Source organism: Streptomyces sp. NPDC048291 (assembly GCF_043201715.1).
Classification (GTDB): domain Bacteria; phylum Actinomycetota; class Actinomycetes; order Streptomycetales; family Streptomycetaceae; genus Streptomyces.
Genome location: NZ_JBICZC010000002.1, coordinates 431,807 through 547,149 on the forward strand (window position 1 = coordinate 431,807; position 115,343 = coordinate 547,149).

The window sequence follows — 115,343 nt, forward strand, 5'->3', positions numbered from 1 at the left end:
ATGAGCCGCTTCAGCTTCAGCAGGCCGGGCAGGAAGATCTTGTCCTGGACGACGCCGGACTTGACGCCCTTGGCGTGGGCGAGGCGGGCCAGCTCCAGGGCGCCCTCCAGGCCGGTGGCCGTGGGCTTCTCGGTGTAGATGTGCTTTCCGGCGGCGATGGCCTGCTGGAGGGCCTCCTCGCGGGCGGAGGTGACCTGCGCGTCGAAGTAGATGTCGATGGTGGGGTCGGCGAGGACGGCCGACAGGTCCGTGGAGATGTGCTCGTCCGACAGGCCGTGGCGGTCGGCGATCTCGCGGAGCGCGTGCTCGCGGCGGCCGACGAGGACCGGTTCCGGCCACAGCACCGTGCCGTCGCCGAGGTCGAGTCCGCCCTGTTCGCGCAGGGCGAGGATCGAGCGGACGAGGTGCTGGCGGTAGCCCATGCGCCCGGTGACGCCGTTCATGGCGATACGCACCGTCTTGCGGTTCACGTGTGTCCCTTCGTCCGCGTGCGTCCCAGTGACGCAGCAAGCGCTTTCTATATGGTCTGAAGCTAGCCTTTGACCCCTGGTCTGTACAAGACCGTGATGGGGTCGAGTTGTTCGAGGGGGCGAACAACAGGAGTGAATGGCCTTATGGTCTGCACGGCAAGGGGGCTTCCTATGAGCAAGCTGTCGATCGGGCCGCTGATCAGGTTGATCAGCCTGTCTACGACGACGTACGACGAAATGCGCGACCGGAGGACGACGAGATGACGGTGACCCTGGCGGACGTGGCGGCCCGCGCCCAGGTCTCGCCCGCGACGGTGTCGCGCGTACTGAACGGCAACTACCCCGTGGCGGCGTCCACGCGGGAGCGGGTGCTGCGGGCGGTGGACGAGCTGGACTACGTCCTGAACGGGCCGGCGAGCGCGCTCGCGGCGGCCACCTCCGACCTGGTCGGCATCCTGGTCAACGACATCGCGGACCCGTTCTTCGGGATCATGGCGAGCGCGATCCAGGCCGAGATCGGCGGTCCCGGCGGGCGTGCGGGCGGCGAGCGGCTGGCGGTGACCTGCAACACCGGGGGGTCGCCTGAGCGGGAGCTGACCTACCTGACCCTGCTGCAGCGGCAGCGGGCGGCGGCGGTGATCCTGACCGGCGGTGCCATGGAGAACGCGCCGCACGCGGCGGCGGTGGCGGCGAAGCTGCGCAAGCTGGCGGACGCCGGGACCCGGGTGGTGCTGTGCGGCCGGCCGCCGGCGCCGGACACCGACGCGGTGGCGCTGACCTTCGACAACCGCGGCGGCGGCAAGCAGCTGACCGAGCACCTCATCGGGCTCGGCCACCGGCGCCTCGGCTACATCGCGGGCCCCGAGGAGCGGACGACCACCCGGCACCGCCTGGAGGGCCACCGGGCCGCGCTGGCCGAGGCCGGCATCGAGGAGGATCCGCGCTGGACCGTGCACGGGCGGTACGACCGGCGGGCGGGGTACGAGGCGACGCTGGAGCTGCTGCGCCGGGACCCCTCGCTCACGGCGGTGGTGGCGGCGAACGACTCGGTCGCGCTGGGCGCGTGCGCGGCGCTGCGGGAGTCGGGGCTGCGGATCCCGGCGGACGTGTCGGTGGCCGGCTTCGACGACCTGCCGTTCAGCATCGACGCGGTGCCGTCGCTGACGACGGTGCGGTTGCCGCTGGCGGAGGCGGGGGCGCGGGCCGGGCGGATCGCCATGGGGCGCGAGGAGCCGCCGCCGGGCGGGATCGCGACAGTACGGGGGGAGCTGATGGTGCGGGGGTCGTCGGGGGTGCCGCGCACCTGACCACCCACCGGCGACGAGAACCCCGACAGCGGGGGCGCGGCTCAGGTGCCCCCGACCTCCCCTCGTCCCGACGGTCGCGGTCCGGCTGCGGGCCTTCGGGGGTTGCTCGCGCAGTTCCCCGCGCCCCTGAGGGGCGCGGGGAACTGTTTCGACGCACGGATCCGGGTGCCCGAGGGTCGGGCACCCGGATCCGTCCTTCGCTGTCAGGGAGTGTCACTCACCGGCCGCCACCGCCGCCGCCGTGGCCACCGCCACCGCCGCCACCATGGCCACCGCCACCGCCGCCACCGTGACCGCCACCGCCGTAGCCGCCACCACCGTGACCGCCACCGCCATAGCCGCCGCCACCGTAGCCGCCGTAGCCGCCGTGACCGCCGTAGCCGTTGTCGTCCCAGCCGCCCCAGCCGCCCCAGCCGCCGTAGCCGCCGCCACCGCGACCGCCGTAGCCGCCGCCGCCGTAGCCGCCGCCGCCGTGACCGCCGCCGCCGTAGCCTCCGCCGCCATGGCCGCCACCGCCGCCGCCGTGGCCACCGCCACCGCCGCCGCCATGGCCGCCGCCGCCACCGCCACCGCCGTTGTCCTGGTAGGAGACGACGTGGTCTGGCGCCGCGTGGGTGGCCGCACTGGCGATTCCGGCTCCGGCGCCGAGCGCCAGGATGGGTGCCGAAATCGCAGCGATGGCGACCCTCTTCATACGTGTGGTGTGCGCGCGCATGGTTTCGCCCCTCTCCGAGGGTGTGGTTGTGTGACGACGGCCGCCGTGTGTCGCAAGGGCAGGCCGCCCTGCGTGCACTCCAGAGCCTGCGCGCAGCCCTGAGCGCGTCCGCCGCCCGCGATGCCGGTTCTCCGCACCCTGTCCGGGCTCTCCGGCGGACCACGTCACGTCCTCGTTGAAACGGACATAAGTGACGTTCGTGTATAAACCTACGGCGCGGGCGCGACGAAGTCAAAAGCAGGACCTCGACCAAGCAAAAAAGAACAAGTAAAGCCTGCGGAGCCGCCGTTCGGGCCGACGCCTTCCGGCCGGGCGGGGTGGCGGGATAGCCTCGGAGGCGCGATATCTCTGACTCAGTCAACCATCGGGATCCCGCCATGACCGTCCAGGACATCCGTGCCTTCAACCGCTTCTACACCAACCTCATCGGCGCCCTCGACTACGGCCGCCACCTCTACGCCCCGTACACCCTCACCGAGGCCCGGGTGCTCTACGAGCTCGCGCACGCCGCCGACACCGACGCGGCCGACCTGCGGTCCGATCTCGCGCTGGACGCCGGGTACTTGAGCCGGATCCTCAACAAGTTCGAGGAGGCCGGGCTGGTCGAGCGGGCGCCCTCGGAGAAGGACCCGCGGCGGCGGCGCGTCTCCCTCACCGCGGGCGGCCGGTCCGCCGCCGAGCTGCTGGACGAGCGGGCCCGCGAATCGGTCGGCTCGCTGCTGGGCGCCGTCGACCAGGGCGAGCGGGCCCGCCTCGCCGAGGCGATGCGCACCATCCGCACGATCCTCGGCGACGGGCACGCCCCCGAGGGCTCCGGCGAGGTCGTGCTGCGCGAGCCGCACCCCGGCGACCTGGGCTGGATCGTGCAGCGCAACGCCGCCCTGTACGCGGCCGAGTACGGCTTCAACGCCGACTACGAGGGGCTCGTCGCCCGGATCGTCGCCGACTACGCCGAGGACCACGACCCGCACCTGGAGCGGACCTGGATCGCCGAGTGGGCCGGGCGGCCGGTGGGCTGCGTGATGTGCGTACGGGACGACGCCCCGGGCGCCGCACGGCTGCGGCTGCTGCTCGTCGAGCCGGAGGCCCGCGGGCTCGGCGTCGGCGACCGGCTGGTCACCGCCGTGACCGACTTCGCGCGCGGGGTCGGCTACCGGGAGCTGGTCCTGTGGACCAACGACGTGCTGTCCGCCGCCCGCCGCGTCTACCAGCGGCACGGCTTCGTCCTCACCGCCGAGAAACCGCACCGCTCCTTCGGCAAGGACCTGGTCGGCCAGGACTGGCGACTGGACCTGCACGCGACCGGCGAGTGAGAAGTAGGTTGGTGGACATGAAGTTCGCCTTCTCCACCCTCGGGGTCCCCGGTCTGCCCGTGCCGGAGGTACTGGCCCTCGCCACGGCCCACGGCTACCACGGCGTCGAGCTGCGCGCCCACCCCGAGGAGCCGGTGCATCCCGGCCTCGGCCCGGCCGCGCGCTCCGACGTGGCCGCCGAGTTCAAGGCGACCGGGGTGGAGGTCCTGGGCGTCGCCGGGTACGCACGCCTCGCGGCGCCCGGCGAGGACGCCCCGGTCCTCGACGAGACGCGCCAACTCCTCCAGCTCGCCCACGACCTGGGCGCCTCCTACGTCCGCGTCTTCCCGGGCGCCGACCCGGCGCTGCCGGCCGCCGAGTCCGACGCGATCGCCGCCCGGCGGCTCGGCACGGTCGCCGAGGACGCCGCCGCGCTCGGCGTACGGGTCCTGCTCGAGACCCACGACTCGCACCGCACCGGTGCCGCCGCGATCCGGATCCTCGGCCCGGTCGGCCACCGCATGGTCGGCTCGCTCTGGGACGTCATGCACACCTGGCTGGGCGGCGAGCAGCCCGCCGAGAGCTTCGCGGCGCTCGCCCCGCACCTCGGCTACGTCCAGGTCAAGGACATCGCCTCGGCCGACGACACCACGCCGCTGCCGCTCGGTGCCGGGGTGCTGCCCCTGTCCGAGTGCGTCGAGGTGCTCTCCCGGCACGGCTGGGACGGCTGGCTGTGCTGGGAGTACGAGAAGCGCTGGTACGAGGCCGCGCCCCCGCTGCCCGGCCTACTGGCCGCCGGCCGCGAGCACCTGGCCCGACTGCTCAACGACTCGGCCTGACCCCCGCACTCACGCGCCGACCGCCGCGGTCACGCGCCGACCCGCGCGGTCACGCGCTGACCCGCGCGGTCACGCGCTGACCCGCGCGGTCATGGGCTGACCCCAGCGGTCGTGGGCTGTCCCGCGCGCTCACGCGCCGACCGCCCCGGTCATGGCTGACCCGCGCGGTCGTGGGCTGACCCGCGCGGTCGTGGGCTGACCCCAGCGGTCGTGGGCTGTCCCGCGCGCCCACGCGCCGGCTCCCGCGGTCACGCGCTGTCCCGCGCGCTCACGCGCCGACCGCCCCGGTCATGGCTGACCCGCGCGGTCGTGGGCTGACCCGCGCGGTCATGGGCTGACCCCAGCGGTCGTGGGCTGACCCGCGGTCACGCGCTGTCCCGCGCGGTCATGGGATGGCCCGCGCTCACGCGCCGGTGGCCGGGAGCCCCCACCCGGCGGCCAGTTCCCCGAACGCCTCGTGGAAGGCCGGGAAGGTCTTCTTCACGCACTCCGGGTCGTCGAAGGAGATCCCGGGCGTGCGCAGGCCGGTCACCGCGAAGGACATCACGACGCGGTGGTCGCCGTAGGTCTTGATCTCGGCCGGGGCGGGCGTGCCGGGCCGGATCTCGATCCAGTCCTCGCCCGTGGCGACCTCGATGCCCAGCCGGCGCAGGTTCTCCGCGCAGGCGTCGAGCCGGTCGCACTCCTTCACCCGGGTGTTGGCCACGTCCTCGATGCGGACCGGGCCGTCCGCGAAGGGGGCGATCGCCGCGAGCGTGGGCATGGTGTCGGAGATGTCCCGCATGGCGACGGTGAGACCGCGGAGTGTGCCGGTGCCCCGCACGGTCGTGCCGCCTTCGGCGACCTCGACGTCCGCGCCCATCCGCCGCAGGACGTCCACGAACCCCAGGTCGCCCTGGAGCGCGCCCCGCCCGAGCCCCGGGACGGTGACCTCACGGCCCGTCACGGCCGCCGCGGCGAAGAAGTAGCTGGCGGTGGAGGCGTCGGGCTCCACCGCGTAGGTGGTGGCCCGGTAGCCGCCGGCCGGGACGACGTAGACCTCGCCCTCCCGCGCCACCTCCACGCCGAACGACCGCATCATCGCGATCGTGATCTCCACGTACGGCGCGGACACCAGGTCCGTCACCCGGATCCGCAGGCCCCTGCGGGTGAGCGGGCCGAGCAGCAGCAGGGCGCTGAGGTACTGCGAGGACTGCCCGGCGTCCAGCGTCACCTCGCCGCCCTCGACCCCGGCCGCCTCGATGCGCAGCGGGTGGTGGCCCTCGGCCGCCTCGTGGCGCAGGTCGACACCGAGGTCGCGCAGGGCGCGGGTGAGCGGGGCGAGGGGGCGGCGGCGCATCTGCGCGGAGGCGTCGAAGCGGTAGCTGCCGTGGCCGGCCGCGGCGAGGGTGGGCAGGAAGCGGGCGGTGGTGGCGCCGTCCCGGCAGTAGACCTCGGCCTCGGGCAGCGCGGGGCCCTGCGGGCGGCCGTCCACCTGCCAGGTGTCGCGGGTACGGCCGACGCGGTAGCCGAGCCGGGCCAGGCCCTCGGCGAAGCCCTCGGTGTCGTCGGAGCGGAGGGGGCGGACGAGGGTGGTGACTCCGTCGGCGGCGGCCGCGAGGAAGAGGGCGCGGGCGGTGACGGACTTGGAGCCGGGGACGGCGACAGCGGGCATGGGCCGATGATCTCTGGTTTCCCGGAGGCGGGAGGCGTTTGTCCATGGGGTGGAACAGGTTGTTCGATGTGTGCGGGCCGGTGGGGGTTGTTCGCGCAGTTCCCCGCGCCCCTTTCAGGGGCGCTTCACCAACGCCACTTTGATCCCTCGGCCCCCGAGTTACGGAAATCCGGCGTCGCCCGGGAACCCACCCCCCGCCCCGTCCGTCCAAAGCGCAGGCTGTCGGAAGAGTCTTCGTGGTGCGGTGTCGGCACTCGCTGCTGGCTGCGATCGCTGACCTACCCTCTCCGCCGCACCACGGCCGTCGGCCCGCCGCCATCGACGTGCCCCCCTCCAATGCGCCGATGGCGGCCCCTTTCTGGTTACTGTGCATTTCCCCACCGTAAGGAGTGCACGTGCCCTCCAGACGTACCGTTCTCGCCGCCACCGCGGGCGTCACCGCGGGACTGGCCGTCGGCACCAGTGCGAACGCCCTCGACTCCGACGACAAGAGGCTCCGCGCGCTGATCTCCCGGATGACGGTCGAGGAGAAGGTCGGCCAGCTGTTCGTGATGCGGGTCTACGGGCATTCGGCCACCGACCCCGACCAGGCCGACATCGACGCCAACCTCGAGGAGATCGGCGTCCGCACCGCCGCCGAGCTGATCGGGAAGTACCGGGTCGGCGGGATCATCTACTTCACCTGGACGCACAACACCCGGGACCCGCGGCAGATCGCCGAGCTGTCGAACGGGATCCAGCGCGCCTCGCTGGAGCAGCCGCGCGGCCTGCCCGTGCTGATCGCCACCGACCAGGAGCACGGCGCCGTCTGCCGGATCGGGAAGCCCGCCACCCTCTTCCCGGGCGCCATGGCCCTGGGGGCGGGCGGCTCCCGGGCCGACGCCCGTACCGTCGGCCGTCTCTCGGGCGCGGAACTGCGGGCGATGGGCGTCCGGCAGGACTACTCCCCCGACGCCGACGTGAACGTGAACCCGGCCAACCCGATCATCGGCGTACGGTCCTTCGGGGCCGGCCCGGACGCGGTCGGGGCGCTGGTGGCCGCGGAGGCGCAGGGGTACCAGGACGCGGGCGTGGCGGCCACCGCCAAGCACTTCCCGGGGCACGGCGACACCGCCGTCGACAGCCACACCGGCTTCCCGGTGATCACGCACAGCCGGGAGCTGTGGGAGAAGCTGGACGCGGTCCCGTTCCGGGCGGCGATCGAGGCCGGCATCGACTCGGTCATGACCGCGCACATCCAGTTCCCGGCCCTGGACGGCTCCGGCGACCCGGCCACCCTCTCGCACCCCGTCCTCACCGGCATCCTGCGCGGTGAACTCGGCTACGACGGGGTCGTGGTGACCGACTCCCTGGGCATGGAGGGGGTCCGCACCAAGTACGGCGACGACCGGGTGCCCGTGCTCGCCCTCAAGGCCGGCGTCGACCAGCTCCTCAACCCGCCCACCCTGGACGTCGCCTGGAACGCCGTCCTGAAGGCCGTCCGGGACGGGGAGCTGACCGAGGCCCGGCTGGACGAGTCGGTCCTGCGGATCCTGCGGCTGAAGTCCCGGCTGGGGCTGCTGGACCGGCCGTACGTCAACGCGAAGGACGTCGGCCGGGTGGTCGGGGCGGCGAAGCACCTCGCCGCCGCCGACCGGATCGCCGAGCGCACCACCACGCTGCTGGTGAACGAGGGCGGACTGCTCCCGCTCTCCCCCCGCACGCACGGCACGGTGCTGGTGGTCGGCGCCGACCCGGACGCGCCGTCCGGTACGACGGGCCCGCCGACCGGCGTGCTCGCCGCCGCCCTCACCGAACTGGGCTTCACGGCAAGCGCGTTGTCCACGGGTACGGCTCCTTCCCCCGCGACCGTCGACCGGGCCGTCGCGGCGGCGCGGGCGGCGGACGCGGTGGTGGTCGGGACGTACAACGTGACGGCGGGCGGCGGACAGCGGCAGCTGGTGGAACGGCTGGTCGCGACCGGCGTCCCGGTGGTGGCGGTGGCGGTGCGCAATCCGTACGATGTCGCCCAACTCCCCTCCGTACGGGCCTGCTTGGCGGCCTACTCCTGGACCGACGTCGAACTGCGGGCCGCGGCACGGGTGATCGCGGGCCGGGTGGCACCGCGCGGCAGGCTGCCGGTGCCGGTGCAGCGGGCGGACGATCCGACGCAGGTGCTGTACCCGATCGGTCATGGGCTGACGTATTAGACGTACGCCACAGAACCGGGCGTAACACCCCCAACGGGCGGAAAGCCTCCCGTACAGCTGACGCGGAACGTGATCGCGGGCCACGCTGGCAGGGGGGGTCGGTATGCGGAGCAGACGTTTGGCGGGGCTTCTGGTGGCGCTGGCCGTCGTGCTGCTGCCGGCCGGCTGCCGGACGTCGTCGTCCGGGGCGCCGGCGGGCAGCGCGCGGTCGACCGCGAGCCCGGCGCTGCCCGGGTACGGCGCGCGGTTCCTCGCGGTGGGCGAGTGCAGCTCGTTCGGGACCGCCGGCTTCACCGAGGTGCCCTGCTCCGGTGAACGCGCGGCGGCCCGGGTGATCGCCCGCTACGACGGCACCGTCGCCGGCGGTCCGCCGTGCCCGGCCACCACCGACTTCGTGCTGCACATCGGCGCCCAGCGCACGGGCGGCGGCGAGAACGGCGACGGAACGATCCCGCAGGGCTACGCCTGCATGCGCAACCTGGAGCCGCCGCACCCCGGTGACCCGGGCGGGGGCGGCGGGCCGCGCACGATCGTCGGCGACTGCGTCTACGGCTCGGGCAGCGGCGAGGTCCGGGAGACCGCCTGCGACGGCTCGGGAACCCACAAGCCGCAGTACCGGGTGGCGCGAGCGGTCACCTCACGGGCCGACTGCCCGCCGTCCACCGCCCTCTACGTCCAACTGGGCGGGCAGCATCCGGTGGGCTGCGCCCGGCGCGTGTGAACACTCCTGTCGGTCACGGAAGCCCACCTCGGATTCAGCGCGAGAACGCCAAGTCCGCGGCAACCGACCGATCTTGATGCTTGGTCAGTTGCATGCCCATCAGACCGGAAAGGCCGCCTGGAAGGCCAGGCGCGGGGCGGCGGCCGCACCGATGCGGGCGAGGAGGTCGTCGAGCGCGAGGTACTCCTCCCAGGGCTCGAGGTGGGCACCGGTCCCCTCACCATGACTCGGCCTGCCGGAACAGCGTGATCGCCTCGGCCAGGAACCAGACGCAGAAGAGCAGACACGCGACCCACAGGGCCCACAGGATCCACCGGACCTCCCGTCGGATGCGCACGCGCGGTTCGCCCTCCCTCAGCAGAGGATCCAGCCCGAGCTCACCGAGCTTCGTCCCACCGTGCCCCGCACCCACACGCAGCGGTGTCCCGCGTGGACCGTGACCGGGCCCGCGCGGTGGCTGTACTCGCCCTGGTCGACGACCGGGCGGTTGCCGCGGGCCTGGACGCTGACGGACATGGTCCGCCTGCCGCCGGACTTCTTGGGGAGGGTGATCGCGCAGACGTAGCCGCCCTGCCGGTAGACGTGCACGGTGCCGGTGGCGAAGGACAGGGTCCGCACCTCGCGTCCGGCGCAGTTCGCGGCCGTCACCGCCTGGGCCTCGGCCGGTGCCACGAGCGCGAACACCCCGGAGGCGGCCAGCACGGCCACGCCGAGCGCCAGCCGCCGGCGTATCGCACCACTGTCCACAGTCGTCCCCTCCCGTACCGCAGCTGTGCACCAGCCATGACCGTACTGATGTACGGACGCCCGACATATGTCGGATGGTTGCACGGCGGTCGGGAAGCCGGGGTCAGCGGGTCGCGCCCACCGGCTCCTCCGGTTCCTCGGGCTGGCCGACGAAGGTGCGCCACAGCTCGGCGTACCGGCCGTCGCGGGCCAGGAGTTCGTCGTGGGTGCCGTCCTCGGCGACCCGGCCGTGGTCCATGACCACCACCCGGTCGGCGCGGGCCGCGGTGGTCAGCCGGTGGGCGACCACCAGGGTGGTACGACGGCCCGTCAGGCGGTCGGTGGCCATGTTGACCTGCGCCTCGGTCGCCAGGTCCAGGGCCGCCGTCGCCTCGTCGAGGAGCAGCACGTCGGGGTCGACCAGCTCGGCGCGGGCGAGGGCGATGAGCTGGCGCTGGCCCGCGGAGAGGTTCCGGCCGCGCTCGGCCACCTCGTGGAGGTAGCCGCCGTCGAGGGTGGCGATCATCTCGTGGGCGCCGACCGCGCGGGCCGCCGCCTCCACCTGGGCGTCGGTCGCGTCCGGGCGGCCGTAGGCGATGGCGTCCCGGACGGTCCCCGGGAAGAGGTACGCCTCCTGCGGGACCACCCCGAGGCGATGGCGGTAGGCGGTGAGGTCGAGGTCGCGCAGGTCGGTGCCGTCGACCGTCACCCGGCCGCCGGTCGGGTCGTAGAACCGCGCGACGAGCTTGACCAGGGTCGACTTGCCGGCGCCGGTCTCGCCGACGAAGGCGACGGTCTGCCCGGCGGGGACGGTCAGGTCGATGCCGGTCAGGGCTTCTTCATCGTCGCCGTACGCGAAGTGCACGTTCTCGAAGGCGATGTCGCCGTGCAGGGAACCGACCTCGCGCGGCCTGTCCGCCGCCACCGTGGACGTCGGCTCGCGCAGGAGTTCCTGGATGCGGCCGAGGGAGACGGTCGCCTGCTGGTAGCCGTCGAAGACCTGCGAGAGCTGCTGGACGGGGGCGAAGAACAGGTCGATGTAGAGCAGGTAGGCGACCAGGGCGCCGGTGGTGAGGGTCGCCGCCTCCACCCGGTGGGCGCCCGCCATCAGGACGCTCGCCGCGGCCACCGACGACAGCAGCTGGACGAACGGGAAGTAGACCGATATCAGCAACTGGCCCCGGATACGGGCCTTGCGGTAGCTCTCGCTGCGTTCGGTGAAGCGACGGCCGCTGTCCCCCTCGCGCCGGAAGGCCTGCACGATCCGCAGCCCCGACACCGTCTCCTGGAGGTCGGCGTTGACCACCGACACCCGCTCGCGGGCGAGTTCGTACGCCTTGACGCTCGCCCGGCGGAAGAAGAAGGTCGCGACGACCAGCGGGGGCAGGGTGATGAAGACGACCAGCGCGAGCTGTACGTCGATCACCAGCAGGGCGACCATGATGCCGAAGAAGGTGACGACGGAGACGAACGCGGTGACCAGGCCCGTCTGCAGGAAGGTGGAGAGGGCGTCGACGTCGGTCGTCATCCTCGTCATGATCCGGCCGGTCAGCTCCCGCTCGTAGTAGTCGAGTCCGAGCCGCTGGAGCTGGGCGAAGATCTTCAGCCGCAGGGAGTAGAGGACCCGTTCGCCGGTGCGGCCGGTCATCCGGGTCTCGCCGATCTGGGCCGCCCACTGGGCGAGCACCGCGAACAGGCCGAGCAGCGCGGCCGCCCAGACCGCGCCGAGCGCCATCCTGCTGACGCCCTGGTCGATGCCGTGCCGGATCAGCACCGGGAGCAGCAGGCCCATGCCGGCGTCCACGGCGACGAGCCCGAGGCTGACCAGCAGCGGCGCGCCGAAGCCGCGCAGCAGGCGGCGCAGGCCGTAGGAGTCCTCGGGGCGTACGGCGCCGGCCTCGTCGATGTCGGGGACGTCGGTGGCCGGGGGCAGCGCCTCGACCTGGGCGAGGAGTTCGGGGGTGGCCGGGGTGCCGGCGAGGGCGAGGTCGCGGGGCGTGCGGTCACCGGTCCACAGGCGCGGGGTCACGCCGCGCTCGGCGTCGAACTCGGCGTCCAGCTCGTCCCGTACGGACGTGTCCTCGCGCGGTTCGAGGGGCAGCGCGTGTCCCGGGGAGACCCCGCCCAGCTCGTCAGGGTCGGTGAGGAGCCTGCGGTACAGGGCGGAGCGCTGCTGGAGCTCCTCGTCGGTGCCGATGTCGGCGAGCCGGCCGCCGTCGAGGACGGCGATGCGGTCGGCGAGGTTCAGGGTGGAGCGGCGGTGCGCGATGAGGAGGGTGGTGCGGCCCTCCATCACGTGGGCGAGGGCCTCGTGGATCTCGTGCTCCACGCGCGCGTCGACGGCCGACGTCGCGTCGTCGAGGACGAGGAGCCGGGGGTCGGTGAGCAGGGCGCGGGCGAGGGCGACGCGCTGGCGCTGGCCGCCGGAGAGGGTGAGGCCCTGCTCGCCGACCTTGGTGTCGTAGCCGTCGGGCAGCCCGGCGATGAAACGGTCGGCCTGGGCGGCGCGGGCCGCGGCGAGGATCTCGTCCTCGGTGGCGTCGGGACGGCCGTACGCGATGTTGTTGCGGACCGTGTCGGAGAAGAGGAACGAGTCCTCGGGGACCAGGCCGATCGCGGCCCTGAGCGAGTCGTGGGTCAGCTCGCGGACGTCGTGGCCGCCGATGAGGACGGCGCCGTGGGTGACGTCGTAGAAGCGGGGCAGGAGGAGGGAGACCGTGGACTTGCCGGAGCCGGAGGAGCCGACGACGGCGAGGGTCTCGCCCGGCCGGATCTCGAAGCTCAGCCCCTTCAGGACCGGGCGCTCATGCTCGTACCCGAACGACACGTCGTCGAACTCGACGGTCGCGGGCGCGTCGGCGGGGAGGGTCTTGGTGCCCTCCTTCATGGTGGGCCGGGTGTCGATCAGTTCGAGCACCCGCTCGGTGCCGGCCCGGGCCTGCTGGCCGACGGTGAGGACCACGGCGAGCATCCGGACCGGGCCGACCAGCTGGGCGAGGTAGGAGGAGAAGGCGACGAAGGTGCCGAGGGTGATGTGCCCCCGGACGGCGAGCCAGCCGCCGAGCGCCAGCATCGCGACCTGGCCGAGGGCCGGGACGGCCTGCAGGGCCGGGGTGAACGTGCTGTTCAGCCGGATCGTGCGCAGCCGCCCCGCGAAGAGCTTCCGCCCGACCTCCTTGAGCTTGCCGGTCTCCTGCTCCTCCTGCCCGAACCCCTTCACCACGCGCACGCCGCTCACCGCGCCGTCGACCACGCCGGCCACGGCGGCGGCCTGGGCCTGGGCGTACCAGGTGGCCGGGTGCAGCTTGCTGCGGCTGCGCTTGGCGATCCAGTACAGGGCCGGGGCCACGGCGAGGGCGACCAGGGTGAGCGGCGGCGACAGCCAGGCCATGATCGCGAGGGAGATCACGAAGAGCAGGACGTTGCCGATGGTCATCGGCAGCATGAAGAGGAGGCCCTGGATCAGCTGGAGGTCGCTGGTGGCCCTGCCCACCACCTGGCCCGTGGACAGCTCGTCCTGCCGCCGTCCGTCGAGCCGGGTGAGGGTGTCGTACATCTCGGTCCGCAGGTCGTGCTGGACGTCGAGGGCGAGCCGGCCGCCGTAGTAGCGGCGGACGAAGGTGGCCGCGTAGACGAGGACGGCGGCACCGATCAGGGCACCGGCCCAGGGCCCCATGGACCGGCTGTGCCCGCCGATCACGTCGTCGATGATCACCTTGGTGATCAGGGGTACGACGGCCAGCACCGCCATTCCGGCCAGCGAGGACCCGAGCGCGAGCACGACGTCCCGGGGATGCCGCCAGGCATACCCCGCCAGCCTGCGCGCCCAGCCGTCCTGCCGCCGCTCCCCCTGTTGCGCTGCCACGCGGGTGCCCTCCGTTCGCCCTGTTCTTCCGCATCGCCACAACACGAAACGAAGCGGATTTCATCCCTCCGCAACAAAACGGGGGGGCCGAGTGGGCGGGGCGGACGAGGCCGAGGGGGGCGGGGCCTGCGGCGGGTGCCTACTCGTGGGCGCTGATCACGCCGCCGGCGCTGAGCACGATGTACACGCCGTTGGCGTCGAGGCCGACGTCGTGCTGGTTCGCCTCCAGCGTGGCGTCGACCGAGCCGTCGTTGCCGAGGATCTGCGCGCGGTACCGGAGCTCGCCGACCTTGGTGACCTCGGCCGTCCAGCCGCCCGCGAGCTTGAAGGTGCCCGGTCCGGTGTGGCCGCCGCCCATCCAGGAGTGGACGTCGCCGCCGAGCGTGAGCACGACGAACATGTCGTTGGCGTCGAGTCCGGCGTCCGACCGGCCGGTCTCGATCGTGGCCAGGACCGCGCCCCGGCTGACGATCTCCGCCCGGTAGTGCTCGGCACCGAGCCGGTAGACCTCGGCCTTGCTGCCGTCCGCCAGGGTCCGGGTACGGACCGGGGCCGCCGTCCTGGCCGCCGGAGCCGCCGTCTTCGCGGCCGGGGCGGCCGGGGTGACGGTGCGGGACGGGGCGAGCGTCTCGGTCCGCACGTCGGCGGGGGTCCTGCCGGTGCCGGTCGCGGCGGAACCGGACACCTTCTGCTCCGGGCGGGCGGCGCCGTCCTTGCTGCCTCCGCTCCCTCCGCTCTGGCAGGCGGTCAGCGAGAGCGCCGCGGCGGCGGCGACGGCCACCAGGGCGGCGGAGCGGACGGTACGGCGGGCACGGCGCGTGGTCGTCATCGAAATCCCCCATGAGTCATCAGGACGCTCTGTCCTGTGCACGGTGAGATGGCGATCGAGCGGGGGGTTGTTCATCGCGTTCTGTCAGCGTTCGGTAACAGGGGGTCGGTGACGGGGGAAGGCGCCCTCCGTTCGCGGAATCCCGGCGGAGGCAGCAGGATGCGTGCTCAGGGGATCGTGGGGATCGTGGTGGGGCCGGCCACCGCAGGAGGTCCGCATGGCGAGGTTGCTGTCCGTCAACGTCGGACTGCCCGAGGACGTCTCCTGGCAGGGCAGGACCGTCCGCACCGGGGCGTGGAAGTCCCCCGTGCCCGGCAGCCGCATGGTGCGGCGGCTGAACGTCGACGGGGACGGCCAGGGCGACCTGGCCGGACACGGCGGCGAGATCCGGGCCGTCCTCGTCTACCAGCTGGACTCCTACCGGTACTGGCGGAAGGAGCTGGGCCGCGACGACCTGGACTTCGGGATGTTCGGGGAGAACTTCACCGTCGACGGGCTGCCCGACGACGAGGTGTGCATCGGCGACCGGTACCGCATCGGGGAGGCCGAGTTCGAGGTGACCCAGCCCCGGGTCACCTGCTACCGGGTCGGCATGCGCCTGGGCGAACCCGCGATGGCCTCGCTCCTGGTCGCCCACCACCGGCCGGGCTTCTACCTGCGGGTGATCACCGAGGGCCGGGTCCGGGCCGGTGACGGGATCACCCGCACCCGCAGGGGCCCGGGGGAGCTCAGCGTCGCCGACACCGACGCGCTGCTCTACCTGCCCGGCCGCGACCCCGCGAAGCTGAGCACGGCCCTGAGCATCCCCGCCCTCAGCCCCGGCTGGCAGCAGTCCTTCCGGGAACTCGCCGCCGCCGGGCAGACCGGTCCCGAGCCGGGGCCGCCGGGTTTCCGGCCGCTGCGGGTGGCCCGCATCGTCCCCGAGACCGCCGACGTCTCCTCCGTCCACCTCGGCACCACCGACGGCACCCCGCTGCCCGAGGCCCGCCCAGGCCAGTACCTCTCGCTCCGCCTGGCCGTCGACGGCACCGACCGCGCCGTACGCAGCTACTCCCTGTCCGCGACGCCCACGGACGGCACCTACCGCATCAGCGTCAAGCACGAGCCGCACGGGAAGGTCAGCGGCTACATCCACGCCCGGCTCCGCGCCGGAGACCTCGTGGAGGTGGCCGGTCCGCGCGGAGCGTTCGTGCTCGAAGAGGGCGCCGGTCCGGTCGTCCTGCTCTCCGCGGGCATCGGCGTCACTCCCGTGCTCGCCATGCTGCACCGGCTGGCGGCCGTACGGGACCCGCGCCCCGTCTGGTGGATCCACACCGCACACGACCGCGCCCACCACGCCTTCGCGGACGAGGCCCACGCCCTGCTGGCGCAACTCCCCCACGCCCACGAGCACATCCACTACACCGCGCAGCAACCGCCGCCCGGCGACGCCCGCGTCACCCGGGGCCGTCCGACCGCCGCCTCGCTCACCGCCCTGGGCGTCCCCGCCGACGCCGACGCCTACCTCTGCGGACCGGCCGCCTTCATGGACGACCTCTCCGCTCACCTGCGCGAGCTCGGTCTGCGCCCCGAGCGGATCCGCACGGAGCGGTTCGGCGCGCTCGCCGCCGTCAACCCGGGCGTCACCGCCACCGACCCGGTACGCCCGCACCAGCCCTCCGGCCCGCCGGGCACCGGCCCCCTCGTCACCTTCAGCCGCACCGGCATCACCACCCCGTGGTCACCCGCCCGCGGCTCGCTCCTCGAACTCGCCGAAGCCTGCTCCATCCCCACCCGCTGGTCCTGCCGCACCGGCGTCTGCCACACCTGCGTGACGCCCGTGGTGACCGGCGACGTCACCTACACCGCCCCGCCCCTCGAACTCCCCGAGCCCGGCACGGCTTTGATCTGCTGCTCGACACCGGCGACCGAGGTCGTCCTCGATCTCTGAGTCCCGCACTAGGAGTTCGGCCGGCCGTACACGTCCTGGTGCCCGACGGTGATCGCCCACCGCACGCCCGCCGACGCCGTCACCCGCACCGTGCCCGGGGTGTGGGGGCGCACCCCGCCGCCGTTCATGTTCGTCTCGTTGTCGATGGTGCTGACCCGGCCGTCGACGCAGTCGAACGGGAAGTTGAAGCCGAGCGGTTCGACGGTGACGGTCAGTCTGCCCTTGCCCTCGCAGTTCACCAGAACGGCCAGGATGCCGCTGCCGACGCCGCCCTTGATGTCCATCTCCCGGCCTCCGGTGGCGTTCGCCGCCTGGGCGACGACCTCACCGTCGGGGAAGGCCGGTGCCTTGGTGACGGTGTCGTCCCACGGCATGGTGACGGGGGTGGGCCTTCCCGTCGCGGCGGCGGGCGCGGAGGCCGCGGCGGCGGGCGACGAGGTCGCGGGGGCGGGCGCGGCGTGGCCGGGGCCGCCGCCGCAGCCGGCGGCGGCGAACAGCACGACCGTGACCGCGGAGAGCGCCGCGGCCTGCCCACTCGGGTTTCTCATGGGCCCCATCCTGTGGCACGGCTGAGGCCGGGCACAGGACGGCCCAGGTGACGGTTGTTTAAAGCCCTGACCGCTCGTACAACCATTCGCGCGAATCCGTGTGTCAACGGGGGTATGACTCACAGACGAAGGAGAGGGCTGGTCGCCACCGCGCTCGGCACCGGGTTTCTCATAGCCGGCGTGGCAGTCGCCGCGCCCGCGTCGGCCGCCGCGCCCGCCGTCAGCTGCACGTCGGCCAAGGCGGCGCTCGCCACGAAGCTGAAGAACGACATCACCACGGCCATCGCGAACCGCAAGGGGACGATCGCCGTCGGCCTGTACGACCGTTCGACGAAGACGACCTGCACCCTGCGCTCCACCACGCACTACGACTCGGCCAGCACGGTCAAGGTGACCGTCCTCGCCACGCTGCTGTGGGACGCGAAGAAGCACAACCGGTATCTGACCACCACCGAGCAGACGCTCGCCAAGGCCATGATCACCAAGTCGGACAACGACGCGACGACCAAGCTGTGGAAGCAGCTCGGCCTGACGAAGATCAAGGGCTTCCTGAGCGCCGCCGGGATGACGCAGACCACCCCGGGTGCCAACGGGTACTGGGGCCTGACCCAGATCGACGTGCACGACGAGCAGCGGCTGCTCGCGCTCGTCACCGCCAAGAACACCGTACTCAGCGACAATTCGCGGGCCTACATCCTGAAGCTGATGGGGCAGGTCATCTCGTCCCAGCGGTGGGGCACGCCGTACGGCGCCCCGTCCGGTGTCGCCGTGCACGTCAAGAACGGCTGGCTGCAGCGCGCCACGCACGGCTGGCGGGTGCACAGCCTCGGCACGTTCACCGGCGGCGGCCACGACTACCAGATGACCGTGCTGACCCAGGACAACAGCACCATGAGCTACGGCATCAACACCATCCAGGCCGTCGCGAAGGTCGTCCACAAGGACCTCGCGGCCTCCTGAGGCGGGGCGGCGGTTCGCGTACCGAAGTGCGGTCCCGGCGGCCGGAAACCGACCCTTTCCTTCACGGGGCGGTCTCCACCCCGTCACCGGTTCCCCCTACGGTGACCGCCATGCGCCTGCGAACCGTACTCGCCACCGTCACCGCCGGCCTGGCGGCGGCCACCTGTCTGTCCGCCGCCGGGCCCGCCAACGCCGTCGCGACCGGCACCGACGCGACCGACACCGCCTCAGCTCACGCGTGTTCGTCCTCGGTCTCCCTCGACAGCTTCTCCGACGCCCTCGACAAGACCACCTTCGGCGGCTATTTCGTCGGCAACCTCTCCGCGCTCGCCGTGGACAAGGACGGCTCGCTGGCCGCCCTCGCCGACCGGTCGTACCTGTTCGACCTGGACGCGAAGACGCTCGCGCCGAAGAAGGTCGTCGGGCTCGCCGACGAGAACGGCGCCGCGCTCGACTCCGAGGGCCTGGTCGTGGACCGGGACGGCACCCGCCTGATCACCTCCGAGACCGAGCCGTCGATCCGCCGCTACTCAGCGGACGGCAGGATCCTGGACCGCCTGCCCGTACCGTCCTCGCTGCTCGTCTCCCCGGCCGGGCGGGCCACCACCAACCAGACCTTCGAGGGCCTGACCCTCCTCGCTGGCGGCCGCACCCTGCTGGCCTCCATGGAGTACTCCATCTCCGGCGACACCGCCGGGATCGTCCGCTTCCAGACCTGGCAGCGCACCAAGGGCGACCACTTCAGGCTGTCGGCCCAGTACGCCTACCGCACCGACGACCCGATCCTCGGCGTCCCCGAGGTGCGGGCGCTGCCCGACGGCCGGCTCCTCGTCCTGGAGCGCGGCTTCACCGCCGGCGTCGGCAACACCGTCCGCCTCTTCCTGGCCGACCCGCGGCACGCCACGGACACCAGCGGCATCGAGAACCTCACCGGCCAGGCCGGCGTCCGCCTGGTCGAGAAGACGCTGCTGACGGACATCGCGAGCTGCCCGACGCTGGGCGCCACGGCCAAGCAGCCGCAGCCCAACCCGCTCCTCGACAACATCGAGGGCATGGTCGTCACCGGCCACGCCAAGGGCGCGTACAAGGTCCTCCTGGTCAGCGACGACAACCAGAACGCGGCCCAGACGACCCGGTTCTACCGGCTGTCGGTCCGGGTGCGCTGACCCGGCGGTCACGGAGGGCGGCCGCACGGTCGCCCTCTTACCGACATCTCATCCACCCACAGCCTGCGCCCAGGATCGGCACAGCCCCCGCCCATCGGGCGCACGCATGGTGGCGTGGTGACATCTGCCACCGATCCCGTCCCCCACACGCCCGTGTCGCCCGACTGGGGCCCGCCCACGGCGACCTCCACGGCACCCCCCACGCCGACTCCCGCGGACTCCCTGCCGGAGCGGGCACCACGCTGGTCGCTCCCCGCGTTGCTCGCGATCCTGGTCCTGGCGGCGGTGCTCTACTCCTGGAACCTCTCCGGTTCCGACATGAACACCTTCTACAGCGGCGCGATCTGGGCCGGTACGAAGAGCTGGAAGGCCTGGTTCTTCGGTTCGCTGGACCCCGGCAACTTCCTGACCGTCGACAAGCCGCCGCTCGCCACCATGGTCATGAGCCTGTCGAGCCGGATCTTCGGCTTCGGCACGTGGCAGATGATGGCGCCGATGATCGTGCTGGCGCTCGCCACGATCTACATCCTGCACTCCACCGTGAAGCGGGTGTGGGGCCACGGCGCGGCGACGGTCGCCGCGCTGGTGCTGGCGCTCACCCCGATCACCGTCGCGATCAACCGCGACAACAACCCCGACACGCTCCTCGTCTTCCTCATGGTGTCGGGCGCGGCGCTCGCGTTCCGCGCCACCCGTGACGAGAAGCTGCTCCCGCTGCTCGGCTCGGCGGCCTGCTTCGGTCTCGCCTTCAACACCAAGCTGCTCGCGGGCTGGATCGCGCTCCCGGCCGTCTTCGCGCTCTACCTCTACGCGTCGAAGGCCTCCTGGGCGAAGCGGGCCGTCAACCTCGCTCTCGCCGCGGTCGTCCTGGCCATCTCCAGCTTCTGGTGGGCGATCGCCGTCTCCCTGGTCCCGGCCGCCGACCGCCCGTACATCGGCGGCTCCACGGACGGCTCCGCCTGGGACCTGATCATGGGGTACGACGGTCTCGGCCGCGTCTTCGGCGGCGAGGGCAACGGCGGGGGCGGAGGCGGAGGCGGCGGCTTCTCCGGCTCCTCGGGCCTCGGCCGGATGTTCAACGACATCCTCGGCGGCCAGATCTCCTGGCTACTCCCCTTCGCGGGCATTGCGCTCGTCGGCGGCCTGGTGCTGTGCGGCCGTGCCCCGCGCACCGACCTGAAGCGGATGGCGCTGGTCCTCTGGGGCGGCTGGACCCTGCTGCACTACGTGATCTTCGCGACCGCGCAGGGCACCATGCACCCGTACTACACGACCGCGCTCGCCCCCGGCATCGCGGTGCTGTGCGGCGGCGGTGGCGCGATGCTGCTCCAGGCGTTCCGCACCGACAAGCGGTGGGTCTGGGTCCTCCCGGCCGCCTTCGGCGTCACCGGCATCTGGGCGATCGTCCTGCTGCGCCGGGCCTCCGGCTGGAACACCTGGCTGTGGCCGACGATCGCCGTGCTGACCGTGGCCGGCATCGTGGGCATGGTCCTCTTCCGGTCCGGCAACAGGGCCCGGCTGCTGACGGCCTCCCTGGCGGCGGCCGTGATCGCGGCGCTCGCGGGCCCGACGGCGTACGCGGCCGCGGTTCCGTTCGGCAGTGGCAGCGGCGGAATGGGCGGCGGTACGAACCCGACCGCGGGCCCGTCCACGGGCAGCGGCTTCGGCGGCGGTGGCGGCATGGGCGGCAACCGGGGTGGCGGCGGCTTCCCCGGCGGCGGCGAGATGCCGGGCGGCACCCAGCAGGGCGGCGGCCAGAACAGCCAGGCCGGCGGCGAGATGGGCGGCGGCTTCCCCGGCGGCACGAACGGCGAGGCCCCGACCGGTGGCATGAACGGCCAGGCACCGGGCGGCACCGGCACCAGCAACGGCGGCGGTCAGATGACGCCCGGCGGCGGCAACGGCGAACTGCCGAGCGGCGGCAACGGCAACGACGAACTGCCCGGCGGCACCGGCGAGATGCCCGGCGGAGGCACCGGTAGCGGTACCGGCACCGGCGGCACGCGGGGCGGCTTCGGCGGCGGCATGGGCGGCGGCGGTGGCATGGGCGGCAGCGTCAGCAGCGACCTGATCGCCTACCTGAAGAAGCACAAGGACGGCGCCACCTGGCTGCTGGCCGTGTCCAACTCCCAGTCCGCGGCGCAGATCGAGCTGAGCACGCGGGAGCCCGTGATCTCCATGTGGGGCTTCACCGGGTCCGACAAGGCGATGACCGTCGCCAAGCTCGAGGAACTGGTGAAGGCGGGCAAGCTGCACTACATCCAGATCGGCGGCAGCGGGATGGGCGGCGGCATGGGTGGCGGCAACTCCGTCAGCTCCGCCGTGAACACCTGGGTGCAGAAGCACGGCACCGCGGTCAAGGAGAGCGCGTACAGCAAGAGCGCCACGTCGAGTTCGGGTTCGGGCTCGAAGTCGTCGACGTCCTCGTCGTCCTCGTCGTCCTCCTCCTCGTCCTCGCAGAGCAGCACCTCGACGCTCTACCGGCTGGACCCGTCGGACGTCAGCTGACACACCGGCACATCCGGGACCCCCGACCACACGGTCGGGGGTCTCTTTTTACATCCCGTTCACCTGCGCGTCCTCATGTTCATGTCACCCTCCTCTTGCCGCCTCGTCAACCCGCGTAGATGGGAAACTCTTTATGCTGGCGACACACATCCGGCGCTGGAAGTCGGTGGCCCTGGCGACCGCCACCATCCTGGTGGGCCTCACCGCCCCGGCGCTGACGGCGACCCCGGCCGCCGCCACGACCACCGCGTACGACTCGACGTACTACAAGAACGCGATCGGCAAGACGGGTACGAGCCTCAAGTCGTCCCTGCACACGATCATCAGCGCGAACGTCACGAAGCTGTCGTACTCGGCCCTGTGGGACGCCCTGAAGAAGACCGACCAGGACCCGAACAACAGCAGCAACGTGATCCTGCTGTACTCGGGCATCTCCCGCAGCAAGTCCCTCAACGGCGGGGACAGCGGCGACTGGAACCGCGAGCACGTGTGGGCGATCTCGCACGGCGACCTCACCACCTCCACCGGCCCCGGCACGGACCTGCACCACATCCGGCCCGAGGACGTGGCGGTCAACGGCAAGCGCGGCAACCTCGACTTCGACGAGGGCGGCTCCACCTTCACCAACAGCGGCGGCAGCAAGGTCGACTCGGACTCCTTCGAGCCGCGCGACGCCGTCAAGGGCAACGTGGCCCGCATGATCCTCTACATGGCCGTGCGCTACGAGGGCGACGACGGCTTCGCCAACCTGGAGCCCGACGACAAGGTCGGCAACGGCTCCACCCCGTACATCGGCAAGCTCTCGATCCTCAAGCAGTGGAACGACGAGGACCCGCCGGACTCCTTCGAGGAGAACCGCAACGACGTCATCTACAGCACCTACCAGCACAACCGGAACCCGTTCATCGACCACCCGGAGTGGGTCGACGCGATCTGGTAGGCGCCCTCGGGACCGGTCCTACTACTTCCCCCACAGAGGTGAAGTCGATCTTGGACTCGGGCGTGTCCCGCTGATCGCGCCCGAGCATGGGGAGGCCCCCGGCAGTCACGCCGGGGGCCTCCCCACTCCCTTTTCCGGAGAGTCCCGTGAAGCTTCGCACCTGGTCCCTCGCCGCCGCCCTCGCCCTGACCGCGCTGGTCGTCCCCGCCCAGAGCGCCGCCGCCCACACGGTCGCCGCCCCGTCCTGTCCCGACGGCTCGGTCTGCTTCTGGAGCGGCGAGGGCTTCGGCGGCGACTACTGGGAGTGGACGGCCCGCAGCGGCTACCGCGACATGCCGCCGAACCTCCACGACAACGTCGGCTCCTTCGTCGCCTCCACCCGCGCCTGCTTCGTCAACTGGTCCCCGACCGAGAAGCGCGACGTCTTCAACGGCGACTGGCGCTCCCAGTACCGCGGCGACTTCGGGGGGCGGATCGACGGGGTGGGGGCGGGGGCCTGCTAGTCCTCTAGTCCGGCAGGTGCGTCGGCGCGAACATCCGCAGCAGGGCGGGGAGTACGACGACCGAGGGGCCGGGTTCGGCGAGGGCCTTCGCGAGGTCCGTCTCCAGGGTGTCCGGGGACGTGCGGATCCCCGGGACGCCGAAGGACTCGGCGAGGGCCACGTAGTCGGGGCGGGACAGTTCGGTCGCCGTGGGCTCGCCGAAGGCGTCGGTCATGTACTCGCGGAGGATGCCGTAGCCGCCGTCGTCGACGATCAGCCAGGTGACCGGGAGGTCGTGCTGCCGGGCGGTCGCCAGTTCCGCGACGGAGTAGAGGGCGCCGCCGTCGCCGGAGACCGCGAGCACCGGGCGGGTCGGGTCGGCGGCGGCCGCGCCGAGGGCCGCCGGGAAGCCGTAGCCGAGGCCGCCGGCGCCCTGGGCGGAGTGCATGAGGTTCGGGGCCTGGGCGTCCAACGCCGACCAGGCCCAGTACGCCAGGATCGTCATGTCCCAGAAGGACGGGGAACCGGCGGGCAGGGCGCGGCGGACGGACGCCAGCACCTCCTGTTCCAGGGTGAGTTCCTGGGCGGCGATGCGGTCGGCGACCTTCGCGAGCACGGTTCGCACGCGCTCCGGGGCCGTCGGGTCCGCGCGTTCGGAGACCGTCTCCAGCAGGGCCTGGAGCGCGAGCCGGGCGTCCGCGTGGATGCCGAGCGCCGGGTGGTTGGACTCCAGTTTGCCGAGGTCGGCCTCGATCTGGATCACCCGGCCGCGCGGCTTGAACGTGTAGTAGTTGGAGGAGAGTTCGCCGAGGCCCGAGCCGACGACGAGCAGGACGTCGGCGTCCTCCAGGAAGTCCGTGGTGTGGCGGTCCTCCAGCCAGGACTGGAGGGACAGGGGGTGGTGCCAGGGGAAGGCGCCCTTGCCGCCGAAGGTGGTGACGACCGGGGCGTTCACCTTCTCGGCCAGCTGCCGCAGCTTGCCGGCGGCGTCCGCCCGTACCACCCCGCCGCCCGCGATGACCGCCGGGCGGGCCGCGCGCGACAGCAGGTCGGCGGCCACCGCGGTCAGTTCGGGGCGCGGGGGGAGTTCGTCCGGGGTCGCGTCCGGCGCCGTCACCACGGGCAGCGCGGTCTCCGCGAGGAGCACGTCCTGCGGGATCTCCACCCACACCGGGCCGTGCGGGACGGAGAGGGCCGACTTCCAGGCCGCCGCGAGCGCGGACGGGATCTGCGACTGGGTGCGGACGGTGTGGACCGACTTGACCACGCCCCGGAAGGAGGCCGCCTGGTCCGGGAGTTCGTGCAGGTAGCCGTGGCGTCCGCCGCCCAGGCCCGCGGTGGGGATCTGGCTGCTGATCGCGAGGACGGGCGCGGAGGCGGAGGCCGCCTCGTGCAGCGCGGCGAGCGAGGTCAGCGCGCCGGGGCCGGTGGAGAGGAGCAGCGGGGCCGCCTCGCCGGTGATCCTGCCGTACGCGTCCGCCGCGAAGCCCGCGTTGTTCTCCACCCGCAGGCCGACGTAGCGCAGCGCGGAGCGGCGCAGGGCGTCGAACATGCCGAGGGCGTGCTGGCCGGGCAGGCCGAAGACGGTGGTCGCGCCGAGCCCGGCCAGGGTCTCCACGACCAGGTCTCCGCCGTTGCGGCCGGGGGGAGGGTTGAGCGCGGCCTCCGTCTGGGCGGGCGTCGGACGCAGTACGAGGTCGTGGTCGTGGGTCACTTCGCGCGCGCCTCGGCAATCTGTCGGGTCATGATCGTGGTCAGTTCGTACGCCGTGTGCGAGGCCGCCACCGAGGTGATCTCGGCGTGGTCGTACGCGGGGGCCACCTCGACGACGTCCGCCGAGACGAGGTTGCAGGAGGAGAGTCCGCGCAGGATCTCCAGCAGCTCCCTGGACGTCATACCACCGTCCCTATGGGGGTTGGCCTGCATTGGTCAACTCGCCACAAACCGGGCCAGTTGGAGCCCGGTGACCTCGCGAACGGTCTTCGAGGTCGGGGAACAGCACGAGCTGGTCACCTCGGCAAAGTCGGGTCTTGCCACCCTGTTGGGGCGTGCCCGCTGTCCTGGGTGGGCTCGTGGTTCCGCGCGGTCTGGGGAGGGATGCGGTCTGGCCGGTAGCTCTCCGCGGCCCGATCCTCTGGTCGGGAGCGGTCACACCTGGCCGACGCCGGATCCTGTGTCCCAGGCCGCGCCTGCCGATCGCCACCGCGGCACTGTGGTGCCGGGTGACGATGGTATCGGTCTGCTGCTGGAGCGGGGTCTTCCAGTACTTCTCGCCCCAGATGCTGGTGTATGCGGGGTCGACGGCGATAACGGTCAGGCCCCGGTGATAGGCCATGCCGCGCAGCCGTTCGCGGAAGCGGGCGCTGGGGATGCCTGCGACCGTACGGCGGAAGCGTTTGCCGCGCTGTCCGCGGCCCATGGTCTCTCGGCCGGCGGCACGGGCGTCGGTGAAGCCGAGGTTCTCGATCACGACCGCGGCGCAGCCGTGCTCGTGGGCGATGACGATCAGGCGGCTGATCGCTGCACGGAGGCGGCCGTCCCGTGTGGTCGCGGGGCCGGTCAGGTCGAGCGGAACGGCGTGCGGTTCGCCGACCGGGTTGCCGTGCTCGTCGAGGACGGCGGCGGCGAGGTGGTCGGCGTTGAGGTCGACGCCGAGCAGGCGTGCGCCCGCCGCGCGGATCTCTTGCGGTGTGGGCAGCGGGGTGGTGCCCACGGACCAGGATGCGTCGAGGTACCAGCGGCCGCGGGCGGGGTCATGGACGATGTCGTAGCGCACGGCCCGGTTCGCGGTGACGCGGTCGAGCCACTCCTCACGGCCGTGATGGAAGGTGACGGAGCAGGAGAGCGTGTAGCGGCCGCGGGGGGCGTTGGCCAGATGCCGCAGCGGCTCGGGCAGTACGAGGTTGACGGTGCCGTCGTGCGGATCGACGGTGATGGTGTAGTTCCCGAACGGGGCCGTGGACTCGCCGTCGGCGGTCAGGAACAGACGCGAGGCCTCCCACCGCTGATGCCAATGTTCTTCGGCGAGTCGGACGTCGGCGAGGTTGTGACGGGCCTTCAGCAGCCGTCGGCCGCCGACCGTGATCGCCGGGCGGCCGGAGGCGATGCGCTGCTCCACGGCTTTGAGACGGGTCTTGAGGGTCTGCAGGCGGCACTGCTTGTGAAAGCGCTCGTTCTGGTCGGCGTAGCCGCGTACCTTGCCCACGCGCTTCCCGCACGGCACCGCCAGGCGGCGTTCGATGGCGCGGATGGCTCGGCGCAGCCCGGCGGCCTCGTCGTACAGACAGCGCAGGGAAAGCTGGTACTGGTCCTCCGAGGCGCGGGTCATCGCCCCGGCCCACCGCGAGGACGACACGGCGGTGAGCGCCTTCTTGCGCTCCGCCCGCCGGTTCTGTTTCACCGGCACCTTGCCAAGGCTGACACGCCCAGCGAGGTCGGCCCGCCAGTGACGCCCGAGGTGCTCGCCGACCAGCCGGAGAACCTTCTCGTCGGCCGGGGACAGGCACAGCCGGTCACGGATCCTCGCTCCCGAGGGAGCGGCCACAGTGAAGGGGGCCGTGATCTCGCGCAGTGCCCGCTTCCTGCGCCGGTTCGCCATGATCGCAGCCTCCTTCCGCGTCGGGTTCCTCAGTCGGCAACCCAACCCTACGCGCGTCCGACAATGACCTACAAATCATTCACTCCTGCGGTGGACTTCACCACCTGAGCGAGGGCGCGGGCCTTCGCGGAACGCGGCCCGTACAAGCGCCCCGAGAACGAGGTGACGATCGCGATCAGGTCCCATACCAGATCCCCGTCCTCGGCTCCCTCCAGTTCCTCATCCCCACCCACGATCTCCAGTCGCACACCCCACGACGGCAGCACCACCTCCGCCAGCAGCGCCGTACCGAACCGCGCAAGCCGCTCCTCATGCGTCACCAGCAGCGCCGTCACCACCTCGTCCTGGCACGCCCGCAAAGCCCGGCGGAACCCCTTGCGCTTGTCCGACAGTCCCGAGGCGACGTCGGTGAACACCCCCGCGACCGGACGCTCTCCAGCCTCCCGACGCAGCCGTGTCACCTGCCGGTCCAGATCCCCTTCCGCCCGCTGTCGGTGCGACGACACACGCCCATACAGCACCACCGCACCCGACCGCTGCGGCGCCTGCCCGCGGCGCCGCGACAGCGCATCCAGATCCCCCACGCGGAAGATCCGCCGCCCGCCCGGCGACCGCCGGTCCTCCAGCACCCCCTCCAACGTGTAGCGCCGCAGCGTCCGCGTCGACACGCCCAGCCACTTCGCTGCCTTACCCGCAGAAACCCAGTCATCAGCCTTCTCATTCACAGGAGTGACTGTATGGCCAACTGTGGCCGACAACCGATTCAACGGCTGTCAACTCGCCTCGGACGTCCCGCTGCCGGGGGTGTGCGCGGGATCCAGGCAGTCGATGTCGATCGAGATGCAGAGGGGCGGTCGCCGATGCGCTGTCGCAGCTGCTCGGCCACCTTGTCGGCGCCCCGGCGGTAGACGTCCGCCGAGGTCACGATGCCGAAGCCCATCGTCTCGTCGTCGGTCAGGTCTTGGTTGCCGTACATGGGGACCGCGGGCGCCCGGCCGGTACGAGACACCGGAGTCGAACGGCACGCCCACGACCGCGACATCAGCGATGCCGACCTCGTCGAGGCGGGGCAGCCGTGCGAAGGTCGGGGGGGGCGGCATACCGCGGGATGCGGGAGGAGTCAACGGGGCCGCGGGGCGTCTCGTTGCCGCTCAAGGTACCGCCGCACGAAGCCCAGGCCCACGCCCTCGCCCCCCCTCGCCGAACACCCCGCCCTCACCGAGACCCTGCGCACCTGGCTCTCCCTGCACGGCAGTTGGGACCGTACGGCGGTCGCCCTCGCCGTCCACCGCAACACCGTGCGGCAGCGCATCGCCCGCTCCGCGGAGCTCCTCCGCGCCGAACTCGACGACCCGGACGTGCGGATGGAGCTCTGGTTCGCCCTCCGCCAGGAGTGAGTGACCCACGTCCCAGCGGGCGATACGCAGGGCGAACGCGCAGCGCCCTGCCTCACAATGGAGCCATGCCGATACCCGGGACGCCCAGCCGCGCCGAGCTCGTAGAGCACCTTGTGAAGACCCGTATCGCGGGCGATGTCGCCACCCCCCGCGAGAACAACCTGCTCCACTACCGCAAGCTGGCCAACGGCGAGCGCAACTGGTGGCTGGGACTGGAACTCGGCGACCGCTGGACCGACGAGCAGGACGTGCTGGCCGTGATGGCCGAGCGGGTCGGGGTGAACGACGACCCCGAGTACCGGTACGGCCAGGACACCATCGACCCCGAGCTGACCGTGGACGGCCTGGACCGGCTGGCGGCGCGGCTGCGCAAGGCGGCCGAGGGGCGGCAGCGGGTGCTGTTCGCGACCGGCCACCCCGGCGGCCTGCTGGACGTGCACCGGGCGACCGCGGCGGCGCTGCGCACCGCGGGCTGCGAGATCGTGGTCATCCCGGACGGGCTGCAGACGGACGAGGGGTACGTCATGCAGTTCGCCGACGTCGCCGTCCTCGAACACGGGGCGACGCTGTGGCACACCCACTCCGGGGAACCGATGAAGGCGATCCTGGGCGGCCTGGAGCGCGAGGGGCGGCCACAGCCCGACCTGGTCGTCGCCGACCACGGCTGGGCCGGCTACGCGGCGCAGGTGGGCCTGGACTCCGTCGGGTACGCGGACTGCAACGACCCGGCGCTGTTCCTGGCCGAGTCGGAGGGCACCCTCCAGGTGGCCGTACCGCTGGACGACCACGTGCTCAGCCCGCGCTACTACGACCCGATGACCGCGTACCTGCTGGCCGAGGCGGGGCTGGCCTGACAGACCGATGTGCGGCCCCCCGGAAGCGGGAGCCGCACATCGTGGCCTGGTCCTAGACCCTCAATCCCTGGTCTGGTGTCGCTGGTCGCTCAGAACCCGGGTCCGCTCAGAACCCGAGTCCGCCGAAGCCGAGGCCGCCGAAGCCGCCGATTCCTCCGAACCCGGCGACACCGACGGTGGTGACGGTGGGGACGACCACGACGGGGACGACGGCGACGGTGGCGGGGTAGTACCCGTACCCATAGCCGCCGTAACCGTAGCGGCAGTTGTTGAATCCGCCCCGGTAGCCGCCGCAGCCGCCGAAGCCGCCGCCACCGGTGAGGATGGACTGGTGAGTGGAGGCGGGGACCGCCGAGGCGGTACCCGCGGCGCCGATCGCGGCGCCACCGGCCAGCAGGAGACCGGCGGCGGACATCGCGGCGAGACGCCTCGCGCGCTGTACTCGCATGGGAAATACCTTTCTGCCGGACTTACGTCCGCTACGCGGCACGTCCGCTATGCGGCACATGCATTGTGCGGCATTTCACTCATAGAGCTTAATTCCGGATAAGACGGACGGCACGTCGGGCGGTCACCGCCCGTTATCCCGCGAGCTCACCGGCCCCGAAGCCGGTCTCGCGGCCGGTCCCGGAGTGGGGTCCAGATACACCCGGCCGATCGCGGGGAACGCGGCCCGCAGCCGCTGCTCGGCCCGCTCGCAGGCCCACTCGATCTCGGCCGCCGTCGACACGTCCCGGAAGTCCACCTTGGCCGCGACCAGCGCCTCCTGCGGCCCCTGCACCAGCGTGGTCAGCTCCAGTACGGCCACGATGTGCTCGGACTCCAGCAGCTCCGCCCGGATCCGCTCCCGCACGGGCCTCGGCAACGGCCGCCCGATGAGGAGCTCGGCGTTGGACCGGCCCAGCACCCAGGCGACGTAGAGCAGGAGCAGGCCGATGAGGAGGGAGGCGAGGCCGTCCCAGACGCCGGAGCCGGTGAGCTGGCCGCCGAGCAGGCCGCCGGCCGCGAACACCAGCCCGACGAGCGCGGCCGAGTCCTCCATCACGACGGCCTTCACGGCGGTGTCGGGGGTGTGCCGCAGGTAGAGCTTGAACGGCGCCTTGACACGGGCCGCCTCCCCGCGCGCCTGCCGCAGCCCGGTCCGCAGCGAGAGGCCCTCCAGCACGAAGGCGATGGCCAGCACGATGTACGACACCAGCGGGTCGCCCGGCTTCTCGCCCACGGCCAGGGTGTGGATGCCGTCGTAGAGGGAGAAGACCGCGCCGCCGACGAAGGTGGCGACGGCGGCGAGCATGGCCCAGATGTACCGCTCGGGGCCGTAGCCGAGGGGGTGTTCCTCGTCGGCCGGCTTCTCGCTGCGTTTGAGGGCGGTGAGCAGCAGCAGCTCGGTGACGGTGTCGGCGACCGAGTGCGCCGCCTCGGAGAGCATCGCGCTGGAACCGCTGATGACTCCGGCGACCGCCTTGGCGAGCGCGATCCCGAGATTGGCGACGGCGGCGACGGTCACCGTGAAGGTGCTCTCGCCGCCGCCGTTCCTGGCCTCCGCTTGCGTCACGCCCGTCAGTCTGCCCGAGGGACGCGGACCACACCCTCCTGGATCACGGAAATGGCGAGTGAACCGTCCCGGGTGTAGATCCGGGCCTGGCCCAGTCCTCGGCCGCCGTGCGCGGACGGCGACTCCTGGTCGTAGAGGAGCCACTCGTCGGCGCGGAACGGCCGGTGGAACCACATGGCGTGGTCGAGCGAGGCGCCCACCACGTCCCCGACCGCCCAGCCGCCGCGGCCGTGCGCGAGCAGGACGGAGTCGAGGAGGGTCATGTCGGAGACGTAGGTGGCGAGGACGACGTGCAGCAGGGGGTCGTCGTCGAGCTTGCCGTTGGTGCGGAACCACACCTGGCTGTGCGGCTCGCGCGGCTCGCCGTACTTGCCGAACGGCGGTTCCTCGACGTACCGCAGGTCGATCGCCTCGCGGGCCTCCAGGAACTTCTCGACCACGGCCGAGTCGAGGTGGTCGTAGCCGCGGAAGCGGTCCGCCGAGGTGGGCAGGGTCGCCGGGTCGGGGGCGGCGGGCATCGGGGCCTGGTGGTCGAGGCCCTCCTCGTCCAGCTGGAAGGAGGCCGACAGGGCGAAGATCGGCCGGCCGTGCTGGACGGCGACCGCGCGCCGGGTGGTGAAGGAGCGGCCGTCGCGGATGCGCTCGACGGTGTAGACGATGGGCGCGCCCGGGTCGCCGGGGCGCAGGAAGTACGCGTGCAGCGAGTGGGCGTGCCGGTCCGCCGGGACGGTGCGGCCGGCGGCGACCAGCGCCTGGGCCGCGACCTGCCCGCCGAAGACGCGCGGGACGACGGCGGACCGGGACTGGCCGCGGAAGATGTTCTCCTCGATCTGCTCCAGGTCGAGCAGGTCGAGGAGATCACTTAGTGCCTGGTTCATGGCACCTTTTCTACTGGCGGGTTGTTGCGGTGGCCCTACAGGCCCATGTCCTTCGCGATGATCGTCTTCATGATCTCGCTGGTGCCGCCGTAGATGCGGTTGACGCGGTTGTCCGCGTAGAGGCGGGCGATCGGGTACTCGTTCATGAAGCCGTAGCCGCCGTGCAGCTGGAGGCAGCGGTCGATCACGCGGTGCGCGACCTCGGTGGTGAACAGCTTGGCGCTGGCGGCCTCGGCCGGGGTCAGCTCACCGGCGTCGAGGGCCTCCGTGGCCCGGTCGACGACGGCCTCGGCCGCGTCCACCTCGGCCTGGCAGGCGGCCAGCTCGAACTTGGTGTTCTGGAAGGCGGCGACGGGCTGGCCGAAGACGACGCGCTCCTGCACGTACTGCTTGGCGAACCGGACGGCGGCCTTGGCCTGGGCGTAGGCGCCGAAGGCGATGCCCCAGCGCTCGGAGGCGAGGTTGTGGCCGAGGTAGTAGAAGCCCTTGTTCTCCTCGCCGAGGAGGTCCTCGACGGGGACCTTGACGTCGACGAACGCGAGCTCGGCGGTGTCCGAGGTCTTCAGCCCCAGCTTGTCGAGCTTCCGCCCGACCGAGTAGCCCTCGGCCTTCGTGTCCACCACGAAGAGGGAGATGCCGTGCCGGCGGTCTTCCTTCGTCGGCGCGGAGGTCCGGGCACACACGATCATCCGGTCGGCGTGCACGCCGCCCGTGATGAAGGTCTTGGCGCCGTTGAGGACGTAGTGCGTGCCGTCCTCGCTGAGCTTGGCGGTGGTCTTCATGCCCGCGAGGTCGGAGCCGGTGCCCGGCTCGGTCATCGCGATGGCCCACATCTCCTCGCCGGAGACGAACTTCGGCAGGTACCGCTTCTTCTGCTCGTCGGTGGCGAGCAGCTTTATGTACGGCAGGCCGAGCAGCACGTGCACGCCGGAGCCGCCGAAGGCGACGCCCGCGCGGGCGGTCTCCTCGTACAGGACGGCCTCGAACTTGTAGGAGTCGATGCCGGCGCCGCCGTACTCCTCGTCGACGCGGATGCCGAAGACGCCGAGCTCGGCGAGCTTGTAGTAGAAGTCACGGGGGGCCTGGCCAGCGGCGAACCACTCGTCGTACACCGGTACGACCTCGGCCTCGATGAAGGCGCGGATGGTCTCCCGGAACGCCTCGTGATCCTCGTCGAACAACGTACGGCGCACGGCCGCCACCTCCACGGACTTCGGCATGTCTAAGCGCTTGCTCAGACTCCAAGGTACCGGTGGGTAGGCCGACGGGTCCAGGGTGAAAGCGGGAGCGACGGGCGTAACGCTCGTCACGCCGAAGAGCCGCCGTCGTCCCCCGCCGCCGCGCCGAAGGCGCCCCGGGCCATGCGGTGGAGCAGGACTGCCGTGGCGCCGCGGCCCGGGAGGGAACCCGGTCGGCCCAAGTGGGGGGTGGAGTTCAGGAGGCCGAAGACGGAGTGGACGGCGGAGCGGGCCGCGGGCTCGGGGAGCGCGGGGTAGACGCCGCGGACCACCTCCACCCACAGCTCGACGTACTGCCGCTGGAGCTGCCGCACCAGCTTGCGGTCGCTGTCGCGCAAGCGGTCCAGCTCACGGTCGTGCAGGGTGATCAGTGGACGGTCGTCGAGGGCGAAGTCGATGTGGCCCTCGATGAGGGAGTCCAGGACCGCCGCGGGCCCGGTGCCCCCGTCGGCCTCCGCCAGGCGGCGCTTGGCCCCCGTCAGCAACTGCCCGCTGATCCCCACCAGCAGCTCCGCGAGCATCGCGTCCTTGCCCGCGAAGTGCCGGTAGAGACCGGGCCCGCTGATGCCGACCGCGGCCCCTATCTCGTCCACGCCGACACCGTGGAAGCCGCGCTCGGCGAACAGCCGGGCAGCCTCCTTGAGGATCTGCTCGCGGCGGGTCGGGGCGTCGGTTCTCGTGACCATGAGGCAATTCTAGACAGGGAGGTTAGCGGTCGTTAACCTGAAGGCAATGCGTTAACGCTCATTAACAGGGTGAGGGGATCGCGGCATGGACCAGGCACCGGAGCTGACGAGCGCGGCGGACCCCGCGTCGGAGGCCTTTCGGGCCAACGAGGAGGCGCACCGCGTCCTCGTGGAGGAGCTGCGCGGCAAGCTCGCCGCGGCGGCGCTGGGCGGCGGCGAGAAGGCCCGCGCCCGGCACACCGCGCGCGGGAAGCTGCTGCCCAGGGACCGGGTGGACACCCTGCTCGACCCCGGGTCGCCGTTCCTGGAGCTGGCCCCCCTGGCCGCCGACGGGATGTACGACGGGGCGGCCCCGGCGGCCGGCGTGATCGCCGGGATCGGGCGGGTCAGCGGGCGCGAGTGCGTGATCGTCGCCAACGACGCCACCGTCAAGGGCGGCACGTACTACCCGATGACCGTGAAGAAGCACCTGCGGGCGCAGGAGGTGGCCCTCGACAACCGGCTGCCGTGCGTGTACCTGGTCGACTCCGGCGGCGCCTTCCTGCCCATGCAGGACGAGGTCTTCCCGGACCGCGACCACTTCGGGCGGATCTTCTACAACCAGGCCCGGATGTCGGGGGCGGGCATCCCGCAGGTCGCGGCCGTGCTCGGGTCGTGCACGGCGGGCGGCGCGTACGTCCCGGCGATGAGCGACGAGGCGGTCATCGTCCGGAACCAGGGGACGATCTTCCTCGGCGGGCCCCCGCTCGTGAAGGCGGCCACCGGAGAGGTCGTCACCGCCGAGGAGCTGGGCGGCGGCGAGGTGCACTCCCGGGTCTCCGGGGTCACCGACCACCTGGCCGAGGACGACGCGCACGCGCTGCGCATCGTCCGGAACATCGTCGCCACGCTGCCGGCCCGGCGCTCCCTGCCCTGGGAGGTCACCCCGGTCGTCGAGCCGAAGGCCGACCCCTACGGCCTGTACGGCGCCGTCCCCGTCGACTCCCGCACCCCCTACGACGTCCGCGAGGTCATCGCCCGCGTCGTCGACGGCTCCCGGTTCGCCGAGTTCAAGGCCGAGTTCGGGCAGACCCTGGTCACCGGCTTCGCGCGCATCCACGGCCACCCGGTCGGCATCGTCGCCAACAACGGCATCCTGTTCTCCGAGTCCGCCCAGAAGGGCGCCCACTTCATCGAGCTGTGCGACCAGCGCGGCATCCCGCTGGTGTTCCTGCAGAACATCTCCGGCTTCATGGTCGGCAAGGACTACGAGGCCGGCGGCATCGCCAAGCACGGCGCGAAGATGGTCACGGCGGTGGCCTGCACGCGCGTGCCGAAGCTGACGGTGGTGGTCGGCGGGTCCTACGGCGCCGGGAACTACTCGATGTGCGGCCGGGCCTACTCCCCCCGCTTCCTGTGGATGTGGCCCAACGCCAAGATCTCGGTGATGGGCGGCGAGCAGGCCGCGTCCGTGCTGGCGACCGTCAAGCGGGACCAGATCGAAGCCCGCGGCGAGGACTGGCCGGCCGAGGACGAAGAAGCCTTCAAGGCCCCCGTCCGCGCCCAGTACGAACGCCAGGGCAACGCCTACTACGCGACGGCCCGCCTCTGGGACGACGGGGTCATCGACCCCCTCGACACCCGGCAGGTGCTCGGACTGGCCCTGACGGCCTGTGGCAACGCGCCGCTGGGTGAGCCCCGGTTCGGCGTCTTCCGGATGTGAGGAGGGGACTCGTGTTCGACACCGTACTCGTGGCCAACCGGGGCGAGATCGCCGTCCGGATCATCCGTACGCTGCGGTCGCTGGGCGTCCGCTCGGTGGCCGTGTACTCCGACGCCGACGCGGACGCCCGGCACGTCCGGGAGGCCGACACGGCGGTCCGGATCGGTCCGGCGCCGGCGGGCGAGAGCTATCTGTCCGTGGCGCGGCTGCTGGAGGCGGCCGCGGTCAGCGGTGCCCGGGCGGTCCACCCGGGGTACGGCTTCCTCGCCGAGAACGCGGCCTTCGCGCGGGCCTGCGAGGAGGCCGGGCTGGTCTTCATCGGCCCGCCCGCGGACGCGATCGCGCTGATGGGCGACAAGATCCGGGCCAAGGAGACGGTGGCGGCGGCCGGGGTGCCGGTGGTGCCCGGCGGCCGTGACCCCGAACTGGCCGAAGCGGCCCGCGACCTGGGCGCCCCGGTGCTCCTCAAGCCCTCCGCCGGTGGCGGCGGCAAGGGCATGCGGCTGGTGCGGGACCTGGCCGTCCTGGACGAGGAGATCGCCGCCGCCCGCCGCGAGGCCCGCGCCTCCTTCGGCGACGACACCCTCCTCGTCGAGCGCTGGGTCGACCGTCCCCGGCACATCGAGATCCAGGTCCTGGCCGACGGCCACGGCAACGTCGTCCACCTCGGCGAGCGCGAGTGCTCGCTGCAACGCCGGCACCAGAAGGTGGTCGAGGAGGCGCCCAGCGTGCTCCTCGACGAGGCGACCCGGGTGGCGATGGGCGAGGCCGCCGTGCAGGCGGCGCGCTCGTGCGGGTACGTCGGCGCGGGCACGGTGGAGTTCATCGTGCCGGGCGGCGACCCTTCGTCGTACTACTTCATGGAGATGAACACCCGGCTCCAGGTGGAGCACCCGGTCACCGAACTCGTCACCGGCCTCGACCTGGTGGAGTGGCAGCTGCGGGTCGCGGCGGGCCAGAAGCTGGACTTCGAGCAGGAGGACGTACGGTTCACCGGGCACGCGGTCGAGGCCCGGATCTGCGCCGAGGACCCGGCGCGCGGCTTCCTGCCGACCGGCGGCACGGTGCTGCTGCTGCACGAGCCGTCCGGGGACGGCGTCCGCACCGACTCCGGGCTCAGCGAGGGCACCGAGGTCGGCAGCCTGTACGACCCGATGCTGTCCAAGGTGATCGCGTACGGCCCGGACCGGGAGACCGCGCTCCGGAAGCTGCGCGCGGCCCTCGCGGAGACGGTCACCCTGGGCGTGCAGACCAACGCCGGGTTCCTGCGCCGGCTGCTCGCCCATCCGGCCGTGGTGGCGGGCGAGTTGGACACGGGGCTGGTCGAGCGGGTGGTGGACGGCCTGGTCGCCACGGACGTACCGGACGAGGTGTACGAGGCGGCGGCGGCCGTCCGGCTGGAGGCGCTGAAGCCGGTCGCGGCGGACGGGCGCTGGACGGACCCCTTCTCCGTGCCCAGCGGCTGGCGCCTCGGCGGTACTCCCCGGCCGGCCGGCTTCCACCTGCGGGTGCAGGACCCGGTGGAGTACGTCCCGCGCGGCACGCACTCCGTCGCCGCCGACCGCGTGTCGGTCACCCTGGACGGCGTACGCCACACCTTCCACCGCGCCGCCGACTGGGTCGGCCGGGACGGCGACGCCTGGCAGGTCCGCGACCACGACCCGGTCGCCGCCTCGCTGAGCCGCACCGCGCACGCGGGCGCCGACTCGCTCACCGCGCCCATGCCCGGCACGGTGACCGTCGTGAAGGTCGCCGTCGGGGACGAGGTCGCCGCGGGGCAGAGCCTGCTGGTGGTGGAGGCGATGAAGATGGAGCACGTCATCTCCGCCCCGCACGCCGGCACGGTCGCCGAACTCGACGTGAAGCCCGGTGCCACGGTCGCCATGGACCAGGTGCTGGCCGTGATCGCCCCGCACGAGGAGGAGACGGCATGACCACCCCGGAGAGCGCCCTCCCCATGGTCGTACCGGCCACCGATCTGCCCGCCCGGGTCCGGATCCACGAGGTCGGCGCCCGCGACGGCCTGCAGAACGAGAAGACGGCCGTACCGACGTCGGTGAAGGCCGAGTTCGTCCACCGGCTGGCCGACGCGGGTCTGCGGACGATCGAGGCGACCAGCTTCGTGCACCCGAAGTGGGTGCCCCAACTGGCGGACGCGGAGGAGCTGTTCCCGCAGCTCGCCGATCTCCCGGGGGTCGCCCTCCCCGTCCTCGTCCCCAACCAGCGCGGCCTGGACCGGGCCCTGGCCCTCGGCGCCCGCCGGGTCGCCGTCTTCGCGAGCGCCACCGAGTCCTTCGCGAAGGCCAACCTCAACCGCTCGCTCGACGAGTCCCTGGCCGTCTTCGACCCGGTCGTCCGGCAGGCCAAGGACGCGGACGTGCACGTGCGCGGCTACGTCTCGATGTGCTTCGGCGACCCCTGGGAGGGCGCCGTCCCGTTCCACCAGGTGGTCCGGGTCTGCAAGGCGCTGCGCGACATGGGCTGCGACGAGCTGAGCCTGGGCGACACGATCGGCGTCGCGACCCCCGGCCACGTCCTCGAACTGCTCTCCCTGCTCAACGAGGAGGGCGTGCCGACGAACGTCGTCGGCGTGCACTTCCACGACACCTACGGCCAGGCGCTCGCCAACACCTACGCGGCCCTGGAACACGGCGTGACGACGATCGACGCGTCCGCCGGCGGGCTCGGCGGCTGCCCGTACGCCAAGTCCGCCACCGGCAACCTCGCCACCGAGGACCTGGTCTGGATGCTCCAGGGCCTCGGCATCGAGACCGGAGTAGACCTCGGCAGACTCACCGCCACCAGCGTGTGGATGGCCGAACAACTGGGCCGACCCAGCCCGTCCCGCACCGTCCGCGCCCTCTCCCACCAGGAGTGACGACCATGGACCACCGCCTCTCCCCCGAACTGGAAGAACTCCGCCGTACGGTGGAGGAGTTCGCGCACGACGTCGTGGCGCCGAAGATCGGCGACTTCTACGAGCGGCACGAGTTCCCCTACGAGATCGTCCGCGAGATGGGCCGCATGGGCCTGTTCGGGCTGCCGTTCCCCGAGGAGTACGGCGGCATGGGCGGCGACTATCTCGCCCTCGGCATCGCCCTGGAGGAGCTGGCCCGCGTCGACTCGTCGGTGGCGATCACCCTGGAGGCAGGGGTGTCGCTGGGCGCCATGCCGATCCACCTCTTCGGCACCGAGGAGCAGAAGCGGGAGTGGCTGCCGAGGCTCTGCGCCGGGGAGCTCCTGGGCGCCTTCGGCCTCACCGAGCCGGACGGCGGCAGCGACGCGGGCGCCACCCGCACCACGGCCCGCCTCGACCCCGCCACCGGCGAGTGGGTGATCAACGGCAGCAAGTGCTTCATCACCAACTCGGGCACGGACATCACGGGGTTGGTGACGGTCACCGCGGTCACCGGCCGCAAGCCGGACGGCAAGCCGCTGATCTCCTCGATCATCGTCCCCTCCGGCACCCCCGGCTTCACGGTCGCCGCCCCCTACTCCAAGGTCGGCTGGAACGCCTCCGACACCCGCGAGCTGTCCTTCGCGGACGTCCGCGTCCCGGCGGCGAACCTGCTCGGCGAGGAGGGCCGCGGCTACGCCCAGTTCCTCCGCATCCTGGACGAGGGCCGCATCGCCATCGCGGCCCTCGCCACCGGCCTGGCCCAGGGCTGCGTGGACGAGTCGGTGAAGTACGCGAAGGAGCGGCACGCCTTCGGCAGGCCCATCGGCGCCAACCAGGCCATCCAGTTCAAGATCGCCGACATGGAGATGAAGGCCCACACGGCCCGCCTGGCCTGGCGCGACGCGGCGAGCCGCCTGGTCGCGGGCGAACCCTTCAAGAAGGAGGCGGCCCTCGCCAAGCTCTACTCCTCCACCGTCGCCGTCGACAACGCCCGCGACGCCACCCAGGTGCACGGCGGCTACGGCTTCATGAACGAGTACCCGGTGGCCCGGATGTGGCGGGACTCCAAGATCCTGGAGATCGGCGAGGGCACCAGCGAGGTCCAGCGGATGCTGATCGCGCGGGAGTTGGGGCTGGCGGGCTGAGCCGGGAGGCCGGGCGAGTTGACCCAGTGGTTGCACGAGCGAAGGACCCGTTTGGGGCTTCCATGACGGTGCGTTGAATCTGCTGTGCTGTCCTGTTTCGGTGACTTTCCGGGGGAGGACAGCACGTGATAGTGACGATGCGCAGTGAGGATCTGCCTGCTGCCGACCGGTTCCCGTGGTGGTGCGAGCAGATGGCCCAGGACATCGTGCCGTCGGCGGTCAGCAGCCCGCACGCCGACGACTTCCGGTCCGTGGTGACGGTGGCGGAGCTGGGCCCGGTCCTGCTGACGGCGCTGGACTACCCCGAGATGCGCTCCGTGCGCTCCTCGGCCCTGGTGCGCCGCTCGGACCCCGAGCGGTACGGGCTCAGCGTCGTCATGGCCAACGAGCTGTGCTTCGCCCAGGGCGACAACGCGGCCCGGCTGGCCCCGGGCCAGCTGCTGCTCCACGACACCTCCCAGCCCTTCGACACCCACGCCCTGCCCGGCGCGGCCCGCGGGGAGATGGTGATGCTGCAACTGCCCAAGACCGCGCTGCCGTTACGCCCGGAGCGGCTGAACCCGCTGCTCGCGCGGGGCATGTCCGGCGCCACCGGGATGAGCGCCGTCTTCGCCCGCTACCTCGTCGGCGTCGCCGGGGCCGTCGGGCGCCGCGAGGTCGGCGAGCGCGAGGTCCGGCGGCTCGGCGAGGTGGCCCTCGACCTGGCCGCCGCGACCCTGGCCTCGTACCTCGACGCCGAGGACCGGCTGCCCCCGGAGACCCGGCGCCAGGCGCTGCTCGCCCGGATCGAGGCGTTCGTCGAACTCAACCTCCCGGACCCGGAGCTGACGCCCGCCGTGATCGCCGCCCACCACCACATATCGCTCGGCTATCTGCACCGGCTCTTCCGGCATCGCGAACTCACCGTCGCCGCCTGGATACGCCACCTGCGCCTGGAGCGCGCCCGGGCCGACCTCGCCGACCCGCGGCTGTGCCACCACCCGGTCCACGTCGTCGGCGCCCGCTGGGGTTTCCGGCACGGCGCCGACTTCAGCCGCGCCTTCCGTACCGCGCACGGCGTGCCGCCGGGCGACTACCGCCGCCGGGCCCTGACGGCGGTCGGTACGGCGGTGGACGCAGTGTCAATGAACGGGTGACGCTGCGCCAACGACGTCACCCCCTGCGCACTGACACCGTGAGCGACAGGTTCACGAACAGGAGTGCAGGATGAGTACTACCGCGCAGGCAACGACGGCACAGGTCCGGCAGGCGATGGTGAGCAACTGTCTCTGGGGGGTTCAGCACAACGCGGACATCCACTACTCGCAGGCCCGGCCGATGCCCATCGGCATAGCCGTGCACGCGCTGCCCTTCTCCACCGACTGCTCGGGCTTCGCCACGCTCATGGCGAAGTGGAGCGGAGCCGGTGACCCGAACGGCTCCGGGTTCAACGGGCAGGGCTACACCGGCACGATGCTCGACCACTGCGAGCACATCACCGCCGCCGAGACCCAGCCCGGCGACTTCGTGGTCTTCGGCGCGGGCACCGGTACGCACGTCGTCGTCCTCGTCGAGAGCGCGGCCAACGGCCTCGGCGCGCTGTGCGTGTCCCACGGCCAGGAGGCCGACCCGATCCGCACCACCCTGGCGGACGAGGCGAACTCGCACAGCGGCGAGCCCCTCACCTATCTCCGGTTGCCCGGCGGCGGCAGCGGCTCGCCGACCCCGCCGTCCTCGAACCACAACCCGTACTGCCCGCTCACCGTGGACGGCGGGTTCGGGCCGCTGACCACCAAGGCGCTCCAGTGGGTGCTGGGCGTGACCCAGGACGGCCAGTTCGGGCCGAACACCAAGAAGGCTCTCCAGAGCCACCTGCATGTGCCCGTGGACGGCCAGATCGGCCCCCAGACGATCAAGGCCCTCCAGGCGCACGTCGGGGTCGCCCAGGACGGGCAGTGGGGGAAGCTGACCACCGAAGGACTGCAACGGGCGCTCAACGCGGGCCGCTTCTGAGGGTACGGACCGCTCGCTCGCCGGCGTTTCGGCGCCTCTGAGCTCGTAGACTCACGGCGTGGCATTCACGAGCACCCCGCACCACTGCTTCCTGTAGACGGAAGACACCGAGGGTGACGCCGGTCGGCGTCGCCCTCCTCGGTGTGCCTGCGTGAACCACGTCTCCGTCACTGCCCGTTCCGCTCCACGGCAGCGGCTCTCCGAATGCGCACGCAGGCACGGTCCCTTCCCGCCACCGTTGCCAGGAGTGCCTCGTGCCCGTGCCGCTTCCCCCTGCCCTCGAACTCGCCCTCGACCTGCTCCGCTGCCCGGCGGGGCCCCGACCTGGACAAGATCTGAGGTTAGGCTAACCTAATCTCCATCCCGTCCGGCGGTGTTCCCGCACGTCCGAAAGCAGCCACACCTATGTCCAACGTCAGAGCAGCCCACCCCACCCGCCGTGGCATCCTCGCCGCGGGCGGCGCCCTCGGCCTCGGCGCCGCGCTCGCGGCCTGCGGTGACGACGACGCGAAAAGCGGCTCCTCGGACAAGGCGACGACGGCCGCCGAGTCCGGTCCCTGGACGTTCAAGGACGACCGCGGCACGACCGTGAAGCTGGACAAGGCCCCGGCGAACATCGTCGCGTTCGTGGGTGTCGCCGCCGCGCTGTACGACTACGGCATCAGCGTCAAGGGCGTCTTCGGCCCGACGAGGACCAAGGCCGGCAAGGCCGACGTCCAGGCCGGCGACATGGACATCAGCAAGCTGACGATCCTCGGCAACGAGTGGGGCCAGTTCAACGTCGAGAAGTACGCGGCGCTCGCCCCCGACGTCCTCATCACCACGATGTTCGACGGCGCCGGCACCCTCTGGTACGTCCCGGAGGAGTCCAAGGACAAGATCGCCAAGCTCGCCCCGAGCGTCGGCATCTCGGCCTACGACCGCCAGCTGACCACCCCGCTCCAGCACGTCTGGGCCCTCGCGGAGTCGCTCGGCGCGGACATGACGGCCAGTAAGGTCACCGACGCCAAGAAGCGGTTCGAGGACGCGTCCTCCCGGCTGCGCGCCGCCGCCAAGGCACACCCCGACATCAAGGTGCTGGCCGGCTCGGCCGCTCAGGACCTGTTCTACGTCTCCGGCTCCAACCTCTCCGTGGACCTGGAGTACTTCAAGGCCCTCGGCGTGAACTTCGTCGAGCCGTCGGCATCCGTGCTGAAGAAGAGCGGCGGCTGGTACGAGTCGCTGAGCTGGGAGAACGTCGACAAGTACCAGGCCGACATCATCATGATGGACGACCGTACGGCGACCATCCAGCCCGCCGACATCACCCAGGCCACCTGGAAGAAGCTCCCCGCGGTCAAGGCCGGCCAGGTCATCGCCCGCTCTCCCGAGCCGATCTTCTCCTACGACAAGTGCGTCGCGACGGTGGAGAACCTCGCGAAGGCCCTGGAGACGGCCAAGAAGGTCAGCTGACCCGCAAGCAGCAGCACGCCCATACAAATTCCTGAGTCTCAGGAGCACATATGACGACGGCCGTAGCCGCCCCGTTCCGTTTCTTCTCCCTCCAGGTCGTACGGACGAGGCGGCTCGGTCCGTCTCTGGTCCGGGTCACCTTCGCCGGCGCCGACCTGGCGCACTTCCACTCCCACGGACGCGACCAGTCGCTCTCCCTGTTCCTCCCGGCCGAGGGGCACACCGAGCCCGCCGTGCCGATCGAACTGGGATGGGGGTCCCCCCGCTCGAGCGAAGCCGAGAGTGGGGGAGGCTGGTGGCAGGGCTGGCGCGAACTCCCGGACGACGTACGGGCCGTGATGCGCTCGTACACGCTGCGGGAACTGCGCCGCGACCCCGACGAGATCGACATCGACTTCGTGCTGCACGGGGTCGAGCCGGGCGCCGCCACCCCGGCCGGGCCCGCCTCCCGCTGGGCTTCGCGGGCGGGCGCCGGGGACCGGGTGGTCCTGCTCGGCCCGGCGGTCGCCGACAACCGGGCGATCCGCTTCCGGCCGCCCGCGGACACCGACCTCGTACTGATCTGGGGTGACGAGACCGCCGTACCGGCCGCGACCGCCGTCCTCGAATCGCTGCCCGCCGGGACCCGGGTGCGCGCCTGGCTGGAGGTGCCGTGCGCCGGGGACGTCCAGGACGTGGCGACGGAGGCGGACGCGGAGATCACCTGGCTGGTGGGCGGACGCGACGCCGCGACGGAGATCCGGACCGCGCAACTCCCCTCCCACGCCTACCCGTATGCCTGGATCGCCGGGGAGTCGGGGCGGGTGAAGGAGCTGCGCCGGCACCTCGTCGGGGAGCGCGGGCTCGACCGGCGCCGGGTCACCTTCGTCGGGTACTGGCGGCAGGGGCTGACGGAGGAACAGCTCCGGGCGGCCGGCGAGTAGTTACGCCCGCCGACCCGTCGACGTGACGGCTGTCACGGGAGGGGCAGCGTTTCATCCGCGTTACTTAGGTTAGGCTAACCTAAGTGGAGCCGATCGCTCCCCTCCCCCGCACGGATCGTCCCGGAGGACCCCCTCATGCGCTCGCACCTGCTCAATGACCTCACCGCGGAGCAGTACCGCCGCTCCGTGACCGAAGGAGTAGAGCGGGTGGCGGCCAAACTCGCCACCACCGACCGTCCGTTCACCGGCGTCACCGTCGACGCCCTCTCCCCCCGGATCGACGGCATCGACCTCGACCGGCCGCTGCACGACACCACCGCGGTCCTGGACGAGCTGGAGGACGTCTACCTCCGGGACGCCGTCTACTTCCACCACCCCCGCTACCTCGCCCACCTCAACTGCCCCGTGGTCATCCCCGCGGTGCTCGGCGAGGCGGTGCTCTCCGCCGTCAACTCCTCCCTGGACACCTGGGACCAGTCGGCCGGCGGCACCCTCATCGAGCGGAAACTGATCGACTGGACCACCGCCCGCATCGGCTTCGGCGAGGCCGCCGACGGCGTGTTCACCTCCGGCGGCACCCAGTCCAACCTCCAGGCGCTGCTGCTCGCCAGGGAGGAGGCCAAGGCCAACTCACTCGCCGACCTGCGGATCTTCGCCTCCGAGGTGAGCCACTTCAGCGTGAAGAAGGCGGCGAAACTGCTCGGCCTCGGCCAGGACGCGGTGGTCTCCGTGCCCGTCGGCACCGACAAGCGCATGCAGACCGTCGCCCTCGCCCGCGAACTGGAGCGCTGCAAGGACGACGGCCTGGTGCCCATGGCCGTCGTCGCCACCGCCGGCACCACCGACTTCGGCTCCATCGACCCGCTCCCCGAGATCGCCGAACTGTGCGAGCAGTACGGCGTGTGGATGCACGTCGACGCGGCCTACGGCTGCGGGCTGCTCGCCTCCCTGAAGCACCGGGACCGGCTCACCGGCATCGAGCGCGCCGACTCGGTCACCGTGGACTACCACAAGTCCTTCTTCCAGCCGGTGAGCTCGTCCGCGGTGCTGGTCCGGGACGCCTCGACCCTGTGCCATGTCACATATCACGCGGACTACCTCAACCCCCGCCGCATGGTCACCGAACGCATCCCCAACCAGGTCGACAAGTCCCTCCAGACCACCCGCCGCTTCGACGCCCTCAAGCTGTGGATGACCCTGCGCACCATGGGCGCCGACGGCATCGGCGAACTCTTCGACGAGGTCTGCGCGCTGGCGGAGGAGGGCTGGAAGCTGCTCGCGGCCGACCCGCGCTACGACGTCGTCGTCGAGCCGTCCCTCTCCACCCTCGTCTTCCGCTACATCCCGGCGGCCGTCACCGACCCGGGCGAGATCGACCGCGCCAACCTGTACGCCCGCAAGGCCCTGTTCGCCTCCGGCGACGCGGTGGTCGCGGGCACCAAGGTCGGCGGCCGTCACTACCTGAAGTTCACCCTGCTCAACCCCGAGACCACGCCGGCCGACATCGCCGCCGTCCTCGACCTGATCGCCGGCCACGCCGAGCAGTACCTGGGAGAGTCCCTTGACCGCGCTTCCTGAAAACCCCGCCAGGACCTATGACTTCGTGGGGATCGGGCTCGGGCCCTTCAACCTCGGCCTCGCCTGCCTGACCGAGCCGATCGCCGCACTGGACGGCGTCTTCCTCGACGCGAAGCCCGACTTCGAGTGGCACGCCGGCATGTTCCTGGAAGGCGCCCACCTCCAGACCCCGTTCATGTCGGACCTGGTCACCCTCGCCGACCCGACGTCTCCCTACTCCTTCCTCAACTACCTGAAGGAGAAGGGGCGGCTCTACCCGTTCTACATCCGCGAGAACTTCTATCCGCTGCGGGTCGAGTACGACGACTACTGCCGCTGGGCCGCGCACCGGCTCACCAACGTCCGCTTCAACACGACGGTGACCGAGGTCCGGTACGACGACACGGACGAGGTCTACGTCGTCGCGACGGCCGCCGGTGAGACGTACCGCGCCCGGCACCTGGTCCTCGGCACCGGCACCCCGCCCCACATCCCCGAGGCCTGCCGGGGCCTGGGCGGCGACTTCATCCACAACTCGCGCTACCTGCGGCACAAGCAGGAGCTCCAGTCCAAGGAGTCGATCACGCTGGTCGGCAGCGGCCAGTCCGCCGCCGAGATCTACCAGGACCTGCTCAGCGAGATCGACGTCCACGGCTACCGCCTGAACTGGGTGACCCGCTCCCCCCGCTTCTTCCCCCTCGAATACACCAAGCTCACGCTGGAGATGACCAGCCCGGAGTACATCGACTACTACCACGCCCTGCCCGAGGCGACCCGCTACCGGCTCACCGCCGAACAGAAGGGCCTCTTCAAGGGCATCGACGGCGACCTGATCAACGAGATCTTCGACCTGCTCTACCAGAAGAACCTCGGCGGCCCGGTCCCGACCAGACTCCTCACCAACTCCTCGCTCGAAGCCGCCGACTACGACAACGGCAGCTACACGCTGAAGCTCCGCCAGGAGGAGCAGGGCAAGGAGTACGAGATCGAGACCCAGGGCCTGGTCCTGGCCACCGGCTACCGGTACGCCGAGCCCGGGTTCCTGAAGCCCGTCCGGGACCGGCTGCGCTACGACACGCACGGCAACTTCGACGTGGCCCGCAACTACGCGATCGACGTCACCGGCCGGGGCGTCTTCCTGCAGAACGCCGGCGTCCACACCCACAGCATCACCAGCCCCGACCTGGGCATGGGCCCCTACCGGAACGCGTACATCATCCGCGAGCTGCTCGGCTCGGAGTACTACCCGGTGGAGAAGACCATCGCCTTCCAGGAGTTCGCCGTATGACCACGACGACGACGGCCTTCGCCTTCCGCGCCCTCGATCCCCTCCGGGACGCCGAGTCGGTGCACCGCTGGGTCACCCACCCCAAGGCCGCCTACTGGATGATGCAGGACGCGAAGCTGGAGGACGTCGAGCGGGCGTACATGGAGATCGCGGCCGACGAGCACCACCACGCGCTGCTCGGCCTCGGCGAGGAAGGCCGGCCGGCCTTCCTCATGGAGTACTACGACCCGGTCCACCGGGAGCTGGCCGGGCTGTACGAGCCCGAACCCGGCGACGTCGGGATGCACTTCCTCACCCCTGCCACGGACACGCCCGTGCACGGCTTCACCAAGGCCGTCATCACGGCCGTGGTGGCCCGCCTCTTCGAGGACCCGGCAACCCGCCGGATCGTCGTCGAGCCGGACGTGCGCAACACGGCCGTGCACGCGCTGAACGAGGCCGTCGGGTTCGTGCCCGTACGGGAGATCCAGAAGCCGGAGAAGAGAGCGTTGCTGAGTTTCTGCACCCGGGAGCGGTTCGAGCGGGCGGTGGCCGCCGTATGACCCTCGCCGACGCCGTGGCCCACCTCTCCCCCGAGCGCTGGGAGAAGGCCAACCGGCTGCTCATACGCAAGGCGCTCGCCGAGTTCGCGCACGAGCGCCTCGTCACCCCGGAGGCGGACGGGTCGTCGTACGTGGTCCGCAGCGACGACGGCCTCACCCGCTACCGCTTCACCGCCGTCCGGCGCGCCCTGGACCACTGGCAGGTGGACCCGGACTCCATCAGCCGTACCCGCGACGGCGCCGAACTCCCGCTCGCCGCCCTGGACTTCTTCATCGAGCTGCAGAAGTCCCTGGGCCTGAGCGACGAGATCCTGCCGGTCTACCTGGAGGAGATCTCCTCCACCCTCTCCGGCACCTGCTACAAGCTCACCAAGCCGCAGATCCCGGTCGCCGAGCTCGTCCGGGCCGGGTTCCAGGACATCGAGACGGGGATGACCGAGGGCCACCCCTGCTTCGTCGCCAACAACGGGCGGCTCGGCTTCGGCGTCCACGAGTACCTGTCGTACGCTCCCGAGACCGCGAACCCGGTCCGGCTGGTGTGGCTGGCGGCCCACCGGTCGCGGGCCGCGTTCACGGCGGGGGTCGGGATCGACTACGAGTCCTTCGTGCGGGACGAGTTGGGCGAGGCGGCCGTCGAACGCTTCGACGGCGTGCTGCGCGACCGGGGCCTGGACCCCGCCGACTACCTCCTCATCCCGGTCCACCCCTGGCAGTGGTGGAACAAGCTCACCGTCACCTTCGCCGCCGAGGTCGCCCGCGGCCACCTGGTCTGCCTGGGCGAGGGCGACGACGAGTACCTGGCCCAGCAGTCCATCCGGACCTTCTTCAACAACTCCCACCCCGGCAAGCACTACGTGAAGACCGCCCTGTCGGTCCTCAACATGGGCTTCATGCGCGGTCTTTCGGCCGCCTACATGGAGGCCACCCCGGCGATCAACGACTGGCTGGCCCAGCTCGTCGACAACGATCCGGTGCTCAAGTCCACCGGCCTGTCGATCATCCGGGAGCGGGCCGCCGTCGGCTACCGGCACCTGGAGTACGAGAAGGCCACCGACCGGTACTCGCCGTACCGGAAGATGCTGGCCGCGCTCTGGCGGGAGAGCCCGGTGCCGTCCCTGCGGGAGGGCGAGTCGCTCGCGACCATGGCCTCCCTGCTCCACGTGGACCACGAGGGCGCCTCCTTCGCCGCCGCGCTGATCGAGCGGAGCGGTCTGCCGGCGAAGGAGTGGCTGCGGGCCTATCTCCAGGCCTACTTCACGCCGCTCCTGCACAGCTTCTACGCCTACGACCTGGTCTTCATGCCGCACGGCGAGAACGTCATCCTGGTGCTGGCGGACGGTGTGGTGCGGCGGGCGGTCTACAAGGACATCGCCGAGGAGATCGCGGTCATGGACCCGGACGCGGTGCTGCCGCCGACGGTGGAGCGGCTGCGCGTCGACGTCCCGGAGGAGAAGAAGCTCCTCTCGATCTTCACGGACGTCTTCGACTGCTTCTTCCGCTTCCTCGCCGCGAACCTCGCGGCCGAGGGGGTCCTGGCGGAGGACGACTTCTGGCGGACGGTCGCCGAGGTCACCCGCGCGTACCAGGAGTCGGTGCCCGGACTCGCCGACAGGTTCGCCCGGTACGACATGTTCGCGCCCGAGTTCGCGCTGTCCTGCCTCAACCGGCTCCAGCTGCGCGACAACCGGCAGATGGTGGACCTGGCGGACCCGTCGGGCGCACTCCAGCTGGTCGGAACCCTGGAAAATCCCGTCGCGGGGTTCTGATCCGGGCAGGCGGGCTCCCCCGAGTACGGTCCTCGGGGGAGCCCGTCGGCCGTTTCACCCTAGGGTGCGGGCCAGGGCACCTGCGGTGAGTGGTAGTAGGGGATGCCGAGGGCGTCCCAGCGCGGGGCCTGGGCGGCCAGCCGCACCCGGTAGGCGTCCCAGGAGTGGGTGGCGGCCGGCGACCAGCCCAGCTCGGCCACTCCCGGCAGCCTCGGGAAGGCCATGTAGTCGATGTCGGCGTCCGTCACGACGGTCTCGGTCCACAGCGGCGCCTCGACGCCCCTGACGGCCGAGGCGGGGGCACCGGCCAGGTAGGTGCCCGGGTCCCAGTCGTAGGACCGCCGCACCTCGACCAGTCCGGCCCAGTCCTGGCCCAGCGGGGTGTCCTCGGTGTACTTCATGTCGAGGTACACCCGGTCGGCGGGCGACAGGATCAGCCCGGTGCCGTGCCGGGCGGCGTCGACGACCTGCGCCTTCTCGTCGGCGCCGGTGTCGTCCAGGCCCCAGTACTGGGCCAGGGCCCCGGGCGCCGGGTGGGCGCCGGTCAGCTGGTGCCAGCCGATCACCGTCTTGCCGTACTTCGCGACGATCGGCTGCACCCGGTCCATGAACGCGACGTAGTCCGCGTGGGCGGTGGAGTGCGCCTCGTCGCCGCCGATGTGGAGGTAGCGGCCGGGGGTGAGGGCGGCCAGTTCGCGGATCACGTCGGCCACGAAGTCGTACGTCACCCGCTTGCCGACGCACAGCGAGCTGAAGCCGACCTCCGTGCCCGTGTACAGCGGCGGTGCGGTGCCGTCGCAGTTGAGCTCCGCGTAGGAGGCGAGGGCCGCGTTGGTGTGGCCCGGCATGTCGATCTCGGGGACGACCTCCAGGTAGCGGGAGGCCGCGTACCGGACGATCTCCTCGTACTGCGCCTTGGTGTAGTGGCCGCCCCGGCCGCCGCCCACCTGGGTCGAGCCGCCGTAGGCCGCCAGCCGCGGCCAGGAGTCGATCGCGAGGCGCCAGCCCTGGTCGTCGCTGAGGTGCAGGTGCAGCTCGTTGATCTTGTAGAGGGCCAGCTGGTCGATGTACCGCTCGACCTGGGGCACGGTGAAGAAGTGCCGGGAGACGTCGAGCATCGCGCCCCGGTAGGCGTAGCGGGGGCGGTCGGTGACGGTGCCGCCGGCGACCGCCCAGGGGCCGGGCTGCACGGTGCGCTTCTCGACGGCCGCCGGGAGCAGCTGGCGCAGGGTCTGGACGCCGTGGAAGAGGCCGGCGGGCTCGGCAGCGGTGATGGTGACGCCGTGCCGGCCGCTGTCGAGCCGGTAGCCCTCGGCGCCGAACGGGCCCTTCGAGAGCACGAGCCGGATGCCCAGCGGGCCGCCGAGGCCGGTGAGCGGCAGCCGGTAGCCGGTGGCCGGGCGCAGGAGGCCCGCGAGGTACTCGGCGACCCGGCGGGCCTCCCGGGAGCCGCCGACGCGGATGACGGTGGAGCGGGTGATGCGGTACGGCGTTCCGCCGGGCGTGACCGAGGCGGGCGCCGGGACGATCCGGCCGAGCGGGGTCGGCGCGGTCGCGGGGGACACCGGGGCGGCACCGGCCGTGACGGCACCGGCCGCCGCGACGAGCAGCAGGGCGCCAAGGGCGCGGGCCACGCGGGGAGTTCGCGGAGGCCGGGGAGCTCCGGGAGTTCGGGGGGTTCGCGGAGTTCGGGGAGTCGTTCTGCGGTGCGTTCGCACGTGCGCTCCCTTCAGTGGGGGGTCGAGACCGACCAGGATTGGTCGAGACCACTCTCCCGCACTTGCGGTGGAACAATCCCCGCATGGCGGAAATCATCCAGAAGGACGGCGTCTGGGCCTTCGACGGAGACGCCCTGCGGCTGACTCCCGGGCGGGACAGGAACGTCGGGGTGCTCCGCCGGGCGCTGGGTGAACTCGTCGTCCCGCTGGCCGCGTTGGCGGGGATCTCGTTCGAGCAGGGGCGCCGGCAGGGGCGGCTGCGGCTCCGGCTGCGGGACGGCGCCGATCCGCTGCTGCACGCCACCGGGGGCCGCCTCGGCGAACCCCACGACCCCTATCGGCTGACCGTCGAGCCGGACCGGTACGGGGTCGCCGAGTACTTCACGGACGAGGTGCGCGACGCGCTGCTCCTGGAGCGGGTGCCGGGCACGCCGGTGGGCGAGTTCCTGCTGCCGGGGCCGCCGCTGCCGCTGTCGGTCTCCGCCGGGGACGGCACGGCCTCCTTCGACGGGGAGCGGGTGCGCCTGGAGTGGAACTGGAAGACGGAGGACGTCAAGGCCGCCGCGGGTCCGCGCACCCTCGCCCTGGCGGACATCCTCGGTGTGGAGTGGCAGCCGTCCGCCGGCCTGGAGAACGGCCATCTGCGGTTCCGGGTGGCCGGCGCCCCGGTCCGGGAGCGGGCCAAGTACGACCCGAACGCGGTCGAGCTGTGGGGGTTCAAGCGGGATCCGCTGATGGCCCTGGTCGCGGCGTCGGTGCAGGCGCGGCTGCCGCATCCGGCGGCGGCCGGCGCGTCGGAGGCGTCGCGGGAGCCCGGGGCGAGGGCGGCGGCCGGGGCCGATCACGACGCGTTGCTGCGCCGGCTGCGCGAGCTGGGTGAGCTGCACCGCGCGGGGGTGCTCACGGACGAGGAGTTCACGATGGCCAAACAGGCGGTCCTCAAACGCTTGTGAGGACCGCCTGCGGGTGCCCTGCGCCCTGCCTCCGGCGCACGGCCTTACTGCTCGCTACTGCTGCTACCGCTCGCTCTCGCCGGGCCCTACTTGGCCTTGCGGGCCACCGTGAAGTGGTCGATGCGGTCGCCGGTCTCGGCGATGCCCGACACCTTCAGCTTGGCGTACTGGCCGCGCGGGGCGGGCTCGACGTCGACGCGCAGGAAGGAGTAGTTGAGGTAGCGCACCCGGGACCAGGTGACGGTCTCGTTGACCTTGCCGTCCTTGGTGTTGATGAAGGAGGCGACGGAGTCGACCTCGTTCAGGTGACCCTCGTAGGAGTCCGGGGCGGTGAACGCGTAGAGGCTGCGGCCGGCCGCGCCCGCGGTGACGTAGACGACACCCTCGGTCTCGGAGTAGGCCGTCTCGCCGATCGGGAGCTTCTTGACGACGGTGTTGCCCTTGATGACGTCGGTGCGCTCGTACTGGTGGTTGTGGCCGTTGATGACCAGGTCCACCGTGTACTTCTCGAACAGCGGCACCCACTCCTGTCGCACGCCCCCCTCCGAGGCGTGCGCCGTGGAGGTGCAGTAGGCGCAGTGGTGGAAGAACACGACGATGAAGTCGATGTCCTTCGAGGCGCGGAACTTCTTCAGCTGCGCCTCGAACCATTTGGTCTGCGTGCCGCCCGAGATGCCCAGGTTCGCCGGGATCTCGAAGGAGACGTCGTTCGGGTCGAGCGAGATGATCGCCGTGTTGCCGTGGACGAAGGAGTAGACGCCCGGCAGGTTCGCCTTGTCCGGCCCGTTGTCGGGCAGGGTGAAGCGGGCCTCCTCGCCGCCGTAGCCGTTCGGCGAGTACCAGGCCTCCATGTCGTGGTTGCCGTACGACACCATCCACGGCACGGACTTGGCGACCGACTCGGTCTGGGCCAGGAACTGGTCCCAGGTGCGGGAGTCGAAGACCGTGTCCGAGGTCTTGCCCTGGCCGGCCGGGTCCGCGTAGGCGATGTCACCGGCGTGCAGGTGGAAGCTGGGGTTCTGGCCGAGGATCAGGCTGTCGTTGGCCAGGGCGTGGTAGCTGACGCCCTGGTCGCCGAAGGCCGTGAAGGTGAACGGCTGCTTGCTGCGGGGCGCGGTGGTGAAGGTACCGATGGTGCCGGCGAACTGCGGCGAGGCCGGGTCGAAACCGTCGTGGCCGACGCCGTAGAAGTAGGTGCGGCCCGGCTTGAGGTTGGCGAGCTTGGCGTGCACGTAGTACTGGGTGTGGTCGCCGCTGGCGCCGATGCCGGCCGGGGTGTAGAGGGCGCGGATCTCGGCGTCGATCTTGACCGAGAGGTGCGAGGCGTGGGTGCCGATGCGGACGAAGGGCTTCTTGACCGCGACCGGGACCTGCCAGGAGATCGTCATCTCCGTGCTGGCGTCGTTGCCGAAGGCCAGGTGGCGGCCGAACGGGGCGACGTAGGCGCCGTCGACGTACTGGGTGGCGGGGGCGGAGGACTGGGTCGGGACGGCGGCCTGGGCGGTGCCGCCCATGACCAGCGAGCCGCCCGTGACGGTGCCGAGCGTGACGGCGCCGCCTCTGATCATGGAGCGCCGGGAGAACTTGGCGCGGAGGTACTCGTGCTGCTCGGCCATGCTCATGCGGTCGGCGAGCTCATCGGGTACGCCCATACGAGGAATGTCCATGGCGTCTGAAAATCGTCTCCACAAGCGACGTGGCGCAAGACACAGGATGGACAGGCTGCGAACAGCACCCCATAAGAGATTCAACAGTCCGTTGCCCGGAATCGGGCAGGATTCTTGCGAAACCGACGCCGGTACCCGAGGATCTACCGGGTGCACGACGAACTCGTTGATCATCTGATGCGGTCCTCGCCCCTGAGCCGGGGCGAGGCGCTGCGGGTGATCCAGGACGTGCTCGCCTACTTCGACGAGACGACCGCGGACTACGTCCGCCGCCGCCACCGCGAGCTCCAGGCGGAAGGCCTGGTCAACGCGGAGATCTTCGACCGGATCGCGGCGGATCTGCAGTACAGGGCGGTCGCCCCGCCGGAGCTCACCCTCCGGCAGCTGCGCCGCATGGTCTACGGATGACTACGACCTAGGAATACGGAACACCTATATATGTGTGGAATTGTCGGATACATCGGTAGGCGCGACGTCGCCCCCCTCCTCCTCGAAGGCCTCCAGCGGCTGGAATACCGCGGGTACGACTCGGCGGGCATCGTCGTCTCCGCCCCGAAGACGGCCGGGCTGAAGATGGTGAAGGCCAAGGGCCGGGTCCGGGACCTGGAGGCCAAGGTACCCGCGCGCTTCAAGGGCACCACCGGCATCGCCCACACCCGCTGGGCCACCCACGGCGCCCCCTCCGACGTGAACGCCCACCCGCACATGTCGGCGGACCAGAAGGTCGCCGTCGTCCACAACGGCATCGTCGACAACGCCTCGGAGCTGCGCCGCAAGCTGGAGGCGGACGGTGTGGTGTTCCTCTCGGAGACCGACACCGAGGTCCTCACCCACCTGATCGCCCGCTCCCAGGCGGAGACCCTGGAGGAGAAGGTCCGCCAGGCGCTGCGCCTGATCGAGGGCACCTACGGCATCGCGGTCATGCACGCCGACTTCCCCGAGCGGATCGTCGTCGCCCGCAACGGCTCCCCGGTGGTCCTCGGCATCGGCGACAAGGAGATGTTCGTCGCCTCCGACATCGCGGCCCTGGTCACCCACACCCGCCAGATAGTGACCCTCGACGACGGCGAGATGGCCACCCTCAAGGCCGACGACTTCCGCACCTACACCACCGAGGGCACCCGGACGACGGCCGAGCCGACCACCGTGGAGTGGGAGGCCGAGTCGTACGACATGGGCGGCCACGACACCTACATGCACAAGGAGATCTTCGAGCAGCCCGACGCGGTCGACCGCGTGCTGCGCGGCCGGATCGACGACCGCTTCTCCACCGTGCACCTCGGCGGCCTCAACCTGGACGCCCGGGACGCGCGTGCGGTGCGCCGGGTGAAGATCCTCGGCTGCGGCACCTCGTACCACGCGGGCATGATCGGCGCCCAGCTGATCGAGGAGCTGGCCCGCATCCCCGCGGACGCCGAACCTGCGTCGGAGTTTCGCTACCGCAACCCGGTCGTCGACCCCGACACCCTGTACATCGCGGTCTCCCAGTCCGGTGAGACGTACGACGTCCTCGCCGCCGTCCAGGAGCTGAAGCGCAAGGGCGCGCGGGTGCTGGGCGTGGTGAACGTGGTGGGCTCGGCGATCGCCCGTGAGGCGGACGGCGGCACGTACGTGCACGCGGGCCCGGAGGTCTGCGTGGTCTCCACCAAGTGCTTCACGAACACAACGGTCGCCTTCGCGCTCCTCGCCCTCCACCTCGGCCGCATCCGGGACCTCTCGGTCCGCGACGGCAAGCGGATCATCGACGGCCTGCGCAAGCTGCCGGCCCAGATCTCGGAGATCCTCGCGCAGGAGGCGGAGATCGAGCAGATGGCCAAGGAGTACGCCGAGGCCCGCTCGATGCTCTTCATCGGCCGCGTCCGGGGCTACCCGGTGGCCCGGGAGGCCTCCCTGAAGCTCAAGGAGGTCTCCTACATCCACGCGGAGGCGTACCCGGCGTCCGAGCTCAAGCACGGCCCGCTGGCGCTGATCGAGCCGGCCCTGCCCACGGTGGCGATCGTCCCCGACGACGACCTCCTGGAGAAGAACCGCGCGGCCCTGGAGGAGATCAAGGCCCGCAGCGGCAAGATCCTCGCGGTGGCCCACCAGCACCAGGAGAAGGCCGACCGCACGATCGTCGTCCCGAAGAACGAGGACGAGCTGGATCCCATCCTGATGGGCATCCCGCTGCAGCTCCTCGCGTACCACACGGCGAAGGCCCTGGGCCGCGACATCGACAAGCCCAGGAACCTCGCCAAGTCGGTGACGGTGGAGTAGGAGTGCCGGCCGGTGGGGGCTGGTCGCGCAGTTCCCCGCGCCCCTAAAGGGGCGCGCCCCTGTTCCTTTAGGGGCGCGGGGAACTGCGCGAGCAACCCCCACTCACCCGCACGGGCCGGCAAAACCGAGCGGACCCCCACGTGTGCCACCGGCCACGCGAGGGTCCGCTCATTGGATCGCCGGGGACGCCCAACTCCCCGGCGTCGGCTGCCATATCAGCCGTGGGCCGTCACCCCACGGCCGGCAGCCCGCCCCGGCAGCACCGTCGGCCAGTGCGCGAGCGCGGCCGTCGCGGCGTACCAGGCCACCGCCCCCGCCGCCACCGCAACCCAGCCGCCGACCTTGGTCAGTGACGAGCTGTCGGCGAACTGCGCGACGGCGAGCACCAGCATCGCCAGGAACAGCAGCCCGTGCATGGCCTGTCCGAGCTGGTCGCCGCCCGCGAGGGTCAACGACAGGGCCACGAGAGCGAAGAGGAGCAGGAAGAGCCCGGCGCCGTTGGCCGAGGTGTGGCCGCCGGACGAGACGGCCCAGGTGAACCAGAGGGCGCCGAGGGCCACATAGCCCGTGCCGTTCGCGGCGTCACGGTCCCGGAAGGCCAGCAGGCCGACGAGGAAGAGGGCGACTCCGCCCACGTAGTGGGCGATTGACACGGCGTCAGAGGTGGTGACGTTGTCGATGACACCGGTGGTGCCGAGTCCGAACGCCAACAGGGTGATACCCAGGGCGAGTCGACCGGCCACGGTGGTGGTTCCGCTTCCCGCAGAGACGTCGTTGTCCACGGCGGGCTCCCTTCATGCTTTGTGCAGTTGTGCGCGGTGACCGATATATGCCCTTCACAAGGGCACAAACACCTCTGCACGCCAGGAATTTCAGGCACTGCACGAAGAGAGCCGGACCGTTCCCACGGCACATCTCACCTGGGCGAACGTGGAGTTACGGAATGACAACGACAGGTCGCTTCGCCCGCTTGGCGAGCCGACCGGCCACGGAGCCGAAGATCCGCCCGACGATCCCGTGGGTCGACCCCACGACGATCGCGTCGGCCTCGTACTCCCGCCCCACCTCTTCGAGTTCGTGGCAGATGTCACCGCCGCGCTCGACGAGGATCCAGGGCACCTCGGCCAGGTACTCGGCGCAGGCGAGCTCCAGCCCGAGGACCTCCGTCCGGTGGTCCGGGACGTCGACGAAGACGGGTGGCTCGCAGCCGGCCCACACGGTGGTCGGCAGTCGGTTGGCGACGTGGACGATGATCAGGCCTGCGCGGGAGCGGTGTGCCATCCCGATCGCATAGGCGAGAGCGCGCTCACTGGAGGTGGAGCCGTCGAAGCCGACGACCACTCCGTGCTTGAAGGCTGGATCGCAGGAAGGGCGTGGCTCTTCCGCCGCCAGCGCGTCGGCCGCCGTGGGGTCGGCGACCGGCCGCTTGCGGTCCGCTGGATCGAAGAATTCGTGACCGGCCATGGCTGTCTCGGCGTAGTGATCCTTGTGTGGGAGGGACGACAGTGTGCGGCGAGCTTGTGTCCGGGAAACATCTTCCCAACCCCATACCCCCAAGGGTACGGCTGCACGCCTCCTCAGCCCAGATCCCGCGCACTCTCCGTAGGGGACCTTCCCCGGAGTCGGTTAGGGGTTCCAGGGAGCATGCACGAGCCGCGCCCGTAACGCAATGGTTGCTGCCCCGTACAGGCGGTTTGCACAGGATTCGGACAGCAGCGGAACCCCACGCACGGTGACCGACCGCTCGAACGCGCGTTGATCCCGGTACGAGTGCGTCACGAGGGAGTACCACCATGTCCGGACCGCGCCGCACCACCCCCGCCCCGCGCCCCGCCGCACGCCCCGCCCCGCGCCGTGCCCCGCGCCGCGCTCCGGACACCGCCGGCGACGTGGTCCGCTGGGCCGCGTTCTCCTGTGCGCTCGTCCCCGTCGTACTCCTCTTGTACGGCACCCCGCCCGCCGGCGCCGCCGGAACCGCCCTCGGCCTCGCCGCCGTCACCGCCGCGTGCCACTTCCTGCTGCGCCGTTCGGAGCTCGGCGCGAGACTCGGCGACGAGCGCGGGACGGCGGCCCGGGGAGGCGGACGTCACACCCGGGGCAGTACACCGGTCGACTGACCGGTTTCCGCGCACACCAACGCTTCTTTTCAGCCAACTTGGCGGACCTGCACAGGAGGTGCGTCAACCACCCCCCAACCCCCGTTCCACCTGCACGGAAAGGGTCTGCGGGACCCTCCGCACCCTACGCGGTTTGGCCACTGCCACGAGGCGCACTTCCCTGCACGGCCCGTGAGTGCAACCCTTCGTGATCGAATGCTTCACGCCAAGTTGTCATGTCGACAATCGACGGCGTGTCGAACTGGTCAACGCGACGCCGCGGAAACCAGTAGATTCGATCTTGACGTCTTACGGCGGGGGACTCGTGCAGGACCGAGGGGAAACGTGCAGGAGCGACACAACCGAGGAGCCGCGACCACCGAGGGGGGCTTAGCAGGATGAGCCACGACTCCACTGCCGCGCCGGAAGCCGCGGCCCGGAAACTGTCCGGGCGACGCCGCAAGGAGATCGTCGCGGTGCTGCTGTTCAGCGGCGGCCCCATCTTCGAGAGTTCCATACCGCTGTCGGTGTTCGGAATAGACCGCCAGGACGCCGGCGTACCGCGCTACCGACTGCTGGTGTGCGGTGGCGAGGAAGGCCCGCTGCGGACCACAGGGGGCCTGGAACTCACCGCGCCGCATGGCCTGGAAGCGATCTCACGCGCCGGCACGGTCGTCGTACCGGCCTGGCGCTCGATCACCGCGCCGCCGCCCGAAGAGGCGCTGGACGCGTTGCGCCGCGCCCATGAGGAAGGGGCCCGCATAGTCGGGCTGTGCACGGGCGCGTTCGTGCTGGCCGCCGCAGGCCTGCTGGACGGCCGCCCGGCCACCACCCACTGGATGTACGCACCGACGCTGGCCAAGCGCTATCCGTCGGTACACGTCGACCCGCGAGAACTCTTCGTGGACGACGGCGACGTCCTCACGTCCGCCGGTACGGCGGCCGGAATCGACCTCTGTCTCCACATCGTGCGGACGGACCACGGCAACGAGGCGGCCGGCGCGCTCGCCCGCCGCCTGGTGGTCCCGCCGCGCCGGTCGGGCGGTCAGGAGCGCTACCTCGATCGATCTTTACCAGAGGAGATCGGCGCCGACCCGCTCGCCGAGGTCGTCGCCTGGGCGCTGGAGCACCTCCACGAGCAGTTCGACGTGGAGACGCTGGCGGCACGCGCGTACATGTCACGCCGCACCTTCGACCGGCGCTTCCGCTCGCTGACCGGGTCGGCCCCGCTCCAGTGGCTGATCACGCAACGGGTCCTCCAGGCGCAACGCCTCCTGGAGACGTCGGACTACTCGGTGGACGAGGTGGCGGGCCGCTGCGGCTTCCGCTCCCCCGTAGCGCTGCGCGGCCACTTCCGTCGCCAGCTGGGTTCGTCCCCGGCGGCGTACCGGGCGGCGTACCGGGCCCGCCGCCCGCAGTCCGAGCGCCCCGACACACCGGAACCGGCCCCGCTGCCGCCCACGGGTCCGCTCGCGGTCCCGTACCCCGAGGGCGTACTGCCGATGCAGACCCGCAGGACAGCCACGGTAGGCCTCTCGGCCAGCCTCCCTGGCCCCCGCACCGGCAGCTGATCTCCCGGGCCGCCCACCCGAACCCTCGGGTGGGCGCCCCAGCCCTCCCTTCGCCCACGCGTCCCCCGACTCGGCAGGACAAGGGGCGAGGCGGAAGAGGTAGAAGAGGCGGAAGAGGTCGCGGGACCAGAAGCCGACGGCACACCGCCGCGCCCGCCGCCTGCGCCTGCGCCTGCGCCGTGTCCTGCCGAGAACCTGACCCGGCAGGACACGGCGCACCCCCGCCCACCCCGCGGGACACGGCGACGAGCCCGAAGACAACGGGGGCCAGCCGCAGGCCACGCCCTCCCGACCACCGGCCCCCAAGGGCGACGGCGCTCCACCGCCGACCCGCCCAGCCACCCCCACCCGGCCCGTCCGGCGTTCGAGGACGAGGCCGTAGGCCAGGGGTGCGGGAGTGCGGGGGCGGCAGCCTCCGCAGGCGTCGGGGTTGCACCGGGGGCACCCAAACGCCGACGTCAGCTTTAGGGTGGTCGCATGAACGATCGCATGGTGTGGATCGACTGCGAGATGACCGGCCTCTCGCTGTCCGACGACGCGCTCATCGAGGTGGCCGCACTGGTCACCGACTCCGAGCTGAACGTGCTCGGCGAGGGCGTGGACATCGTCATCCGTCCGCCGGCCAAGGCACTGGAGACGATGCCGGAGGTGGTGCGGCAGATGCACACCACGTCCGGGCTCCTCGACGAACTGGCGGGCGGCACGACGCTCGCCGAGGCCGAGGAGCAGGTCCTGGCCTATGTACGGGAACACGTGAAGGAACCCGGCAAGGCCCCGCTGTGCGGAAACTCCGTCGGCACCGACCGCGGCTTCCTCGCCCGGGACATGGCGGCCCTGGAGGGATACCTCCACTACCGGATCGTCGACGTGTCCAGCGTCAAGGAGCTGGCCCGGCGCTGGTACCCGCGGGCCTACTTCAACAGCCCGGAGAAGAACGGCAACCACCGCGCCCTCGCCGACATCCGCGAGTCGATCGCCGAACTGCGCTACTACCGCGAGGCCATCTTCGTACCGCAGCCCGGCCCGGACTCGGACACCGCGCGGACGATCGCGGCCAAGCACGTCCTGCCTGCGGAGTAGGCGTTCAGGAGGTCTCCGGAGGGGCTCGGGAAAGCCGTGCGCGAGCACCCCTTCGGACCCTGTACACTTTTTCTCGGCCGGTCGGAGAAACCACAAAGTCACCGCCGGTCGTGGTGGGTGTAGCTCAGCTGGTAGAGCACCTGGTTGTGGTCCAGGATGTCGCGGGTTCGAGTCCCGTCACTCACCCTTAGGGACAGGCCCGTGATCTGCGGAAAAGCAGATCACGGGCCTGTCCGCCGTTTGGTCACGGCCGAACCGCTGCCCATCCACCCGCGACTCGAACCGTCCGGGAAGGAGCGGCAGCCGCAAGTCCGCCACAGAACCTCACTCAGTGCATGCATCCGGTCACACACTCATGGGCCCTTCCGCCAGGAGGGAAAGGGCGCTGCGGATACTTCGACGCGTCTGAACGAACGTCAGCGTCGGCTTCCGTACCGGGCGGAAGCCCGGCAACTCTGCCCCGGTACGAGCGGTCGGGCCGGGATCCGCGCCCCCAGACCCCGACCCACGCGTCCACAGGGCGTCCTTGCCTCCAGGCACCCGTCGGCGCAGGCGATCCGGGCATTCAGGCCGGGCAGCGGGCGCCGGACGACCAAGGCGTCAATTTGATCCGGCCCTTACGGCGCCCCGGTTAACCTTTCGAAGCTCGTATCATTGGATTCCACCTGACGCAAGGGTGCCCATGGAACTCCGAGTTGTCATGAGCACGCAAGAAGGAGAGATGTCGTCATGCACATTCTGCTGGTCGACACCGGAAAGCAGGCCATCGCATGAGTGCTCTCTCTCCCACCCCGCAGCCCACGGCCGCAGCAGACGGCCTCGGCACGGCAGCGGAGACCGCTGCGACGCTTCACCATGAAATCGCGCGCACGCTCGACGAATTACCCGAGCCGAGTCTGCGTCTGCTGGCGGCGATGGCCGTGGTGGATCAGGAGACCCCGCTGCCGATCCTCTCCGTCATCGCGGACGTGGCCGATCCCAGCGCCGCGCTCCACGACCTGATCGAGGCCGGGTTCGTCACCTGGTTCCCGCGCGGCCTCGCCCAACCGGTCGGCATCAGCTCCCCGTCCTTGCACGGCGTCGTGTACTGGAACCTGCCCGCACCCCTGCGTCGGGCGATGCACCTCGCCTCGGCCAAGCAGGTCAGCGGCGTCCACGGGCTCCAGCACGCGCTGCTCGGCACCGGCCGGAGCGATCCCGAACTCGCCACGCGGCTGGAGAACGAGGCAACGCGCTATCACCAGGCCGGAGACACGGAACGGGCCGGAACCCTCCTGCTGTGGTCCGCCGACGTCTCGGTGGACAGGGGCGAGCAGGAACGAAGGCTGCTCATCGCGGCCCTGTGGGGTCAGCTCATGCCCACCGCCGGATGGGCGGCGGCGCTCGGACAACGGCTCGCCCTTCTGAAGCCCAGTGTGGAGCGCAACCTGTTCCTCGGTCAGCTGGCCGCGCGTGAGGCGCGGTTCGAAGCCGCACAGTCGCTCTTCGATCAGGCGAGGAGACTCGTCGACGGCCGGCCCCTTGCGGAGCGCGCGGCCCTGGAGCTCGCGGCCGCGACCCTGCACGCGGACAGCGGGGACCACAAGGCCGAGCAGCGGGTCGCGTTGGCCCTGCTGGCGCAGGAAGGGCTCCCGGAGGAGTTCAGGGAATGGTCGGTGTGGTTCGCGGCGGACGCGCACGGCAGGATCCACCGTTCGGCGGACGCTTCGCTTCGCCGACTGGAGCTGCTCGCGCCTGAGCTCGGTGCGTCGGATGCCCACGGGCCCGGGCACGGGATCTTACGGTGGGCTCGCGGCATGTGGTTGCTCCAGAGCGGCAGGCCCAGCGAGGCCATGAACGATCTCCAATGGGTTGTGCGCTCGTACGACGGCCCGGTCGGACCGGTCCTTCCGCTGTCGTACGCCCTGCTCGGCTTCGCCCAGTTCCAACTCGGCGACTGGGAAGCGGCGTTGCGCGACGCCCACGAGGGCATCCGGGTGGCCGAGGCTCGCAACGACCGGCGCCACGCCATCCCGGCGGCCGCGCTTACGGCGAGTATCTCCGCTCTGCGCGGCGATTGGCAGGTGGCCGCGGAGCGGGTGGACTCCCTGGCCAGGGACCAGCACACACTGGGTCCGGCGCGCTACGCGGTGTTTCCGGCACTGGCCGCGGCGACACTGGCCCATGCACGCGGGGAGCCCGGCCGCGTACTGGCTGCGCTCGCCCCCCTGGCCGCCCAGCTGGGGTTGTTCTCGACCGAGCAGTTGTTGTGGCGCCCCTTGTACATCGCGGCTCTGATCGACACCGGCCGGCTCGCCGCGGCGCACGCCGCGCTCGCCCCGTTGCGCGCCGCCGTCGAGCCCGGTGCTCTCGCGACGACGGCCATGGCCCGGCTCGAAGCCCGGCTCGAAGCCGCCGAGGGGCACGTGGCCGCCGCGGCCGAGCGGCTCGCCGCGACGGTCGAGCAGCCGGCCGACGAGGACTCGCCGTTCGCCCTCGCTCAGCTCGAACACGACTACGGCAGGCTGCTGCTGGGCACGCGGCGACGAAGGTCGGCCATCAGGTGGTTGCTGTCCGCACACGGCCGCTACGTCGAGCTCGGTGCGCGTCCGTTCGCGGAGCAGTGTCTCCGACAACTGCAGGATGTCGGCGCGCACATCCCCTGGGCCGGAACCGGTGGTGTGGAGGGGGGCGTCGAGACGGCCGGCCGCTCGCCCGTCTCCCTGACCCCACAGGAGTACCGCATCGCACAGCTGGCCGCACAGGGCTTGACGAACCCGCAGATCGCACGGGCCCTGTTCGTGAGTGCCAAGACGATCGAGTACCACCTGGGCAACGTCTTCGCCAAGCTGGGCATCACCTCGCGCCGCCGACTCCGCACCGAGATGGACGCGTTGACCGACGGTGGCGGCGAGAAGGGGACCGAGACCGAGCCGACCGCCCGGCCGCGGCAGTGAGGCAGCGAGGTGCATCCGGCGGTGCGCACGCTCCCGAGCGGCGCTCCGGCGTCGAATCCCGGCGTAGCCCTGAATCCTTCGGCCGCAGTCCTCAGATCAGACCTTCGCGGATGGCGAATGCGACCGCGTGGGTGCGGTTGCGCAGCCGGTAACGGACCGTTACGTCATGCAGCACACTGGCCACGGTGCGTTTGGAGTAGGCGAGCTCGCCCGCGATCTCGTCGGTGCCGAAGCCGTCTGCCACCAGGCGCAGCACCCGGCGTTCGCGGTCGGAGAGTCCGGTCAGGCTCAGGCCTTGGGGACGCAGCACGTGCTGCTGGAGCCGTCCCACCTGCTTCAGCAGACGGGTCAGCAGATCGGAGGGCAGGGCCGCGTTGCCCGAAGCGGCCCTGATCACCGCCTCGGTGAGCGAGGTGGCGGTGGCTTCCCACCGCCACAGCACCGCGTAGGCTCCCGACTCGACGACCGCCAGCAGTTCGTCGTCCGACAGGGCGGAGAGGACGAGCACGACCTGCGCCCCGTCGCGCGAGCGTACCGCCCTGATCAGTTCCAGGGCCGACGCCGACAGCGCGTCGAGTGCGAACACCACCACTCTGGCCGGTCCGCCCAGGGGCGATAAGTCGACGAGCTCGACCTCGGCGCGCTGGCGCAACTCGGTCGTCAGCCCCGCCCGCGTGATGGGGTCGTCCGCGTGGATCGACACCGGTATCCGACGTTCCAAAACGACCTCCCAGGGTCAGATGGCCGGCCGAGGCGGATACGCCGGCCGCTGCGGCCGGATCCGGTGCCACTCCAGGAGGCTGGTTCGCCGTGAAGTGCGCGCTACGTGTGCGGCCTCTTCACAAAATGACCACATCCCGGCTGGGGGTGTCGACTAGGGAAGCTCCTAGGCGGTGCCTAATCGCGCACCGGGTGTCGCGGAGAGCGGCAGTACCGCGCTCTCCGCGAGCAGCCGGCGCTCGCGTCCAGGCTGCGCTTTTTGCTGCACGTTCACGCAGGCGCCGGTCCGCGCCCGATGCCACTCTGTTCCGGCACGCCGGGACGCTTCGCGCCGCGTGCCGTACTGACGCGCGCTCTCCTCCGAACGGCCCGGGGTGCGCAGAACGGCCGGCAGCGCGATTCCCGAGGAACGTGGACGAGGAACGAGGAAGGGGGGACCGGGCCGATGGGAGTTTCCGTCGTCTTCGCGGACGACAACGACGCGGTCGAGGTCGTGCCGGGCGAGGAAGCCGTGTGCGTCCTACGCGTGGAGAACACGGGGATGGTGGTCGACCGGATCCTGCTCGACGTGCTCGGCGAGGCCGCCGAGTGGACCGACGTCGAACCCGCGCAGGCCAATCTCCTGCCGGGCGCGGTCGAGCAGGTCCGGGTCCGCTTCCGGCCGCCGCGCACGGCCTCCCAGGCCCCGGGCGAGGTCCGGTTCGGGCTGCGCGCGATGTCGACCGAGGACTCCGCGGGCTCGTGCATCGAAGAAGGCACCGTCAGGGTCGGGGAATTCGGCGACCTCAGCGCACAGTTGGTGCCCAAGAGCTCGACGGGACGGCGTTCGGCGCGCTTCAAGCTTGTCGTGGAGAACCGCGGCAACAGGCCGGAGCAGGTGCGGGTCGAGGCGCTCGACCCGGAGGTCAAGCTGGGCTTCAGGACGAAGCCCGCCCTGTTCGTGGCCAGACCGGGCACGGCGACCTTCGTGCGCCTGAAGGCCGTGCCCCGCAAGACGTTCCTGAAGGGGCCCAACCGCACGCTGCCGTTCGAGGTCTCCGCGTTGCCGGAGCGGGGCGAGGCCGCGAGGGCCGAGGGCGTGATGCTGGAGAAGCAGACGCTGCCCGAATGGCTGCTGCCGGTGCTCGGGATCACGGTGGTGGCCTGTGGCCTGCTGTTCGCGCTGTGGATGACCGTGCTCCAGCCCGTCGCGCACTCCGCCGCGTCGGCGGCCGCCGACGCGCAGGACGCGGCCGGCGCCGCGAAGTCGGCCGCGGCCAAGGCCATGGCGAGCGGCAAACCCACCAAGGCCGCCAAAGCCGCCAAGCCCGCGCCGCCCACCGTGCTGACCGTCAAGCTGGCCTCGCCGACCGTCGTCACGGGGGCGACCGTCCCGGCGACCGGCGACTTCTCCGGCGGCACCGGCGCACACCCCAAGCTCGTGTGGACCTCGTCCGCCCCGCATGTCGCCACGGTCTCGTCGAGCGGCGTGGTGACCGCGCACAACCCGGGCACGGCGATCATCACCGCGACCGGCGCCACCGACACGGCGTCCCCCGCCGCAAGTACGCACTCCCCCGACGCCGCCACGTCCGGGTCCCCGTCCGCCGCCGGCGCGACGCCCGGTCCGACGGCGGGCACCGCGAGTCCGAGCCCCACGAGCCCGGCGATCCTGACCGGTTCCGTGACCGTCAACGTGGTGAGCCCGGTGTCGGTCACCAGCACCTCGCTGTCCCAGGCGGCGCGCGGCAAGCCCTACTCCGAGTCCTTCGGCGCCACCGGCGGCACCGGCTCGTACACCTGGCAGGTCAAGTCCGGGGCGCTCCCGATGGGCCTCTCGCTCTCGCCCCAGACGGGAGCCGTCACCGGAACCCCGGCCATGGCCGGGACGAGCACGTTCACCGTGCGGGTGACGGATGCCGGGCCGCCCGCCCAGTTCGCCACCAGGACGTTCAAGGTGACCGTCCGCAACTCGCTGGCCGTGAACAGTTCCACGCTGCCCGGAGGGACCACGCGCAGCCCGTACTCGCAGACACTTGAGGCGATCGGCGGCACCGCCCCCTACCGATGGGCGCTCGCCGCGGGCAAGGGGGTGCTCCCGAACGGGCTGCGCCTGGACCCGGGCTCCGGGGCGATCACCGGTACCCCGACCACAGCCGGCGTCTTCGACTTCACCGTCCAGGTCACGGATTCGGCCAGGCCGAACCAGTCGGCCACCCAGGCACTGTCCCTGACGGTCTCCAACCCGCTGGGGATCGGCACCCTGTCCCTGCCGGACGGGGTCACCAAGGCGCTGTACTCGCAGCCGCTGAGCGCCTCCGGCGGCGTCGAGCCGTACACGTGGTCGATCTCCCGTGCGCCCCGTTCGGCGCCCGCGGGGCTGACGCTCAACCCGAAGACCGGTGTGATCGGCGGAACGCCGCAGGCGGCCGGCTCCTCGACGTTCACCGTGTACGTCACCGACTCCGCCATGCCCGCCCACACCAAGTCCCAGACGTTCACCTTGGAGGTGGTGTCCGGGTTCGCCGCCACGACGTCGAGCCTGCCCCAGGCGACGTTCGGCAAGGACTACGGGGCGCAGCTGACCGCGGCGGGCGGCACCGCGCCGTACGTGTGGACGCTGATGGGTACGCTGCCGGACGATCTCACGCTCGGGTCGAACGGCTCGATCACCGGCCGGCCGCAGGCGACGGGCAGCTTCCCGTTCAGTGTGCAGGCGACGGATTCGAGCAAGCCCCCGCTGACCACCACCAAGACCCTGACGTTGACGGTGGTGGCCTCGCTGGGGATCATCACGACCTCACCGCTGCCCCACGCGCTGACCGGGAAACCGTACGCGCAGACCCTCAAGGCGGTCGGCGGCACGGCCCCGTACACCTGGGCCCTGTCCAAGGACACCCCGCTGCCGGACGGCCTGAGCCTGGACCCCGTCACCGGTGTCATCAGCGGTACACCGGAGTCGACCGGCGATGTCACGCTCGATGTCACCGTGACCGACTCGGGTCCCACGCCCCAGACGGACACCAAGTCGGGTCTGTCGCTGACGGTCGTGCTGCCGCTGGGCTTCCAGGAGCCCTCGACGATTCCGGAGGCGGCCCTGGGATTCCCGTACAAGGGATTCGCGCCGACCAACGTGACCGGCGGCTCCGGCAAGCGGAGTTGGTCGGTGACCGAGGGAGCGCTGCCGGACGGCCTCGGGCTCGACTCCACCACCGGGGCGGTCACCGGCACCGTGCGGTCGCCCGCCAGCGCCGGGACGTACCAGTTCACGGTCACGGTGAGCGATACCACGGACTACACGGTGACCGCGAAGACCAGCATCTCCATCACCGTCGTCAACCCCCTGACCGTGCAGACCCCGGACCCGTGGAACGGTACGGTCGGGACGCGCTTCCAGGGCAGAACCGTCCAGCCGGCCGACGGTCTGGCGCCTTACAGGTTCACCCTGGTCCCCGGCCCGGGATCGGCATGGATGTCGATCGACGCGTCGACGGGTGAGGTCACCGGAACCCCGGACGGGACGTGCGCGAACCCCGCCGCCGCGGACGGACCGCCCACCGGGACCGTGACGGTCAGCTGTGCCGCGACCGACTACACGGGGCAGGTGACGGTCAAGGACGACCTGGGCGAGTCCGTGACCACGACGGTGCACGTGAAGGCCGCCGTGCCGGCGCTGACCGTGCAGTTCAACAGGAGCACGCACACCCAGACCGGCGGTACCCCGCTGACGGACTTCGACGTGACCGTCGGCAGCCCGAGCGGCGGCTACGGCGCCGGCACGTACTCGTACGACGTCAGCCCCGCGGTGTGCGACGAATCCGGCCTCGACTGCGACAGTTTCGACACCTCCACCGGGACGATGAGCGGAGAGATCGACGATCTCACCGACGGGACGGCGACCTTCACCGTGACGGTCACCTCCACCGACCCCCACGACAGCGACAACAAGGTCACGGCCACCTACTCGGAGTCGATCAGGACCCTGCCCGCCCCCACGCCGCCGGCTTCCGGCGGCGGTGCGACCGGTGGAGGCTCCCAGTGACCGGATCACCGAGCGGGTCGCCCGACAGCCCGCCCACCGGGTCGTCTGCCGCGATGGCCCCGCCGGTGCCCCCGCTGGACGTGCTGGTGCTGCAGACCGCCGCGTCCTTGGAGAACCTCGCCGTCCAGTCCTACTCGACCGCGGCCGAACTGCCCTTCGTGGTCCGGGGAAGCGCTCGGCTGCGGGCTCTGGTGGCCCGCAACCGGGCTCACCACCTGGCGCACGCGCAGGCGTTCAACCAGGCGGTGGTCAGGGCCGGCGGGGCCCCGCAGCATGCCGCGGACCCCCTGTACGCCACGACGGTGCGCCGGCGGCTGGCCGCCATGACCGATCCGGACACCCTGGTGAGCCTGCTCACCGAACTCGAAGGCAACAACGCGGGGACCTGCACCCGCTACGCGAGCCTGGCCGAGCGCGGTGGCCTGCGCTCGCTGTTCGTGAACGTCGCCTCGGTCGAGGCGCAGCACGGTGCGGAGCTGCTGATCCTCCGGATGCTGCCGGAGAACGGCACCACCGCGGCGCACGCGCGGGGGGCCACGGCGCGAGCAGTCCCGGCGGCGGCGGGCACGGTCGGCGTTCCGCACGCCGTCTATCCCACCACGGCCGCGTCCGCGATCAACGAAGGAGCGGTGCGGTGACCGGCACCGAGCATGTGCCCGACGTGGACGGCGGGCAGCCCCCCGACCCGGGGCAGGAGGCACTCGACGCAGGGCAGGAGGCACTCGACGCGGAGGAGGCACCACCCGGCGCGGAGAACACGAAGAGGGCGCCGTCCCGCCGGTCCCTGATCCTGGGGGCCGGGGGTGTCGTCCTGGGCGCCGCGGGGATCGGGGTGGGCCTCGCGATGGACGGGGGCGGCAGCGGCCGGCACGCGTCGTCGCCGTACTCCGGAGACCTGCGGACCGTGGCCCTGGCCGCCGCGCTGGAGAACCAGGCGGTGATCGCCTACCGGGCGGTCGACGCGGTGCTGCGCGCCGGGCGGCTCGGCCCGGAGGTACCCGCGCTCACGGCGTTCGTACGGACCGCGGCGGCCCATCACACCCAGCACGCCGCGACCTGGAACGCGATCCTGCGCGAGGCGCGCAAGCCGGTCGTCACCGGGGTCCCGCTCTCGGGCCACACACGGTTGCTGGACCGGATCAAAGCGGCGTCGCACGTGGACGAGGTCGTGTCCGCGGTGCAGGACCTGGAGTACCAGGCGGCGCAGACCCACACGGCCGCGGCCGGCAGCCTGGCGGGCGTCGGGCCGGCCGTGACCGCCGCCGCCACGATCGCGCCCGTCGAGGCGATGCACGCCGCGACGCTCGGCTATGTGCTCGGCGGACAGCCCTGGACCGCGAACTTCCTCGGTACGAACGAGGTTCTGCGGACCACGGAACTGACGGCATGAAGGCTCGCCGCGAACGCGCACGAGCGATCTCCCCAGGAGGACTCTTTGCAGCAGACAATCCCTTTGATGCCGATGTTCAAGGCGCTCCTGGCTCCCGCGCAGGCCGTCCCGGAGGAGGAGGCGGAGAGCCCGGTCCAGCTGGCGAACGACGCGAAACGCGGTGACGTCGACTGGCTCAACGAGGTCCTGGTGCCGCTGGTCTTCCACCAGGACCGTGCGTGGTTCGAGCAGGAGGACAGCTGGGTCGCCGAGTGTCTCGCCGAATGGGCGGACCCGGACACCGAGGGCCTGTTCCACTCCTCGCTGCGGGAGGACGCCGGGCAGAGCGAACTGGAGATGTTCGTCGACACCTTCGGGGGCGTCGTCGAGCAGTGGCGGGTCCAGAACGAGCAGGCCCAGCCGCAGCCGAATCCGGACTTCGATCCCGCGGAGCCCGTCGAGGGCACTCAGTACTACAAGTACGCCAAGCTCCCGGGAACGCATGAGTTCCAGTGGCTCTACGCCTCGGAGCCGGACTCGGCCGACTGGCAGATCCTTCAGGTCCGGTACGACCAGTACGAGCAGGACGCGACCGACGCCGCCCATGGGCACGCGGAGATCATCGAACCCTACGGCGACCACTTCATGAAGGCCGTCGACGGGCGGTGGGTGTTCGGCGCCTCCCGGGACGCGGCCGTCTGGCACGACGAGTACGAGCAGTTGCTGGCGCAGGAGGGCCTGCTTGCGGCCCAGCCCGAACCGGCCCAGCCCGAGCCGGCCCAGCCAGAACCGGCCGAGGCGGTGGTCGAGGAGCCCGCACCGCATGCCCAGAAGGTGGCCATCCTGGAGGCCGTAGCGGACGGGCTGGACGCGCGGGTCTTCGACCCGGAGGCCGAACTCACGGCCGAAGAGGCCGAGGAGATCCTGAGCAGCCAGGCCGGAGAGATGTTCTTCGGGACTGTCACGCAGTTGATGGCCGACGCACAGAAAGCGCAGCTCGAAGAACTGCTCGCGGCGCCCGAGGACTTGAGCGCGGAAGAGCTGAGCGAGCTGCTGGAGCTGGTCCTTTCCCATCAGGCGTGACGCACGGCGCCGGATCCGGCGATGAATTCCCCAGCTGTTCCAAGGAGTGTGCACTATGCCGTTCGACGGCGCGATCGAAGGCCGGAAGAAACCCCTGACCGACCGGGAGAATATGGTCGAGAGCTTCGAGCGCACGATCGGTGCGCTCGACAGACTGATCGACCAGGAGGTCCTCAAGGACGACATCGCGACACTCGGCGAGCGGGTCGTCCAACTGCGGGACAAGAGCCAGGGACTGGTCATCCACCCCAAGATCTGGGACGTACTCAGCAAGAAGTGCGCGGCGATCATGCTCGACACGCACGCCAGCCGGATCTCCGAGCAGCTCACCGGTCAGATCGCGGTCGAGGTGAGCAAGAAGGCGGCGGAGCAGGCGCAGTTGGAGGTCGCCGAGCTGTTCGACAAGCGAATCCGCAGAGCCAAGGACGACTACACCGGCGAGAACCTGCGGAAGAAGGCTCGCGAGCTCTGCGATTCGATCGGTGTCCTCATCGACGGCATCCCCCAGCAGGTCAATGCCATCGACAGCATCCTGGCCGAGGTCGACAAGTTCAAGGAACTCGAATTCGTCAAGGGTGCCCTGAACACCGGGGGCCTGTCCGTGACAGGGGAAGGCGAACTGCGACGGCTGAAGCCGACGTTCGAGAAGTACGACCTCGCGCTCGACAAGGCCCGCACCGCCGTCGAGGATGCTCTTGACGCCGACGAAAAGAAGATCCTCAAGGCCATGCGTGAGGCCCACCAGGTCATCGCCGGGTATTTCCCCGACATGGCGCGCAAGTCCATGGCGACGGCCGCCGCCTACAAGGGCATGACGCTCACGATCGACACGAAAATGCTCGACGCCTATATATATGCGAACAGTTTCACCGCCCGGAACCTTGAGGGTCTCCAGACGCTGGCGGGAACCGGTACGAGCGTCGTCGGGACGGTCCTCGAAGAGACCAACCTCTCGGGATTCTTCCTGCGGGTCGCCGACCTTTTCAACATCGTGAGCAACAAGCTGGCTACCGAGGCAGCGGTGAAGGCGGGGGCCGCCAAGTTCAAGCGGGTGGACGTGAAGGGCAGTCTCTTCACGGCGTACAACGAAAATCCTGACATGTTGTTCAAGAGGCTGCAGGACAACCAGAAGGTGGCGCTCGACATCTTCCTCGGCACACTGCAGGTGGCGGTCGCCGGGGGACTGCTCGCCGCTCCCCCCGGGGCGGGCGAGCTGGTCATGGCGGTGTTCGACCCGGTCGCCGACTTCGTCAAGGACGTTGTCGGAAAGGTCCTCGACCAGCGCGCGGAGCTGGCCGGGAAGAAGATCGAGGAGGCAAGGAGTCAGGGGAAGCTTCCGCTGCCGCAGGAGGGCGGCGAGAAGGCGTTCTGGACGAAGGTCGAAGGTTGCTATGAAAACGGCGCCGACTGGGTCCGGGAAAAGCTCGAACCCCCGCTGAACAAGGCGATCGGCGAGAAGGCCACGGAATTCGCGAAGGGGGTGGCCGACGAGTTGGCCTCCCTGAGCACCCCCACGGAAATTCTCGGGTTCCTCTACTCTCCGGGGTCGGCCGAGGAGGAGGGCGAGGACGGGCCGATCGACCCGGGCGATCTCGCCCATGTCCTGCAGCGCATGATCGTCCAGCCGATCGTGGGCGTGGTGGTCAAGCACTGCGAGATCACACCTGCGGAGTTCTTCTCCGGAGACGAGCTCGCCGGCAAGCTGACCGCCATCAACCTCGCCCAACTGCCCCTCGGCTTCGTGTTGAAGCAGTCCTGGAAGAAGAGCCCGCCACCGCTTCCGGTCGACGAGAAGACGCACCCGGGCGTCGTTCCCGGCGAGATCAACGGCCACCGGGTGACGACGACGGACCGCACCCGGAGCAGGCTGGACGGCCCTGCGGAGTCCCATCTCGTGTACGTCGCACTGGACTTCGGAGGAATCCAGGTCTGGGGAGACTGGAACCCCGGGAAACGGACATGGCAGGCGCGCGACATCCACCGGGACTCGTTCACCAGATGGAGCGGGATCTCCATGGAGAGCACCGTGGACAACGCCCTGGAGAACGCCATGCGCATCAAGGAGAACGACACCGTTCTGCGCGGCACATGGCACGCCATCGTGAGCCCGGAACGGGCCACCACGTACATCGGGTTCCAGGCGGAGGACGGCAAGTGGCGGATCGGCCACTTCATGGATCTGCCGAAGGGGGCCCGCACCCCGGAGTACGGACTCGGCCGGCAGACGGAGAACGTCACCCGGACCCGGACGCGGGACATCGGAGACGTCTTCCGGGCCTGAGTCCGCGTGACCGACAGCCGGAGCGGCACACGAGGAGACCGATGAGCACGCTGCGGGACGCGGACCTCTCACTCGCCAACTGGCTGGAGAGCGTTCTGCCGCCGGGTACCGGCGTCAGGTTCGACGCGCCGCGCGCCGACTGGGAGCGGCCGGTGTCCGGCGCTCCTTTCGTCAGCCTGTTCCTCAGCGACGTCCGCAGGGGCGGGCAGGACCTGCCGCCCTCCGGATGGTCGGAGGTTCGCGACGCCGACGGGCGGCTGGTGGGCAGGCAGCCCGCGGTTCGCCACTACCGGATCTCCTACACGGTCACCGTGTGGTCCGGTGCGGCGGGCGCCGGCCAGGAGGCGTCCGAGGAGGCGTCCCGGCGGGCGATCGAGGAGCACGACCTGCTCGGCCTGCTGATCGACGCCTGCACGAACACCGACACCCTCGCGGACGACCATCTGACGGGAGCCCTGGCCGAGGCCGGGCTCCCGTCCTTCGTGCGCTGCGGGGGCGACGAGCCGGGGCGCTCGACGCAGGGCCTGTGGCCGGGCCTCGGGATCGCGCCGCGCGCGCATCTCGTACTGGAACTGGTGGCGCCCGTGGTGCCGCCGATGGTGACCGACCTCGCGCCGCCGGCCCGCGGGATCGTGCTCGGCGCGGCCCGGTTGCCCGCCCCCGGCCCGACCGGCGAGGCCGCGGCGACGGCCGGTTCAGCCCCGTCCGGCCCGGCACCGGCCGGGGCCGCGGGAACCGTGCGGCGCTGGGAGCGGCGCACGATCACCGAGTCCCGCCGGGCCGCGCCCCGGCCGGGAGACGAGCCGTAGCGCCGCGGTCGCGGCGCGTACGCCTGTCCTGCCTCGCCGGACCGGCCGTGCTGCCCGCGCCCTCAGCCCGCGGTCACCGAGATGTTGGTGGTGATGAACCGCGCGGTGCCCGGCTTCGCCAGCAGCGGGTCGGGCAGGGCGGTCGGAGGCGGCTGAGTGGCGGGCGTCTCCACCGTGAACACGGCCGTGAACGTGCCGCCCCTGATCAGGATCGGCTTGCCGCCGTTGGTGGTTTTCCGCGTCAGGTTCTCCGGCAGCAGGGTGAGTACCAGCTTGCCCGTGCCGGGCTGGGTGAAGGGCGGTGCCGTGTACGCCAGCGGCGCGCGCAGCGCCATCGGCAGTTCGTCTCCCTGGAGGCAGACGGGCGTTCCGCCGACGGTCACGTTCGAGCTCGAACCGGTCAGTGGCAGCGGCGCCGCCAGTGCCGGTACCACCGCGGGCACCGGGATGGTCACTTCGAGCAGGTCCCCGGTTCTGATGACGAAATCCGCCACGCGTCCTCCTGTGCCGTGTCGTGCCCTGTCAGGTCGTGAAGCCGAACAGCTCGATCTCGGAGACGGCGACGGTGGACCCGCTGCTGCCCGGATACACCGCGCCGACCTGTATCCGCACGCTGCTGACGAGTTCCGCGTGGCGGATGGAGAACTCCTGCTCCTGCGAGGTGTCCTTCGGGACGATCGTGAAGGACTCGCCGTTGGAGTACGTCAGCCGCAGTTGGCTGGGCCTGCCGTCCCGGACGTAGGCGGTGCTCGCGCCCGAGTGCAGGATGATCTTCATCAGCGTCACGCGGTGTGCGAACTTGAAGGTGAGGGCCGGTTCGGCCGAGGTCGACCAGGGTGCCAGCCAGTACGTGTCGAGCAGTTCGTCCGCGGCGTTCAGCGCGGGATGTCCGTGCTGCGACGCGTTCGCCGTCACGCTGACGGCGTGGATCGGCGAGAGGTCGTGGGCGACCGCCCCGGTGACCCTGGCCTTCAGGCTCCGCGCCCTGCTGTCGACCGTGTCGCGGAACGGCGGGTACGTGCCGTAGAGCATGCCGCCGAAGAGCAGCGCCACCGCGACGACGATGCGGCCCTTGCGGTAGATCTGCCGGAGCGCCGACTTCGGATCGAAGCCGGGTCGCGCGAGGTGCGCGGCCGACGTGCCGTCCGCCCGGCCGCCGCCCTCGGCCTGCGCGAGCTGGACGACGCGCGGTCCGCGCCTGGGCACGAACCTTCGCCACCACGGTTGCCTGACCTTCACCGCCTCGACCAGCGAGGCGCCGCACCGGCTGCAGAAGCTGCGAGTGCTCGGATTGCCCTCGCCGCACGCCCCGCACACCAGGTCGCCCGGGTGCAGCCGACGGGTCGGCGCGGTCCTGGTCACTGCGACCGCCCGAGCCCGCGCGATCTGCGGCGCCTGTTCGCGGATCTCCCCGGGCGACCGTACCGGGGCGGTGTCGACTCCGGTGGACGCGAGACCGGTGGGCCGCGCATCCGGCGCGTCGGCCCCGGGGGCGGACGCGGACTCGGGGTGCTCGACGGGCGCGACCAGGGCCGCGGCGTCATTCCGCCGGGCCGCGGGTGCCGGCGGCCGGGGTGTCTGCGCAGGTGATGGAGCAGCGGCCGCGCTCCTCCGGGGCGGGGACGGAGGAGGCGGAGGGGGCGTAGCCGTGCCCGCCCGAGCCGCCGACGGCGGGGGCGGAGGAGGCGGCGGGGCAGAGGCTCTCCGGGCCGACGGCGGGGGCGGAGGGGGCGGAGGCGGGGGCGCGGCAGAAGCCCTCCGGGCTGACGGTGGGGGCGGGGGCGGAGGCGGAGGCGGCGCGGCAGAAGCCCTCCGGGCCGGCGGCGGGGGTGGGGGTGGGGGAGCGACGGCCGCACTCTTCCTTGCCGGAGCCGGCGGGGCGGGCGGCGGAGGCGTGGTCGCGCCCGCCCTCGGCCTCGGCGGCGGGGGAGGCGGGGGCGCGCCGGCTCCGGGACGCGGCGCCGCGGGCGCGCCGGGACGCGGGGAAGGCGCCCCCGCAGGGGGTCGTGGCCCGGCCGGCGGTGCCTGCTGCTCCCCTACGGTGGCCTCGGAGGCTTCCGGCCTGGGCCCGGCGATGAAGGTGTTCGCCCCCTGGAGCACGCGCTGGAGCACGCCGACCCGCGGTTCGGAGGCCGTCTGCTCCTGCTCGATCTCCTGGACCACCTCCTGCGCGACCTGCGACGTCTGTTTCTCCCCCGTCCATTCGAGGAAACCGCCGCAGGAGCCGCAGAAGGCGTCGTCCTCCCCGTTGCGGAACCCGCACTTACGACAAACGATCATCTCTCCACGACCTCCAGCCCGTGCGGGACATGCGCGGGTTTCTCGGCGGCGATCAGTTCCTCCAGCGCGGTGACGTCCACCGACGCGCTCCTCGGCAGCGTCACCCGGACGGACAGCCGGGGCACCGCCTCGCCGGGTAGCGGGGTGTTCGGAACCGTCGACCAGCCGACCCCGCCGCTCTCGGCGAGTTCCACCTCCCCGCCGGTGACCAGCTCGACCAGCGTGCGCAGACCTTCGGCGGTGCCTCGCAGCCGGTGGAGCAGCACGGAGTGCGCCACGGCCGCCCGCTGCCGGTCGAGAGGCCAGTTCTCGTCCAGGACCGTGCCCAGCCAGCCGGCGAGCCACCGCACGAAGTCGCCGGGCGCGAGCATCGGGTCGGTATAGGCCGCCAGACAGTCCAGGGTCGAGACGGCCGGGGCGAGCACCTCGTCCAGGGCTCCGGTCCACCGCATCGCCACCGGGTCCTCCTGGAAGACCGCGGGCAGCAGCGTGCCGATCGGATACGGCGTGTCCAGCCCCACCACGGCCGCGCGCATCAGTGTGCCTCCACTCTGACCTGGTGCTCGTACGAGAACACCAGGCTGTTGGCGTCGAGATCGATCCGGCGGGCCTCCTTGCCGCGCACGCCGGTGACCGGGTCGGCGGAGAACAGCCGTACGTCCTCGACCAGTTCGACCCCGGGTATCTGTTGCAGTCGGCCGAAGATCTCGCCGGCCTGCACCGGACGGCCGAACGGCCAGCCGGCACCCTCGGGCCCGCCGCCGGGCAGCGGATTGAGATAGCGGTGGAGGGCTTCGAGCGAGTCCTCGCGCACCCGCTCGGCGTTCACCCGTGGTCGGGCCACCAGCCGGGCGACCACGGTGACGCCGCGGTAGAGCGGCGGTTCGAGCATGACGCGGGTGCCCACGACCCGCGCGCGGTCGAGCCGTTCGGCGATCCGGCGCAGCGTCGGCTCCGGCGGGACGAGGTTCTCGAACAGGATCCGGCCGTCCTGCATGGCCGCGGCCGGGACAACCAGCACCCGGACTCCCCCGGCCTCGGCGGGGTCCTCGCCGGTCGGCACGCAGCGCACCCGGGCGATCTCCGGCGCCGCCTCGCGGGTCAGGATCTCGTAGTCCTCCGCCGTCACCGCGCGGCTGCGGGTACGCAGCAGCAGCGGCCCGCGGTCCTTCGCCTCGCCGAGGGTCTCCCCGTCCACCCCGCCATGAGCCGGGCGCCGGTTCTCCACGGCGGAGACCGCCGGGACCGAGGACTTGAGCCGGCAGACCGACCCGGCCGCGACGTTCCCACGGGCGCCGCCTCCGGTCGCGTACCCGCGGATGCGCACCTCGGCGCCCTTCTCGGGTACGGCACCGTACCGGCGCAGGCTCCCATCGGTCTCGCGTACCGCCGGGCCGAACAGGACGAGTCCCGAGACCGCGTCCAGGGCGAAGTGCCGGTCCTCCGGCCGGCTGTCCGCGAAGTGCTCGACCTCGGTCCACTCCAGCCAGCCGTCCGGTGAGCTGGTCTCCACGACCGGCGGGCCGTAACCGGCCAGCACCGGAGAGTGCCGGAGCGGGAACTGCTGCCCGGGCACGCCCTCCGCCCGGTCCAGCTTCTCGAGAGCGACCGGTTCGGCGTGCATGGCCTCGACCGTGCCGCCGATCGTGCAGACGGTCAGTCCGTCGACCACGGGCGAGTCCGTGTACGGGGGTTGTCCCTCCTCGGGCTCGGTGACCCGGGCCCTGATCCACCCGGCGCGGTCGCCGTCGACCACGCTCGCCCGATGCGCGGTCGGCACGTGCAGGACGATCGCGCCCGAGGTGTTCAGGCCCCCGGTCTCGTCGAGCCCCGTCTCGCACTCCGTCCAGCCGTCGCCCGTCCATGCCTCCCAGATCAGCGGGGCGTGTTTCGGATTGACCCCCACCCCCTCGACCCGGCCGCGGAATCCCAGTCGGATCGCGCACCCGGGCACCGGGTCGGTGAGACCGATCATCAGCGCGTCCCCGATCCCGGGGCGTCGGCGGAACGCGGGGAACGGCCTGCCGTCCGAGAGCAGCCGGGAGCGGTCCGCGGTCCCGGCCGGCCGGCCGTCCTCGGTGGCCGTGCCGGTCGGTCCGCCCTCGGACTCCGATTCGGCCGCGGTCCTGATCCTGGCGAGCGAACAGGGCACGACGGCCAGGTCCGCCCGGGTGGTGAAGACGACCGACTCGGTGGTGGCCGTACGAAGCGTCCCCACGCGGGTGCCCGCGGCGATCGTCAGCCGCGCGCGGGCGGGACTGGAGAGCCAGAAGGTGACGGGTACGCGCGCCGGGGTGGGCGGGAGGATGCGCAGGCCGATCAGGTTCAGGAAGGTGACATAAAGCCGGTCGGGCACCTGGTTGAGCCGGAAGAGCAGCTGGTCGGTCATATGGGCGAAGGTCTCGATCAGGGTGATGCCCGGGTCGGAGACGTTGTGGTCGGTCCACTCCGGGCAGCGCTGCATCACCAGGTGTTTGGCCTCGTAGACGAGGTCCTGGAACCGGCGGTCGTCGAGATCGGGGGCCGGCAGGGGCATCAGTACTCGCCTTCTTCGTGCTCGGGGATGGTGTAGAAGGGGAAGACGAGGTTGCGCGGGCTGTTGGTGCCGGGCACGACGTAGCGGATGTCGATGTAGAGCAGGCCCGGCTGCTCCTCGTCGGGGTACACGTCCACCTCGGCCACGTCAACGCGTGGCTCCCACTGCTCGATCGCGTCCTTGACCACGTCGGCTATCTCGGCGGCCTTGTGGACGCCGGCCCCGTCGAAGATGTAGTCCCGCAGGGTGCTGCCGAACCGCGGCCGCATCGGGCGCTCTCCGGGATAGGTCTCCAGGATCAGCCGCATCGACTGCTCCAGTTTGGCGGTCCCGGAAACCATGGTCGGCGCCCCGGTGGGTTCGAAGCCGAACGGGAACGACCAGCCGGTGCCGGTGAAGTCGGTCATCGCCGTCCCTCATCCGCCCAGCGAGACGGACGCGCCGGAGAGGGAGACGGTGCCCTGACTCTGGATGGTGAGCGAGCCGGCGGACTTCAGGGTCAGCGAGTTCCCGCCGTCGATGGTCACCGTTCCGCCCTCGCCGGTCACTATGTTGACGGTCCCGGCCCGGCCGCACCTGATGGTGAGCTGCCCCGCCGGGTCGGTGGGCGCGCAGGTGAGCTCCACCGCCCCCCGTACCACGTCGACGCCGAGCCCCAGCCCGCCGTCGCCGGTGCCCAGCGCGATCCGCGACTGCTCCGGCTTCGGCCCCTCGCCCATCTCGTCCTGGAACACCAGCCGGTTGCCCGAGGCCGAGACGAACCCGCGGCGCGCGACCGACGAGTCCGCGCCGCCCGGCCCCTGCCGGACGGCGCTGCCGCCGAGGCTGTAGGCGCTGTGCTCGGTGACGAGGCCGCCGAGCACGTAGGGACGGCGCGGATCGCCGAACTCGAACCCGACCAGGACCTCGTCGCCGACCTCGGGCAGGAACATCGCGCCGCTGCGCCGGCCGGCGCCGAACTGCACGACCGGGGCCCAGTCGGTGCGCACGTCCGGGGACAGCCACGGCAGCGTCAGCCGCACCCGGGCGTGGTCGCCGCCGATGTCGTCGACGACGGCGCAGACGAGACCGGGGATCCGCATCGGGTCGGTGCCGTCGGCCGCGGTCAGGCCGAGCAGGGAGCGGTCGTGCGCGCCGCCCGCGGCGAACTCGGTGTGGTAGCCGTTCTCCGCCAGGTCGAACACGTGCCGGGCACGGGTGACCAGCCAGACGGCGGGAAAGTGTCCGGGAATTCCGGAGACCTTGACGGAGGCGCCGGCGCGGATCGCGGGGTCGCCCAGCGCGTCCCCCTCCGCCTCGGCGAAGGTCCCGCCGACGGACGCGGCCAGAGCCGCGGACGCGGCCTCGACGTCCGCGACCGGCAAGGTGCCCACGACATGGGCGGTCGGGCTCGGCGGGGGGCCGAGGCCCTCCCCTGCCCCGAGGCCCTCCCCGGGCTCCAGGCCCTGCCCGCCCGCCGCGACGGCGCCCAGCGGACCTTCGGCGGCCGCGCTGAAGAGCGCCGTGACCTCGGTCAGGCCCCGCGGGCGCTCGGTGGGGGCGGTGGCGGAGGGCGCCGGTGCCGAGGGCACGGCGGAGAGCGTCGCCCGCAGCGGGTCCCAGACCCGCACCTCGACCTCGGGGGCCAGGTTCCCCGCTGTGACGCGCGGTTCGAAGCGCAGCAGCGGGCCGGGTATGGCCAGCTCCGGCAGACCTCTGTGGGAGTCTGCGAGCGTGGAGGCCTTCCGGAAGTAGAAGTCCCCCTCGGACATGCCGAATTCAAAGCCGATCTCGCGTGCCCGCTGGGCCAGGAACTCCCAGTCGCTCTGGTTGCACTGCAGCAGGTGCTCGTGGACGGTCTGCGTCGCAGAGATCCTGCCGACCGGCAGTCCCGCCTCCTCGGCGATCCGCCGGGCGATGTCCGAGTCGGTCGCGTCGTCGAACGACCTTGTCCTGCGCGCCCGTTGCAGCCGGTGGCACAGGTCGTAACCGCGTACCACGGTCCGCCCCACCGTGCCCTGGTAGTACCCCTCGATCGCGGTGACCTCGCCGACGACCAGTCGGCCGCCCGGCCCGGACCCGACGCGCACCTCGATGCGCGTCCCGATCCGGAGACCGGCCTGGTCCAGCGCGGCACCGGTGAGGTCCGCGAAGCCGAGCGCGAACATCGACGGCAGCAGCAGGTGGGTGCTGACCTCGGTGCGCACCAGGGACCTCGCGGCGGCGCCGGACAGCTCCCGGCCCGGACCGGCGCCGACCAGTACCGTCGGCCACACGGTGGCGCCGAGGTCCGACGACACGGTCATCGCTCACTCTCCTGCGTGCTCGGCAGGTACACGCGCGTCCCGGGCCGCACGCGCAGCGGGTCGTCGAACCGGTTCGCCGCGGCGATCTCCCGCCAGTGCTCCGGCCCGCCGTAGCACCGCGTGGCGAGTTCGGGCAGGGACTCGGCACCGGAGAGCAGGTGGGTGCGGCGCCCCGCGAGGCCGCCCGAGCTCGGATTGGTCGGCCCCGGGATGTCGGGGATCGAATGGAGCGTCAGGTCGACGGTGGCCCGTACGGGCGTCCCGGACGGACTGAACCGGGTGTACGTGACCGTCACCTGGTTGAGGTGGACGAGGTAGACCTGAGAGCCCCAGATGAACTTCAGCCGGGGCAGCTCGCTCCGCTGCGTGGACGTCTTGTCTCTGCTGTCCACGAAGTGGGACCAGGTGAGCAGGCGCAGGCAGGTGCGCGCCACGTTCGTGCCGTCGAAGGTCAGCGAGCGCAGGTTGATGCTCGTGGTGCCCTTCGCCTTCTCGACCTCTTCGACGGATATGGCGGACAGTTCGACCTTCGCCCTCGGGTCGGAGATCCCGGCGGGTTTCTCGCCCTTCTTCTGCAGACCGGCGGTCGGTGCCACCGGCGCCGAGTGCGAGATCACGATGGTCGCCGGGTTGAAGTCGAACTCGACGTAGTCGGCGGCGGCGGTGGACTTCGCCGGGCCGAGTTTGGCGTTGCCGTCCGGGGCCAGCGGGGGTGCCGGGGCCCGTGGGATGCGCCGCGCGGCCATGGCCGCGCGCTGCTTCTGCACCATCTCGGGGGTGACGCTCATGAGTCCGGCTCCTATGTGTGGACGGCGGCGGAGGCCGGCAGGAAGCCCTCGTGTTCGAGGGTCAGCGTCTCGATCGCGACCGCGTTCTGCTTCGCGTCCAGGACGGGGCCGCTCCACGACACCGGGTACGCGTTGCGCAGGCTCCAGGAGGCGACGACGTTCTGGTGCACGTCCTGGAGGGCGATGTCCACGGTCCCCTTCGGCGCCCTGGCGCTCTTCTCGTCGCAGTTCATCCAGGTCGTGACCAGCTTGCCGAGCCAGCCCTGCAACGCCTGTGACGGCTGCCTCTCCATCGCCCTTTCCAGGACGACCGGGGAGTAGGACACCTGGGCGGGCAGCTTCACCTCGCCGCTGTAGTCACCGCCGACCTTGATCGTCTCGGTCCGGAAGTCGACCTTCAGGCCCTTGCACGAGGACCATTCACCGAGTCGGTCGATACCGTCGCCGTTGGAGAAGGCGACGGTGAAGCGCATGGACAGGCCGTAGTACCGGAACGCGCTGTCGGCGGCCGCGCTGCGCGCCGCCGAGGCCGCGGTGGACGCGGCTGTGCCGCCGGCCTGGGCGAGGGGGAGGCCGAGTCGGCCGCCGCCCTGCCCGGCTGCGGAGGCGAAGGACGCGATGCTCACTGACGGGATGCCTTTCTGGTGCGTTGGTCCTGGTGGTCAGAACGGCGAGATCATCGGCGAAGTCGGGGACAGCGCCGAGGAGTTCAGGTCGTCCTCGAGAAAGCCGGTGTGGGCGAGCCTGAGCGTCTCGACCGCGGGCTTGGCACCGGCCGCGTCGAAGGAATCGACGGACCAGGCGATGGGGAAGAACTCGCTCAGGCGCCACTGGACCATCGGGATCCCGGCGAAGTCGACGAGCTGGATCGTGCCGCTCTGCGGCTGCGGGTTCTTCGAGGTCTGCGTCAGCCAGTGCTGCACGACTCGCGAGTAGGGCCCGGCCGCCCGGCTGAGCGTGATCGGCTCGTACCTGGTGGCGCCGGGGAAGAGCCAGACCTGGTTGCCGCTGTCTCCGACCCGGTGCTCGACCTGTTGCCAGGACACCGACAGGCCCGTCACCCTGGACCAGTCGCCGAAGTGGTAGGCGACGTTGTCGATCAGCACCGAGTACCGGTGGCTCATGCCGACCGTCAGTGGACCGGCGATGTTCTGGGCCTGCTCGGCCGCGCCGCGCAGCGATCCCATCATGCTCATGGTTCCCCTGACTCCCGTCCGTCTCGTCCGTCTCGTCCGTTGGATCTCGTCTATCTCGCCCAGCCGAACGGCCCGGCCGCACCGAGCCGGCCCGCGCGTTCGCGGTCGACCAGGAGTTCGCGCCGGAGCCGTCTGTGGATCTTTTCGTAGACCTGGACGGCCACTTCCTCGATGTCGCCCGGGTCGTCGAGGTCGAGCGGACGGCGACCGCTCAGCTCGATGAGCCTGTCCCTGACCGAGAGCAGCTCCTCGTCGAAGGGCACCGGCGTCCGGGCCGTCTGTGCCCCGGTCACCGGTGCCTGGGACGCCGGGGACCCGGACGGCGTCCCGTCCCCGGGCGCGGTCGTCGCCGTCGGCGGCTGCGGGGGCTCGACCGCGCGTGGCCCGACCATGGCCGTCACGTCACCGGGCTGCCGCTGCACCCCGCTCGCGGGCGCCGTGTGCCACGGTGCGGTCCACGATGCCGCGGGTGCCGCGCCGGCTTCCGCCGGTTCCGCCTCCAGGCCGCGCGCCCACCGCTCGGTCGCCACGGCCTGCGCCTCCAGAGCGCTGCCGCTGTCGGAGTCCTCAGGAGGAAGAGCAGGGCCGAGGGTGCGCTGCTGGGCGGCGTGGGTGAGTTCGTGCGCGAGCAGTCCGCGCGCGACCGGCTGGTCGAACGGCCCCTCGTCCGCGGGCAGGAACACCTCGCCGTTCCGGGTGAAGGCACGGGCACCGAGTGACCGTGCCTCGGCCGCCACCTCGGGACCGCGGTGGATGGGCACGTCGGAGACGTCCACGCCGTGCGCCCGCCGCACGGCGTGGACGAGTTCGCTCGGGGCCGTCCGGTCCGGCGGCGGGAAGGGTGCGGGCGGTTGCGGCTCGGGCTCGGGGCGGGCGCCGTCCGGCCGACGCCGCGCACGCGGACGTACCAGGGGTCTGCCCATGGGAGTGGTCGCGGGGGTGGTCGGCGTCGGTGCGGCGCCGGTCGGGCGGGATGTCCCGGCCGCCGGTGGAGTCGACCGCTCGCCGGGAACGAAACGGTAGACCGGACGGGCCGGAAGCGGCGTCGACGGGCGCACGTCCTCCTCGTCGACGGCCCCGCCCTGAACCTCTGTCCCGCTGCCGTCCGGGGTCTGCGCGTGCGGTTCCGGTTCCCTCGGCTCCGGCGACGTGCGCTCGCGCGGCGACCGGGCACGGGACGGTGTGCCGGGGGAAGGCCACTGCGGTCTGACGATCGGGGCCGCGAGGCCGAGCACGGGCGCCTCGGGACCGCCGGCACCACGCCGCACGTCCGGGGCGACGTCCGGGGCGACGTCCGACGCGAGGCGTGGCGTCGGACCGGCATCCGCGAGGCGTGGCGACCGATCCACGTCGGCGTCGGGGTCGGGGTCGGGGTCGAGGACCGCGTCAGCGACCGCGACCGAGACCGCGTCGGCGTCGGCGTCGGCGACCACGTCAACGTCGGCGGCCGGAGCGGGCGACGAGCCGGCCTCGGCCGCACGAGTGCGCCCGGGCCGCTCGTCCTGGACTTCGGGCTCGGGAGCATCGAGGGAGTCGGCGGGTGACTCCACCGGCATCCGCGCGTCCGGAGAGACCGGCCGACGAAGCGGGTTGCCGAGGCCGAGCCGTCGGCTCTCGGCGAGGGAGGCGCGGCGCGCCGCCTTCGGCCCTCCCGTACGCGGCTCCCGCGACGGCCGGGGCGGTGCGGCCGTCGCCTCGCTCGACCACGAGGTGCCGCCCCCGGGCATCGGCGGCTCAGCACCCTGCCGCGGAGGTGAGGCGGCTCCGGCCTCGGTCGCCCACGGCGGACGGTAGGACTCAAGCATGCGCAGCCAGTCCGAGGGGGCGTTGGGCACGTCCTCGGGCGCAGGAGCCGCGGAGCCCTTGGGTGCCTCGTCGGACGTGGCATCGCCCACGTACTCGTCCGCGGCCGCCACCAGGTTCGGCCGGGGCCCGGCGGACGCGAGTACCCGCGGGGCGAACCGAGGCCCCGCAGGCGGCGTCCTCGGGCTGGGGCCGCGTTCCGGTACGGGCGCCCACCGCCGACCACCTGCCGAGGGCAGCACGACCGTCTCCTGCTCGGGCGGCGCTTCGGCGCGGACGGCGACCAGTCCCGTCACCCGTCCGGCGACCGGCTCCACAGCGGGAACCACACCCCGTTGAGAGGGGGCCAGGTGCCCCGGGGTGCCCGTAGCCCGACGGCTTGCCGGACGAGTGCGAAGCGGCGCGTGGAGCAGAGGCGTGGACCGGTCGGCCGCGACCACGCCCATCGAGGCGGCCGCGGTCAGCGGCGGCCGTCCGAGGGTCGGGACGAGAGGCGGCAGCCGTCGCCAGTGGGTGTTGCCGGGCGGCAGACCGAGGCCGGGCCGCGCGTCGCGGGTCTCGCGGGTCTCGCGGCGCCACCGTCGAGGCAGCCAACGCATCTCGTTTCCTCTCCGTACACCGAGGCCGGGACCAGGGCTAGAAGGTCTGGGCAGGTCCCGCCGCGCCGCTGTCGAGGCGGCCGTGGATCCGGCCGATCTCCTCGATCACCCGGGCCCTCACCGGGTGTTCGAGATCGAGAATCTCCCGCAGCGGCCAGTGCAGGTAGTAAGCGAGGTACACGGCCTCCTCCCAGAGCCGGTCGGCCGTGTACATCAGGATTCCCCCGGGACATCACCGGCGATGTCCACCGCGAATCCGTGCCCGCAGGCGGGACAGTCGACGTCGGCCTCGGTGTGCCCTTCCTGGTTGATCCGCCGGTACAGGTCCTGGAGGAAGGCGAGATCGGAGGCGAACAGGTTCTCGATCACCAGGTTGTCCACCCCGGGGACCGAGCCGAGCCGGGTCACCGTACGTGCGAGAAGCAGCACGCTGAGGTAGGCGGGGTTCTGCCTGACCCGCGGATCGCTCTGGCTCGCTATCTCGTCGCGTGCCGTGGCCAGGCGCAGCACGCCCTCCCGGTGCAATGTGCCCTGCTCGTCCACGTAGCCACGGGGCAGCACGAACGGGTAACGGGTCGTCAGCCCGGCCGCCGAGCCGGGCGGTACACCCTCGACGCCGGCGGCGGACGGTTGCGTCAGCATGACCTCTCCTCGGTCATCCGGCCGGCTGCATCAGGATCTGGTCGCAGTGCAGCACCACGGTCTCGGTCACGATTTCGGTCGCGCCGGCCTTCATCCCGCCGATCTCCAGCTTCGACGGCCAGGCGTTCTCCAGGAGGTAGGTGATGATCGGCTGACCCGACTTCGGGGACGAAGCCGCCGCGAACAACTGCAGCGAGCAGGTCTTGCGGGCCAGGGGATCGCCCTGCAGCACCGCCTGGTGCCACAACCACATGTACGTCTCCGGGTCGAGGCCGCGCTTGAGCGTGACCGTCGGCGGCTTGGTCTTGCCGTACTGCTTCGTGTGCAGGACTCCCTCCGGGCCGCTGGAGATGTACTCGACCGATTCGACCTCGGTGTTGATCCCGGACAGTTCACTGAACGTGGCGACCTTGATCCCGTCCACCTGGATCACGAAGGTCGACGCGCTCATCACCGCCGGGTTGCCGCTGGCGATCGCCATGTGACTGTCCTCCCTTCGACTCGAAATTCACTGTCGTGCTCGTCTGCGCCGCGCCGGGCGGCTCACCCGCCGTCGCCCTGTGTGATCACGTCGCAGGCGATGGTGACGTCCTCGGTGACGACGCCCTCCCCGGCCTTGGCCGAGGAGATGTTGATCTTGGCGCACCAGGCGTTGATGAGCGTGTAGCTCATCAGCGGCTCCTGGTCCTTCATGCCGGCGAGCCCGCCGCCGAAGATGTCCAGGCTCAGGTACTGGGCGCGGGCCGCGGGATTGCCGTTGAGGGCCATCTGATGCCACGCCCAGAGCGCCAGACTGTTGTCCAGGCCGCGCTTGAGCGTGACCGTCGGCGGCTTGGTCTGGCCGAACTGCTTGGTGTGGTTGATGAACCCGGCCGTGTCCACCGAGATGTACTGCTCGATGCCGATCTCGCTGCTGATGCCGGCGAGTTCCTGGAACGCTATGTTCTGCAGCTGGAATCCACCGGTGATCTGGATGTTCGAGGAGACCACGAAGATCGGTGCGGACGCGACGGTGGAAAACGGTCGCGAGGTCGGTGCGGGCTGGAAACTCTGTGCCACGGTGTGCGGTCTCCTCTCGGCGCGGGCAGGCTCTGACTCACTCCTCCAGGGCCGCGCCCTGCGCGTACTGCGAGACCCGGAAGACGATGAACTCCGCCGGCTTGACCGGGGCGATCCCGATGTCGACGGTGAGGATCCCGGCGTCCCGGTTCTCCGGGGGGTTGTTCTCCTCGTCGCACTTGACGAAGAACGCCTCCTCCGGGGTACGGCCGAACAGCGCCCCGCTGCGCCAGACCCGGCGCAGGAACATCGTGATGGTGCGGCGTACCGAACCCCACAGGAAGCGGTCGTTGGGCTCGAACACGACCCAGTTGGTGCCGTCGAGGATGGACTTCTCCACGAAGTTGAACAGCCTGCGCACATTCAGGTAGCGCCACTCGGGGTCGCTGGAGAGCGTCCGCGCGCCCCACACCCGGATACCCTGGCCGGGGAAGGACCTGATGCAGTTGACGGCCACCGGGTTGAGCTGGTCGTGCTCGCCCCGGGTGATGTTGGTCTCCAGGTCGATCACGCCGCGGACCACCTCGTTCGCCGGGGCCTTGTGCACGCCGCGGGTCTCGTCACTGCGCGCCCACACCCCGGCGATGTAGCCGCTGGGAGGAATGGGCGTCGGACTGCCCGTGACCGGGTCCACGACCTTGAACCAGGGCCAGTACAGTGCCGCGTACTTGGAGTCGTAGCCGGCGGCGTCCATCCGCCAGTCCCTGACCTGCTGGGCGCCGAGCCCCGGCGGCGGGTCGAGGATCGCCACCCGGTCCGCCATCAGCTCGCAGTGCGCGATCATGGCGAGTTGCACGGCCTTGACCCCGTCGAGGTCCACAGCCCCGTGCTGGTAGGCGGCCATCAGGTCGGGGACGCAGAGCATGGTGACGTCCTCGATCGCCTCAAGCCCGGCGAAGCCCGTGCGGTCGGCGGTGTCCCCGACATAGTCGGCCGGGGTGATCCGGGCCGGGACCGGCCCCTGCGGCACGACGGCCGCCGCCGAGGACGCTCCCCCGCTCAGCACGACCCGTGCGCCCTTCGCCGGTACCAGTGCCGACGCGCCCTTGACCTCGTCCAGGGCGATGAGTTCCGAGGACTCCTTGACGACCGTGGCGGCGTTCCGCGGTCCGCGCCGCAGTGAGAGGTTGTCGAAGACCTCCGCCTCGCGGTCTTCCCTGCGGACGACCAGCTTGAACAGTTCTTCGCCGGGTTCGCTCGCGTCGGCGATCTCCACGCTCAGCTCGTTGCCCGCTTCCCCGAGGGCCAGCGCCCTGGCTTGGAGGGCCGGACGCTCGCCGCTTCCCGCCGCGGGAACCTCACCCCGGGCGACGGAGTCGAGCGCCCCCGCGCTCCCGGCCGCTCGGCCGTTCGGGGACGCCTGCTCCTCGTCGTGCGTGTCGGTGGCGCCGATGCGCACGACGTACGCGGCCCCGCCGCCGTTCAGGAAGTACCCGTAGACCGACTGCGGAAGGTGCGCACCGTCGACGAAGCCGCCGAAAGCCTTGGTGTACTGCGTCCAGTTGGTCACCAGCGTGGGCTGGTTGGAGACCCCGCGCTCGGTGAACCCCACGAAGGCGCACAACGCGGAGCCCACGCCCTCGATGGGCCGCGAGCCCGAGGAGACCTCCTCCACGTAGACGCCAGGGGAATGGTAGGTAGGCACTGCCCCTCTGCCCCTCTTTCAGAACCGCCGGGAACGAACACTGAGGTGTCGGACGAACACCGAGATGTCAGGTGCGGCCGAGGGCACCGCGAATGGTCCACGAGGTGATCACTCGGCCGTCGACGATCAGTATTCGTCCCGCCGGCTCCGGTCGGCGTGCGCGCGAGAGCGGGCAACGGAGCAGGTTCCGGTGCGCGATGATGCAACACGACGAGCGCAGTCGAGGACCGGTCCCTTCCGTCAGCTGACGACCGAGCCGGTCAGCGTCCTGTGCGGGGGCTCCGACACCATGAAACCCGCGTGTGTCCCGGAGCCGTGCCGAAGGCGGCGGCGGTGAGCGCATCCGCGCACTCCCGTTCCCAGCGGGTTTGAGAGGCAGGTTCACACCCGACATGTACCGGGAACCCTGTGAACTCCGGGAACCGGGCGAGCAGGTCGTGTCCGACGACGACACCGGACGACGTCTGCCGGCCGCGGACAGCCTGTGCCAGGACGGCAACGCGTTCCTGGAGGCGCTGTGCGTGCTGGCCGGGGAGTACCCGCTGGCCACGGTGGCCCGCGTTGCCGCGGTTCCGGCGGCCGCCCAGATCTTCGACCTGCTGCTCGGCCTCGGACTCGTCGTGTCGGTCGGTGGCCCGCAGGGCTCGGGCCGGATAGCGTTCGCACGAGAGAGCGACTACCGCCGGGTGCGCGCGCGGCTGACCCCGACGAGATGGCGGGCCCTGCACCGGGCCGCCGCGGAGGCGCTCGACGCGCGTCCGGCGTTGGCCCACCGTGCTCGGGCGGCCGACCGCCCCGATCCCGCGCTGGCCGCCGCCCTGGAGGAGGCCGCCTTCGGCGGAAGCGCGCTGGCGGACGAGGTCGGCGTGCCAAGTCGGCAACTGCTGCTGTGGGCGGCAGATCTGACCGCGGACCGGGGAGAGCGGGAGCGGCGACTGCTCCTGGCCGCGATGCACGAGGTGTATGCCGAGGAGTCCGGGAACGACGGTCTGTGGACGCGGGTCGAGGCGCTGCCTCCTTCGCCGCTGCGGTACTGCGCGCTGGCGGGCCGGGCCTTGCTCGAACACCGTCTCGGTACCGCCGTCGACCACCTGCGAGCCGCGTCCCGCACCCTCGCCGCCGAGAACGCCCGTGCGAACACGGATACGAATGCGGGCACGGACGCGGGCACGGACGCGGATGCGGACGCGGATGCGGACCATGTGCCTTCCGCACGCTCGCGCGGGGACCGGGACCTGTCGGCCGCCGCGGCGATCGAGACCATGGAGGCCGCTGTGGCATGCCGCACGGCACGGGGCGCAATCGCCGTCAACGCGGCGACCAGGGCGCTGGACGCCGCGAGCGGTGACGCGGTCCAGATCCACACGGCTCGGCGTCTGCTGCTGGTGGGCCGGTCTTACAAGTACGGCCCGCACGGGGTACTGCGCTCCCTCGACGCATCCGCACCGGCCGCCGGGACGAACACCACGTCGCCGGGGCACCGGACTCCCCTACCGGAGATCCGGGACTCCGGACTGCTGCTGTTGCGCGGTGAGTGCCGCATGCTGGCGGGCGATCTGGAAGCGGGTGCCCGTGACCTGGATTCCCTTGTCCGACGGCACGACACGCCTCTCGGGCATCCGGACCGGCTGCGAGCGCTGGAGCGGCTGGCGATCGCACACTTCCTGCTGGGAAGCTGGCGGGAGGCCGATTCCGCGGTGGACGGCATCGACGGGACCCCCGGCGATACGGCGGGGCCGGCGCTCCGGGCCATGCTCTCGGCCGTTCGCGCGGCGGGCGCGGCACCGCGGCCCGGAACGCCTGCGTCGGCGATCGGGAGGGGGCCCGGCTCGGCGGAACCCGACCGTCTCACCATCGCCACGTGTGCGGACGCCGTCGCCATGCTGGCGCATGGTCGCCACGCGGACATCCTGACCGCGATCACTCGGCTGACCTCCGACTCCGCCGGGTTGGAGGACGCGCCGGCCAAGTTCGCCCCGCTGTGGCTGCCGGTGTACGTGGAAGCGGCGATCGAGACCGCGGCGGGCACCGCGTCCGAGGCAGGCCTGGCACAGCTGCGCGCACACGCGCGGCACAGCCCGTACCTGATGGTCACCTTCCATCGGCTCGCGGGGCGGGCGGCCGAACTCCGGGGCGACCCGACCACGGCCCAGGACGAGTACGAGGCGGGCTTGCTGGCCGCGGAGGACCGCGCCCAGGTGCCGCCCGTGCATCGCGCGCAACTGGACCATGCGTACGGCCGGTTCCTGTGCACCCTCGGGCGGACGGCGACCGGCCTCGGTCGGCTCCAGCGGGCCCAGGACGACTTCGCTTCGCTCGGCGCCCGCGCGTTCGTCCGGAACTGCGTCCAGGACCGGGAGGCCGTCACCCGAGGAGCGTCGCCGCGCCCCGACGTCGCCTTGACAGAACGTGAGGTGACGGTGGCCGGGCTGGTCGCGTCCGGGCTGACCAACCGCCAGGTCGCGGAGAAGCTGCTGATCAGTGCGAAGGCAGTGGAGTACCACCTGGGAAAGATCTATCGGAAACTCGGGGTGCGCACGCGCGGGGATCTCGCGAGCAGATGGCGCAGATGAGGTCCTCGGTGCGGCCTGCAGCGGGCGCCGCGACGCCCGTCGCCCACCGGCGGAGCGTCGCACGAGTGGTAACGGGGGTGTTCGGCCATGGCCAAACCGGATGCCGCACAGCGTCATCCAGCGGCATCACCCGTCACCTGTATGCCCTGATTTACCTACCTGCCCAGTAAAGCCGCAGGTCACGATGGCGATACGAAACAGGTTCGAGTCCCGTCACTCACCCTTCGGTCAGAGACCGATGATCTGTGGTTACAGGTCACGGCCTCTTGCGTTGTCCGGGGTCTGCTGGAATCAGTCGGGTGGGCCGGGGTGAGGTCGGGATCCTTCCCGGGACAGAGGCGGTCCCCCGCCGGGTCCGCGCCGCTGTGCACGTTTCCGGCGTGAGTGATTCTTCCGGTTTCCGGTGAGGTTTCCTTGCGCTTCACGTCGACTCGGCCGATTCCGGTCATCTGCGCGGCCGATCCTCAACTCCCCTGCGTTTCATTGGGGTTGGGAGTCATTCGGCTGGGGTGGAGCCCCGGTGCGAACGTCGCTCGCGGGGTGTTGTCCTGGCGGGGTCGGCGATCGCCGCCTTCGTCCCCCCAACCGAAAGGCGACCCCCCTTCCATGTCTTCCGCACTTCAGCCTCCGACCGGCCGCCGCGGATTCCTCAAGGGCGCCGCCGGGGCGCTCGCCGTCCCGGCCGCCGCCGCGCTCGTCGGCGTGCCCGCCGGGCCCGCCCACGCCGACGAGGGCGGGCTGCCCGACTACGCGCCCATCCCGGCCGCCGCGGCCGGGCCCCCGGTGAACGAGGCCGGCTACTACGTGGGCCAGATCGCCGGAAACCTCTACTGGGTCACGGACTCCTTCTACCAGGCCATGTTCCTGACGACCCGGCGGGGCGTCGTCCTCGTCGACGCACCGCCGACCATCGGTCACAACCTGCTCCGCGCGATCGACGACATCACCCGGGACAACGGCCGGCCGAGCAAGGTCACGCACCTGGTCTACTCGCACTCGCACGCCGACCACATCGGCGCCGCCGGCCTGTTCGGAACCGACGTCGTCCGGATCTCGCACGCGGCGACGGCCGGTCTGCTGGCCCGCGCGGCGGACCCCAACAGGCCGCTGCCGACGGTCACCTTCCAGGACAAGTACCAGCTCAAGGTCGGCGGGGAAACCCTGCGCCTGGCGTACCACGGCCCCAACCACGCCCCCGACAACATCTTCGTCCACGCCCCTGAGTACGCCACCCTGATGCTGGTCGACGTCCTGTACCCGGGCTGGGTGCCGTTCAAGAACCTCGCGGTCTCCCAGGACATCCCCGACTGGATCAAGGCCCAGAGCATCGCGATGGACTACCCGTGGCAGACGTTCGTCGGCGGCCATCTCGGGCGGCTCGGAGTCCGCGCGGACGGCGCCCTGCAGATCCGGTACATGGACGATCTGGAGGCCAGCACCCGGTCCGCCATCGCCTCCGTGGACCCGGCCCCGTTCTTCGCCAAGTACGGCGCGCAGGGGAACTCGTGGGCGATCTTCAAGACCTTCCTCGACGCGGTCGCGGACGCCGCGGCCGCTCCGGTGGCCGCGAAGTACACCGGAGTCCTCGCCGCCGCCGACGTCTTCACGCGGGACAACGCGTGGACGCTGCTGGAGTCCCTGCGGATCGACGCGGGCGTCCTCGGGCCGTTCGGCATCCATCCCTGAACGACCGGCCCTGAAGCACTGGGGTGCCTCCCCGGTGCGAGAGCACCGGGGTCCCGGTTTCGTGTGCGCATGCGGGTCCGGACACCGACAAGAGAGGCCCAGCCATGACCGTCCCCCTTCCCGTGGTCTTCATCCACGGACTCTGGCTGCACAGCACCTCCTGGCAGCCGTGGATCGAGCTGTTCCACGCCGAGGGCTACGACCCGTCCGCGCCCGGGTGGCCGGGCGACCCCGACACCGTCGAGGACGCGCGCCAGAACCCCGAGAGCATCGCCGGCCACGGCATCGACGACGTCGTCGAGCACTACGCGGCCCTGATCGAGGCCCTGCCCGTGCGGCCCGTCGTGATCGGCCATTCGTTCGGCGGGATGATCGCGCAGAAGCTGCTCGGCCAGGACCGCGCAGCCGCGGCGGTCGCGATCGACGCCGCACAGATCAAGGGCGTTCTGCCCCTGCCGCTGTCCGCGCTGAAGGCGACGCTCCCGGTCTTCAAGAACCCGGCCAACAAGCGCCGGTCGGTCTCCCTGACCGCGGAGCAGTTCCGGTTCGCGTTCGGCAACGCCGTCGCGGAAGAGGAGTCGGCGGCCCTCTACGAGCGCTGGACCATCCCGGCGCCGGGCAAGCCGCTGTACGAGGCCGCCTCCGCCAACTTCAACCCCCACTCGCCGGCGAAGGTCGACACGGACAACAGCGGACGCGGCCCGCTGCTGCTCATCTCCGGCGGCAAGGACCACACGGTCCCCGAGGTCGTCACCCGGGCCACCCTCAAGCAGTACCGGCACTCCGAGGCGGTCACCGACATCATCGGCTTCCCCGACCGGGGGCACTCGCTGACGATCGACGGCGGCTGGCGCGAGGTCGCGGACACCGTTCTCACCTGGCTGCGGCGGCAGGGGCTGGAGGCCGGGCGGTGAACTCCGGTCCCCAGGCCGCCGGGACGTCCGGTGGCGACACGGGCCCGGCCGGGCGGACCGTCGTGGTCACCGGCGCCGGGCGCGGCATCGGACTGGCCGTCGTCGAGGCCTTCCTCGCGGCCGGCGCCCGCGTCGTCGCGGGTTCGAGGGAACGCACCGACGCCCTCGACCGGCACGTGAAACAGGGGGCCGAGCTCACCGTCGTGGAGGTCGACCTCGCGACGCCCGACGGTCCGGCCGCGCTGGTCGCCGAGGCCGTGGCGCTCCATGGCGGTGTCGACGTCCTGGTGAACAACGTCGGTGCGGTGCGGCCGCGGGTCGACGGCTTCCTGGGCGTGACGGACGAGGACTGGGAGTGGACGTTCACGGTCAACCTCATGGCCGCCGTCCGTACCACCCGGGCCGCGCTGCCGCACCTGCTCGCCACCGGCGCGGGACGCATCGTCACCGTCTCCTCGGTCAACGCCCGGCTGCCGGACCCGCTGGTCATCGACTACGGAGCGGCGAAGGCGGCGCTGACCAACTTCTGCAAGGCCCTGTCCAAGGAAGTGGGGCCACGCGGTGTGCGGGTGAACACCATCGGTCCCGGCCCGGTGGAGACGGCGCTGTGGCAGGGCGCCGGCGGTGTCGCCGCCACGGTCGGCCAGTCCCGGGGCGTCGACCCCCGGGAGGTGGCCCGTGGCGCGGCGGACCAGTCGGTGACCGGCCGCTTCACCCGGCCGTCCGAGGTGGCCGATCTGGTGGTCTACCTCGCCGGTCCCCGGGCGGCGAACATCACCGGCGCCGACTTCGTCATCGACGGCGGTCTCGTCGACTCTCTCTGACCGGCCGTCACGGCACAGCGGGCGCCCGGGTCGCCGGGAATCGCAGACAACGCGCGGTTCCAGAAGAAGCGCCCGGCCATGCTGCTGCGCTTCCCGGACGGCCCCCGACGACCTCAGGAGCGGAAATGACCGGCTTCTTCCCGACCTTCGGCCCGACGGCCGAGCGCGAACCCTTCTGGTTCCTCGGCGGCCAGGCCAGGATCCTGCTTCCCGGTACCGCGACCGACAACCGCCTCAGTCTGATGGAGTTCGCCGACCCGGCCGGCCACGCACCCCCGCACCACGTCCACGAGGACGAGGAGGAGGTCTGGTTCGTCCTCGACGGCGAGGTGACGTTCTTCGTCGGCGACCAGCGCCACGACCTGGTGCCCGGGCAGGTCGCGTACGGTCCGCGCGGGGTGCCGCACAGCTACCTGGTGCGCTCGCCCGAGGGAGCGCGGATAGCGGCGCTGTTCAGCCCGGCCTGCATCGAGGAGTACTTCCGGGCCAACGGCACCCCGGTGGCCGAGGCCGGGGACCTGCCGCCCGAGTTCGATCTCGGCGCGGTCGTGGCCTCCGCCGAGGCCTTCCACCTGCGCGTCACCGGGCCGCCGCCGTCCTTGTGAGTCGTCCGCCGGTCCGCCGAGCACACGAAGGGAAACCGACATGCCGTACATCACCGTCGGCCAGGAGAACTCCGCCGACATCGAGCTGTACTACGAGGACCACGGGAGCGGGCAGCCCGTCGTACTGATCCACGGCTACCCGCTGGACGGTCACTCGTGGGAGAAGCAGCTCCCGGCCCTGCTCGACGCGGGCCACCGGGTCGTCACCTACGACCGGCGCGGCTTCGGCCGGTCGTCGCAGCCGACCACGGGCTACGACTACGACACCTTCGCCGCCGACCTCGACGCGGTGCTGACCGAGCTGGACCTCACCGACGCGGTACTCGTCGGGTTCTCCATGGGCACCGGGGAAGTCGGCCGCTACCTGGGTACGTACGGCTCGCAGCGCGTCGCCAAGGCCGCCTTCCTGGCCTCCCTCGAACCCTTCCTGGTCAGGACCGACGACAACCCGGGCGGCGTCGACCAGTCCGTGTTCGACGGCATCCTGGAGGCGGTCACGAAGGACCGCTACACCTACTTCACCGGCTTCTACGAGGCGTTCTACAACCTCGACGAGACCCTCGGCAGCCGGATCAGCGAAGAGGCCGTGCGGGCGAGCTGGAACGTGGCGGCGGGCGCGTCCGCGTACGCGTCGGTGGCCTGCGTGCCCACCTGGATCACCGACTTCCGCGCCGACGTCGCCAGGATCGACGTACCGACGCTGATCCTGCACGGCACGGCCGACCGGATCCTGCCGGTCGACGCCACCGGGCGGCCCTTCCACGCGCTGCTGCCCTCGGCCGAGTACGTCGAGATCGAGGGCGCCCCGCACGGCCTGCTCTGGACGCACGCCGAGGAGGTGAACGCCGCGCTGCTGGCCTTCCTGGCCAAGTAGCCGCCCGGCTCCGCCACCGGCCGAGGGCCCGGACCGCGATGCGGTGCGGGCCCTCGCGCGCGTCCCGCCGGTGCCCCGCACCCGGGACCGGCCCGACGTCCCGTCACCCCTGCGCGCCGGCTCGCCACGCACTCGGCGAGGTGCCGTACGCCGCCCGGAACGCCCGGCTGAAATGGGCGGCGTTCGTGAAGCCCCAGCGGCGTGCCACCGCGGCGACGGTGGGGGTGACCGGGGACCGCCGGGACAGCTCGCTACGGCATTCGTCCAGACGGCGGCGCTGGATCCAGCGGGCGGCGGTGGTGGACTCGCTCTCGAAGAGCTTGTGGAGGTAGCGGACCGAGATGCGGTGTTCCCTGGCGATGTGGGCGAGGGTCAGATCGGGGTCCGCGAGGTGGCGGTCGATGAACGCCTTGACACGGAGCAGGAGGGCGAGGCTGCCGCCGACGGTGTCCTGGGGATCGCGGCCGAGGTGCTCGGCGAGGAGCGTTCCGACGAGGTCCACGGCATTGGCCGCCAGCCGTTCGGCTGCCGTGGGGGTGATGTCGGGGGCGCGATCAGCCACGCTCCGCAGGAAGGGCAGGACCACCTGGCCAAGGCCGTCGTCGCGGGGCAGCGATGTCGCCGTGACCCGCTGGAGTTCCCCCTCGGTCTGCGGCAGCAGGGAACGGGGCACCAGCAGCACCTGCGTCCGGAACCGCTGCGGGAAGCGCAGGGTGTAGGGGCGGGTCGTGTCGTACAACGCCACGTCCCCCGGGCGCAGTTCGGCGCTCCGGGCGTCCTGGTCCACGTGGGCGTGGCCGCTGCGCTGCAGGCCGACGTACACGTAGTCGGCACTGGCCCGGGCGATCAGCCGAGGCGTGCGGTCGACGCGGCCGCGGTCGCAGTCGACGGTGGTCGCCTGCAGCGGACCGAGCCGGTCGGTGCTGATCGTCCCGCTGAAGGGCTCGCCCTTGGGGAGGGTGATCCGCAGCGGGACGAAGGTGCGGAAGACTTCTTCCTGCCAGTGCTCCAGACGCTCGCTGCCGGGCATCGACCGCACCGAGAAGACAACGCTCATGCCCACTTCCCCAGGCTTCACGACGCGGGCGCCGACAGGTGACGCCCAGCACCAGGACATCCGGAGTTCCCCAGGCCCTGGCATGAAGTATCGCTTCTTCTGAAGCTCGGACGCGCAGCTTCCGGCGCGGTCGCAGCGGGGTGAGTGCGCGATGTGCACAGCACCGGTGCGCGTTGGGCAAAGGCGGCCGAGGCCCGGCTTCCTACAGTGCGATGCGTGACAGCCGCCTCACAGTCGGACGCGCCGGCCCGCGCTCACCTCGCTGACGGACACCGCCGTTTTCCCGCGCCCTGATCCGCCGGGCTGTCGGCTCCCGTCTCTCTCCCCCCCCGATCCCCCCGATCCCCCCGATCCCCCCGATCCCCCCGATCCCCCGCGCCCGAGCCGGTCGGAACGCTGTGAAGGGAACTCCCATGATGTGGTCCGGCGTTCACCGTGCGGCCGGGCCGCCGATGGTCGGCCGGCACGCGGAGCGTGCGGCGATCGGAAGGCTGCTCGCAGCGGTCCGTGACGGCTTCGGCGGGGTCCTGGTGCTCAAGGGCGACGCGGGAGTCGGCAAGTCCAGGCTCCTGGAGTACGCCGCCGGGTCCGCCGGGGACCTGGCAGTCGTCAGGCTGGTCGGCGTGGAGGCCGAGACACGGCTCGGCTACGGAGCCCTGCACCGGCTCCTGCGCCCCTTCCTCGGCCGGCTGCCGGCGCTGCCGCATCGCCAGCGGGACGCCCTGAGCGCCGCGTTCGGGCTGACCGAGGCCTCGCCGTCCGACCGCCATCTGGTCGGGCTGGGCGCGCTGACGCTGCTCTCGGACGCGGCCGCGGCGACGCCGATGCTCTGCCTGGTCGACGACGTGCACTGGCTGGACCGCGAGTCGGCGGAGACCCTGGCGTTCATGGGCCGGCGCCTGTACGCGGACTGCCTCGGGCTGCTGTTCGCCGGCCGTGACGGGACCGGCGACCACGACGTCTTCGGCGCCCTGCCCGCGCTCCGGCTGGAGGGACTCGCGGACGCGGAGGCCAGAGACCTGCTGACCGCCGGCGTGACCGGACACCTGGACCGGGCGGTCGCCGAGCAGCTCGTCGCCGACACCGGAGGCAACCCGCTCGCGCTCCTGGAACTGGCGGTGAACCTGGGCCCGGAACAACTGGCCGGGATCACCCCGCTGCCCGCGCCGCTGCCGGTGAACCAGCAGCTGGAGGAACACTACCGGCGGGCGGCGGCGCTGCTGCCCGCCGACACCCGGACCCTGCTGCTGCTCATGGCCATGACCCCGACGGACGACCGGGCGACGCTGTGGCGCGCCGCCGCGGCCCTGGGCCTGTCCGTCCGCTCTGCCGCGCCCGCGGTCGCCGCCGGGATACTGAACCGCGGGACCACCGTCGCATTCCGCCACCCGCTGATCCGGTCGGCGGTCCACTCGGCCGCGTCCGCCGAGGAGCGGCGCGGGATCCAGGCGGCGCTCGCCGCGACCAGCGCCCCCGAGCGCCGGGCCTGGCACCTGGCCGAGGCGACCGACGGTCCGGACGACCGCGTGGCCGCGGAGCTGGAAGCCGCCTCCGAAGTGGCCCAGGCGCGTGGCGGATACTCCGAACAGGCCCTGGTCCTCACCCGGGCGGCGGAGCTGACCGCGTATCCGGGCAAGCGGGCCGAGCGGTATCTCGACGCGGCGGCGGCACACCTCGCCTCCGGCCATCTGCCGGCGGTCCGCATGCTGCTCGAACTCGCCACTCCCGACCTGACCGGGCCGGCCGCCCGGGTCCGCGCGACACGGCTGCGGGCGTCCGTCGAGATGGCCTGCGCCCGCCCCCGCGAGGTGCCCGCGATGCTGCTGGACGCGGTGGCCGACCTCGGCCCCGGCGATCCGGCGGCGAGCTGGGACCTGCTGCGCGAGGCGACGCAGGCCGCGATCATCGGCGGCCGGATGATCACGGGGACGACACCCGTCGAGGTCGCCAGGGCCGCCGCCGACGCCTGGCGCGAGACGGCGCTGCCGGCCTGGAGCCTCGATCCGCTGATGGCGGCGCTGGCACGCACGATCGCCTACGGCTACGCGGCGGGAGCCCCGGCCATGGCCGCGGCCCTGGCCCGGCTGCGCACCGCCGACGAGCTCCGGGAGCCGGACGTGTTCAGCGTCATGATCAGTCTCACGGGCGACGAGTTGTGGGACATCGAGGCCAAGCGGGAGATCCTCGGGAAGCTGGTGACGGCGGACCGCAGTCGCGGAGCGCTCTACGGGCTCAGTCTGGCGTTGCTCTCCTTCGCCAAGGCCGAGATCTGGAACGGCCGGTTCGCCGCCGCCGAGAGCTGCTACGCCGAGTCGGACGAGTACATGGCCGCGACCGGGTACTTCCGGTCGGGAGACTTCCACAAGGCCCTGCTGTACGCCTGGACCGGCCGGGAGACCGAGTTGCGGGCCGCGGTCGCGACGCTGCGCGCCCTGTCCGAGAACCAGGGGACCGGAGTGACGTCCCGGTGGGCAGGCCAGGCGCTGAGCATCTTCGAGATCGGCCGCGGGCGTTATCGGGAGGCGCTCGACGCCCAGCTGGAGATGTTCGCCGACCAACCGGTGGTCCTCGGCGACATCAACCTCCCCGGAATGGTGGAGGCCGGGCTGCGGGCCGGCGACCGGAAGGCCGCCGGCCTGGCCATGGAGCGCATGGAGGAGCGCGCTCCGCTGGCCGGGACCCCGTGGGCGTTGGGGCTGCTCGCGCGCTGCCGCGCCCTGATGACCGACGACGACGGAGCCGAGCAGCTGTACGAGGAATCGGTCGCGCAGCTCGGGAAGGTCCCGGTGGCCGTGGAACTGGCCTGGTCGCGCCTGCTGTTCGGCGAGTGGCTGCGCCGTCGCAGGCGGCGTGCCGACGCCAGGGTGCAGCTGCGGGCCGCGTACGAGTCCTTCGCGTCCTGGGGGGCCGCGCCGTTCGCCGAGCGGGCGAGGATGGAGCTGCTGGCCACCGGGGAGACGGCACGCAGACGAACGGTCGACACCCGGTTCGACCTCACCCCGCAGGAACGTCGGGTGGCGGAACTGGCCGCGTCGGGGCTCACCAACGCGGAGATCGCCACCCAGCTGTTCGTCACCACCTCGACCGTCGAGTTCCACCTGAGCAGGGTGTTCCGCAAGCTCGGTATCACCTCGCGCAAGCAGATCGGGCGCAGGCTGGGCAACGCCGGTCCCGGCGACTGACGACGGGGCGGTCACGAGACCTCGGCGCACTCCCGAACCGGGGTGGCTCCCCAGTGCGAGCGGAACCCCGACCGGTGTGGAATACGACCGACCGGTGCCATCGGGGCCGGCGGGGACCGGCCACGAGGAGGCGGCGATGACGGGATCCGGAGCGCTGAGGATGACGGATCACGCCGGTGTCCCGCTCACCCACGGCCGGCCACGGGTCAACGGGGTCGATCTGCACTGTGCGACGGGCGGCAGCGGCGACCCGGTCGTGCTGATCCACGGCGTGCCGAAGACCATGTTCTTCTGGCGCCACGTCATCCCGCTGCTCACACCGCACCACACGGTCGTCGCGGTGGACCTGCGGGGCTTCGGCGGCTCCGGACGTCCGGCGACGGGGTACGACACGCGGACCCTGGCCGCCGACATCGACGCGCTCATGACGGCGCTGGGACACGACCGGTACCGCGTGGTGGGCGAGGACTGGGGTGCGGCCGTCGCCTACGCCGTCGCGGCCTTCCACCGCCCGAAGGTCGTCCAGCTCGTCTTCCAGGAGACGAGGCTGCCCGGCCTCCCGGTGCCCGACCTCGGGCCGCTCGCCGCCGAGGATCCCCGCACCGGCTGGCACCGCTCGTTGTTCGAGCTGCCGCACTACCCCGAACTGCTGGTCACCGGCCGGGAGCGTGCCTTCTGGACGTACTTCATGCGGCGGATCATGTGGGACCCGAGTGCGTACACGGACGCCGACGAGGACGAGTACACGCGCGGGCTCGAAGAACCTGGCGGCAACCACGCGGTGTTCGAGCTGTACCGGGCGACCGGCATCGACGCCGAGCAGAACCGGCCGCAGTTCGCCGTCCCGCTGGAATGCCCGGTGCTGGCCGTCGGGGGGCGCGCCTACCTCGCCGCGGAGCCCGGGGAGCAGATGGCTCAGGTCGCGGTGGACGTCACGCCTGTAGTGGTCGAGGAGGCGGGGCACAACATCCCGCTGGAGGCGCCCGCCGAACTCGCGCGCCGCTACCTCGACTTCTTCGCGGCCGCGGCGAGATGACACACGCGTCGCGGCCGAGACAGCGGCCGCCCGGACCGGTCCCTACGGGGTCACCCCCCGGTCTCCGGGCCTGGTTCGCCGATCGCGCGCGGGATCTGCTTCCGGGAGGTGATGCCGAGCTTGCGGAACACCTTGTTCAGATGGAACTCGACGGTCGAGGCGGTGACGAACAACCGCGCCGCGATCTCCCCGTTGGTCAGCCCCGAGGCGGCCATCGCGGCCACCTGCCGTTCCCGCGGTGTGAGATCGAACCTGGTCTCCTCGGTCCGCCTGCGGGGCTTCTCGCCGGTGGCCAACAGCTCGATCCCGGCCCGCTCGGCGAACGGCGCGGCCCCCCAGGACGCGAAGGACTCGTACGCGGCCCGCAGCTGCACCCTGGCGTCGGCACGCCGCCTGCGACGGCGCAGCCACTCGCCGAACAGCAGCCGGGACCGGGCCAGTTCCAGGCCCAGCGAACCCTGCTCCAGCAGTTCGACCGACTCCTGGTAGAACTTCTCGGCGTCGTCGCCCTCCGCCGTCAGCGCCCGGCCGAGGGCCAGGGTGCCCAGCGCCCAGGGAGTACCGGCGAGCGGGGCGCGTTCCTCCAGCCGCGCCAGGGCCCGGTCCGCGCTGTCCCGGTCGCCGGTGCGGACGCCGGCCTCGACGATCAGCGACAGCACGAGGTTGCCGCAGGTCGGGGGGTCCCCCTCGAAGACCGCCCACGCGTGCCGCATCGCCTGCCGATAGTTGCCCCGCCCCAGCTCGAACGAGGCCAGCGCGTGCTGCGCCATCAGCTGGTGCAGGCCGAGACCGATGCTCCGCATCTCGGCGGCCCGCCGTACCGCCGCCCGCAGCTCGGCTTCCCTGCCGGTCAGGGCGAACAGGTGGAGCCGGTTGATGTCTCCGCCGCCGGGGAAGCCGGTGGCGGCCACGATGTCGTCGAACTCGGCGTAGCGGACCTCCGCCTGTGTGAACCGTCCGTCCAGGAGGTCGTAGCGCGCCTCGGTGAGCAGCGTGATGCTCAGCGCGTACAGCGCGCCGGCGGCACGCTCCGCCCCCGCCAGACGGTCGGAGAGGTCGCGCCCGGCCCGGGCGTCCCACAGGTCGTCGCAGGCCATCAGCAGCATCACCGCGAACGGGCTGGTCGCGTCCCCGATCGCACCGCCGTCCCGCAGCCCGTCCAGGGCGCTGCGCAGCACGGGCGCGCCATGCTCGTACCCCTCGGCCACGCGCCGGGCCAGCCCCTCCATCAGCAGGTCGCGACCGTGCCCGGCGGAGGCCGCGTCATGCCGCGCGGCGACGACGGCCGCCGCGACCTCGGACAGCGACGTGCCCCGCGTGCGGTCGTGGGCGACCAGCGCGGCGTGCAGCGCTTCGCAGAGCAGTTCCCAGGTGAGTCGCGGGTCCCGGGTGCCGAGTCCGGTCACGGCGTCCAAGAGCATCGCGGGGACGTCGGCGACGGCGACCCGGAACATCTGCGCGGTCGCCCGCATCCGCAGCTCGCGCGTGCGCATCACCGGGCTGCGGAGGTCGGCGTCGGCCAGGTCCAGCGCGGTCCCCGCCGCCGTCGGGTCGCCGGACATCAGGTGGGCCTGTGCCGCGTCGAGCAGCCGCTCGGCCCGTTTGTCCGGGTCGCCGGTGAAGTCGGCGGCGCGGGAGAGGAAGAGGGCCTGCTGGGAGTGGCCGCCGCGGGCGCGGGCCCGCTCGGAGGCGGCTTCCAGGTCGTCGGCGACGCTCTCGTCCAAACCGTCGGCGGCCTCGGCCCGGTGCCAGGCGCGCCGGTCGGCGTCCCGTACGGCGTCACAGGCGGCGGCCAGCGCCACGTGCACCCGGCGGCGCTCGCCGGGTTCGGCTCCGGCGTAGACCGTCGAGCGGATCAGGGGATGCCGGAAGGCCGTCGGCGTGTCCCGGCCGAGGATCCCCGCGGCGACCGCCGGCTGGGCGGCGCGGGCGGACAGGCCCAGCCGCCCGGCGGCCCGCCACATCATCCCGGTGTCGTCCGAGGGGGCCGCCGCGAGCAGCAGCAACAGGGTGGCGGTCTCCGGCGGCAGGGCGTGCACCAGGCGCCGGAAGTGGCCCTCGAGGAGACGGCCCACCGGCAGCGGATCGGGCAGCGGGGCGACACCGGACAGCTGCTCGGCGGCCAGGGCGTCGGTCAGCTCCAGCAGCGCGAGCGGGTTGCCGCCGGTACCGGCGACGATCCGGTCGGCCACCGTGGTGTCCACCCTCCCGGCGCCGAAGGAGAGCAGGGCCCTGGCCTCCGGCTCCGGCAGGCCGGTCACCGGGAGCACGTCCAGCGCGTCGAAAAGGCCGTTGTCCCCGAGCCCGTCACGGACGGCGATGACCAGGCCCAGGGAGTCGGCGTGCAGTCGGCGGGCGAGGAACGCGAGCGCCTCGGCCGACTCCCGGTCCAGCCACTGCGCGTCGTCGAGCAGGAACAGCAGCGGCTGGTCGGCGGCGGCGTCGGAGAGCAGCGTCAGTGTCGCCAGCCCGACCAGGTAGCGGTCCGCGGGCGGCCCCGGCGCGCGGCCCAGGGCCGCGTCCAGCGCGGCCCGCTGCGGCCCGGGCAGCCGGCCCGTACCGTTCAGGAACGGCCGCAGCAACCGGTACAGCGCGCCGTAGCCGAGACCGGTCTCGCTCTCGGCCGCGGTCAGCCGGACCACGCGGAGTTCCGTGGCCCGGTCCGCGGCGTACTCCAGCAGCCGGGTCTTGCCGATCCCCGGTTCGCCGGTGAGCACCAGGACTCCGCTGAGGCCGTCGCGTACCGCGTCGAGCAGTCGCCCGACGGCTTCGCGTTCGACATGACGACCGACGATCGGCAGTCCGGATGCGTGTTGGACGCCGTTCCCCACCATGGGACCGCTCCCCTGCTTGTCGCTGTCCTGACACGGGGACGCTAGGAGCACCACGCCGGCGGATGCGAGCGTCATGTGACGGTGGTGTGCCGGTCAACGCAGGGCGCTGACCACCGTTCGCAGCTCGGCACGCGAGGCCACGCCCAGCTTGGGGAAGATCCGGTGGAGATGCGAGCTGACGGTACGGTGCGAGAGGTAGAGCCGCTGGCCTATCTCGCGGTTCGTCAGGCCCTCGGCGGCGAGCCGGACGATCTGCAGCTCGTGGGCGGTCAGCTGGTCCCGGGCGTCCGGGGCCCGGCGGCGGCTGGTCTCGCCGGCGGCCCGCAGCTCCCGGCGGGCCCGCTCCCCCCAGGGGATCGCGCCGAGCGCGTCGAACATGTCGCGGGCGGCACGGAGGTGGTCGCGGGACTCGACACTGCGCCGCCGGCGCCGCAGCCATTCGCCGTAGGCCAGATGGGTACGGGCCCTGATCAGCGGCCAGGCGCCGAGGTCGGCGTCGAGCGCGTCCGCGAAGAGCGGGTCGGCGTCCTCGTCGGCGGCCAGCAGCGCCCGGACCAGACGCAGTTCGGCGTGCAGCACCGGTGCGGAGGTCACCGTCGCGACCTCCTCCAGCTCCGTCACGACCGGGAGCACGGCGTCCAGCCGTCCGCAGTGCGCCGCCGCGTCGACGAGGTCACCCACGGCCGTCAGCCGCAGGGCGACCTGGAACGCGGGATCCGCCGGATCGTGCAGTCGGCGGAACCGGCCGAAGGCCTCCTCGAACCGGCCCGCGCCCAGCGCGGCCAGCCCGCGCGCCATCGACGCGGTGGCCAGCACCGGACGGGCCCCGGCCGGCAGCCCGATCTCCTCCGCCTCCTCGGCCAGCGCCAGGGCGGAATCCACCTCACCGCGCAACGCGGCCAGCTTGGCGGCGGTGGCGGTCATCAGGGCGTACATCATCGTCTGGCTGGTCTCGCGCGCCAGCCTTCGTGACTCCTCGGTCGCGGCGATCGCCGCGCCGAGGTCGCCGACCACGAGAGCGCTCCACGCGTCCGCGCCGACCGTCCGGGCCAGCAGCCCCAGGCGTCCCTGGGCACGCAGCGGGGCGCCGCCGGCCGCCGAGAACGCCCGCGCCAGGTCGAAGCCGCCGACGAGGAGTGCGGCGGTGCTGAGCATGCGGTAGGCGCGGCCGTCGTCGCCCTCCTTGAGGGCGACGTGCCGGGCGCGCTCCAGGACGAAGGTGCCGCGGTCGACCGGTGCCGCGTAGGCGCAGATGGCCAGCCGCCACGGGTCGAGTTCGTCGAGCTCCATCCGCTCCACGGCCCGCAGGACCGTGGAGCGGCCCTGCGGGCCCGGGTCGGACCAGAAGCACAGCTGTGCCGCGCTCCACAGGATCCGCAGCGCCAGCGCACGGTCCTCCACGGCCATCTCCTCGGCGAGGGCCGTCAGGGAGTTGACGCCCGACACATGGCTGTGGAGTCCCTCGTCGAAGCTGCCGCGCAGCCAGACGACCGTGGCGTGCTGCCGTCGCGACAGCGGCCCGGTGAGCGCCTGGTCCAGCAGCCGGGTCACGGTCTCGGGCCGGCCGAGTTCGACGGCGAAGTCGGCGGCGCGCAGCAGCCGTTCGGCTCGGCGGTCGGCGTCCTCGCTGAGTGCGGCGGCCTGTTCGAGGGCCGTGACGGCCGCCGCGATGCCGCCACGGTGTGCGGCCCGGTGAGCGGAGTCCTCCAACGCGGCGGCGACCGTCTCGTCCGGGTCGTCGGCCGCGGCGGCGCGGTGACGCAGCTGCCGGTCCGGGTGTTCCCAGAGCACGGCGGCGAGCGCGGCGTGTGCGGCGTGGCGGACGCCGGTGTGCATGGTCTGGTGGATCGCCGACCGCATCAGCGGATGCCCGAACCTGATGTCGTTGCCGACGACTTGGACGAGCCGGGCGCGCACGGCCGGGTCGAGTTCCGCGGGTCCGGCCGTGGCGCCGGTGAACAGCCGGGCCGCGCGATAGGTCTCGGGAAGCGACGAACTGTCGTTGAGGGCCGCGATCCGCAGCAGACTGCGGGTGATGTCGGGCAGGGTCTCCAGGCGGTCGGTGAAGGCCCGTTCCAGCCGCTCGGTGAGCGGCAGCTGGGACATGTGCGGATCGGCCGACGCGCCGAGTGTGCGGGAGAGTTCGGTCAGGGCCAGGGGGTTCCCGGCGGCCTCGGCCAGCAGCCGGCGATGCGCGGTCGGCCGCAGGTCCGGGGCGCGGTCCGCCAGGAGTTGCGCGGCCTCGCCGTCCGTGAGCGGCCCCAGGGTCACGGAGATGAGTTCGTCGGAGTTCAGACGCGACCGGTAGCCCTCGCGTGCGGCTCCCACGATGACCACCGGCTCCGTACCGACCCGGCGCGCCACGAAGGCGAGGACGCTGGCGGTGGCGTCGTCGAGCCACTGGGCGTCGTCGACCAGGAGCAGTACCGGCGCGAGGGCGGCCGCGTCGGCCAGGAGGTTGAGAACCGCCAGGCCGACCAGGAAGACGTCGGGGACACCGGCCTCGGCCTGCCCGAGGGCGGTGTCCAGCGCCTGCCGGTGCGGGCCGGCGAGATCGGCGGCCTCCGGGGCCAACGGGCGCAGGACGAGCTGCAGACCGGCGTAGGGGATGTCGCTCTCGGCCTCGGCGCCGCTGGTGCGCAGGACCCGGTGGCCGAGTCCCTCGGCGAGGGCGGCGGTCTCGGCGAGCAACGCCGTCTTCCCGATGCCGGGGGCCCCGCGGACCAGCACCGCGCTCCCGTGGCTCCGTGGCTCGGCCAGCAGCCGGCGCAGCAGATCCAGCTGATCGTCCCGACCGACGAGCTCCACGTTCCCCCCATCAGCCGGGTCCCCCGGACTCGGTCTGTCTGGAAGCTCAGGGTACTGCCCCGCGACCGGCCCCCTCATTGTGGATTGACTATTCCACAAAGTGCGCTACGCTGTGCGCATGGCACGCATCAGGGAATTCGACATGGACCAGGCGGTGGACCGCGCCATGGACCTGTTCTGGCGCCAGGGCTACGCCGAGACCTCCCTGCAGGACCTGCTGAAGGAACTGTCGATAGGCAGCGGCAGCTTCTACGCGGCCTTCGGCTCGAAGGAGCAGCTCTACGTCCGCTCCCTCGACCGCTACATCTCCCTCCAGGGCGGCGACCTGGAGGCGACCCTGGACGAGACGCCCGGGATCCGCCCCGCGGTCCGCAGGGTGCTCGCCTCCCTGATCGAGGCGGACCTGGCCGACCCCACGCGTGGCTGCCTCGTGGTCAACACCGCCACGGAGTGCGGCGGCCACCCCCCGGCGGCGGACCGCGTCAACACCGCGATCCGGCAGGTCGAGTCCTCGCTCGCCGGCGCCCTGGAGCGGGCGCAGGCGCGCGGGGAGATCTCCCCCGAGAAGAACCCGGGTGAACTGGCCAGGTTCCTGACCACGTTCATCCAGGGGATCCGCGTCGTCGGCGGAGCGCGCATGGGGAGGGAGTTCATGGAGGACTCCCTGGCCACGGCGATGCGCGTGCTGGACTGAACCCCGCCGAGAACCCGCACGGCGTCCGCACCCGCGGTTCGTCACACCTTAATTATGTATTGATCAATCCAGAAAGGATCCGTCATGGAACTGCACCTCAAGGACAAGGTCGCCGTCGTCACCGGAGCCAGCAAGGGCATCGGCCTGGCCGTGGTCGAGAAGCTGGCCCGGGAGGGCGTCAAGGTCGTGGCCGGCAGCCGCACCTCGACCCCCGAGCTGGACGCCCTGGCGGTCGAGCACGACGTCACGTTCGTGCCGGTCGACCTGTCCACCAGAGAGGGGGCGGAGGCCCTGATCCGGCAGGCCGTGGAGCGCCATCAGCGCCTGGACATCCTGGTCAACAACGTCGGCGCCGCCGAACCCCGCGAGTCGTTCCTCCAGGTCGACGACGCCGCCTGGCGGCGGATCTTCGACCTGACCTTCTTCAGCGCCGTCCGCACCAGCCGCGCCGCCCTGCCGCATCTGATCGCGGCGGGTGACGCGGCCATCGTGAACATCAGCTCGATCAACGCGCGGCTGCCCTTCCCCATGGTGGTCGACTACTCGGCGGCCAAGGCGGCGCTGACCAACCTCAACAAGTCCCTGTCCGAGGAGTTCGCGCCTCAGGGCGTGCGCGTCAACGCCATCGCCCCGGGCCCGGTCCGCACGCCGTTCTGGACCGCGCCGGGCGGCTTCGCCGACGCCACCGCCGCGGCCGCCGGGACCACCGCACAGGAAGCGCTGGACGTCGTCGTGCCGCAGAGCATGGGCATCACGTCAGGACGCATCAGCGAGGCGCACGAAGTCGCCGACCTCACCCTGTTCCTCGCCTCCCCCCTGGCCGCCAACATCACCGGCACCGAGACCCTCGTCGACGGCGGCCAGACCAAGACGCTCTGAGACCCGCACGGCATCTGCTGTTCAAGGTCCGACTTCCCATCCAAGTGGAGAAAAGAAATGTCGATCGACGCCCCGATCACCCCTGAGCCGCTTCTCCGGCTCGGCCTCGGCTTCATGGCCTCCAAGACACTGCTGAGCGCGGTGGAGCTGGGAGTCTTCACCGTGCTGGCCGACGGCGGCCGCGACCGTGAGTCCCTCGCCTCCGAGGTGGGCCTGCACCCCAGGTCCGCCGCGGACTTCCTCGACGCCCTGGTCTCACTCGACGCGCTGACCCGCGACGAGGACGGCACCTACCGCAACACCCCCGCCGCGGACGTGTTCCTGGACCGGGCCAAGCCGTCGTACGTCGGCGGCATCCTGGAGATGGCCAACGCACGTCTCTTCGGCTTCTGGAACAACCTCACCGACGCGCTGCGGACCGGCACCCCGCAGAACGAGGTCGCGCACAGCGGTGCCCCGTTCTTCGCGACGCTCAGCCAGGACCCGGTCGCCTGGCGCGGCTTCCTCAACGGCATGAACGGCGTCAGCACACCCCTCGCCGCCGCGCTGGCCGCCGACTTCGACTGGACCGGCCGCCGGCACGTCGTCGACCTCGGCGGAGCCCTCGGCGCCGTGCCCGCCGCCGTACTGCGCTCCCACCCGGAGATCACCGGAGCCGTCTTCGAACTTCCCCCCGTCGGACCGGTGTTCGAGGAGTTCGTCGCCGCCCACGGCCTGACCGGCCGTCTCGCCTTCCACGGCGGGGACTTCTTCTCCGACCCGCTGCCCGAAGCCGACGTCTACGTCATGGGGCAGATCCTCCACGACTGGAACCCGGAGCAGCGCCGGTTCCTGCTCCAGAAGGCCTACGACGCCCTGCCCGAGGGCGGCACCCTCATCGTCTACGACGCCATGATCGACGACGGGCGCCGCCACCACACCTACGGCCTGATGCTGTCGCTCAACATGCTCATCGACACGGAGGGCGGGTCGGAGTACACGGTCGCGGACGCCACCGAGTGGCTCCGGGCCGCCGGCTTCGCCAAGGTGGAGGCCCGTCCCCTCGTCGGCGGCTACACCGCCGTCCACGCCACCAAGTGAGTCAGGAGGACGCCCGGGCCACCAGCGCCGTCGGCAGTACCGCGTGCCGGCGCTCCAGCTCCCGGGCGGTGGCCGGACGCCGGTCGGCGATCTCGGCCAGCAGCAGGTCGATCATCGCGCGGCCCATCCCCTCGATCGGCTGGCGGACGCTGGTGAGCGGCGGGTCCATGTGACGCGCGATGGCCGAGTCGTCGTACCCGACCAGCGCCACGTCCTCGGGGATGCGTCGGCCCGCCACGCGCAGCACCTGGCGGGCACCCGCCGCCATCACGTCGGAGCCGGCGAACACGGCGTCGAGGCGGGGCTCGCGCTCCAGCAGCCGGGCCATCGCCCGCCGGCCGCCCTCCTCGGTGAAGTCGCCCGGCTCGATGAGGAGTTCGTCCGCCGTACGGCCCGCGTCACGCAGGGCGTCGCGGTAGCCGTCGACGCGGCGCTGGGCTCCGTACACGTCGAGCCGGCCGGTGATGTGGGCGATCGTGCGGCGGCCCCGGGTCAGCAGGTGCTCCACGGCCGACCGGGCCCCGCCGTAGTTGTCGGAGTCCACCGAGGTCAGCGTCTCCTCCGCCGAGCGGGGGCCGCTGATCACGGCCGGGATCTCCAGCTGGGCGAGCAGGTCGGGCAGCGGGTCGTCGGCGTGCACGGACACCAGCAGCACCCCGTCCACCCGGTGCGCGGCCAGGTACTGCGCGAGCCGGCGCCGCTCGCGGTCGCTGCCCGCGAAGATCAGCAGCAACTGCATCTCGGTCTCGGAGAGTTCGGCACCGACGCCGCTGAGCATGTCGGAGAAGTACGGCTCCGCGAAGAACCGGGTCTCCGGCTCGGGGACGACCAGCGCGATCGCGTCCGTGCGGTTGGCGGCCAGCGCGCGGGCGGCGGTGTTGGGGACGTAGCCGAGCTCGTTGACGGCCGCCTCCACGGCCGCGCGGGTCGCGTCGCTGACCCGGGGCGAGCCGTTGATCACGCGCGACACCGTGCCGCGGCCCACGCCGGCCCGGGCGGCGACCTCCTCCAGGGTCGGCCGCCGAGCGCCCCGGCCCCGCTCACCCTTGACCGTCATGGTCGCCGCCTTCCGTTCGCAGCCCTCAGGCCAGGAAATGTAACAGCCGGGGCCCGGCCGCTCCGGGCCCCGTCACGCCCCCGGGGCCGTACCGGGTCAGCCCTGCTCACCGGCGCTCGGCAGCGCGTTCCGGCGGATCACCTCCGCGTACCAGTGTGCGCTCGCCTTGGGGATGCGGCGCTGGGTGCCGTAGTCGACGTAGACGGCGCCGAAGCGCTTGGAGTAGCCGTAGGACCACTCGAAGTTGTCCAGCAGCGACCACAGGAAGTAGCCGCGCACGTCGGCTCCGTCGGCGACGGCCTGCCGGACGGCGTCCAGGTGGGAGTGGAGGTAGGCGATCCGCTGCGGGTCGTTCACCCGGCCCTCGGGCGAGACGTAGTCGTCGAAGGCGGCGCCGTTCTCGGTGACCATCAGCGGCAGCCCCGGGTGCGAGGCGGCCAGGCCGGTCAGCAGGGTGTGCAGTCCGCTCGCGTCGATGGCCCAGTTCATCGCGGTGAGCTGGTCGTTGGCCAGATGGAAGGTGACGTCGTCGGCGCCCGTCCACGGGGAGTGGTCGCTCGCGCCGTGGCCGTCGTTGCGGGTGCCGGCGCCGCCCTCGACGGCCGCGGAGACCACGGTCGGCGAGTAGTAGTTGACGCCGAGCACATCGATCGGGCGGGAGATCTCGGCCAGGTCGCCGTCGTGCACCAGCTCCGCCCAGTCCACGAGGTGCGCGGTGTCGGCGAGCAGGTCCTCGGGGTAGGAGCCGTCCAGGATCGGGCCGGTGAAGATCCGGTTGCCGACCGCGTCGATACGCCGGGCCGCCTCGGCGTCCGCGGCGCTGTCGGTCAGCGGGCGCACCTGGTGCAGGTTGAGGGTGATGGAGGTCTGCGCGGTCGACGGCAGGTTCTCCCGCAGCGCCCCGATCGCCAGCCCGTGGGCCAGGTTGAGGTGGTGCGCGGCGCGCAGGGTGGCCGCCGGGTCGGTGCGCCCCGGGGCGTGCACGCCGGACCCGTAGCCCAAAAAGGCGCTGCACCAGGGCTCGTTGAGGGTGGTCCACAGCCCGACGCGGTCCCCGAGGGCGCGGGCCGTGATCTCGGCGTAGTCGGCGAAGCGGTGCGCGGTGTCCCGCTGCGGCCAGCCGCCCGCGTCCTCCAGTTCCTGCGGCAGGTCCCAGTGGTAGAGGGTGGCGACCGGGGTGATGCCCGCTTCGAGGAGTTCGTCGGTGAGCCGCCGGTAGAAGTCCAGGCCGCGCTCGACCGCGGGCCCCCGTCCGGTGGGCTGCACCCGGGACCAGGAGACGGAGAACCGGTAGGCCTTGAGGCCGAGGTCCTTCATCAGCGCCACGTCGTCCTTGTACCGGTGGTAGTGGTCGGCGGCGATGTCACCGGTGTCGCCGTTGCGGACCCTCCCGGGGGTGTGGCTGTAGGTGTCCCAGATCGACGGCGTACGACCGTCCTCGGCGGCGGCGCCCTCCACCTGGTACGCGGCGGTGGCGGCCCCCCAGACGAAGCCGGGCGGGAAGGAGGTGTCTGAGGCCGACTGGGCAGTGGTCTCGGTTCGTACGGCGGTCATCTGAGAGCGCTCCCGGAGTGGCGTGGAGAAGAAGGGGGGAAGGGGAGAGAGGTGGAGGAGAGGGGGGCGGACCCGTACGGGACGGCGGACGGTGCGGGACGCCGCGAGGTCCGGGCGGCGGACCGCCGGAAACGGGTCGGGCGGCCCGCCCTGCGTCAGCCCTTGACGGCGCCCGCCATGATGCCTCCGACGATCTGCTTGCCGAAGATCACGAAGACGAGCAGCAGCGGCAGGGTGCTGATCAGCGCGCCGGCCATGACGATGCTCTGGTCGGGGGTGTAGGAGGCGCTGAGCTGGCCGAGCGCCACCTGGAGGGTGGGGTTGTCCTGGTTCAGGGCGAGGAAGGGCCAGAAGAAGTCGTTCCACGCCTGGACGAAGGTGAGCATGCCGAGCACCATCATCGCGGGACGGGCCGCGGGCAGGACCACGTTCCACACGATGCGGATGTTGGTCGCGCCGTCCACCTTGGCCGCCTCGATGAGTTCGTAGGGCAGGGCCTCCAGCAGGTACTGGCGCATGAAGAAGACACCGAAGGCGCCGACCAGGGTCGGGAAGATCACCGACTCCAGCTTTCCGCCCCAGCCGATGTCCGCCATCATCATGAACAGCGGGACCACGCTGAGCTGCGGCGGGATCGTCAGGGTGGCGATGACCGCGGTCATCAGGGCGCCCCGGCCGCGGAACCGCATCTTGGCGAAGGCGTAGCCGGCCAGGGTGCAGAAGAACAGGGTGGCCGCGGTGATGCAGCCCGACACGATCACGCTGTTGACGATGGCCTTGCCCAGATGGGCCTGTTCCCAGGCGGTCTGGAGGTTGCTCCACAGCCTGCCGCCCGGCAGCAGCGGCGGCGGGCTGTCGAGGACCCGCTGCTGGTCGTGCGAGGCGGCCACCAGCGTCCAGTACAGCGGGAAGACCGAGCCCAGGCCGACGACGACCAGGGCGAGGTAGGTGAGGGGGCCGCCCTTGAGCTGCTGCCCGGCGCCGAGCTTGAGCCGTACGCGGTTCCTGCCCGGGGAGGCGACCGGCGGCACCGGGTCGAGGCTCGGTGCGGTGTTGGTGGGGCTGGTCGTGGTCATCGATATCGCTCCCGTCAGGCCGCGCTCTTGCGCAGGAACCGGCCGACGATCAAGTTGATCAGGGCGATGAGCAGCAGCAGGGCGAGCATGGCCCAGGCCACCGCCGCGGCCGGGCCCAGATGCCCCAGCTTCCAGCCGTAGTTGTAGAGGTAGATGCTGAGGGTTTCGTACTGGTGCTCGTTGCCGCCGGTGGAGCCGAGCGTGCCGCCCTGGAGCAGCAGCGGCTCGCCGAACAGCTGCATGGAGCCGATCGTCGAGATGACGATGGTGAACAGGATCGTCGGCCGCAGCGAGGGAATGGTCACCTTGCGGAACTGCTGCCAGCGGGTCGCCCCGTCGATGGAGGCGGCCTCGTACAGGTCGGTCGGCACGGCCTGCATGGCCGCCAGGTAGATCAGCGCGTTGTAGCCGGTCCAGCGCCAGATCACGATGACCGAGATGGCGATCTTGGAGGTCCACTCGCCGTTGCCCCAGTCGGTGTTGCCGATGCCGACGAAGTGCAGCACCCAGTTGAGGATGCCGCCGTCCGCCCGGAACACCAGGGCGAAGACCAGGGCCGCGGTCGCCACCGAGGTGGCGTACGGGGTGAGCACGACCGTCCGCCAGAACGTGCTGGCGCGCAGCTTGTAGTTGAGCAGGTGGGCGAGGCCGAGGGCCACGAGCAGCTGCGGGACGGTCGAGATGACGCCGATCAGGAAGGTGTTCGTGACGGCCGTCCAGAACTCCGAGTCCTGGAGGATCTTGGTGAAGTTGTCGAAGCCGACCCACTCCGACGTGCTGAGGCTCGTCATCTCCACCCGGTGCAGGGCGATCCAGCCCGTGTAGAGGAGCGGGTAGAGCCCGAAGGCACCGAAGACGAGGAAGAACGGAGCGATGTACGCGTACGGGGACGCGAGGTCGTCGAAGCGCCACAGCCGGCTGCGCCAGGTGCCGCGTCCGTTCGGCACGGCACCGGAGCCGCCGGCGGGCGGGGTGGGGGCACCCCGTGTGGGTGTCGTCGTTGCCACGGGGGATTTCCTTCCTGGGGGGATTCGGCCGGGGAACGGGGGCGGGACAGGACGGGACAGGACGGGGCCGGACGGCGGCGTCGGGGTCTCCCACCGCACCGGGCCCGGCCGGGGGACGCGGCGCGCCGGTGTCCGGCGCGCCCTACCCACGCGCCGGGCACCGGAACCTCGTACGGCACGGCGCGCGGTGCGGGCGGCCGGCGGGGCCGCCCGCACCGCGGGTCGTCAGCCGATCACCTTGTCGATCGCCTCGGTCGCGGCCTTCCACGCGTCGGCGGGCTTGGTGCCCCGCTGCTCCATGTTGTTGATCTGCGTGGAGATGGTGTCCTTGATCGTCGCGTCCTTCGGGCCGAGCACCGCCTCGGGGATGGTCTTGGCCTCGTCGGCGTAGATCTGGCCGATCGGCGCGTTGTTGAAGTACGGGAGCGTCGCGTTCTTCACGCCGGGCAGGTCGTAGGCGCCCTTGTTCGACGGGAAGACACCGATCGCCTTGAAGACCTCGGCCTGCTGCTCCGGGGCGGTCAGCCACTTGACGAGCTCGGCGGCCTCCTTGGCGTGCTTGCCGCTCTTGGGCACGGCCAGGAAGGAGCCGCCCCAGTTGGCCGCGGTCGAGCCGGGGGCCTTGGCTATGTCCCACTTGCCCTTGAAGGCGTCACCGGAGTTGGTGGAGATCTGCCCGGCCATCCAGGCGGGGCAGGCCACGGTCGCCACGCTGCCCTTGCGCAGCGCCGCCGTCCAGGCGTCGGTGAACTGCGCCAGACCCTGGGTCAGCTTCTTCGAGGCGGCCTCGGCAGCCAGGTTCCAGCCCTGCTGCACGGAGGCGCTGTCCTTGTAGATCGGCTTGCCGGAGGCGTCGTAGTACTGCTGCGCGGAGGAGCTGACGACCGCGTTGTACATGGCGCTCGCGGAGTCCATGAAGTAGGTGCCGGACGGGGCCTTCTTCTTGTACTGCTCGCCGAGCTTGAGGTAGTCCTCCCAGCCGCCCGCGACGGCCTTGGCGACCGCGTCGCGGTCGGAGGCCAGACCCGCCTTCTCGAAGAGGTCCTTGCGGTAGCACAGGGACATCGGGCCGATGTCGGTGCCGGCGCCGATGACCGAGCCGTCCGAGGCCGTGGCCTGCTTCTCCTTCCAGGAGACCCAGTCGTCCACGTTGATCGTCTTGCTCAGGTCGGTGAACTTGGCCGCCTGGGTGTCGACGACCTCCTTGATGCGGCCCACCTCGATGCCGGTGACGTCCGCCAGGCCACTGCCCGTGTTCAGCTGCTGGAGAAGCTTGGGGTAGTAGTCCTGCTCGTTGGCGGTGGTCTCTTCCTTCACCGTGATGTTCGGGTGCAGCTTGTGGTACTTCGCGAACAGGTCGGCTTCCTTGTAGCCGAACTGCCCGAAGTCCGCCACCGTGAGAGTGATGTTCCCGTTGGAGTCCGAGGCGTTCGAGTCGCTGTCGCTGCTGCAACCGGTCAGCAGCAGCGCCGAGGCGGTCAGGACCGTTGTGGTCAGGGCCGCCGCTCTGCGGCCGCGACGACCGGGTCGGGTGATGCGCATTCCACTACTCCTTGTTCCAGTGGGGAACGGGATCTCAGGAAACAGACCGCCGGGG

91 protein-coding genes, 1 tRNA gene and 3 pseudogenes (1 of these 95 cut by a window edge) are annotated in these 115,343 nt (G+C 71.7%); 50 read left to right on the forward strand and 45 right to left on the reverse strand.

Translation table 11 applies throughout. The annotated features are described in order from the left end of the window. Window positions 1-470, reverse strand: the start of a protein-coding gene (locus ACGF5O_RS06255; RefSeq protein ID WP_393808732.1) for a Gfo/Idh/MocA family protein. Its footprint begins 688 nt before the window's first position; the window shows 470 of its 1,158 coding nt (coding positions 1-470); the start codon lies at window positions 468-470; its stop codon lies off the left edge, out of view. Between the two features lie 260 nt (window positions 471-730). Between ACGF5O_RS06255 and ACGF5O_RS06260 the strand changes: the two genes are divergently transcribed. Next, a complete protein-coding gene (locus ACGF5O_RS06260) occupies window positions 731-1,777 on the forward strand; it encodes a LacI family DNA-binding transcriptional regulator (RefSeq protein WP_393808733.1) in 1,047 nt (348 codons plus the stop codon). Between the two features lie 217 nt (window positions 1,778-1,994). Here ACGF5O_RS06260 and ACGF5O_RS06265 read toward each other — a convergent pair whose 3' ends face one another. Next, the gene (locus ACGF5O_RS06265) at window positions 1,995-2,492 is read right to left on the reverse strand and encodes a hypothetical protein (protein ID WP_393808734.1); all 498 of its coding nucleotides are present in this window, start codon (window positions 2,490-2,492) and stop codon (window positions 1,995-1,997) included. A 377-nt stretch (window positions 2,493-2,869) separates the two neighbouring features. Between ACGF5O_RS06265 and ACGF5O_RS06270 the strand changes: the two genes are divergently transcribed. Continuing rightward, window positions 2,870-3,805: a GNAT family N-acetyltransferase gene (locus ACGF5O_RS06270; RefSeq protein WP_393808735.1), complete on the forward strand. Its 936-nt coding sequence runs from the start codon at window positions 2,870-2,872 to the stop codon at window positions 3,803-3,805. A gap of 17 nt (window positions 3,806-3,822) precedes the next feature. After that, on the forward strand, window positions 3,823-4,623 hold the full coding sequence (locus tag ACGF5O_RS06275; RefSeq protein ID WP_393808736.1) for a sugar phosphate isomerase/epimerase family protein: 801 nt from the start codon (window positions 3,823-3,825) through the stop codon (window positions 4,621-4,623). A 403-nt stretch (window positions 4,624-5,026) separates the two neighbouring features. On the opposite strand, the gene aroA is transcribed toward ACGF5O_RS06275, so the two are convergent. After that, complete coding sequence (gene aroA / locus ACGF5O_RS06280) at window positions 5,027-6,277, reverse strand: 3-phosphoshikimate 1-carboxyvinyltransferase (RefSeq protein WP_393808737.1); 1,251 nt, start codon at window positions 6,275-6,277, stop codon at window positions 5,027-5,029. A 395-nt stretch (window positions 6,278-6,672) separates the two neighbouring features. Here aroA and ACGF5O_RS06285 point away from each other — a divergent pair, with 395 nt between their 5' ends. Together ACGF5O_RS06285 and ACGF5O_RS06290 are read left to right on the forward strand one after the other, a co-directional pair. Further along, window positions 6,673-8,466, forward strand: coding sequence for a glycoside hydrolase family 3 protein (locus ACGF5O_RS06285; protein WP_393808738.1), 1,794 nt, complete (start codon window positions 6,673-6,675; stop codon window positions 8,464-8,466). 103 nt (window positions 8,467-8,569) lie between these two features. Further along, a complete protein-coding gene (locus tag ACGF5O_RS06290; protein WP_393808739.1) occupies window positions 8,570-9,187 on the forward strand; it encodes a hypothetical protein in 618 nt (205 codons plus the stop codon). A gap of 354 nt (window positions 9,188-9,541) precedes the next feature. Here ACGF5O_RS06290 and ACGF5O_RS06295 read toward each other — a convergent pair whose 3' ends face one another. The 3 genes from ACGF5O_RS06295 to ACGF5O_RS06305 all read right to left on the reverse strand — a co-directional run bounded on the left by ACGF5O_RS06295 (window position 9,542) and on the right by ACGF5O_RS06305 (window position 14,607). After that, on the reverse strand, window positions 9,542-9,934 hold the full coding sequence (locus ACGF5O_RS06295) for a hypothetical protein (RefSeq protein ID WP_393808740.1): 393 nt from the start codon (window positions 9,932-9,934) through the stop codon (window positions 9,542-9,544). A gap of 103 nt (window positions 9,935-10,037) precedes the next feature. After that, a complete protein-coding gene (locus tag ACGF5O_RS06300; RefSeq protein WP_393808741.1) occupies window positions 10,038-13,778 on the reverse strand; it encodes an ABC transporter ATP-binding protein in 3,741 nt (1,246 codons plus the stop codon). A gap of 139 nt (window positions 13,779-13,917) precedes the next feature. Then, complete coding sequence (locus ACGF5O_RS06305) at window positions 13,918-14,607, reverse strand: hypothetical protein (RefSeq protein WP_393808742.1); 690 nt, start codon at window positions 14,605-14,607, stop codon at window positions 13,918-13,920. A 217-nt stretch (window positions 14,608-14,824) separates the two neighbouring features. Here ACGF5O_RS06305 and ACGF5O_RS06310 point away from each other — a divergent pair, with 217 nt between their 5' ends. After that, window positions 14,825-16,537: an MOSC domain-containing protein gene (locus ACGF5O_RS06310; RefSeq protein ID WP_393808743.1), complete on the forward strand. Its 1,713-nt coding sequence runs from the start codon at window positions 14,825-14,827 to the stop codon at window positions 16,535-16,537. 8 nt (window positions 16,538-16,545) lie between these two features. On the opposite strand, the gene ACGF5O_RS06315 is transcribed toward ACGF5O_RS06310, so the two are convergent. Next, entirely contained in the window at window positions 16,546-17,085 is a 540-nt protein-coding gene (locus ACGF5O_RS06315) for a hypothetical protein (RefSeq protein WP_393808744.1), read from the reverse strand. A gap of 114 nt (window positions 17,086-17,199) precedes the next feature. On the opposite strand from ACGF5O_RS06315, the gene ACGF5O_RS06320 reads away from it, so the two are divergent. The 5 genes from ACGF5O_RS06320 (at window position 17,200) to ACGF5O_RS06340 (ending at window position 23,162) form a co-directional block, all read left to right on the forward strand. Further along, window positions 17,200-18,045 carry a serine hydrolase gene (locus ACGF5O_RS06320; RefSeq protein WP_393808745.1) on the forward strand — a complete coding sequence of 282 codons (846 nt, stop codon included), beginning with the start codon at window positions 17,200-17,202 and terminating at the stop codon, window positions 18,043-18,045. 110 nt (window positions 18,046-18,155) lie between these two features. Next, entirely contained in the window at window positions 18,156-19,211 is a 1,056-nt protein-coding gene (locus ACGF5O_RS06325; RefSeq protein ID WP_393808746.1) for an esterase-like activity of phytase family protein, read from the forward strand. 117 nt (window positions 19,212-19,328) lie between these two features. Next, window positions 19,329-21,719: an ArnT family glycosyltransferase gene (locus tag ACGF5O_RS06330; RefSeq protein ID WP_393808747.1), complete on the forward strand. Its 2,391-nt coding sequence runs from the start codon at window positions 19,329-19,331 to the stop codon at window positions 21,717-21,719. A 133-nt stretch (window positions 21,720-21,852) separates the two neighbouring features. Next, window positions 21,853-22,659, forward strand: coding sequence for an endonuclease I family protein (locus ACGF5O_RS06335; RefSeq protein ID WP_393808748.1), 807 nt, complete (start codon window positions 21,853-21,855; stop codon window positions 22,657-22,659). A 146-nt stretch (window positions 22,660-22,805) separates the two neighbouring features. Then, the gene (locus ACGF5O_RS06340) at window positions 22,806-23,162 is read left to right on the forward strand and encodes a peptidase inhibitor family I36 protein (protein WP_393808749.1); all 357 of its coding nucleotides are present in this window, start codon (window positions 22,806-22,808) and stop codon (window positions 23,160-23,162) included. A 4-nt stretch (window positions 23,163-23,166) separates the two neighbouring features. Here ACGF5O_RS06340 and ACGF5O_RS06345 read toward each other — a convergent pair whose 3' ends face one another. The 5 genes and pseudogenes from ACGF5O_RS06345 to ACGF5O_RS06365 form a co-directional block, all read right to left on the reverse strand. Then, on the reverse strand, window positions 23,167-24,855 hold the full coding sequence (locus tag ACGF5O_RS06345) for a thiamine pyrophosphate-binding protein (protein WP_393808750.1): 1,689 nt from the start codon (window positions 24,853-24,855) through the stop codon (window positions 23,167-23,169). After that, window positions 24,852-25,043 (reverse strand): annotated as a pseudogene (locus tag ACGF5O_RS06350) (arginase family protein); the annotation flags it as partial. The gene ACGF5O_RS06345 and the pseudogene ACGF5O_RS06350, both read right to left, overlap by 4 nt. Before the next feature lie 4 nt (window positions 25,044-25,047). After that, window positions 25,048-26,739, reverse strand: coding sequence for a hypothetical protein (locus tag ACGF5O_RS06355; RefSeq protein WP_393808751.1), 1,692 nt, complete (start codon window positions 26,737-26,739; stop codon window positions 25,048-25,050). Window positions 26,740-26,807: 68 nt separating this feature from the next. Next, window positions 26,808-27,464, reverse strand: coding sequence for an IS607 family transposase (locus tag ACGF5O_RS06360; protein ID WP_393808752.1), 657 nt, complete (start codon window positions 27,462-27,464; stop codon window positions 26,808-26,810). 54 nt (window positions 27,465-27,518) lie between these two features. After that, a pseudogene (locus ACGF5O_RS06365) lies at window positions 27,519-27,894 on the reverse strand (arginase family protein); the annotation flags it as partial. Window positions 27,895-27,898: 4 nt separating this feature from the next. Here ACGF5O_RS06365 and ACGF5O_RS06370 point away from each other — a divergent pair. After that, window positions 27,899-28,136 (forward strand): annotated as a pseudogene (locus ACGF5O_RS06370) (helix-turn-helix domain-containing protein); the annotation flags it as partial. Window positions 28,137-28,201: 65 nt separating this feature from the next. Next, entirely contained in the window at window positions 28,202-28,990 is a 789-nt protein-coding gene (locus ACGF5O_RS06375; protein ID WP_393808753.1) for a phosphatase, read from the forward strand. 106 nt (window positions 28,991-29,096) lie between these two features. Here the strand turns inward: ACGF5O_RS06375 and ACGF5O_RS06380 are convergent, their stop codons facing one another. The 5 genes from ACGF5O_RS06380 to ACGF5O_RS06400 all read right to left on the reverse strand — a co-directional run bounded on the left by ACGF5O_RS06380 (window position 29,097) and on the right by ACGF5O_RS06400 (window position 33,347). After that, window positions 29,097-29,438 (reverse strand): hypothetical protein, encoded by a 342-nt coding sequence (locus ACGF5O_RS06380; protein ID WP_393808754.1) that lies wholly within the window; start codon window positions 29,436-29,438, stop codon window positions 29,097-29,099. A 123-nt stretch (window positions 29,439-29,561) separates the two neighbouring features. Then, complete coding sequence (locus tag ACGF5O_RS06385) at window positions 29,562-30,554, reverse strand: cation diffusion facilitator family transporter (RefSeq protein WP_393808981.1); 993 nt, start codon at window positions 30,552-30,554, stop codon at window positions 29,562-29,564. Beyond that, window positions 30,551-31,423: an acyl-CoA thioesterase gene (locus ACGF5O_RS06390; protein ID WP_393808755.1), complete on the reverse strand. Its 873-nt coding sequence runs from the start codon at window positions 31,421-31,423 to the stop codon at window positions 30,551-30,553. Before ACGF5O_RS06390 ends, ACGF5O_RS06385 begins: the two co-directional genes overlap by 4 nt. Before the next feature lie 35 nt (window positions 31,424-31,458). Next, window positions 31,459-32,616, reverse strand: coding sequence for an acyl-CoA dehydrogenase family protein (locus tag ACGF5O_RS06395; protein WP_294005894.1), 1,158 nt, complete (start codon window positions 32,614-32,616; stop codon window positions 31,459-31,461). Between the two features lie 113 nt (window positions 32,617-32,729). Then, the gene (locus tag ACGF5O_RS06400) at window positions 32,730-33,347 is read right to left on the reverse strand and encodes a TetR/AcrR family transcriptional regulator (RefSeq protein ID WP_393808756.1); all 618 of its coding nucleotides are present in this window, start codon (window positions 33,345-33,347) and stop codon (window positions 32,730-32,732) included. Window positions 33,348-33,432: 85 nt separating this feature from the next. On the opposite strand from ACGF5O_RS06400, the gene ACGF5O_RS06405 reads away from it, so the two are divergent. The 12 genes from ACGF5O_RS06405 (at window position 33,433) to ACGF5O_RS06460 (ending at window position 48,613) form a co-directional block, all read left to right on the forward strand. Further along, complete coding sequence (locus tag ACGF5O_RS06405; RefSeq protein ID WP_393808757.1) at window positions 33,433-35,049, forward strand: carboxyl transferase domain-containing protein; 1,617 nt, start codon at window positions 33,433-33,435, stop codon at window positions 35,047-35,049. An 11-nt stretch (window positions 35,050-35,060) separates the two neighbouring features. Continuing rightward, a complete protein-coding gene (locus ACGF5O_RS06410; protein WP_393808758.1) occupies window positions 35,061-36,983 on the forward strand; it encodes an acetyl/propionyl/methylcrotonyl-CoA carboxylase subunit alpha in 1,923 nt (640 codons plus the stop codon). Beyond that, complete coding sequence (locus tag ACGF5O_RS06415) at window positions 36,980-37,927, forward strand: hydroxymethylglutaryl-CoA lyase (RefSeq protein ID WP_393808759.1); 948 nt, start codon at window positions 36,980-36,982, stop codon at window positions 37,925-37,927. Before ACGF5O_RS06410 ends, ACGF5O_RS06415 begins: the two co-directional genes overlap by 4 nt. Window positions 37,928-37,932: 5 nt before the next feature. Next, complete coding sequence (locus ACGF5O_RS06420; RefSeq protein ID WP_362651497.1) at window positions 37,933-39,093, forward strand: acyl-CoA dehydrogenase family protein; 1,161 nt, start codon at window positions 37,933-37,935, stop codon at window positions 39,091-39,093. A gap of 137 nt (window positions 39,094-39,230) precedes the next feature. Then, window positions 39,231-40,229, forward strand: a complete 999-nt coding sequence (locus ACGF5O_RS06425) for a helix-turn-helix domain-containing protein (protein ID WP_393808982.1) — start codon at window positions 39,231-39,233, stop codon at window positions 40,227-40,229. A 70-nt stretch (window positions 40,230-40,299) separates the two neighbouring features. After that, window positions 40,300-41,085 (forward strand): peptidoglycan-binding protein, encoded by a 786-nt coding sequence (locus ACGF5O_RS06430; RefSeq protein WP_393808760.1) that lies wholly within the window; start codon window positions 40,300-40,302, stop codon window positions 41,083-41,085. A 405-nt stretch (window positions 41,086-41,490) separates the two neighbouring features. Beyond that, window positions 41,491-42,537, forward strand: a complete 1,047-nt coding sequence (locus tag ACGF5O_RS06435) for an ABC transporter substrate-binding protein (RefSeq protein ID WP_393808761.1) — start codon at window positions 41,491-41,493, stop codon at window positions 42,535-42,537. Between the two features lie 50 nt (window positions 42,538-42,587). Continuing rightward, on the forward strand, window positions 42,588-43,460 hold the full coding sequence (locus ACGF5O_RS06440) for a siderophore-interacting protein (protein ID WP_393808762.1): 873 nt from the start codon (window positions 42,588-42,590) through the stop codon (window positions 43,458-43,460). Between the two features lie 135 nt (window positions 43,461-43,595). After that, a complete protein-coding gene (desA, locus tag ACGF5O_RS06445) occupies window positions 43,596-45,038 on the forward strand; it encodes a lysine decarboxylase DesA (protein WP_393808763.1) in 1,443 nt (480 codons plus the stop codon). Further along, the gene (locus ACGF5O_RS06450) at window positions 45,022-46,305 is read left to right on the forward strand and encodes a lysine N(6)-hydroxylase/L-ornithine N(5)-oxygenase family protein (protein ID WP_393808764.1); all 1,284 of its coding nucleotides are present in this window, start codon (window positions 45,022-45,024) and stop codon (window positions 46,303-46,305) included. The genes desA and ACGF5O_RS06450 overlap by 17 nt, the downstream gene beginning before the upstream one ends. Further along, window positions 46,302-46,847 carry a GNAT family N-acetyltransferase gene (locus ACGF5O_RS06455; RefSeq protein ID WP_393808765.1) on the forward strand — a complete coding sequence of 182 codons (546 nt, stop codon included), beginning with the start codon at window positions 46,302-46,304 and terminating at the stop codon, window positions 46,845-46,847. Before ACGF5O_RS06450 ends, ACGF5O_RS06455 begins: the two co-directional genes overlap by 4 nt. Then, window positions 46,844-48,613 carry an IucA/IucC family protein gene (locus tag ACGF5O_RS06460; RefSeq protein WP_393808766.1) on the forward strand — a complete coding sequence of 590 codons (1,770 nt, stop codon included), beginning with the start codon at window positions 46,844-46,846 and terminating at the stop codon, window positions 48,611-48,613. The genes ACGF5O_RS06455 and ACGF5O_RS06460 overlap by 4 nt, the downstream gene beginning before the upstream one ends. Before the next feature lie 59 nt (window positions 48,614-48,672). Here the strand turns inward: ACGF5O_RS06460 and ACGF5O_RS06465 are convergent, their stop codons facing one another. Then, window positions 48,673-50,247, reverse strand: a complete 1,575-nt coding sequence (locus ACGF5O_RS06465) for a beta-N-acetylhexosaminidase (RefSeq protein WP_393808767.1) — start codon at window positions 50,245-50,247, stop codon at window positions 48,673-48,675. Window positions 50,248-50,414: 167 nt separating this feature from the next. On the opposite strand from ACGF5O_RS06465, the gene ACGF5O_RS06470 reads away from it, so the two are divergent. Beyond that, window positions 50,415-51,284: a DUF4429 domain-containing protein gene (locus tag ACGF5O_RS06470; protein ID WP_393808768.1), complete on the forward strand. Its 870-nt coding sequence runs from the start codon at window positions 50,415-50,417 to the stop codon at window positions 51,282-51,284. An 86-nt stretch (window positions 51,285-51,370) separates the two neighbouring features. On the opposite strand, the gene ACGF5O_RS06475 is transcribed toward ACGF5O_RS06470, so the two are convergent. After that, window positions 51,371-52,936 (reverse strand): purple acid phosphatase family protein, encoded by a 1,566-nt coding sequence (locus ACGF5O_RS06475; protein ID WP_393808769.1) that lies wholly within the window; start codon window positions 52,934-52,936, stop codon window positions 51,371-51,373. Between the two features lie 165 nt (window positions 52,937-53,101). On the opposite strand from ACGF5O_RS06475, the gene ACGF5O_RS06480 reads away from it, so the two are divergent. Together ACGF5O_RS06480 and glmS are read left to right on the forward strand one after the other, a co-directional pair. Further along, window positions 53,102-53,359, forward strand: coding sequence for a hypothetical protein (locus tag ACGF5O_RS06480; protein WP_362582982.1), 258 nt, complete (start codon window positions 53,102-53,104; stop codon window positions 53,357-53,359). Between the two features lie 30 nt (window positions 53,360-53,389). Beyond that, window positions 53,390-55,207: a glutamine--fructose-6-phosphate transaminase (isomerizing) gene (gene glmS / locus ACGF5O_RS06485; RefSeq protein ID WP_393808770.1), complete on the forward strand. Its 1,818-nt coding sequence runs from the start codon at window positions 53,390-53,392 to the stop codon at window positions 55,205-55,207. Window positions 55,208-55,422: 215 nt separating this feature from the next. On the opposite strand, the gene ACGF5O_RS06490 is transcribed toward glmS, so the two are convergent. Continuing rightward, a complete protein-coding gene (locus ACGF5O_RS06490) occupies window positions 55,423-55,989 on the reverse strand; it encodes a GPR1/FUN34/YaaH family transporter (RefSeq protein WP_393808771.1) in 567 nt (188 codons plus the stop codon). Window positions 55,990-56,143: 154 nt separating this feature from the next. Continuing rightward, window positions 56,144-56,671 (reverse strand): universal stress protein, encoded by a 528-nt coding sequence (locus ACGF5O_RS06495; RefSeq protein ID WP_362582990.1) that lies wholly within the window; start codon window positions 56,669-56,671, stop codon window positions 56,144-56,146. A 329-nt stretch (window positions 56,672-57,000) separates the two neighbouring features. Here ACGF5O_RS06495 and ACGF5O_RS06500 point away from each other — a divergent pair, with 329 nt between their 5' ends. From ACGF5O_RS06500 to ACGF5O_RS06520, 5 genes are all read left to right on the forward strand, one after another. Next, window positions 57,001-57,324, forward strand: a complete 324-nt coding sequence (locus ACGF5O_RS06500) for a hypothetical protein (RefSeq protein ID WP_393808772.1) — start codon at window positions 57,001-57,003, stop codon at window positions 57,322-57,324. A 377-nt stretch (window positions 57,325-57,701) separates the two neighbouring features. Next, a complete protein-coding gene (locus ACGF5O_RS06505) occupies window positions 57,702-58,874 on the forward strand; it encodes a helix-turn-helix domain-containing protein (protein ID WP_362582996.1) in 1,173 nt (390 codons plus the stop codon). Between the two features lie 477 nt (window positions 58,875-59,351). Continuing rightward, on the forward strand, window positions 59,352-59,954 hold the full coding sequence (gene orn / locus ACGF5O_RS06510; protein ID WP_351497616.1) for an oligoribonuclease: 603 nt from the start codon (window positions 59,352-59,354) through the stop codon (window positions 59,952-59,954). A gap of 113 nt (window positions 59,955-60,067) precedes the next feature. Further along, a tRNA-His gene (locus ACGF5O_RS06515) sits at window positions 60,068-60,140 on the forward strand. A gap of 584 nt (window positions 60,141-60,724) precedes the next feature. Next, window positions 60,725-62,890, forward strand: a complete 2,166-nt coding sequence (locus tag ACGF5O_RS06520; RefSeq protein WP_393808773.1) for a LuxR C-terminal-related transcriptional regulator — start codon at window positions 60,725-60,727, stop codon at window positions 62,888-62,890. A gap of 91 nt (window positions 62,891-62,981) precedes the next feature. Here ACGF5O_RS06520 and ACGF5O_RS06525 read toward each other — a convergent pair whose 3' ends face one another. Further along, on the reverse strand, window positions 62,982-63,611 hold the full coding sequence (locus ACGF5O_RS06525; protein WP_384031128.1) for a response regulator transcription factor: 630 nt from the start codon (window positions 63,609-63,611) through the stop codon (window positions 62,982-62,984). A 444-nt stretch (window positions 63,612-64,055) separates the two neighbouring features. On the opposite strand from ACGF5O_RS06525, the gene ACGF5O_RS06530 reads away from it, so the two are divergent. The 6 genes from ACGF5O_RS06530 (at window position 64,056) to ACGF5O_RS06555 (ending at window position 73,173) form a co-directional block, all read left to right on the forward strand. Then, a complete protein-coding gene (locus ACGF5O_RS06530; protein ID WP_393808774.1) occupies window positions 64,056-67,631 on the forward strand; it encodes a putative Ig domain-containing protein in 3,576 nt (1,191 codons plus the stop codon). Beyond that, the gene (locus ACGF5O_RS06535; protein ID WP_393808775.1) at window positions 67,628-68,269 is read left to right on the forward strand and encodes a ferritin-like domain-containing protein; all 642 of its coding nucleotides are present in this window, start codon (window positions 67,628-67,630) and stop codon (window positions 68,267-68,269) included. Before ACGF5O_RS06530 ends, ACGF5O_RS06535 begins: the two co-directional genes overlap by 4 nt. Further along, the gene (locus ACGF5O_RS06540) at window positions 68,266-69,021 is read left to right on the forward strand and encodes a ferritin-like domain-containing protein (RefSeq protein ID WP_393808776.1); all 756 of its coding nucleotides are present in this window, start codon (window positions 68,266-68,268) and stop codon (window positions 69,019-69,021) included. The genes ACGF5O_RS06535 and ACGF5O_RS06540 overlap by 4 nt, the downstream gene beginning before the upstream one ends. 66 nt (window positions 69,022-69,087) lie before the next feature. Continuing rightward, the gene (locus tag ACGF5O_RS06545; protein ID WP_393808777.1) at window positions 69,088-70,083 is read left to right on the forward strand and encodes a hypothetical protein; all 996 of its coding nucleotides are present in this window, start codon (window positions 69,088-69,090) and stop codon (window positions 70,081-70,083) included. A 55-nt stretch (window positions 70,084-70,138) separates the two neighbouring features. Next, a complete protein-coding gene (locus ACGF5O_RS06550) occupies window positions 70,139-72,364 on the forward strand; it encodes a hypothetical protein (RefSeq protein ID WP_393808778.1) in 2,226 nt (741 codons plus the stop codon). A 41-nt stretch (window positions 72,365-72,405) separates the two neighbouring features. Then, window positions 72,406-73,173, forward strand: coding sequence for a Pvc16 family protein (locus ACGF5O_RS06555; RefSeq protein WP_393808779.1), 768 nt, complete (start codon window positions 72,406-72,408; stop codon window positions 73,171-73,173). Window positions 73,174-73,235: 62 nt separating this feature from the next. On the opposite strand, the gene ACGF5O_RS06560 is transcribed toward ACGF5O_RS06555, so the two are convergent. From ACGF5O_RS06560 to ACGF5O_RS06630, 15 genes are all read right to left on the reverse strand, one after another. Further along, a complete protein-coding gene (locus ACGF5O_RS06560; RefSeq protein WP_385679847.1) occupies window positions 73,236-73,667 on the reverse strand; it encodes a hypothetical protein in 432 nt (143 codons plus the stop codon). 28 nt (window positions 73,668-73,695) lie between these two features. Further along, window positions 73,696-74,379, reverse strand: coding sequence for a discoidin domain-containing protein (locus tag ACGF5O_RS06565; protein ID WP_393808780.1), 684 nt, complete (start codon window positions 74,377-74,379; stop codon window positions 73,696-73,698). A 1,070-nt stretch (window positions 74,380-75,449) separates the two neighbouring features. Further along, entirely contained in the window at window positions 75,450-75,989 is a 540-nt protein-coding gene (locus ACGF5O_RS06570; protein WP_393808781.1) for a phage tail protein, read from the reverse strand. After that, the gene (locus ACGF5O_RS06575) at window positions 75,989-77,989 is read right to left on the reverse strand and encodes a putative baseplate assembly protein (protein ID WP_393808782.1); all 2,001 of its coding nucleotides are present in this window, start codon (window positions 77,987-77,989) and stop codon (window positions 75,989-75,991) included. Before ACGF5O_RS06575 ends, ACGF5O_RS06570 begins: the two co-directional genes overlap by 1 nt. After that, window positions 77,989-78,396, reverse strand: a complete 408-nt coding sequence (locus tag ACGF5O_RS06580; protein WP_385679839.1) for a GPW/gp25 family protein — start codon at window positions 78,394-78,396, stop codon at window positions 77,989-77,991. Before ACGF5O_RS06580 ends, ACGF5O_RS06575 begins: the two co-directional genes overlap by 1 nt. A gap of 9 nt (window positions 78,397-78,405) precedes the next feature. Next, a complete protein-coding gene (locus tag ACGF5O_RS06585) occupies window positions 78,406-80,274 on the reverse strand; it encodes a phage baseplate assembly protein V (RefSeq protein WP_393808783.1) in 1,869 nt (622 codons plus the stop codon). After that, window positions 80,271-81,062 carry a hypothetical protein gene (locus ACGF5O_RS06590; protein ID WP_384031103.1) on the reverse strand — a complete coding sequence of 264 codons (792 nt, stop codon included), beginning with the start codon at window positions 81,060-81,062 and terminating at the stop codon, window positions 80,271-80,273. The genes ACGF5O_RS06585 and ACGF5O_RS06590 overlap by 4 nt, the downstream gene beginning before the upstream one ends. Window positions 81,063-81,073: 11 nt before the next feature. Further along, entirely contained in the window at window positions 81,074-81,688 is a 615-nt protein-coding gene (locus tag ACGF5O_RS06595; RefSeq protein ID WP_384031101.1) for a phage tail protein, read from the reverse strand. A gap of 36 nt (window positions 81,689-81,724) precedes the next feature. Further along, window positions 81,725-82,258 (reverse strand): phage tail protein, encoded by a 534-nt coding sequence (locus tag ACGF5O_RS06600; RefSeq protein WP_384031099.1) that lies wholly within the window; start codon window positions 82,256-82,258, stop codon window positions 81,725-81,727. 50 nt (window positions 82,259-82,308) lie between these two features. Further along, window positions 82,309-84,660, reverse strand: a complete 2,352-nt coding sequence (locus ACGF5O_RS06605) for a DUF4157 domain-containing protein (RefSeq protein WP_393808784.1) — start codon at window positions 84,658-84,660, stop codon at window positions 82,309-82,311. 37 nt (window positions 84,661-84,697) lie between these two features. Next, entirely contained in the window at window positions 84,698-84,874 is a 177-nt protein-coding gene (locus tag ACGF5O_RS06610) for a DUF6760 family protein (protein WP_384031095.1), read from the reverse strand. Further along, entirely contained in the window at window positions 84,874-85,302 is a 429-nt protein-coding gene (locus ACGF5O_RS06615) for a hypothetical protein (RefSeq protein ID WP_393808785.1), read from the reverse strand. Before ACGF5O_RS06615 ends, ACGF5O_RS06610 begins: the two co-directional genes overlap by 1 nt. A gap of 13 nt (window positions 85,303-85,315) precedes the next feature. Then, the gene (locus ACGF5O_RS06620; protein WP_384031091.1) at window positions 85,316-85,783 is read right to left on the reverse strand and encodes a phage tail protein; all 468 of its coding nucleotides are present in this window, start codon (window positions 85,781-85,783) and stop codon (window positions 85,316-85,318) included. A gap of 62 nt (window positions 85,784-85,845) precedes the next feature. Then, on the reverse strand, window positions 85,846-86,361 hold the full coding sequence (locus tag ACGF5O_RS06625; protein WP_384031089.1) for a phage tail protein: 516 nt from the start codon (window positions 86,359-86,361) through the stop codon (window positions 85,846-85,848). 37 nt (window positions 86,362-86,398) lie between these two features. Beyond that, the gene (locus ACGF5O_RS06630) at window positions 86,399-88,006 is read right to left on the reverse strand and encodes a phage tail sheath family protein (RefSeq protein WP_393808786.1); all 1,608 of its coding nucleotides are present in this window, start codon (window positions 88,004-88,006) and stop codon (window positions 86,399-86,401) included. 392 nt (window positions 88,007-88,398) lie between these two features. On the opposite strand from ACGF5O_RS06630, the gene ACGF5O_RS06635 reads away from it, so the two are divergent. From ACGF5O_RS06635 to ACGF5O_RS06660, 6 genes are all read left to right on the forward strand, one after another. Further along, complete coding sequence (locus tag ACGF5O_RS06635; protein ID WP_393808787.1) at window positions 88,399-90,579, forward strand: LuxR C-terminal-related transcriptional regulator; 2,181 nt, start codon at window positions 88,399-88,401, stop codon at window positions 90,577-90,579. 606 nt (window positions 90,580-91,185) lie between these two features. Beyond that, the gene (locus tag ACGF5O_RS06640; RefSeq protein ID WP_393808788.1) at window positions 91,186-92,265 is read left to right on the forward strand and encodes an MBL fold metallo-hydrolase; all 1,080 of its coding nucleotides are present in this window, start codon (window positions 91,186-91,188) and stop codon (window positions 92,263-92,265) included. A 104-nt stretch (window positions 92,266-92,369) separates the two neighbouring features. Next, the gene (locus ACGF5O_RS06645) at window positions 92,370-93,179 is read left to right on the forward strand and encodes an alpha/beta hydrolase (RefSeq protein ID WP_393808789.1); all 810 of its coding nucleotides are present in this window, start codon (window positions 92,370-92,372) and stop codon (window positions 93,177-93,179) included. Then, window positions 93,176-94,003, forward strand: coding sequence for an SDR family NAD(P)-dependent oxidoreductase (locus ACGF5O_RS06650; RefSeq protein ID WP_393808790.1), 828 nt, complete (start codon window positions 93,176-93,178; stop codon window positions 94,001-94,003). Before ACGF5O_RS06645 ends, ACGF5O_RS06650 begins: the two co-directional genes overlap by 4 nt. Window positions 94,004-94,128: 125 nt before the next feature. Beyond that, window positions 94,129-94,608, forward strand: coding sequence for a cupin domain-containing protein (locus ACGF5O_RS06655; RefSeq protein ID WP_393808791.1), 480 nt, complete (start codon window positions 94,129-94,131; stop codon window positions 94,606-94,608). 40 nt (window positions 94,609-94,648) lie between these two features. Further along, window positions 94,649-95,482, forward strand: coding sequence for an alpha/beta fold hydrolase (locus ACGF5O_RS06660; protein WP_393808792.1), 834 nt, complete (start codon window positions 94,649-94,651; stop codon window positions 95,480-95,482). Between the two features lie 103 nt (window positions 95,483-95,585). On the opposite strand, the gene ACGF5O_RS06665 is transcribed toward ACGF5O_RS06660, so the two are convergent. Then, window positions 95,586-96,539 (reverse strand): helix-turn-helix domain-containing protein, encoded by a 954-nt coding sequence (locus ACGF5O_RS06665; protein ID WP_393808793.1) that lies wholly within the window; start codon window positions 96,537-96,539, stop codon window positions 95,586-95,588. Between the two features lie 413 nt (window positions 96,540-96,952). Here ACGF5O_RS06665 and ACGF5O_RS06670 point away from each other — a divergent pair, with 413 nt between their 5' ends. Both ACGF5O_RS06670 and ACGF5O_RS06675 read left to right on the forward strand, forming a co-directional pair. After that, window positions 96,953-99,721, forward strand: a complete 2,769-nt coding sequence (locus ACGF5O_RS06670) for a LuxR C-terminal-related transcriptional regulator (RefSeq protein ID WP_393808794.1) — start codon at window positions 96,953-96,955, stop codon at window positions 99,719-99,721. A 136-nt stretch (window positions 99,722-99,857) separates the two neighbouring features. After that, window positions 99,858-100,757, forward strand: coding sequence for an alpha/beta fold hydrolase (locus ACGF5O_RS06675; protein ID WP_393808795.1), 900 nt, complete (start codon window positions 99,858-99,860; stop codon window positions 100,755-100,757). A gap of 50 nt (window positions 100,758-100,807) precedes the next feature. Here ACGF5O_RS06675 and ACGF5O_RS06680 read toward each other — a convergent pair whose 3' ends face one another. Both ACGF5O_RS06680 and ACGF5O_RS06685 read right to left on the reverse strand, forming a co-directional pair. Further along, window positions 100,808-103,666, reverse strand: coding sequence for an AAA family ATPase (locus tag ACGF5O_RS06680; protein ID WP_393808796.1), 2,859 nt, complete (start codon window positions 103,664-103,666; stop codon window positions 100,808-100,810). An 18-nt stretch (window positions 103,667-103,684) separates the two neighbouring features. Further along, complete coding sequence (locus ACGF5O_RS06685) at window positions 103,685-106,399, reverse strand: AAA family ATPase (protein ID WP_393808797.1); 2,715 nt, start codon at window positions 106,397-106,399, stop codon at window positions 103,685-103,687. 118 nt (window positions 106,400-106,517) lie between these two features. Here ACGF5O_RS06685 and ACGF5O_RS06690 point away from each other — a divergent pair, with 118 nt between their 5' ends. The 3 genes from ACGF5O_RS06690 (at window position 106,518) to ACGF5O_RS06700 (ending at window position 109,052) form a co-directional block, all read left to right on the forward strand. Next, window positions 106,518-107,093: a TetR/AcrR family transcriptional regulator gene (locus ACGF5O_RS06690; RefSeq protein ID WP_393808798.1), complete on the forward strand. Its 576-nt coding sequence runs from the start codon at window positions 106,518-106,520 to the stop codon at window positions 107,091-107,093. Window positions 107,094-107,177: 84 nt separating this feature from the next. Continuing rightward, complete coding sequence (locus ACGF5O_RS06695) at window positions 107,178-107,972, forward strand: SDR family NAD(P)-dependent oxidoreductase (protein ID WP_393808799.1); 795 nt, start codon at window positions 107,178-107,180, stop codon at window positions 107,970-107,972. 57 nt (window positions 107,973-108,029) lie between these two features. Then, window positions 108,030-109,052: a methyltransferase gene (locus tag ACGF5O_RS06700; protein ID WP_393808800.1), complete on the forward strand. Its 1,023-nt coding sequence runs from the start codon at window positions 108,030-108,032 to the stop codon at window positions 109,050-109,052. A 1-nt stretch (window position 109,053) separates the two neighbouring features. Here ACGF5O_RS06700 and ACGF5O_RS06705 read toward each other — a convergent pair whose 3' ends face one another. The 5 genes from ACGF5O_RS06705 to ACGF5O_RS06725 form a co-directional block, all read right to left on the reverse strand. After that, window positions 109,054-110,109: a LacI family DNA-binding transcriptional regulator gene (locus ACGF5O_RS06705; protein ID WP_393808801.1), complete on the reverse strand. Its 1,056-nt coding sequence runs from the start codon at window positions 110,107-110,109 to the stop codon at window positions 109,054-109,056. Between the two features lie 96 nt (window positions 110,110-110,205). Then, window positions 110,206-111,663: a GH1 family beta-glucosidase gene (locus tag ACGF5O_RS06710; protein WP_393808802.1), complete on the reverse strand. Its 1,458-nt coding sequence runs from the start codon at window positions 111,661-111,663 to the stop codon at window positions 110,206-110,208. Window positions 111,664-111,818: 155 nt separating this feature from the next. After that, window positions 111,819-112,739 carry a carbohydrate ABC transporter permease gene (locus ACGF5O_RS06715; RefSeq protein WP_365682170.1) on the reverse strand — a complete coding sequence of 307 codons (921 nt, stop codon included), beginning with the start codon at window positions 112,737-112,739 and terminating at the stop codon, window positions 111,819-111,821. Window positions 112,740-112,753: 14 nt separating this feature from the next. After that, window positions 112,754-113,746 carry a sugar ABC transporter permease gene (locus tag ACGF5O_RS06720; RefSeq protein ID WP_355710650.1) on the reverse strand — a complete coding sequence of 331 codons (993 nt, stop codon included), beginning with the start codon at window positions 113,744-113,746 and terminating at the stop codon, window positions 112,754-112,756. A gap of 225 nt (window positions 113,747-113,971) precedes the next feature. Continuing rightward, on the reverse strand, window positions 113,972-115,288 hold the full coding sequence (locus ACGF5O_RS06725) for an ABC transporter substrate-binding protein (RefSeq protein WP_393808803.1): 1,317 nt from the start codon (window positions 115,286-115,288) through the stop codon (window positions 113,972-113,974). Window positions 115,289-115,343 lie beyond the last annotated feature (55 nt).

Coding starts and splice junctions, on each gene's coding strand:
- ACGF5O_RS06260 (WP_393808733.1), top strand. CDS start 731: ATGACGGTGACCCTGGCGGACGTGGCGGCCCGCGCCCAGGTCTCGCCC.
- ACGF5O_RS06265 (WP_393808734.1), bottom strand. CDS start 2,492: ATGCGCGCGCACACCACACGTATGAAGAGGGTCGCCATCGCTGCGATT.
- ACGF5O_RS06270 (WP_393808735.1), top strand. CDS start 2,870: ATGACCGTCCAGGACATCCGTGCCTTCAACCGCTTCTACACCAACCTC.
- ACGF5O_RS06275 (WP_393808736.1), top strand. CDS start 3,823: ATGAAGTTCGCCTTCTCCACCCTCGGGGTCCCCGGTCTGCCCGTGCCG.
- aroA (WP_393808737.1), bottom strand. CDS start 6,277: ATGCCCGCTGTCGCCGTCCCCGGCTCCAAGTCCGTCACCGCCCGCGCC.
- ACGF5O_RS06290 (WP_393808739.1), top strand. CDS start 8,570: ATGCGGAGCAGACGTTTGGCGGGGCTTCTGGTGGCGCTGGCCGTCGTG.
- ACGF5O_RS06305 (WP_393808742.1), bottom strand. CDS start 14,607: ATGACGACCACGCGCCGTGCCCGCCGTACCGTCCGCTCCGCCGCCCTG.
- ACGF5O_RS06310 (WP_393808743.1), top strand. CDS start 14,825: ATGGCGAGGTTGCTGTCCGTCAACGTCGGACTGCCCGAGGACGTCTCC.
- ACGF5O_RS06315 (WP_393808744.1), bottom strand. CDS start 17,085: ATGAGAAACCCGAGTGGGCAGGCCGCGGCGCTCTCCGCGGTCACGGTC.
- ACGF5O_RS06320 (WP_393808745.1), top strand. CDS start 17,200: ATGACTCACAGACGAAGGAGAGGGCTGGTCGCCACCGCGCTCGGCACC.
- ACGF5O_RS06325 (WP_393808746.1), top strand. CDS start 18,156: ATGCGCCTGCGAACCGTACTCGCCACCGTCACCGCCGGCCTGGCGGCG.
- ACGF5O_RS06335 (WP_393808748.1), top strand. CDS start 21,853: ATGCTGGCGACACACATCCGGCGCTGGAAGTCGGTGGCCCTGGCGACC.
- ACGF5O_RS06355 (WP_393808751.1), bottom strand. CDS start 26,739: ATGGCGAACCGGCGCAGGAAGCGGGCACTGCGCGAGATCACGGCCCCC.
- ACGF5O_RS06375 (WP_393808753.1), top strand. CDS start 28,202: ATGCCGATACCCGGGACGCCCAGCCGCGCCGAGCTCGTAGAGCACCTT.
- ACGF5O_RS06380 (WP_393808754.1), bottom strand. CDS start 29,438: ATGCGAGTACAGCGCGCGAGGCGTCTCGCCGCGATGTCCGCCGCCGGT.
- ACGF5O_RS06390 (WP_393808755.1), bottom strand. CDS start 31,423: ATGAACCAGGCACTAAGTGATCTCCTCGACCTGCTCGACCTGGAGCAG.
- ACGF5O_RS06400 (WP_393808756.1), bottom strand. CDS start 33,347: ATGGTCACGAGAACCGACGCCCCGACCCGCCGCGAGCAGATCCTCAAG.
- ACGF5O_RS06405 (WP_393808757.1), top strand. CDS start 33,433: ATGGACCAGGCACCGGAGCTGACGAGCGCGGCGGACCCCGCGTCGGAG.
- ACGF5O_RS06415 (WP_393808759.1), top strand. CDS start 36,980: ATGACCACCCCGGAGAGCGCCCTCCCCATGGTCGTACCGGCCACCGAT.
- ACGF5O_RS06420 (WP_362651497.1), top strand. CDS start 37,933: ATGGACCACCGCCTCTCCCCCGAACTGGAAGAACTCCGCCGTACGGTG.
- ACGF5O_RS06425 (WP_393808982.1), top strand. CDS start 39,231: ATGCGCAGTGAGGATCTGCCTGCTGCCGACCGGTTCCCGTGGTGGTGC.
- ACGF5O_RS06430 (WP_393808760.1), top strand. CDS start 40,300: ATGAGTACTACCGCGCAGGCAACGACGGCACAGGTCCGGCAGGCGATG.
- ACGF5O_RS06435 (WP_393808761.1), top strand. CDS start 41,491: ATGTCCAACGTCAGAGCAGCCCACCCCACCCGCCGTGGCATCCTCGCC.
- ACGF5O_RS06440 (WP_393808762.1), top strand. CDS start 42,588: ATGACGACGGCCGTAGCCGCCCCGTTCCGTTTCTTCTCCCTCCAGGTC.
- desA (WP_393808763.1), top strand. CDS start 43,596: ATGCGCTCGCACCTGCTCAATGACCTCACCGCGGAGCAGTACCGCCGC.
- ACGF5O_RS06455 (WP_393808765.1), top strand. CDS start 46,302: ATGACCACGACGACGACGGCCTTCGCCTTCCGCGCCCTCGATCCCCTC.
- ACGF5O_RS06460 (WP_393808766.1), top strand. CDS start 46,844: ATGACCCTCGCCGACGCCGTGGCCCACCTCTCCCCCGAGCGCTGGGAG.
- ACGF5O_RS06470 (WP_393808768.1), top strand. CDS start 50,415: ATGGCGGAAATCATCCAGAAGGACGGCGTCTGGGCCTTCGACGGAGAC.
- ACGF5O_RS06475 (WP_393808769.1), bottom strand. CDS start 52,936: ATGGGCGTACCCGATGAGCTCGCCGACCGCATGAGCATGGCCGAGCAG.
- glmS (WP_393808770.1), top strand. CDS start 53,390: ATGTGTGGAATTGTCGGATACATCGGTAGGCGCGACGTCGCCCCCCTC.
- ACGF5O_RS06495 (WP_362582990.1), bottom strand. CDS start 56,671: ATGGCCGGTCACGAATTCTTCGATCCAGCGGACCGCAAGCGGCCGGTC.
- ACGF5O_RS06500 (WP_393808772.1), top strand. CDS start 57,001: ATGTCCGGACCGCGCCGCACCACCCCCGCCCCGCGCCCCGCCGCACGC.
- ACGF5O_RS06505 (WP_362582996.1), top strand. CDS start 57,702: ATGAGCCACGACTCCACTGCCGCGCCGGAAGCCGCGGCCCGGAAACTG.
- orn (WP_351497616.1), top strand. CDS start 59,352: ATGAACGATCGCATGGTGTGGATCGACTGCGAGATGACCGGCCTCTCG.
- ACGF5O_RS06520 (WP_393808773.1), top strand. CDS start 60,725: ATGAGTGCTCTCTCTCCCACCCCGCAGCCCACGGCCGCAGCAGACGGC.
- ACGF5O_RS06530 (WP_393808774.1), top strand. CDS start 64,056: ATGGGAGTTTCCGTCGTCTTCGCGGACGACAACGACGCGGTCGAGGTC.
- ACGF5O_RS06545 (WP_393808777.1), top strand. CDS start 69,088: ATGCCGATGTTCAAGGCGCTCCTGGCTCCCGCGCAGGCCGTCCCGGAG.
- ACGF5O_RS06550 (WP_393808778.1), top strand. CDS start 70,139: ATGCCGTTCGACGGCGCGATCGAAGGCCGGAAGAAACCCCTGACCGAC.
- ACGF5O_RS06555 (WP_393808779.1), top strand. CDS start 72,406: ATGAGCACGCTGCGGGACGCGGACCTCTCACTCGCCAACTGGCTGGAG.
- ACGF5O_RS06570 (WP_393808781.1), bottom strand. CDS start 75,989: ATGCGCGCGGCCGTGGTGGGGCTGGACACGCCGTATCCGATCGGCACG.
- ACGF5O_RS06575 (WP_393808782.1), bottom strand. CDS start 77,989: ATGCCCCTGCCGGCCCCCGATCTCGACGACCGCCGGTTCCAGGACCTC.
- ACGF5O_RS06580 (WP_385679839.1), bottom strand. CDS start 78,396: ATGACCGACTTCACCGGCACCGGCTGGTCGTTCCCGTTCGGCTTCGAA.
- ACGF5O_RS06585 (WP_393808783.1), bottom strand. CDS start 80,274: ATGACCGTGTCGTCGGACCTCGGCGCCACCGTGTGGCCGACGGTACTG.
- ACGF5O_RS06590 (WP_384031103.1), bottom strand. CDS start 81,062: ATGAGCGTCACCCCCGAGATGGTGCAGAAGCAGCGCGCGGCCATGGCC.
- ACGF5O_RS06600 (WP_384031099.1), bottom strand. CDS start 82,258: ATGAGCATGATGGGATCGCTGCGCGGCGCGGCCGAGCAGGCCCAGAAC.
- ACGF5O_RS06605 (WP_393808784.1), bottom strand. CDS start 84,660: ATGCGTTGGCTGCCTCGACGGTGGCGCCGCGAGACCCGCGAGACCCGC.
- ACGF5O_RS06610 (WP_384031095.1), bottom strand. CDS start 84,874: ATGTACACGGCCGACCGGCTCTGGGAGGAGGCCGTGTACCTCGCTTAC.
- ACGF5O_RS06615 (WP_393808785.1), bottom strand. CDS start 85,302: ATGCTGACGCAACCGTCCGCCGCCGGCGTCGAGGGTGTACCGCCCGGC.
- ACGF5O_RS06620 (WP_384031091.1), bottom strand. CDS start 85,783: ATGGCGATCGCCAGCGGCAACCCGGCGGTGATGAGCGCGTCGACCTTC.
- ACGF5O_RS06635 (WP_393808787.1), top strand. CDS start 88,399: ATGTACCGGGAACCCTGTGAACTCCGGGAACCGGGCGAGCAGGTCGTG.
- ACGF5O_RS06640 (WP_393808788.1), top strand. CDS start 91,186: ATGTCTTCCGCACTTCAGCCTCCGACCGGCCGCCGCGGATTCCTCAAG.
- ACGF5O_RS06645 (WP_393808789.1), top strand. CDS start 92,370: ATGACCGTCCCCCTTCCCGTGGTCTTCATCCACGGACTCTGGCTGCAC.
- ACGF5O_RS06655 (WP_393808791.1), top strand. CDS start 94,129: ATGACCGGCTTCTTCCCGACCTTCGGCCCGACGGCCGAGCGCGAACCC.
- ACGF5O_RS06660 (WP_393808792.1), top strand. CDS start 94,649: ATGCCGTACATCACCGTCGGCCAGGAGAACTCCGCCGACATCGAGCTG.
- ACGF5O_RS06665 (WP_393808793.1), bottom strand. CDS start 96,539: ATGAGCGTTGTCTTCTCGGTGCGGTCGATGCCCGGCAGCGAGCGTCTG.
- ACGF5O_RS06670 (WP_393808794.1), top strand. CDS start 96,953: ATGATGTGGTCCGGCGTTCACCGTGCGGCCGGGCCGCCGATGGTCGGC.
- ACGF5O_RS06675 (WP_393808795.1), top strand. CDS start 99,858: ATGACGGGATCCGGAGCGCTGAGGATGACGGATCACGCCGGTGTCCCG.
- ACGF5O_RS06680 (WP_393808796.1), bottom strand. CDS start 103,666: ATGACGCTCGCATCCGCCGGCGTGGTGCTCCTAGCGTCCCCGTGTCAG.
- ACGF5O_RS06690 (WP_393808798.1), top strand. CDS start 106,518: ATGGCACGCATCAGGGAATTCGACATGGACCAGGCGGTGGACCGCGCC.
- ACGF5O_RS06695 (WP_393808799.1), top strand. CDS start 107,178: ATGGAACTGCACCTCAAGGACAAGGTCGCCGTCGTCACCGGAGCCAGC.
- ACGF5O_RS06700 (WP_393808800.1), top strand. CDS start 108,030: ATGTCGATCGACGCCCCGATCACCCCTGAGCCGCTTCTCCGGCTCGGC.
- ACGF5O_RS06705 (WP_393808801.1), bottom strand. CDS start 110,109: ATGACGGTCAAGGGTGAGCGGGGCCGGGGCGCTCGGCGGCCGACCCTG.
- ACGF5O_RS06710 (WP_393808802.1), bottom strand. CDS start 111,663: ATGACCGCCGTACGAACCGAGACCACTGCCCAGTCGGCCTCAGACACC.
- ACGF5O_RS06715 (WP_365682170.1), bottom strand. CDS start 112,739: ATGACCACGACCAGCCCCACCAACACCGCACCGAGCCTCGACCCGGTG.
- ACGF5O_RS06725 (WP_393808803.1), bottom strand. CDS start 115,288: ATGCGCATCACCCGACCCGGTCGTCGCGGCCGCAGAGCGGCGGCCCTG.